Below are 96,056 nucleotides of genomic sequence, written 5' to 3'. Positions count from 1 at the left end.
GGCCCCCCCCCCCCCCGGGGGGGCGGGAGTGTCTCTATCCCCCCGATACCGACCCGCTCCGGCGCCTTGCGATGTACCGCACCAGACCCCGCGGCCTGTCCGGCCCTGGCCCGCCGGGCAGGACCTAGCCGGCGCCGCCGCAGCGCGGCGACCAGCAGGGCCGCCCAGCTGCCGGCGAGGGCGAGCAGACCGAACAGGCCCTGCTCGCTCAGGATCAGCAGGTACATGTTGTGCGGGGACAGCAGCGGCTGGCGGGCGAACGCGGCACCCGCGCCCGCGGTGTCGCTGCCGGAGGACAGCGCGAGCGAGGCGTTGGAGTCGCGGTAGGCGGGGAAGCCCTTGAGGCCGACGCCGGTCAGCGGCTCGGAGCGCCACATGCGGCCGGCCGCCGCCCACATCGTGTACCGGTCGGTGACCGACTGGTCGGGGGCGGCGGCCACCTGGGTGATGCTGGTGACGCGCTCCTTCACCATGTCGGAGCCGATGCCGAAACCGCCGACCAGGACCACCCCGAGGGCCGCTCCGGCGAGCGCGACCCGGGCGGCCAGACGCGGACCGGCGAGCAGCAGCTGGAGACCCACGGCGAGCACGGTCGCGATCCACGCGCCCCGGCTGAAGGACAGCACCAGCGGCAGGAACAGCACACCCGCGCAGACCAGCGCCGCCGTCCGGGCCCGGCTGCCCGCCCGGCCCCCGAGGGCCAGGCCCGCCGCGATCACGAGCCCGTACGCGACGACCGTCGCCATGCCCATGACGTCGGTCGCGCCGAAGGTGCCGACCGCCCGGACGTCCGCGCCCTGGTACGAGGCGCCGGTGCCGGTCAGGAACTGCAGCACGCCCACGCCGCCCTCCAGCAGGGCGAGCCCGACCAGGCCCCAGGCCACCACGGCGAAGTCCCGCCGGTCGCGGATCATCACGAGCACCGCGCCCGGCACCAGCACGAAGATCTGCAGATAGCGGGCCACGCCCGGCAGGCTGGCCCCGGGGTCGTTCGAGGTGATCGCGGCCAGACACACACCGAACACCGGCAGACCGAGCACCACCGCCGCCGCCCGGGTCAGCGGCCGGGCGCCGCCGCGCACCACCCGCAGCAGACAGATCAGCACCAGCAGGCCCGACGCCGCGTCGGCGACCGTGCCCGAGCCGCCCGTCCCGCCCTGCGCGCCGCCGCCGCCCGGCACCAGCAGCAGGGCGATCACCGCGAGCACCGGGGACAGCGCCCCCGCGCGGCGTGCCCACTCCCGTACCTCGGAGCGTGCTGCGGGCCCGGTGTCCGGCACCGGCACCGTCACGGCCGTGGTCATCGTCAGCTTCCCGTCGGTCGCACGAGGCCGGCCGCCGTACGCAGCAGGATGCAGACGTCCTGCCAGAGCGACCAGTGGTCGATGTAGTGGTTGTCGAAACGGCAGCGGTCCTCGATCGAGGTGTCACCGCGCAGCCCGTGCACCTGGGCAAGGCCGGTCAGCCCCACCGGCATCCGGTGCCGGGCCGCGTAACCCGCGTGGACCCGGCTGAACTGGGCCACGAAATACGGGCGTTCGGGCCTCGGCCCGACCAGGCTCATGTCCCCGCGCAGCACGTTCCACAGCTGCGGCAGCTCGTCGAGCGAGGTCTTCCGCAGGAAGTGCCCGGCCGGGCTCATCCGCCGGTCGTTCGCGATGCTCCACTGGGTCGCCGACTCCGTCTCGTCGGCCGGCTTGAGCGTACGGAACTTCAACAGCGTGAACAGACGCCCGTTCTGACCCACCCGCTCCTGCCGGAACAGCACCCCCGGCCCGTCCGCGATCCGCACCGCGAGCGCGCACACCGCGAGCACCGGCAGCGCCAGGGCGAGCGCCGGACCGGCGAGCGCCACGTCCAGGACACGCTTCGCGGTCAGCCCGGGCCGCTCGCCGAGCGGCACCAGACGCCGGCAGCCGTACCCCCACAGGTGGTCGCCCATCGGACCGCCCGCCCGTTCCCCGCCGACCCGCCAGGTGGCGCAGCCGTACTGCTGGAACAGCGTCACCAGACCCTCGTCCGCCGCGTCCGAGGCCAGCACCACGGCGTCGCGCACCGTGTTCTGGATGACCGCCCGGTGGATCTCCTCGGTGGTCGTCAGGACCGGCAGACCCGGCTCGCCGTCCGCGCGCGGCGCGACGATCCCGACCGGCCGCACGCCGTACTCCGGGTGCTGCGCGAGCGCCCCGGCGAACCGCCGGGCCGGGCCCGCCGCACCCACCACGAGCGCGGACCGCGGATGCGTCCGGGCCGCCCGGCGCCGCCGGGCGAGCACCAGACCGCGCACCGCGAACACCGCCGTCACCTGCGTGGCGTACGCGGCGCACAGCCGCAGCGGTCCGATCGCGAGCGCCGGGGCGTACGCGGCGACCGCCGCCGCCGTCACGCACCAGGCGATCCCGGCACGGGCGGCGAGCGCCGGCACCTCGTCGAGCACCCGGGCGGGCAGCGCGGCCGGCCGGTGCAGCCCGGCCCGGGCGTCCAGCGCGACGACCAGGACGACGACCGGCAGCGCCAGCTCCCAGCGGCGGTGCGCCGCGGACAGCACACCGACCGCGAGCAGCACGGCCAGCACGTCGGCCGCGACCAGCGGCACGGCCGCGTACCGCTCCCGTACGGGCCGGCGCAGCGGCAGCGCGAGCCGGTCGGACGCGGTCCGCGTCGATGCGAGACCGGGGAACTGGGCCGCCACGTGCCACGGGCCCGGCGAAGGGTTGACGCTGGTGCTTTCGGTTGTCACTGTGCGATCGGCTCTCTGTGCTCCGTGCACCGCACTCCGGCCACTTCGCGGTAGAGCTCCGCGACGGCCGCGCCGGTGCGCCGCACATCGAATCTGCTGAGTACGTGCTCGCGGGCCTCCCGGCCCAGCGAGTGCCGCAGCCCGGCACGGCCCAGAAGGCGGCCGAGCGCGGCGGCGAGCGCGGCGGGGTCCCCGGACGGGACCAGGCAGTGCTCCTCGTGGCCGGGCGGCAGGCTCTCGCGCGCCCCGTCCACGTCGCCGACCACCACCGGCCGGCCGCTCGCCATGGCCTCCAGCGGCGCGAGGGCCATGCCCTCCCACCGGGACGGCAGGACGACCAGGTCGGCGGCCCGGTACCAGGGCGCGGGGTCGGCGACCGCGCCCGTGAAGTGCACCGAGAAGTACCGGTCGGCGGCCGCCCGCAGCGCCGCCGCGTCCGGGCCGTCGCCGACCAGGACGAGACGGGCGTCCGGCACGGCGGCGAGCACCTCCGGCCAGGCGTCGAGCAGGACGTCCTGCCCCTTCTGCCGGCACAGCCGGCCCACGCACACCACGAGCGGCCCGGAGCCCGGGAGTTCGCACTCCGGGCCCGGGCTCGGCGCGGCGTCCGCGTCATCGGCGGGCGGCGCGAAGCGGGCGGCGTCCACCCCGTTGTGGATCACCGACCAGGCGGCCCGCACCCCGGCGTCCTCGCCGGTACGGCGTTCGGCCGCGCTGACGCACACGATCCGGGCGGTCCAGCGGGCCGCCGCGCGCTCCCAGACCCGGGCGAGCGCGGCGGTCGTCCCCCCGACGGCCTCGAAGGACCAGGCGTGCGGCTGGTACACGGTCGGCACCCGGCCGCGCAGCGCGAGCCGGGCGCAGAGCCCGGCCTTGGCGCTGTGCGCGTGCACGAGCGTCGGGCGTACGGCCCGCAGCAGCCGGCCGAGCTCCCGGGTCTCCCTCAGCAGCGCCGGGCCGGGCTCGCGGCCGGCCCGCCAGTCGTACGCCTCGGCGCCCTCCGCCCGTACCGCGGCGGCGAGTTCGGTGCCGGGCGGACAGGCCACCGCGACCCGCAGGCCCGCGGCCAGCTGGTCGCGGACCAGGTCGATGACGACCCGGGCGACCCCGCCGTCACCGGGCTGGACGGCGTGCAGCACGTCCGGCCCGGGGTCAGTCCGCGTCGGCCGCTTCGAGGCCACGTGGCTGTTCGAGGTCCGCCTGGAGGAAGAGCGCGCCGAGCCAGACGGCGTCCTTCCGGCTTCCGAGGCGGATGTGGAAACGATCGGCCCCATGGCGCAGCGCCCCCCGCAGATCGAAGACGTCCGAGTCGTACCCCAGGGTGTTCTGATGAGCGGGCAGTCGTTCCATCCGACTTGTTCCCGATTCCGTGATGCTGGAGTTCATCACGTCGTCCGCGGAATTCGCGGAATCGGAGATCACGCTGCGCGTGACGCTCTTCGCCCGGCCGGTCTCCACCGCCAGGTAATCCCCGGCAGTCCCCCGGTCGCCGTCGTAGCCGACGATTCCGAGGTGCCCGTCCGCGCCGACCGGAACGCGGTGCGCGCCCAGCGCGAGCGGGACCGTGAGCTCCTGGTTCTTCGGCCCGAGCGTCTCGAATCCGTCCCATACGGCCAGTCGGCGCAGTGGCTCGTCGGCCTTCTCGTACGCGGCGACCAGCGTCCAGCCGCCCCAGCCGCCCACGGCCGAACGGCCCATGGCGACGTTCACCTGGGCGACCGTCCACAGGCCCGAACGGGACGAGCGGACCAGCTCGGTGACATCGGCGGAGGCCTGGAAGGCGTCGGCGCCGTCGGCGGTGCGGTGGCCGATCGTGGTGTCGGCGAGCACCGCCTTGTACTGGCCGCCGGGCTCGGCGATCAGTACCCGGCCGTTGTCCTCGGGCGGCTTCTGCTCGCCCACCCGCAGGTTTCCGCCCCAGTACAGGCGGGCCCAGCTGACCCGGGCACCGGCGGGCACGCGCAGTTCGGCGCGGCTGGAGTTGTAGGTGTTGGGATCGGCGTCCACGTCGACGTACGCGATCGTGGCGCCGTCGTTGGCCGACTCGGTGCCGGCGGCGCCGGTGGCCGAGGAGTTGGCGGCGCGCACGACCCCACCGTGCTGCACCGCCTCGAACCTCGCCTTGAAGGGCAGTCGGGCGGACTCCTCGGACCGGGGCGCCGGCGGGGGCGCGGCGGCCGAGGCGGCCGGGAGCACGGCGGACAGCGCCGCGCACGAGAAGGCACACACCAGACCCCGACGTACGGCATGAACCGCTGAATTCCGCATACAGGTTCTCCGCTTTGATGAGAGAGAGAAGGGAAGACCCGTGGTGACCGGGGGAGGGAGGGGAGAAGTCGGTCGCGCGAAATGGATGAACGCGCGACGGGACCGGAAGCAACGTCCGGGAACGTTATAACCCCCGCGACGGGCGATAGTAAGCATTAGATGCTCACAAACGCTAACTTCCGTATCCAACCGGCACGTTCCTCGTTGAGCGTGTTGCGCCTTTCTGGGCCCAGTCACTCGAATGACGCTCCTATGGCCCAAAGATCGGTTGAACGTCACCCGTTCGGGAGAGCAACCGATGAAATCCAGCGGCGTTGTTGATGCAGCCGGGCAATACCGTCCGTGCCGTCCGAGTTGAAAATCGATCGAGGAGACGTTCTCCATGTCCCGTATCGCGAAGGCTGTTGCTCTGTCCGTCGGTGCCGTCGCCACCGTTGCCGGTGCCGCGGGTGTCGCCGCCGCCAGCGCCGGAGCCGAGGGCGCCGCCGTGGGCTCCCCGGGCGTGCTGTCCGGCAACCTCGTCCAGGTCCCGGTCCACGTCCCGGTCAACGTCTGCGGCAACACCGTGAGCGTCATCGGCGCCCTGAACCCGGCCTTCGGCAACACCTGCGTCAACGCCGGCTGACCTCGCGCGCCGGATCGCGGTCCTTCCGAGGCCGGCGCGGCGACCCGTCCGGGTCGCCGCGCCGGCCTTTCGCCGTCCGCCCACCGTGCTGCCCCCTGTGCCGACTCGTTCGGATCTCGTTCGAACCCCGTTCGGACGCACCCCCGTGCGCCGTCGGGTGCAACGGCGCACGCCCCGTGGAGGAGCAGGTCAGGCGGGTGGATTCACTCGAACGGATTCGTGGCGCTCAGTAGTCCGTCGGTTGCGGAGCGCTATAGCCGCAGGCACGGTGGCAGAGCTGTTGTCCGACGCATAAGGAAAAGGAACACATATGCGTCCCCATGCTTTGCCCCGCTTCACCGCCCTGGCGATATCCGCCGCACTCACCCTCGGCATGGCGGGACCCGCCTTCGCCGACGAACACCGCCCGTCCCGCCCGGCCGCCCATGCCGGCGCCCGAGCCCCCCTCCCCGACGCCGCCGCCCTCCTCGCCCAGGCCGACGCCCTCGGTGAACTCGGCTCCGTGAGCACCCCGGTGACCGAGCTGATCACCGCGGTCCTGAAGGCCGACGACGGGCAGCTGCCCGCCGCCGACGCCGAGGCGTTCAAGGAGAAGATCGCGACCGCCGTCGACGCGGCGAAGGAGACGGCCCCGGCCCCGCTCCCCGAGACCCCGGTCACGCCGCCCGCGGCCGAGACCCCGGTCACCCCGCCGGCCGCCGAGACCCCGGTCACGCCGCCCGCCGTCGAGACGCCCGCGGCGGCCTCGTCGGTGACCTCGGCCGTGACGGCTCCCGTGACCTCCGCGATCCCGGTCGGCGTCCGGGCCGCGGCGCCCGCCGACGTCGTCGGCGACGCGCTCGCCACGGTCCAGAAGGCGGTCGCGGACCTGCTCGCCGCCGTCACCTCCGGCAACGCCACCGGTGTCGTCCCCCAGGTCACCGCGACCCTGACCTCGCTGGTCAACCTGGTCGTGGCAACGGTCCTCGGCAGCGGTCTGCCGGCCCCGGACCTGGCCGGGCTGCCCACTCTGCCGAGCCTCCCGGTCTCGACCGACACCCTGCCGGTGAAGCCGCCGGTGTCCACGGGTGACCTGCCGGTCAAGCCGCCGGTCTCCACCGACACCCTGCCGGTCACGCCGCCGGTGTCGACGGACGCCCTGCCGGCCACGCCGGCGCTGCCGGTCCGCTAGCCGGATCCGCGCACTCCGGGCCGGGCCCGTCCCAGAACTCCTGGGCGGGTCCGGCCCTTTTCGCGCCGGCGTGCGCGGGTGGTGGCGCGGGCGGTACGTCAATCACACCAGTTCCATTCCTTCGGGTGCAGTGTCGGGAAATCCCCGCTCACGGAGTTTCCGGGCGGCGGACGTCTCGTTACAGAGAGCGGAACGACGTACGGGATTCACCTCAAGAGGCCTGTACGGCAAGCGACTTGCTCACCGATGGAAGGAAACCCTTCATGAAGCCCACCAAGGTTGCCGCGGCCGTCGCCGGTTCTCTGCTGGCCCTGGGTGTCGCCGCGCCCGCCATGGCCGCGGAGAGCCCGCTGCCCACCAGCCTGGACGGTGGCCTCGGCGCGCTCACCGGCAGCGGGCTGAACACGGACGTGCTCAGCAACACCACGGAGGGCTCGCCGGTCAAGGCGGTCACCGACACCGCGGAGAAGCTGAACGAGGTCGGCCAGGGCGGCGCCAAGCTGCTCGGCGGCGTTCCGCTGGGTGCCGGTGCGCTCGGTGGGCTCCCGCTCGGCGGCTGACGGCGACTCGGCCGCCGATGCGGTGAACGGCCCTGGCGATCCCGGCCAGGGCCGCATCTTTTTGCCTCCCTTCGAGGTCCGATTGAATGATTTTCTGATGGTATGTCGTGTTGCTCCCGTTTTCTCGGGTCCCGCTTCCTACGCTCGCGTTCGTCCCACGCAGTCGGAGGCGTGGCATGTGGAGGAAGAGCGGAATGCGACCCAACATCAGCAGGAAAATCCTCACGACCGCCGCGGCGGCCGGCATCCTGTCGCTCACCGGCGGCATCGGTCTCGCCGTGAACTCCGTGGCCGCGACGGGAGATCCGTCCGCCACCGACGCCGGTCACCACGCGCGAGTGCCCCTGCCGGCCAACATCTGCGGTGACCACGCGGGGTCGGGGGAGCTGTCCGCGGCGGTCGCCGACATCTGTCGCCAGGCGGTCGAGTCCGCCGTGAAGGGCGGCGGGCACGACGACCCCGACGGCTACGGCGACGACGAGGGCGGCCACCCCACGAAGCCGCCCACGGGCCACCCCACGACGCCGCCCACGGGCCACCCGGGGTGTGAGGAGGGCGGGTACGGCCACGGTTGCGAGACGACCCCGCCGCCCACGACGACTCCTCCCACCACAACCCCGCCCACCACCACCCCGCCCACCACGACGCCGCCGACCACGACTCCTCCCACGACGACCCCGCCGACCACGACCCCGCCGTGTGAGGAGGGTGAGCACGGTCCGGGCTGTGAGACCACGCCGCCCACCACCACCCCGCCGACCACCACCCCGCCCACGACCACGCCGCCGACGACGACTCCTCCCACGACGACCCCGCCCACCACCACTCCTCCGTGTGAGGAGGGTGAGCACGGTCCGGGCTGTGAGACGACGCCGCCGACCACCACCCCGCCCACCACGACGCCGCCGACGACGACTCCTCCCACGACGACCCCGCCGACCACGACCCCGCCGTGTGAGGAGGGTGAGCACGGTCCGGGCTGTGAGACCACGCCGCCGACGACGACTCCTCCCACGACGACCCCGCCCACCACCACTCCCCCCTGCGAGGAGGGCGACCACGGTTACGGCTGCGAGACCGACCACCCGCACCTGCCCGACACCGGCAACGACTCCACCGCCCTCATGGGTGCCGCGGCCGTCAGCGCCGCGCTCGTCATCGGCGGCACCGTGATGTACCTGCGCGGCGGGCGCCTGGTCCGCGGCGGCCGTAGGCACTGACGCGACGTCAACCGAGGCCCCCGCCCTCACCGGTGGGGGCCTCGTGTTGCTGCACTCAGGGGAATCCCGTCACGTATCGGCCGGGCAACTCGTTTGCAGGACATGAATCTGCGATCTCACGCCGGCCTGGGTCTCCTCGCCGCCGCCCTCGCCTCGGCGGCCCTCGCCCCCACCGCCTCCGCCGACGCCCCCGTGGTCGTCCCGCTGCAGGGCCTGGAGCCGGTGCTCCCGATGGACGCCCCCACCGTCGCCACCGGCGTCCCCACGCCGATCCCGGGCGCGCCCACCGGCTTCCACAAGGGCACCGGCGCGCTGCCGGACCTCTCGCTGCCCCGCCTCCCGCTCGCGAGCACCCTGTCGGAGACCGACATCGCGGCGCCGCTTCCCGAGGTGCTGCGCGGCAGCGAGCCCGGCACCGCCGAGCTCACCAGCCCGCGCTCCGAGATGAACGCCGTCACCCCCGGCGCCACCGTCGGCAACGCGCTGCACGCGCCGCAGGGCGACCCGCTCGGACTGCCCGGGCTCGGGGTCCCCGAGGTCGGCCTGCTCACCCCCGCGCTGAACGGCGCGCTCGACCCGCAGCTCGGCCTCGCCCCCTGACCGTTTGCGCAGTTCTTGTGCAGAGCGGTGGACCGGCGGGTGAAGACACGATTCTTCCCGCCACCCATGGGGTCCTTGCTCGTTGCAAGTGAAGGCTTGTCGCATGGCCGCGGCCCGCGGAACACCGGTCCGGCCCGTCGTATCCGACGGCGGGCGGACGGGCGCTTCGCGGGCCATCTCTTCCGATTCTGATTTTTCTTCGCTCCCATTCGGCGCAATGCCCGTGACTCGTGTGAGCTTTCGCCGTTGAAGGACGCGTGTGGCCGTGATTCTCGCGGTCGCTTTCCCCGTTCAAGGAGTTCTTGATGTCTCGCATCGCGAAGGCTGCCGCTGTTATCGCCGGCACCGGTGCCGTTGCCCTCAGCGGGGCCGGCCTGGCCGTCGCCGACGCCGGCGCCGAGGCCGTCGCCGCCCACTCGCCCGGCGTCGCTTCCGGCAACGTCGTGCAGGTCCCGGTCCACGTGCCGATCAACCTCTGCGGCAACACCGTCAACGTCATCGGCCTGATCAACCCGGCCTTCGGCAACCAGTGCGCGAACGTCGACGGCGGCCACGGCCACGACGACGGCGGCTACGGCGGCTGACCGCCCGCCTCCCCGGAGTGACCCGGCGTCCCCCGGCCCGTACCAGCGGGCCGGGGGACGCTTTCGTGTGCCGGGGCGGCGTCCGTCACGCGTAGCGGTAGACGGCGCTGTGGTCGAGCAGCTCGGACGGCGAGACGTTCCACGGGCCCATCCGCTCGCGCAGCGCCGCGACCTTGCGGTACTGCGGGTCGCCGAGGGGCGGCGGGTCCTTCGGCAGATAGCCCGCGCTCGGGTTGCGGGCCTGCCAGCGCGACCACAGCAGGTCCACGTAGGCGTGGTGCAGCCAGAAGACCGGGTCGTTGACCGAGCCGCCGCCGAGCATCAGCCCGCCGACCCAGCGGTGCACCCGGTTGTGCAGCTGGAAGCGGGCGTTGCCGGTGCCCTGCCCCCAGCCCTCGACGCGGTTGCGGAAGCCGGTGGGGCTGGTGGAGTTCCACGGAGCCGTGTCGTACGTCCGTTCGCGCAGCGCCGTGTCCACGTCGGCCGCGGTGGGCAGCGTGATCGGGTCGCCCGGGCGGCCGAAGTCGCGGCTCAGGTACTTCTGTTCGGTCATGCCGTAGCGGACCGTCCAGCGCCCGGTGGCGTACGCGAAGGGGCCGGTGGTCACCTGGTGGTCGCCGGCCCGCCCGTTGCCGCCGAGGAAGTCCTCGCCCCACAGCGAGGCCGCCGGGGTGTTGTCCCGGGTCCAGTCCCAGTACGGCACGGTCACCGACGGGTCGATCTTGCGCAGGGCCCGCTCGAACTCGAGCAGGAACTTGCGGTGCCAGGGCAGGAAGCTGGGGCACATGTGTGCGACACGCAGCTTCCCCTCCCCGTCGGAGACGTAGTAGTCGATATGGGTGCGGACGAACTCGTCGTACCCCCCGTTGCGCTTGAGCTCCAGCACGGCGGAGACGAAGCGCCGGCGCTCGGCGCCGGTCAGGTCGCGCTGGTTCTTACGCGTGTACGCCACGCGGGCTCCCTCCCGGATAGGCGGCCCCGGCGTCGTGGCCGCCGTGCGCGGCGGCGTAGCGGCTCAGCGGCTCGGGTCCGAGCCCGGCCACGGCCGCGCGGGTGGCCGCGAGCGGCGTGGGGCAGGACTCGTAGTGGTCGACCGGGGTGACCCAGCCGCCGTCGGCGCAGCGCATCAGGTGCAGCGGCCGGCCGTCGACGAGCACCACGGGCTCGCCGGTCGGTCCCGCGAAGCCCTGGATGCGCCGGCCCGCGTACATCTCGTCGAAGGCGTGCGGGTCGCCGGCGTCGTGCGGACCGGTCCGGTCCTGCCGGTCCGGTATGGCGGTGATACGGGTGAGCGCGCCGCCGGTGAAGGCGGTGACGGCCAGTGCGAAAAGCGAACGCACGGCCACCCGGCGCGGGACGATCATGGGTGATCTCCTGGGGTCGAAAAGGTGCCCTATGGGCACAACGATGAAAACCCCGGTTCGTTGCGGCGGAAATGCCAGCGGACGGATTCTCGGCCGAATGAGTGAATTCGGCTCCGGCTACCGGGTGTTCGTCCCCTAGCATCCGGATTCATGACCACTTCCAACGTCGCGTCCAAGGCGCACAGCGCGCATTCGATGGGGACGCTCACCGTCATCTCGTGGACCCTGGGGCCCACCGATGACATGCCCGCCACCCCCTTTCTGATGGTGTATTCGCTCGGGGACGGCCTGCACGGCCCGGAGGCCGTCGAGGCGGAGCTGCGGACGACCCTGGAGGACATGGGCGTGCAGATCGGCGGCGTCGTCGTCGACGCCGGCCAGGACCGCGGGGTCGGCGCGCATCTGCTCGTCGAGGCGGAGCGCGCGGTGCTCACCCTGCCGTTCATGAACGCGCAGTGCATGGTGCCGGCCGAGTGGCAGGCGGCGGCGTACGAGACCGGCCACGTCATCGTGAAGATCCCGGTCGTCCCGTGGGCGGACGCGCAGCCGGGCGTGCCGATCGCGGAGGACCGCCTCAAGGCCTTCCTCATGGACGACCACGTCGTGCGGAACTCGGGTCTCATCGCGGTGCCGGTGAGCCGGATCCAGGGCTGAGCGGACAGGGGGCGCGCTCATGGCGACGGTGAACGTACGCGGCGGGACCGGGGTCCCCGGTCAGCGGCAGCTGGAGGAGACCGAGCGGGCGGGCGGAGCGGGGACCGGCGCGAGCCGGGCCTTCGCCTGGCTGCTCGTGGTGACGGGCGCGGCGGGTGTGCTGGCCGGCTGGGTCATCACCATCGACAAGATCAGGCTGGCCGAGGACCCGGGCTTCCAGCCGGGGTGCAGCCTGAATCCGGTGGTCTCCTGCGGCAACATCATGAAGAGCGCGCAGGCGGCGGTGTTCGGTTTCCCGAACCCGATGCTCGGCCTCATCACGTACGCCGTCGTCGTCGCCGTGGGCGCCGGGATCCTGGCCGGCGCCCGCTACCGGGGCTGGTTCTGGCTCGGGCTGAACGCCGGGATGCTGTTCGGCGTGGCCTTCTGCACCTGGCTGATGCAGCAGTCGCTGTACGAGATCAACTCGCTGTGCCTGTGGTGCTGTCTGGCCTGGTGCGCGACGATCACCATGTTCTGGTACACGACCGCGCACAACCTGCGGCACGGGTTCCTGCCCGCGCCCGCCGCCGTGAAGGGCTTCCTGACGGAGTTCACCTTCGCGCTGCCGGTGCTGCACATCGGGATCATCGGGATGCTGATCCTGACCCGCTGGTGGGAGTTCTGGACCAGCTGACGTGCGTTCCCTGACGATCTGGCCGCGAGTGGCGCCGACGGTGCTGCTCGCGGTCGTTCTCGTGTTCCTGCTGCCGTACGGGCGGCTCGCGCCGGACGGGCGGCACTCGCGGGCGGAGCCCGTACCGCGGCGGGTGACGGTACCCTCCGGCTTCTTCACCGGCTCCGACGAGACCGGGGTGCGGCGGATCGCCGGGGTGGAGGAGTGGCTGGGCGGGGCGTCGCTGACCGTCGGGCACACCTATCTGCCGGGAGACCGCTGGTCGAACATCGAGGGGCATCCGGCGCTGTTCGAGCCGTGGGCGCGCTGGAAGGCGGAGCGGCCCGGGCGGATGTTCGTGCTCAACGTGCCGCTGCTCGACCGCAACGAGGAGGGCCTGACCGACGCGGAGGTGCGGGCGGGCCTGCGGCGCGGGGCGGCCGGCGCGTTCGACGGGCACTTCCGGACGCTGGGCGAGCGTCTGGTGACGCACGGGCTCGCGGACGCGGTCCTGGTGCTCGGCTGGGAGATGAACGGCACCACGTACGCGCACCGCTGCGGGCCGGACCCGGAGAGCTGGAAGGCGTACTGGCGGCGGGTGGTGGCGGAGCTGCGGGCGGTGCCGGGGCAGCGCTTCCGCTTCGACTTCACGCCGAGCCGGGGCCTGGACGCCGTTCCCTGGCCGCGCTGCTACCCGGGCGACGACGTGGTGGACGTGATCGGGCTCGACGCCTACGACCAGCCGGCCGGTCTGTCGTTCGAGGAGCAGGTGACGGAGCCGTACGGGCTCGACTTCCACGCCCGGTTCGCGGCCGAGCACGGCAAGCCGGTGTCGTTCCCGGAGTGGGGGCTGTTCCGCAACGGGGACAATCCGGCGTACGTACGGGGGATGCTGGACTGGTTCGCGCGGCACCGGCCGCTCTACCAGACCTTCACCGACTACTGCCCGCACGGGGTGTGGGAGTGCCCGGAGAACCCGGCCTCGGGCGAGGTGGTCAGGGGCGCGTTCGGAGCGTCAGCCCGGCCTTGAGGGTGTCGACGGTCCGGTCGAGGAGGTGCACCAGGTCGTCGCCCTGGCCGTGTTCGGCCCAGTGGACGGCGGCCTCGCGCAGGGCGCCGAGGACGGCGGCGGTGAAGACCCGTACCTCCAGGTCGTCGCGGGAGCGGCCGGTGCGTTCGGCGATCGCGCCGGAGAGCAGCCGGCCGGTCTGGGCGGTGGTCTCGGTGAGCCGGGCGCGCACGGCGGGGATCTCCACCATGAGGCGGGCGCGCAGCCGGGTCTCGGCGGGTTCGGCGGCGAGCGCGGTGGTGACGGCGTCGAGGACGACGGTGCGCAGCGAGTCGAGCGGGTCCTCGCCGGCCGGGCGGGCGCGCAGCCGGGCGAGGAGCAGTTCGTCCTGGTCGTCGGTGAGGACGATGTCCTCCCTGACCGGGAAGTAGCGCACCACGGTCGAGGGGGAGACCTCGGCGGCCGTGGCGATGGCCTCGGTGGTGGCGGCCTCCCAGCCCTGCTCGGCCGCGATCCGGTAGGTGGCCCGGCGGATCGCGGCGCGGGTCTTCAGCTTCTTGCGCTCACGCAGGGAGGGGCGCGGGGACGGTTCGCTCACGCCTGGTAGGCGACCAGCGAGATGCCGACGTAGTGGACGATGAAGGCGGCGAGGGTGAAGGAGTGGAAGACCTCGTGGAAGCCGAACCAGCGCGGTGAGGGGTTCGGGCGCTTGATGCCGTAGACGACACCGCCCGCGCTGTAGAGCAGACCGCCGACGATCACCAGGACGAGGACGGCGATGCCGCCGGCCCGCATGAAGTCGGGCAGGAAGAAGACGGCGGCCCAGCCCATCGCGATGTAGCACGGGGTGTAGAGCCAGCGGGGGGCGCCGACCCAGAAGACCCGGAAGGCGATGCCGGCGGCGGCCGCCGCCCAGACCGCCCAGATGAGGGGCCGTCCGGTGGAGTCGGGGAGGAGCAGCAGCGTCAGCGGGGTATAGGTGCCCGCGATGATCAGGAAGATATTGGCGTGGTCGAGGCGCCGGAGCACCGCCTCGCCGCGCGGCCCCCAGTTGCCCCGGTGGTACAGCGCGCTGATGCCGAAGAGCAGGCAGGCCGTGAGCACGTAGACGCCGCAGGCGATGCGGGCCCGCGGCGAGTCGGAGAGGGCGACCAGAACAAGCCCCGCGACGATCACCGCGGGGAACATTCCGGCGTGCAGCCAGCCTCGGAGTCTCGGTTTGAGCGGGAACGGCAGCGCCGGGCGCTGCTCCGTTGCGGTGAGGTCCGGCGAGGCTGCTGTCATGGCTCGCCATCGTACCTACGCCTCCGTAAGCCACGGATATGAGTGGTGATGCTCACGTGTGCGGCCCTCTGGACATATGGGCGCCGACATCGGATGATCAAATGAGTGCGGTCGGCACCGGATGAGCGCCTACGACGCAACACACGCATCCGGGTCGCAGCCCCCAAGGGGCATACATCTAAAAACCCCTCTTCAAGGAGCAATCGTGGCGCGCGACAACGCGGCTCCCTCCACTGTCCCGACCCAGCACCAGGAGCTCGTCTCCTGGGTCAACGAGATCGCCGAGATCACCCAGCCCGACCGCGTCGTGTGGTGCGACGGGTCCGAGGCCGAGTACGACCGCCTCGCCGAGGAGCTGGTCGCCAAGGGGACCTTCAAGAAGCTGGACCCGGTCAAGCGCCCGAACTCGTACTACGCCGCCTCCGACCCGACCGACGTCGCGCGCGTCGAGGACCGGACCTTCATCTGCTCCGAGAAGGAGGAGGACGCGGGCCCGACGAACAACTGGATGGCCCCGGCGGAGATGCGCGAGCTCTTCGCGGGCGACAAGGGGATCTTCCGCGGCTCCATGAAGGGCCGCACCATGTACGTGGTGCCCTTCTGCATGGGCCCGGTCGGCTCCCCGCTCTCCGCCATCGGCGTCGAGATCACCGACTCCGCGTACGTCGCCGTCTCCATGCGCACCATGACCCGCATGGGACAGGCCGTCCTCGACGAGCTCGGCACCGACGGCTTCTTCGTCAAGGCCGTGCACTCCGTCGGCGCCCCCCTCGCGGAGGGCGAGGCGGACGTGCCGTGGCCGTGCAGCACCACCAAGTACATCTCGCACTTCCCCGAGACCCGCGAGATCTGGTCCTACGGCTCCGGCTACGGCGGCAACGCCCTGCTCGGCAAGAAGTGCTACGCGCTGCGCATCGCGTCCGTCATGGCGCGTGACGAGGGCTGGCTCGCCGAGCACATGCTCATCCTCAAGCTGACCCCGCCGCAGGGCGAGTCCCGCTACGTCGCCGCCGCCTTCCCGTCGGCCTGCGGCAAGACGAACCTGTCGATGCTGGAGCCGACCGTCCCCGGCTGGACCGTCGAGACCATCGGCGACGACATCGCCTGGATGCGCTTCGGCGCGGACGGGCGCCTCTACGCGATCAACCCCGAGGCCGGCTTCTTCGGCGTCGCGCCCGGCACCGGCGAGCACACCAACGCCAACGCCATCAAGACGCTGTGGGGCAACTCCGTCTTCACCAACGTCGCGCTCACCGACGACGGCGACGTGTGGTGGGAGGGCCTCACCGAGGAGACCCCGGCGCACCTGACCGACTGGCGCGGCAACGACTGGACCCCGGAGTCCGAGACGCCCGCCGCCCACCCGAACTCGCGCTTCACGGTCCCGGCCTCGCAGTGCCCGATCATCGCGCCCGAGTGGGAGGACCCCAAGGGCGTCCCGATCTCCGCGATCCTCTTCGGCGGCCGCCGCGCCTCCGCCGTGCCGCTGGTCACCGAGTCCTTCGACTGGAACCACGGCGTCTTCCTCGGCGCCAACGTGGCCTCCGAGAAGACCGCCGCCGCCGAGGGCAAGGTCGGCGAGCTGCGCCGCGACCCCTTCGCCATGCTGCCGTTCTGCGGCTACAACATGGGCGACTACATGGCCCACTGGGTCAAGGTCGGCGCCTCCGCCGACGCCGCGAAGCTCCCGAAGATCTACTACGTGAACTGGTTCCGCAAGAACGACGCGGGCAAGTTCGTGTGGCCCGGCTTCGGCGAGAACAGCCGCGTCCTGAAGTGGATCGTCGAGCGCCTCGACGGCAAGGCCGAGGGCGTCGAGACCCCCATCGGCATCCTGCCGACGAAGGGCGCCCTGGACACCGACGGCCTGGAGATCGCCGAGGAGGACCTGGACTTCCTGCTCACCGTCGACAAGGACGTGTGGCGCGAGGAGGCCTCCCTGATCCCGGCGCACCTGGAGACCTTCGGCAGCCACACGCCGAAGGAGCTGTGGGACCAGTACAACGCCCTGGTGGAGCGCCTCGGCCAGCCGTAGGTTCCATCCCCGAACTCGTGGCGGGTTGCCCCGATTTCCGCCCTGACCAGCTGGGGTCACGACGGCCCGCCACGACGCATCCGGCCCCCGGAGCCCCCTCACGGCTCCGGGGGCCGGCGCATGCCCGCGCAGATTCCCTAGAGAATCGGCTGGGTGGCCTCGACGGTGGCGATCGCGCGGCGGCAGGCGTCGCGGAACTTCACGAACTCGGCGTTCCAGGTGGCCGCGCGGGCCGAACGCGAGGACGAGTCGTCGAAGAGGCTCGTGCGCAGCTCGGTCGTCAGCTCCAGCTGCGCGCCCATGCGCAGCATCGTCCGGTTGCACGGGTTGTCGACGTGGTCGCCGTTGAACTCGCCGAGCAGATCGGCGTATGCGGGGGAGAGGGAGTCGACGGCCGGGAAGCCGGCGGCCTTCAGCTCCTTCACGAGCTCCGTGCGGAGCGCGCCGTTGAGGCCGCCGACCACGGCTACACGGCGGTCGCCGGTGGGCGGGAAGGTGCCGGTCGGCAGGTTGAGCTGGTCGAACTTGCAGCCGTGCAGGGACAGTACGTTGAGGTGGCTCGCCGCCGTGGACAGGGCGACATGGTCGTCGCAGTTCTTCGACGTGACGTGCAGCGCCGAGTTGCCGATGGACAGCAGCCCCTCGAACATCCAGTAGTCGTGCACGGACGGCAGGACCGGGGTGCCGGCCGGGTCGCCCGGGCTGTAGCCGGCGATGCCCAGACACAGCTCGCTGGTGCCGATCTCGATGCCGCCGCCGTGCAGCGCGAGGACGGCGGTGCGCGGGAAGGCGTACGTGGCGCTCATGCTCGGGTCGAGCTGCTGGTGCCGGCGGTAGCGGCGGCTGAAGTCCGTGCCCTCATGGCGGGTCGGATCCTGGTAGAGCGCCGTGTTCGACGGGTACTCGCCGTCTGCCGTCGTCGCGGCGGACGCCGGGGCCGCGGCGGCGAGCTGACCGAGGACCGGGGCGCCCGCCGTGGCGGCCGCGGCGAAGGCCGTCAGGACGGTACGGCGGGACGTGGAACGCTGCATAGGTGTCATGCTCGGAACATAGTGGATCACCGGCAGCGGACGATCGGCCTCCGCAGCCGGTGACCAGCGTTTGTGTCCCTGGTCACGAATCCTGGTCACGGGCCCTGGGCACCGGCCCGGTCGGCCCCCGGTCACCGTCCGCGGTCCTCCAGGTAGCGGGTGTGCGTCTCCTGGCGCCGCGCCTCCGCCTCCCGCAGCGCGTCCGCGATGGCCGCCGCCTCCTCGTACAACGCCCCCAACTGACGCTCCAGATGGCGCTCCGGAGGCTCCGCGCCCGGCACCACCCGGTTCCACCAGCGGGTGCGGACGAAGGCGTCGACCGCCTCCGGGACGTCCTGCCGGACCGTGCGGGCGAGCACCCGGACGTGCTCCGGGTCGCTCACCCAGCCCGGTTCGAGCAGCGCACCGACCAGCGTGTCCAGCTCGGTCAGCCGGCCGTGCGCGGCCGGCGGGAGCTCCACCTCGGCGAGGTACGAGCGGAGCGTCGTCAGGTCGGTCCGCAGCGCGTCGAGCTGCTCGGCCGGCTCCGGGAAGGCCGGGGCGGGCGGGCGCTCCGGCGGCGCGATCAGCGCCCCCGCCCCGTACAGACCGGCCACGACCGCCGGCCACAGCGCGCCCGCGGCGCCGGTCAGGGTCAGCCCCAGTCCGGCCAGGCCGCAGGCGCAGCCCACCAGGTTCTTGCGGGACTCCAGATAGCGCAGCGCTCTGTCACTGGTAGCCACGGATCTCCTCGAAGGCCCCGTCGAGCGAGCCCTGGTTGGCGTCGAACAGCCGGCCGCCGGTGAGCTGGGCGATGTGGTCGAGCGCCGCCCGGTCGGAGTCGCCGAACAGGATCGGGAACACCGGGATGCGCTGCTGCTCCGGGCCGAGGCCCCGGTAGAAGCCGTCGAAGGCGCCGGCCGGGTCGCCGTCGGTGTTGGCGCCGTCCGTCATCAGGACGATCGAGGTGAAGGTGTCCTCCGACGCGGTGCCAAGCTTCCCGTACGCCGCCTCCAGACTGGAGTAGATGGCCGTGCCGCCGGACGCCGACAGCCGGTTCGCGTCGGCGCGGATCGCGTCCAGGGCGGCCTTCGGCGCCGCCGGGTCCACCGTGTGCGTGGTGACCTCGGACTCCTTCACCGAGGAGCCGAACGGCAGCAGCGTCACCTCCTCCCGGTCCCGGAAGTCGCCGGTCAGCTCCACAAGGGCCTTCTTCAGCCGGTCGAGCCGCTCGCCGTCCATCGAGCCCGAGGTGTCGAGCACGTACACCGTCCGCGAGGGGCGGCGCAGCGTGTTGTCGTACGCGTCGAGCAGCCCGTCCGCCACCGACCGGCTGCCGGGGAACGGCAGTTCGCGGCGCGGACCGGCCGCGAGCCGCCGCTCCGGTGCCACCCCGGGGACCACGGGACGGCGCAGGGTCCGCTCGGTGATCAGCTTCTGCGCGGCCGGGGTGCGCAGGTGCGAGGCGAGCCGGCGGGCCGCGTCCTTCGCCTCGGGCCGCGCGGCGGTCAGCGAGGTCAGCGGATAGTCGGCGGTCACCACCCCGTCGGCCGGGCGGATCACGGTCAGCTTCTGCGGCATCGAGAGCAGCACCGACTCGTAGTTGACCAGCGCGTCGATGTCGGTGCGCCGGCCGTACGCGGTGGCCAGCCAGCCCGAGGAGCCGGAGGTCAGCTTCTGCCCGGCGAAGAACTCCTTCAGCTTCGGGCTCGTCGCCCGCACATCGGCGTCGGTGAGCGCCGCCTGCGCGCCGGACAGGCCGGAGGCGACCGAGACGAGCGCGGAGAAACCGGAGTTGGAGCGCAGCGGGTCGGTCATGCCGTACGTCAGCTTCTTCTCGGCGACCGCCCGGTGGATCTGCGCCCAGGTGACCTTCTCCGGGTCCCAGCCGAGCCGGGTCACCACCTCGGGCCGCACCCCGAACGCCACCGGTGAGGCCATCACCGGCGTCTCGGCGGTGATCCGCCGCGCGACCTCGGGCCGCAGCCGGAGGTAGTCGTTGGAGGACAGCCAGATCGCGTCGTACTGCTTGTCCGCCTCGCCCGAGGCGATCCGCTCGACCGCGTCCAGGGTGCCGGCGTAGGTGGGGCGCACGGTGACACCGGTCGCCTTGCGGGCCTCCTCCAGGACCGGGGCCATGTCGGCGAGTTCGGAGGAGGCGAGGACACGCAGGGTGCCGGAGCGGTACGCGCCGGTGTCGGGCGAGGGTGCGCCGCCGCCCTTGCCGGTGTCGGCGTCGGAGGTGCAGCCGGTGACCGCGAGGGCCAGGGCGAGGGCGAGGGCCGCGAGCCGGCCCGTACGGACGCCTGCGGTACGGGGTCTCATCCGCGGCCTCCTTCGAGGATGCCGGGCGAGGAGGTGCCCTCTGCTCCCTGGGCGCGTTCCAGGTATCCGCTCGCGGTGCGCAGTTCACCGGAGAGCGCGTCCACGGTCTGCGCCATCGACTCGGTCGCGCGCACCTTGTACGTGTCGATCGCGTCGAGCGTCCGGTAGATCTGCTGGAACGCCGTGCGCACCGTCTCCAGGCCGACCGCGGGCTCCGCCGCGAGCCGCTGGATGTCGCCGGACTGGCCCGCGAGGGCCGCCGCGTTGCCCTGGATCAGGGTCTCCGTCGTGCCGCGCAGCGCGTTCACCTGCTCGACGACCTTCTTCTGGTGGTCGAGCGCGGCGGCCAGCATCACGGCGATCCGCAGCGCCGTCACCGTCGTCGTGGCGGCCCGGTCGACGCCCTTGATCAGCTCGTCGTTGTTGCGGCGCACCACGTCCATCGCCAGATAGCCCTGCGCGCACACCGCGAGCTGGGTCAGCAGGTCCTGGTGCTTCTGCCGCACCGGGAACAGCACGTCGGCGCGGAGCGCGTCGGCCTGGCCCGGGTCGGCGGTGGCGGCGATCCGCTGCTCCACGGCGGCGTCGAGGGCCTCGGTGAGCACCGCGTACTCCTGGAGCTTGCCCATGGTCTCCCACAGGCGGCCGCGCTCGGTCTGCAACGCCGCGTTGTCGCGGCGCAGTTCGTCCTGGCCGCCGCGCAGCGCGTCGAGGATGCGGGTGATGGTGTCCTGCGAGGAGGCGTACCGGGCGATGTGGTCGCGCAGCCGGTTCCCGCCGGGCAGCTTGGCGAGGAGGCCGCGCACGCCCTTGCCGGGGGTGTCGCGCGGGTCGAGGTCCTCGATGGTGCGGCGCAGTGCGACGAGGGAGTCGCCGACCCGGGTGGTGGGGTCGCCGCCGGCGCTGCCGAGGGAGCGGACGGTGCGGTCCAGCATCCGGTTGGACTGCTGGGCGGCCGTGCGGATCTCGCCCGAGCCGAGGGCGGCGATCTCGCCGATGCGTCCGGTGAACTCGGGGGAGCGGGCGTCGAGTCCGGCGAGCGAGCCGACGTACTCGGCGGCCCTGCGGCCCATTTCGGCACGGACGGAGTCGTCGAGCGGTACGAGCGTGGCGGCCTGCTCGGCGCGGATCGGCGCGACCGGCTCGGGCGGGGTGAGGACGAGTGGCGTCTCGTCGGGCGGCTGGAGCGACGGCGTGGTGGGTGTGGTCATGCGGTGCCCCCCTGGTCGCGGGCCCGCAGCGCCATCTCGTGCAGCACCTGCGAGGTGGGCACGGGCGCCTGGCGGACTCCGCCGAGCGTCTGGTTGAGGTAGCCGGTGTGGCCGGCGGTGGCGGCGGTGAACTCGGCGGCGGCGCCCTGCGGGCGGAAGCCGTGCCGGACCGCGAGCTTGCGCAACTCGGGGTCGGAGGAGAGGAGTTCGCCGAGGGCGCGGCCGGCATCGGTGAGCGGTACGAGGGTGTGGTCGCTGTTGACGGTGGTGTCCGGGTACAGCACCACCAGGTCTCCCAGGTCCTGCTTGGCGATCAGCTGGGACGCCACCTGCGACTCGTACACGAGCACCAGCGGGTTGCCGACGCCGCTGACGAAGTCCCGGAAGGGCGCGTCCGAGCTGGACTGCTGGGCGCCCTGCACCTGGGTGAGCTTGCGCAGCAGCGGCGCGGTGCGGTCCACGGCGGCCTTGTCCCCGGCGACCCGGCCGCCGTCGGCGACGTAGCTCGCGGCGGCGAGGTAGAGCGCGCCGGAGTTGGAGGCGACGGGGTCGGTCGAGGTGATGAAGAGGGTGCCGCTGAGCTCGGCGTGCCCGGCGGAGCCCTTGAGCTGCTGCCAGGTGCGGTCGGCGCGGGCGGCGGCCAGATACGGCTCCATCCGCAGGGCGCCGGTGCGGCCGCCGGGGCCGAGCGTGGCGAGCCCGTTGTCCGCGAGCACCTTGGCGGCGGCGCTGTGCGCGACGACCACGAGCGGAGAGTAGAAGGGCCGCAGCGGGGCCGCGGTCACCTTCGCCTTCGCCTTGATCCCGTCGGCGGGCGCCTTGGCGGACGGGAACGCGAAGTCGTACCCCTTGAGGGGCAGTTGCTCCATGTCCCAGGACCCGGAGGTCTCGGTCCCCACGGTGAGGCCCTTGGCTGCCAGGGCCTTCACGACCTCGGGATCGGCGAAGAACTCCGCCTTCTCCGACCCGATGACTCCTCGCACGGTCTTCGTTGCCGTGCCGCTGTCGTCCTTGTCGCCGCCCACCACGAGGGCGGCGGCCACGCCGCCGAGGAGCAGGACGGCGAGGACGATTCCCAGAATGCGTCTCACGGGTGCAGGTTGCTCGCGGAAGCCCACATTCCAGGGGGAGTCAGGTGTACGGGAGGTGAAGCGGTGATCCCGGTCGTGAACCGGAGCGAGGTGTACCGTGGCGGCCGTTCACGAGGGGGGTGGGGGTATGCCGCGCTGGGCGGTGGTTCTGCTGTGGGTGACGGGGGCCGTGATCGTGCTCGTGCCGGTGGGGCTGATGGCCGGCTTCATGTACGTCTACGGGAAGAACCACGAGGGCATGCGCTTCCCGTCCGATGACGCGACGGTGACGATGTGCCGGCTCGACCCGGTGTCGAAGCGGCCGGTGGCCGAGCTGTCGGTCACCAGTCAGGCCGCGCACCGGGGCACGTACCGGGTGACGGTGGAGTTCCGCGACGACCGGGGCAAGGCCGTCGAGCAGGGCGTGGGGACCGTCGAGGATCTGCCGCGCGGGGCCACCGGGCGTGCGGTGGTGGTGGGTGTGAAGGCGTACGGCGCGGGCGCGCCGAAGTGCGTCGTCTACGACGCGGAGTTCCGGTCCACCGAACCGGCGTCGTCCACCGAGCCGAGTGCGACGGCCGGGCCGTAGGTGGGTGGCGCCCGGGTCGCGCGGGGTCGTGGCCGCGCGGCCCGGGGCCGTCAGGGGGCGGCGACCAGGGGGTCGCCGGTGAGCGCCGCGGTGTGGGCGTCCATGCGTTCGGCGGCGAGGATCGCGGCGGAGGTGTCGGCGCGGGAGGCGGCGACGACGAGGGCGCGGCCGGCCAGGGCGTGGGCCTTGCGGTGCAGAGCCTCGGCGGGGGCGCCGCTGAGGCCCGCGTGCCGGGCCGGCGGGGCGCCGCGCAGCCTGGCCACCTGGCGGGCGATGAGCTCGCCCGCCTCCGTCTCGCCCAGCTCGTCGGTGACGGCGAGCAGGGCGGCGAGGTGTCCGGCGAGCTGGATGTCCAACTCCTCCTCGCGGGAGCGGTGCGGGAAGCCGTTCCGGGCGTCGTCGGCCATCCGGTGGACCGACTTGGTGCGGATCGGTTCGTACATGGGGATGGCCTCCTGAGATGAGCTCTGGAGACCATCCTAGCTTGGATTCAATCTAAAGTTGAGCCGAGTCCGGGTAAGGAATCGGCTCAGTACTGGCTGTAACCGTCCAGGAAGTTCCCGATCCTCGTCACCGCGTCCGCGAGGTCCGTCGCGTTCGGCAGGGTCACGATCCGGAAGTGGTCCGGCTCGTGCCAGTTGAAGCCCGTGCCGTGCACCACCATGATCTTCTCGGCCCGCAGCAGGTCCAGGACCATCTGCCGGTCGTCCTTGATCTTGTAGACGGCCGGGTCGAGCCGCGGGAACAGGTACAGCGCGCCCTTCGGCTTCACGCAGCTCACACCCGGGATCTGGGTGAGCAGCTCGTACGCCGTGTCCCGCTGCTCCAGGAGCCGCCCGCCCGGCAGCACCAGGTCCTCGATCGACTGCCGGCCCTGCAGCGCCGCGGCCACCGCGTGCTGCGCCGGCATGTTGGCGCACAGGCGCATGTTGGCCAGGATCGTCAGACCCTCGATGTACGAGGAGGCGTGCGCCTTCGGGCCGCAGACCGCGAGCCAGCCGGAGCGGAAGCCCGCCACCCGGTAGTTCTTGCTCATCCCGTTGAAGGTGAGGCAGAGGAGATCCGGGGCGAGCGCGGCGGTCGGGGTGTGCGTGGCGCCGTCGTAGAGGATCTTGTCGTAGATCTCGTCCGAGCAGACCACCAGATTGTGGCGGCGGGCGATCTCCGTCAGCGACCGCAGCATCTCGTCGTCGTAGACGGCGCCGGTCGGGTTGTTCGGGTTGATGATCACGATCGCCTTGGTGCGGTCGGTGATCTTCCGCTCGATGTCCGCCAGGTCCGGCATCCAGTCCGCCTGCTCGTCGCAGCGGTAGTGCACGGCCGTACCGCCCGACAGCGACACCGAGGCCGTCCACAGCGGATAGTCGGGGGCCGGGACCAGCACCTCGTCGCCGTCGTCGAGCAGCGCCTGCATCGCCATCTGGATGAGCTCGGAGACGCCGTTGCCGAGGTAGATGTCCTCGACGGAGAGCGGGATGCCCTTGGTCTCGTAGTAGCTCATGATCGCGCGCCGCGCGGACAGCAGGCCCTTCGCGTCGCCGTAGCCGTGCGCCTCGGAGAGGTTGCGCAGCATGTCCTCGAGGATGGCCGGCGGGCACTCGAAGCCGAAGGCGGCCGGGTTTCCGGTGTTGAGCTTGAGGATGCGGTGGCCCGCCGCCTCCAGCCGCATCGCCTCTTCGAGCACCGGGCCGCGGATTTCGTAACAGACGTTGGCGAGCTTCGTGGACTGGATCACCTGCATGACGAGAGCTTACGGCGGGCGGTCGGTTCGCGCTTCGTGTTTTGGGACACGTCGGGCACGGGCGCGCCCTTCCAGCGGTTTGTCCCCGATGCCCCTGATGTGGCGTGACTCGCATGTAGGGTGTCGTGCTCCCTACAATCCGGCGCCATGAGCCACCGGGATAACAGCGTCTTCGTCGACACCTCGGGCCGGCGGCGGCGCGCCGCCCGCTGGGCCGCCGTGGGCATCGGAGCCGGCTGCCTGGGCTTCCTCGGCATCGTCGTCGCGGGCGTCTTCGGCAGCGGGCCCGCCGGCGGACCGCTGAACTGGCAGGACGACGAGCCCCCCGCGCCGCCCGCGCTGATCCAGGCGGACCCGGGAGACGACGGCGCGGACGACGAGAAGTCGGACGGGCCCTCCGGCTCGCCCAGTGGCACCCCGAGCGGCAAGGCCACCGCCACCGCGAGCACCGCGCCGAGCGCCTCGGCCTCGAAGACCGCGTCCGCCCCCTCCGCCTCGTCCACCACCCGGGCACCCGCGCCCGATCCCACTGACGGCACCGTCACCGGCCCGGGGAACTCGGGCAACGCCCCCGGCTCGACGAAGAAGCCGAAGTGACGGGCGGGCGCCGGCGTCGCGGCGGAGACGGCGAACCGGAGTCGTACGGCTCCCAGGGGCCGTATCACCAGGATTCGCACCAGCCGTACCGGCCGTCCCAGCCGCATCCCTCGTACGACCCCTACGGGACCTACGAGCAGCCGGCCTACGGCACCCAGGGCGCCCACAGCGCATACGACCCGTACGGCGGGCAGCCGTACGGGCAGCACCAGCCGTACCAGCCGCAGCAGCCGTACCAGCCGCAGCAGCCGTACGGGGGGCAGGCGTACGACCCCTACGGGACTCCGCATCCCGCCCCGGCAGCGGAACCCACCCCCACCCGCGCCCCGACTCCGCCCGTCCCCCGCCCGCCCGTCGCCAGGGAAGGCGCCCACGCGCGCCGCCGCGACCCGCGGGCGCACTGGGCGATGCTCTGCCTCACCCTCCTGGTCGCCGCCACCGCCCTCGTCTTCGCCGGATACGGGCGCCACGAGATCGCCGCCACCGGCGGGACACCCGCCGCCGGCTGTGTCCCCGCGCCCGCCGACGTACGCAAGGGCGAGCCGGTGCTGCGGGTCGACGGGGCGGGCGCCGTGGAGAGCGCCGCGCCCTCCGACGGAAAGACCGCGCTCACCTACGACGGCGGCCCGAGCCCCGAGTGGACGCCGCAACTGCTCGACGTCCTGGCCGCCCGCCAGGTCAAGGCCACCTTCTTCCTCACCGGCTCCGCGGCCGCCGCCCACCCCGACCTGGTGCGCCGGATCGTCGCCGAGGGCCACGAGATCGGCTCGCACACCTACAGCGATGTGGAACTCGGCCAGGTGTCCGGGAGCCGGGCCGCCCTGGAGCTGTCCTTCACCCAGAACGCCCTCGCCGGATCCTCCGGCATCGGCACCCGGCTGCTGCGCCTGCCGCACACCGCCGGCCTCGGCACCCTGTGCGCCGACACCTGGGAGGCGGGGCACCGCGCCGCCGCCGAGGGCTATGTGATCGTGGCCGCCGACGGCACGTCCGTGCGCCAGTACACCGGCTCCGCACAGGCCGTGGACGAGACCGAGCGGCTCCTCGCGCAGCGCGGCGCCGCCGCCCGGTACACCTCCGTCGGCGCCGCCCTCGGCCTGGACGGCACCACCTACCCGGTGTCGGCGCTCGCCGAGTGGAAGGGCGCCGCGTTCATCGCCGCCCAGGGCGCCTCCCGCTGGTTCGCGGACGGCATGACCTGGCTGCTCGCGGCGGCCGGCGTCATCACCGCCGTACGGCTCGCGCTGCTGTTCGGCGTGGCCCGGCTCCATGTGCGCCGCACCCGGGCCCGGCGCCGCCGGGGCGCCCCGCGGATGCCCCCGGTCACCGATCCGGTGTCCGTGATCGTCCCCGCGTACAACGAGGAGGCCGGCATCGAGGCGACCATCCGGTCGCTGCTCGCCTCCACCCACGAGTACGTCCAGATCGTCGTGGTCGACGACGGCTCCACCGACCGCACTTTCGAGATCGCCGAGTCCGTCGAGGACCCGCGCGTGATGGTGGTCCGCCAGCCCAACGCGGGCAAGGCCGCCGCCCTGAACACCGGCATCGGCTGGGCGCGGTTCGACATCATCGTGATGATCGACGGCGACACCGTCTTCGAGCCGGACGCCGTGCAGAGGCTGATCCAGCCGCTCGCCGACCCGCGGGTCGGCGCGGTCAGCGGCAACACCAAGGTCGGCAACCGGCAGGGCGTCCTCGGCCGCTGGCAGCACCTCGAGTACGTGATCGGCTTCAACCTCGACCGCCGCATGTACGACGTCCTGGAGTGCATGCCGACCGTCCCCGGCGCCATCGGCGCCTTCCGCCGGGACGCGCTCGCCCGCGTCGGCGGGGTCAGCGAGGACACCCTCGCCGAGGACACCGACCTCACGATGGCGCTGTGCCGGGACGGCTGGCGGGTCGTGTACGAGGAGTCCGCCATCGCCTGGACCGAGGCGCCGTCCACGGTCCGCCAGCTCTGGAAGCAGCGCTACCGCTGGTGCTACGGCACCCTCCAGGCCATGTGGAAGCACCGCAGGGCGGTGGTCGAGCGCGGACAGTCCGGCAAGCTGGGCCGCCGCGGACTGCTCTACCTCCTCCTCTTCCAGACCGTGCTGCCGCTGCTCGCGCCGCTCGTCGACGTCTTCGCCGTCTACGGGCTGCTGTTCCAGGACGCCGGCCAGGCGCTCGGTGTCTGGCTCGGCTTCACCGCCGTGCAGGTCGCCACCGCCGTGTACGCGCTGCGGCTCGACCGGGAGCGGTTCGAGCCGATCTGGACCCTGCCGCTGCAGATCTTCGTCTACCGGCAGCTGATGTATCTGGTCGTGGTCCAGTCGGTCGTCACCGCCCTGCTCGGCAGCCGGCTGCGCTGGCACCGCATGCAGCGCACGGGCACGGCGACCGAGACCCGGGACCGGGACCGGACCGCGGCGGTCGGCTAGCGGGCGGGTAGGTTTGCCCCCCATGTGGGTTTTCAGCACCGCCGGCTGCCGGTGGCTCGGCGCGGCCGGAACGCTCGCCGTCACCGCCGGCGGCTGGGCCGCCGGGACGCTTCCGGTACGCGGCGGCGCGGGCCTCTGGCAGCGCCACGGCGGCGCGGTGACGGTGGCCGGGGCGCTCCTCGCGTACCTCGGGCTCACCCTGCTGATCCTCGCCTGGTGGCAGTACGGGCGGCGGCTGCGCGCCGGAGCCGCTGACCGGGCCGGCGTCACCCTCGCCTGCTGGGCGGCGCCGCTGCTCCTCGCCCCGCCGCTCTACAGCGCCGACGTCTACAGCTACATCGCCCAGGGCGCGATGGTCCTCGAAGGGCACGACGTCTACGGGGCCGGGCCGTCCGTGCTGCGACCCGGCGAGCTCGGGTACGAGGCCGCGGCGAGCGTCGGCGGCCACTGGACGGACACCCCCGCCCCGTACGGCCCCTTCTTCCTCGTCCTCGCCCAGGCGGTCGTGAAGCTCACCGGCGGCGCGGTCGTGCCCGCCGTCCTCGGCATGCGGATGGTCGCGATCCTCGCGCTGCTGCTGGTCGTGTGGGCCGCACGGGGGCTCGCGCCCGAGCGGCACCGCGCGGGCGCCGTGTGGCTGGCCGCGCTCAACCCGCTGCTCCTCATCCATGTCGTGGGCGGCCTCCACAACGACGGCCTGATGGCCGGACTGCTGCTCGCGGGCATGCTGTGCGCCGTGCGCGGGCGGTGGGCGCTCGCGGGGGTGCTCTCCGGGGCGCTCATCGGACTCGCGATGACGATCAAGTCGCCGGCCGCGCTTGGCCTCCTCTTCGCCGGCATCGTCCTCGCCCGGCGCCGGGGCGCGGTGGCCGGGCTGCTGCCGGGCGCGGTGGCCGTGGCCGTCGCCGCCGGCGCGAGCGTCCTGGCCGGCACCGGCTTCGGCTGGCTCCGCACCCAGAGCGTGGCCGCCACCATCCACACCGCGCTCTCCGTGACCAGCGACGTGGGCCTGGGCCTCGGGCTCCTCGTCTCCGGCGAGCCGGAGCCCGTGAAGGGCCTGATCCAGAAGCTCGGCCTGCTGGCGGCGGCCGCCGTCGTCACGGCCGTCGCCTGGCGCGCCTGGAAGGGCCGCGTCGACCCGGTTCTCGGCCTCGGCCTCTCCCTCCTCGCCCTGGTCGCCCTCTCCCCGATGGTCCAGCCCTGGTACGCCCTGTGGGGCACGTGCGCCGTCGCGGCCGTCGCCTGGGGCGGGCGCCTCGGGCAGCTCCTCGCGGTGGTGTCCGCCGGCCTTGCGTACGAGACGGCGCCGTCCGGCCACACCCCCTGGTACGGCTTCGTCGCGGCGGGCGCCGTGGTGGCCGCCGGGCTGTGGTGGGCGCGGCGCGAGCCGTGGGACCAGGGGCATGCGAAGGCCCGGGCGGACGGTTCCGCGTCGCTGCCCGCGCAGGCGGCGGGGGAGCGGGGGCGGTCCGCGACCCCGAGTCATCCTTCCTGATTTTGAACCAGGTACTTCAAAAACGGGAAGTGGCGGGCTAGGGTCGGGAGCCATGACGACGACCTACGTACTCGTCCACGGGGCCTGGCACGGGCCCTGGGCCTGGGACCGGATCGTGCCCCTGCTGCACGCCGCCGGAGCCCGCACCGTCACCCCGGACCTCGGCGCACCCGGCGACCACGGACTGCACGACGACGCACGCACGGTCGCCGCCGCCCTCGACGCCGTCCCCGAAGGCGACCACGTCGTCCTGGTCGGACACAGCTACGCCGGCCTCGTCGTCCGGGAGGCCGCCGACGTCCGGCCGGACACCGTCGACCACCTGGTCCTCGTGGACGGCTGGGCGGGACCCGACGGCGCCGGCCTGCTCGACCTGGCCCCCGACTCCTTCGGCGCCGCCATGCGCAAGGCCGCCGCGGCCTCCCCGGACGGGCGCACGATCCCCGCCCCGCCCCCGGCCGCCTTCGGCGTCACCGGCGCCGCCGACACGGCCTGGCTGGCGCCCCGCCTCGTCCCGCAGCCGCTGCGCACCTTCACTGAGGCCACCCGGCTGAGCGGCGCCGTCGACGCGATCCCCGGCACCGCCGTCCACTGCCGGCCCGTGACCTACCCGTTCGACCGCTTCGGCGCCGCCCTCGGCTACCGGCTCCGGGCGCTCGACGCCCCGCACGACGTGATGCTCACCGACCCGGAGGCGCTCGCCCGCGTACTCCTGGAGGCCCCCGGCCCGGCCTAGAGTGAGGGCGTGGAGCAGCGAACGTACAACCAGTACTGCGCGACCGCGCGCACCCTCGACCTCGTCGGCGAGCGCTGGACGCTGCTGCTGATCCGCGAGCTGCTCACCGGACCCAAGCGCTTCGGCGACCTCCAGGCCGCGCTGCGCGGCCTCGGCACCGGGCTGCTCTCGGCCCGCCTGAAGCACCTGGAGCGCGAGGGCCTCGCCCACAAGATCACCCTCCCGGCGCCCGCCCGCACCCCGGCGTACGCCCTCACCGAGGCCGGCGAGGAGCTCGGCCCGGCGGTCCTCGCGCTCGCCCGCTGGGGCATGACCTGGGCGATGGGGGAACGGCGTGATGCCGAGGCCTTCCACCCCGGGTGGGCCGTGCTCGGCCTGCGGGCCTGCTTCGACGCCGAGGCGGCGGCCGGGCTCCATGCGGTGTACGAGTTCCGCGTCGGCGACGAGGTCTTCCACGCCCGGGTCGCCGACGGGGCCGTCGAGACCCTCCACGGACCGGCCCAGACCCCGGACGCGACCGTGACCATCGGCGAGCAGGACTTCCTCGACCTCGTGGGAGGCGTGGAGCGGAAGGGCCTGGCCGAGGCCGTCGCGTCCGGCGCCGCCACGGCGACCGGCGACGCCGAGGCCCTGCGCCGGCTGAAGGACCTCTTCCGGCTGCCGGCCCGGCGGTCCCGAACCGCTTAGGGCACCTGGCTCCCGCTCCTCCTCACCGACCGGCCCGCGAGCTCGTCCGTCCGCCTGCCGTCCTCGATCGCGAACCGGCCGTTCACCAGCACGTGCGGGATGCCCACCGGGAGGGTGCGGGGAGCGGCGTACGTCGACCCGGCCGCGACCGTCGCCGGGTCGAAGAGGACGAGGTCGGCGACGAAGCCCTCGTGGACCCTGCCCCGGTCGGGGAGGCGGAGGCGGGCGGCGGGGCGGGAGGTGAGGTGGGCGACGCACTCCTCCAGGGACAGGACGCCCTCCTCGCGGACACAGCGCCCGAGGTATTCGGGGAAGGTGCCGTAGGCGCGCGGGTGCGGCTTGGCGCCCTGGAGGATGCCGTCGGAGCCGCCGGTGTGGACACGGTGGCGCATGATCGCCCGGACGTTCTCCTCGTGGCCCACGTGCTGGAGGATCGTCGGACCGAGCCGGTCCTCCAGGAGCAGCCGGCGGGCCGCCGGCCAGTCGGGGACCGTGCGCCCGACCCACTCCGCCAGGGCCGGGTCCGTCACGCCGGAGATCTCCACGGTCTCCCACTCCACCGGCACCCCGTGGCAGCCGTCCGAGCCCAGCTCCTCCAGGTGGTGCCGGATCCGCTCGGCCGTCGCGTCGTCCGCGAGCCGCGCGAGCAGCGCCTCGGGCCCGCCCTCGTGCGCCCAGCTCGGCAGCACGGCGGCCAGCGTCGTACAGCCCGGGGTGTACGGGTACGTGTCGAGCGAGATGTCCGCGCCGCCGTCGAGGGCCTCGTCCAGAAGCGCGAGCAGCTCCGGCGCGCGCCCCTTGTTCACACCGAAGTTCATCGTGGCGTGCGCGAGGTGCAGGGCGCAGCCCGCGGCACGGGTGAGCGCGACCATCTCCTCGTACGCCGCCAGGGCGCCCGCCCCGTACGAGCGGTGGTGCGGGCAGTAGTAGCCGTCGTACGAGGCCACCACCCGGCACAGCTCGGTCAGTTCGGCGTCCGGCGCGTACATCCCGGGGGTGTAGGTCAGGCCCGACGACATGCCGACGGCGCCCTGCTCCATGCCCTCGGCCACCAGCCGCCGCATGCGGTCCAGCTCGTGCTCCGTCGCCGGCCGGTCCTCCCAGCCCATCGCGTACGTGCGGACCGTGCCCTGGGGGACGAGGTACGCGGCGTTCACGGCGATGCCCTGCCCGCCGTGCGCGGCGTCCAGGCGGTCCAGGTACTCGCCGACCGTGCGCCAGTCGAGGTCGACGTCGGAGCCGTCGCCGTTCCAGCCGGCGATCGTGCGGCGGACCTCGTCAAGGGTGCGGTCGTCGACCGGCGCGTACGACAGGCCGTCCTGCCCCAGGACCTCCAGGGTCACCCCCTGCGCCGCCTTCGCGCTGTGGTCCGGGTCCCGGAGCAGCGCGAGGTCGCTGTGGGCGTGCATGTCGATGAAACCGGGGGCGAGCGCGAGGCCCTCGACGTCGATGACCCGGCGGGCCGTCGGGCGCCGGCAGCCCGCCTGCGCGGCCTCCTTGACGATCGCGGCGATCCTGCCGCCCTGGATCGCGACGTCGGCGCGGTAGGAGGACCCGCCGGTGCCGTCGACGACCTCCGCGTCACGGAAGACGAGGTCCATCACGGTCAGGGCTCCTCTAGAAGAAGGTGCGGATGTAGTCGACGACCGTCCCGTCCGCCTCGACCAGCGGGATCAGCTGCCACTTGTCGAAGATCGTGCAGGGATGCGACAGGCCCATCCCCACCCAGTCGCCGACCTCCACGTCCGCGCCCGGCGCGGTGCCGAGCCAGGCGTGCTGGTCGGACAGGCCCGTCACGGTGATGCCCGCCGCGGCGCGGACCTCACCCGTACGCGCGTCGCGGACCACCTGCGCCTCGGGCAGGTGCAGGTCGTGGGAGGCGTCCCGCTTGCCCGCGTTGGTGAAGGCCTGTTCGGCGGTGGGCCGGGAGACGACCTGCGACCAGAGCCGGAACGCCGGCTGGAGCGCGCCCTCTTCGGGGACCCGGTTGAAGGGGGTGCGGTCGCGGTACTGGCCGTCGTCGTGCGAGACGTACGCGCCGGAGCGCAGCAGCTTCAGGACGGGCAGGGAGAGTTCCGGGATCTCCGCGAAGACCTCGGCGACCGAGTCGAACCACTCGCTGCCGCCCGCGCTCACCACGATCTCGCCGATGGCGGGGTCGAAGCGGCCGGCCTTGTCGAACTCGGCCGCGAGCCCGACGAGCCGGTGCAGCCACGTGCGTACGGAGTCGGCGTCGGCCCCGGGCATCGTGCCCTCGTACCCGGCGACGCCGACGAGACGGAGCGTGGGGACGGCCGCGACCGCGTCGGCGACGGCCGCGCACTCCGCCTCCGTCCGTACGCCCGTCCGCCCGGTAGCACCGGCGGCCAGTTCGACGACGACGTCGACGGGGCGGGTCCCGCCCGCCGCGCGCAGGGTCTCGTCCATCAGCTCGACGCCGCGCACGGAGTCGACGTAACAGATGAAGCGGAAGCCGGGGTCGGCGTCGAGCTCGGCGGCGAGCCAGCGCAGCGCGACGGCGTCGACCAGCTCGTTGCCGAGGAAGATCCGGGAGATGCCGTGGGCACGGTAGACGCGGGCCTGGTGGGGGACGGCGGCGGTGATGCCCCAGGCGCCGTGGGCGATCTGACGGTCGAACAGCTGCGGGGCCATGGACGTCTTGCCGTGCGGCGCGAAGGCCAGGCCGTGGCGCTCGGCGTAGGTCTCCAGCAGGCGCAGGTTGTGCTCGACGGACTCGGCGGAGAGGGCGAGGACGGGGGTGGTGAAGCCGCCCGTGAAGAGGTTGCGGCGCTGGGCGGCCAACTCGCCGACGGTCAGGCCCGCCGCGTCCGGCGGCAGCGCCTTGAAGCGGTGGTCGACGACCTCGTGGGCCAGGTCGGGCATGGATCCTCCTCGCGAGCGTTGCACTCTGTGCAACGCTCGTTGCGTATATCGCTGGTCGCTGTCTAACATCCGGGCCGAGGCCGGGTCAACGGACCGGACGCGTTGCTGATCGACGATAAGGAGTGCTCGGGTGACCGACGTCGTCTGCCTCGGCGAGTCCATGGTCACCTTCCTGCCCACCCGGCCCGGACGCCTCGCCGACGTGCCCTCCTTCGACCGCGCCGTCGGCGGCGCCGAGTCCAACGTCGCCTGCGCGCTCGCCGCCGTCGGACACCGGGTGCGGTGGGTGGGGCGGGTCGGCCGCGACGGCTTCGGCGACCATCTCGTCGAGGCGATCCGCTCGTACGGCGTCGACGTCTCCACCGTCGTCCGCGACCCCGACCGGCCCACCGGCGTCTACTTCCGCACCGCCACCGACCGGGCCACCGACGCGCACGAGGTCGTCTACTACCGGGCCGGGTCGGCCGCCTCCGCGATGGCGCCCTCGACCGTGCCGTACGACGTCGTCGCGGGCGGCCGGATCCTTCACCTGACGGGTATCACGGCGGCGCTGTCGGACTCGTGCCTCGCGCTCTTGCGTGAGCTGGCAGCGCCTCGGAGCGGGCGGCCGTTGGTCTCCTTCGACGTGAACTTCCGGCCGGGGCTGTGGGCCGACCCGGTGAGCGGGGGGCGGGTGTTGCTTGAGCTGGCGCGGGGAGCCGATGTGGTCTTCGTCGGCGCCGACGAGGCGGAGGAGGCGTGGGGCGTCGGGGAGCCGGACGCGATTCGGCGCGCGCTGCCGGAGCCGGCGGTGCTGGTGGTGAAGGGGGGCGGGGAGGGGGCGACGGTGTACGAGCGCTGCGCGGCTTCTTCCCCTGACGGGCTGGAGATCCAGCCCCACCGGCGATTGACGCGCGGGGGTGCGGGGGCGGAGCCCCCGCGCAGCGGCGGCCGCCCCGACACCGTCACCCACGTCCCCGCTCCCCGCGTCGACGTCGTCGCGCCCGTCGGCGCCGGCGACGCCTTCGCCGCCGGGTTCCTCTCCGGGACCCTGCGCGGGCTCGACGCGAAGGCGCGTCTCCGCCACGGCCACCTCATGGCCGCCGCCGCGCTCACCGTCCCCGGCGACCTCGCCGCACCCGCACGGCGCGCCCACGCCGACCGGCTGGCCGCCGCCCCCGACGAGGCCTGGGAGACACTTCACCTCGGCCCCGGCTGGACGGGGGAGGACCAGGAGGTACGCACGCCATGAGCCAGACCGTCGACCGGGCACTCGGCATCCTGCCGCTGCTCGCCCAGGGGCCCGCCGACCTCGGGCAGGTCGCCGAACGGCTCGGCGTCCACAAGTCCACCGCCCTGCGCCTGCTGCGCACCCTGCACGAGCACGGCCTCGTCCACCGCCAGCAGGACCAGCGCTACCGCCTCGGCGCCCGGCTCTTCGCGCTCGCCCAGGAAGCCGTCGAGAACCTCGACGTCCGCGAGATCGCCCACCCTCACCTCGCCGCCCTCAACGAACGCATCGGACACACCGTCCACCTCGCCGTCCACGAGGAGGGCGAGGTCCTCTACATCGACAAGGTCGAGAGCCGCTACCCCGTCCGCATGTACTCGCGGATCGGCAAGCCGGTCGCCATCACCGTCGCCGCCGTCGCCAAACTGCTCCTCGCCGACCTCCCCGAGCCCGAGCGGCGCGCCCTGGCCGCCAAGCTCGACTACCCCCAGTACACGCCCCGTTCGACCCCCGACGCGGCCGCCTTCCTCAAGGAGCTGGCGACCGTGCGCGAACAGGGCTGGGCCACCGACCTCGGCGGCCACGAGGAGTCCATCAACTGCGTCGCCGCGCCCATCCGCGGCGCCGACGGCCGGGTCGTCGCCGCCATGTCGGTGTCCGCGCCCAACGTGGTCGTCACCGCCGAGGAACTCCTCACGCTCCTGCCCCTGGTGCGGCGCACGGCCGACGACATCAGCGCCGACTACTCCGGTACGACCCGACCCAAGGACACCGAGGACACCGAGGACACCGCATGACCGAGAAGATCGCCCTCACCCCCGCGACCCACACCGCCCCGCCCGCCAAGTTCTCCCACGGCGTCAGGAAGGGCAACATCCTCCAGGTCGCCGGCCAGGTCGGATTCCTGCCCGCCGTCGAGGGCCGGGCCCCCACCCCGGCCGGTCCCACCCTGCGCGAGCAGACCCTCCAGACCTTCGCCAACGTCAAGGCGATCCTGGAGGAGGGCGGCGCGACCTGGGACGACGTGATGATGATGCGCGTCTACCTCACCGACGTGGACCACTTCGCCGAGATGAACGAGATCTACAACCGGTACTTCGAGGAGCAGGGCCTCAAGGCCCCCGCCTCCGCCCGTACGACGGTCTACGTCGGCCTGCCGGCGGGGCTTCTGATCGAGATCGACGCCCTCGCCGTGCTGGGCTGATCCGGGGTTGATCCAGGGGCTGATCCGGGGTGGCTCGAACGCCCACAGGAACATCGGCCATACTTCCGCCGTGGAGCAGCGCACAGGACCCAGCAGCTTTCAGGCGGTGCAAGGCGCCGCGGCGGACCCGGCGTTCGTCCCGGGCATCACGGGGCTCGCCCCGGTGAAGCCGGTCGCGGACCCGGTCGAGGAGCCGAAGGACGAGGTGCCCGAACCGCAGGACGCGGTTCCGGCCCCGGCCCCCGAAGCGCCCGAGGCCGCGGACACGGACACGGACACGGACACCGAAGTCGTCGTGGACGGGCCGGTCTTCGAGGCCGCCGACCGGCGGGCCAGGATCGTGGCCGACGCCACCGGCGTGCGGCTGAGCCTCGACGAGGAGAACTGCGAGTTCCGCTGGGACGAGATCGGCGCGGTGGAGACCGAGGTGTCCCGCTTCGGGCGCCGCTTCACCGTCATCGTGCACACCCCGGACCGCCGCTGGTACCCCATCGAGATCGACGCGCCGGCCAAGGCCAAGGTCGCCGAGTGGGAGTCGGAGCTCGACGCGGTCCTGGACGCCTTCTTCGACGAGGGCGACGGGAAGACCTCGTAACCCGCCCCGTCGGGGATGGCATGGCCGGATCAACGTGCGGGGTTCGGCCATACTGTCCTGCGTGGGGACCCTCATCGGCAGATACGTGATCGAGCACAAGCTGGGCGAAGGCGGCATGGGCACCGTCTACCTGGCCCGGTCGCGCGGCGGGCGCGCCGTCGCCGTCAAGGTGGCCCGGCCCGAGCTCGCCGCCGACCCGGCCTTCCGCGCGCGCTTCCGCGCGGAGGTCGCCGCGGCCCGGCGGGTCGGCGGGTTCCACACCGCGCAGGTCGTCGACGCCGACCCCGAGGCGGCCGAGCCCTGGCTCGCCACCGCGTACATCCCCGGCCCCACGCTCGCCACCCTCGTCGAGGCCGAAGGGCCCCTGGACGAGGAGCGGTTGCGGGCGCTCGCGGCGGCCCTCGCCGAGGCCCTGGAGGCCATCCACGCCTGCGACCTGGTCCACCGCGACCTCAAGCCGGGCAACATCGTGATGGCCCCGGACGGGCCCCGCGTCCTGGACTTCGGGATCGCCCGGGCCCTGGAGTCGAACCGGCTGACCGCCACCGGCGTCGCCTTCGGCACCCCGGGCTACCTGGCCCCCGAGCAGGCCCTCGGCGAGGAGGTGACGGGCGCCGCCGACGTCTTCGCGCTCGGCGCCGTCCTGGTGGCGGCGGCCGGCGGCAGCCCCTTCGGGGGCGGTACGCCGATGGGCCTCATGTACCGCTCGGTGCACGAGGCGCCGGACCTCACGGCCGTGCCGGAGGGGCTGCGCGACCTGGTCGGCCGCTGCCTCGCCAAGGAGCCCGGCAACCGTCCGACGCCCGAGCGGATCCTCGACGAACTCGGGCCGGGCGCGGGCGCTCAGGCGAGCCCGGCCCCGGAACACCGGCCGACAGCCCTCGACGTGCCCGACCCCCGCTCGGCACCCCTCCCGGTGCCGCCCGTCGCCACGCCGCCGACCCCCACCCCGACCCCCACTCCCGGTTTCGGCGCCCCGACACCCGTACCGCCGACCGCACCGCCGCCCGCGGGCCTCCCGTACACCCCCACCGCCCCGTACGCCCCGGCCTCCCCGTACCCCGCCGCCGGCGGTCCCGTACCGATGCCCCCGCCCCCGTCGTACGCACCGGGTGCCGGTCGCGGTGCCGCTGCCGAGTTCGTCGCCGCCGACGCCAAGGGCGGCCTGGTCATCGACGCGCACGGCGTGACGTTCCAGCTCCGGGAGGCCGAGGCGGACTTCCGCTGGGCGGAGATCGCCGCGGTCCAGCACTTCCCCACCCGGCGCGGCCGGGTCCTGCGCCTCGTGCTGTTCCTGCACGACGGGACGAGCTTCGTCTGCGACGTCGACGGACGCCGGCACACCCGCGTCGACGAGTGGGCGGCGCGGATCGACCAGGTGCTCGCCGTCCACCTGCCGGGCCGTCCCCCTGCCCCGTACCCCGGCCCCCAGGGGTACGCGCCCGGCCCCGGGTACGGCTACCCGCGCGCCTGACAGCACCGGAGACGGCGCAGCGCCGCCGGGGGAGCGGCGGCGCTGCGGAGCGGAATCCCCCAAGGGGGGAGCTGTTACGGCAGGTTGTGGACGTGCGGGCCGACCGCGTTCGACCAGGCGTTGCCGGCCGTGGCGTCCCAGTTGGTCGACCAGGTCATCGCGCCGCGGATGTTCGGGTAGGTCTGCGCGGGCTTGAAGGTGCCGCAGCCCGTGCCCTTGGCGAGGCAGTCGAGCGCGTTCTTCACGATCTGCGGGTCGACGTAGCCGCTGCCCGCGCCCCGGGTGGAGGCGGGCACGCCCAGGCCGATCTGGGAGGCGTCCAGGCCGCCCTGGAGCTGGATGCAGGCGAGCGCGGTGAGGAAGTCCACCGAGCCCTGGCTGTAGACCCTGCCGTCGCAGCCGAGCATCGAACCGCTGTTGTAGTACTGCATGTTGACCACGGTGAGGATGTCCTTCACGGCGAGCGCGGTCTTGAAGTACTCGGTGCCGGTGGACTGCATGTCGATGGTCTGCGGCGCCATCGTCAGGACCAGCGACGATCCCGCCTTCGCCGACAGCTGGCGCAGCGCCTTGGTCAGGTAGGTGGAGTTGATGCCGTGCTCGAGGTCGATGTCGACGCCGTTGAAGCCGTACTCCTGCATCAGCGCGTAGGCGCTGTTCGCGAAGGCGGTCGCGGACGCGTCACTGTTGATGGTGACGTTGCCCTTCTCGCCGCCGACGGAGAGGATGACCGACTTGCCGGCGGCCTTCTTGGCCGCGACGTCGGCCTTGAAGTCGGCGGTGGAGGCGTAGCCGACGGCCGGGTCGAGGTTGAAGGTGATCTGGCCGGCCGTGGTCGTCGCGTCGGCGAAGGAGACGGCGATGATGTCGTACTGCGACTGCACGTCGCGCAGCTTCTGCACGGTCGCGCCGTTGTCGAAGTTCTGCCAGTAGCCGGTCAGCGCGTGCTTGGGCACGGCCGGACCGGGGCCCGGGTCGGTGACCCTGGCGGTCCGCGCGGTGACGGCGGCCGACTTGGCGGACTCGCCCGCGGCGTTGGTCGCCGAGACCTGGAACTGGTACGAGGTGTCGGCGGTCAGTCCGGTGACGGTGGCCGCGCTGTTGCTCACGGTCGTCGCGAGGGCGCCGTCCTTGTAGACCTTGTAGCCGGTCGCGCCGGAGACCGCGCCCCAGCTGAGGGAGACGGAGCTGGTCGTCACGCTGCCGGCCGCGAGTCCGGCCGGGGTGGCCGGGACGGTCGGCTCGGGGTCGGTGCCGCCGCCCCCGTCGGGGCCGAAGACGCTCACGTCGTCGACGGAGTAGGCGGCCGTGCCGTACCACCCGTGCGTGTAGATCTGCACGGAGGTGGTGTTGGCGCCGGTGGTGAAGGTGGTCGTGAGCTGCTTCCAGGTGCCGCTGTCCGGTGTCCAGGTCGACACGTCGGTGGTGCCGGTGCCGGTGGCGCCGAGGTAGGCGTAACCGCCCTGCACCCAGGCGCTCAGGGTGTACGTGGAGCTCGGCTTCACGGTCACGGTCTGCGTGCACCTGGCGTTGTCCATGCCCGCCGGGGTGGCGCGCAGGGCGCCCGCTCCGGTGCGGACCGGCGAGGAGACGACGGCGCCGCTGCCGGCCGAACAGGACCAGTTCGTCAGGCCGTTCTCGAAACCGGCGTTCTTGGCGACGTTGACGTCCGCGGCCTGCGCGATGCCTGCGCCGCCGGCGAGGACGAGCCCGGCGCTGACGGCGAGCGTCAGGGCGGCTCTGGTGGTGCGGTCCACGTGTTGCCTCCGGGGGGGGTGGGGGAGTGGGGGAGGGAGGGCCGGGGGGAGGGGGAGTCTCCGTTGGGGGAACAAGTTGGTCCAGACCAATTGGGTTGTCAAGACCTCTGGCGCGAACCGCAGTTCAGAGCCGGAGTTCAGAGCCGGAGTTCAGAGCCGACTCCTTCGGTCGAGAAAGTGACGGAGCTTGCAGGATTGTGTGTTCACCACTCCGGTGGCCTGGATAAAGTGCAGAGGCGGTAACGCTGCGAGTGCAGCTAGTGATCATTGAGGGATCGGGGGAGCCCGACGTGCCGACAGCGATTGCGGTCACCGGCGCCGACCTGGTGTTGCCGCCGACCGACCCGCAGACACCGCCAGCCGCCGTGCTGCCCGGCCCCGAGACCCGGCCGCTCGACGCCGCCGTGGCCGATCTGCGGGTGCTGACCGAACGCCACGGCCACGCGATCGTGGTCTGCCCCGGCTCCGTACCGCCCGCGACCGCCCAACGGCTGTATGCCGTACGGTCCCTGCTCGAATCCGACCGGATCGCGATCGTCCGCACCGAGCTCCCGCCGCTCGGCACCGCCGTCCTCGTCCGGCAGCTGCGCCAGCTCTCCGTCTGCGACTTCAGCCCCGGAGTCCTCGCCTCCGCCGCCCGGCTGCTCGCCCATTACGTGTACGCCGGCGCCGTCCTCGGCTCCGTCGCCAAGCTCGACCACGTGCCCGTCGGCCTCGGCTCCCACGTCAAGGGATGGCTGCCCGGCGCCCACTTCGCCGTCCTCGCCGGACCCACGCCCCAGCTCGTACGGCTCGGTTCGGGCGGGTCGGGTGGTTCGGGCGGGTCGGGCGGGTCGGGAGGCTCCGGGAGGTCGGCGCCCGGGACCCTGGCCGGGCCCGAGTTCACCACCGACCTGGTTCTCGCCCGAGGCCAGCTCACCACCGACTGGCCGACCGCGGCCCTCGCCCCCCAGTGGCGGGTCCGCGCGGTCCAGGAGGCCGCCCTGCCCGAGTCCTCGCCCCGCTGGTGGGGCACGGGCAAGCTCGTCGAGTTCGCCGCGTACCTGCCCGACCTGCCCGTCCTGCACCAACTCGTCGCCTCCGTACGGCGGGAGACCTGCCACTGGTGCCGCATGGAGCTCATCGGCGACCGCTGCGGCTTCTGCGCCGCGCCCCTGCCCACGGCCGACCCCACGCCCACGCCCGCGCCCGCGTCCCGCTAGCCGCCCCGTTCAGCCACCCCCGTTCCCGTCCACGATCGATCGAGGTAGTACGGCCATGAACTCCCGCCAGCGCCGCGGCGTGATCCTGCTGCTGCTGTCCGTCCTGTGCGCCCTCGGCGTGTTCGCAGGCGTCCTCACGGTGATCAGCGACGTGAACTCCAAGGTCGGGCCCGAGGTCACCGCGTACCGCGTCAAGGACGACGTCAAGCCGTACGCCGCCCTCGGCCCCGGGAACTTCGAGAAGATCACCATGCCGGAGCGCTGGCTGCCCGCCACCGCCGTCACCGACCTCCGCAGGACCGAGGGCAAGATCGCCGTCACGACCCTCAAGGCCGGTTCCCTGCTGCAGAGCGACATGATCGTCGACCGGCCCGCGCTCGAACCCGGCCAACAGGAACTCGCCATCATGGTCGACGCCGCCACCGGCGTCGCCGGCAAGATCACCCCCGGCGCCTCCGTCAACATCTACGCCACCTTCGCCGGCGAGCGCGGCGGCCCGCCCGACCAGTCCAAGCTGATCGTCGCCGGCGCCAAGGTGCTCGCCATCGGCAAGCTCACCCCCATCGAGAGCCGCGACGACAAGGCCGGCCGGGCCGACGAGGCCGTGCCGATCACCTTCGCCCTCTCCACCGCCGACACCCAGCGCGTCGCCTACGCCGAGTCCTTCGCCGAACACGTCCGCCTCGCCCTCGTCGCCCCCGGCGGCGGCAGCAACGCGCCCGCCCCGGGCGACCGCACGTACACGCTCGACAAGGACAAGTGAGGCCCGCATGACCACGAGGATCCTGCCGGCGGTCGGCGACCCGGACGCGGCCCGCGCCGTCACCACCCTCATCGGCCGGCTGCCCGACGCCGAACCCGCCGGGCCCGTCGCCGACTCCACCCAGCTCCTCGACACCCTCGCCCGGCTCGCCGCCCAGTCCCTCGACGAGCTCCCCGAGGTCGTCCTCGTCCACGAGCGCATCGGCCCCGTCCCCGCCCTCGAACTCATCCGCGAGGTCGCCCTCCGCTTCCCCGCCGTCGGCGTCGTCCTCATCACCGCCGACGCCAGCCCCGTGCTGTTCTCCGCCGCCATGGACTCCGGCGCCCGCGGCCTCGTCACCCTCCCCCTCGGCTACGAGGAACTGGCCAGCCGCGTCCAGGCCGCCGCCCAGTGGTCCACCGGCGTCCGCCGCCACCTCGGCGCCGCCGGCCCCGACACCCCCACCGGGCCCGGCGGCAGGGTCGTCACCGTCAGCGGCGCCAAGGGCGGCGTCGGCACCACCGTCACCGCCGTCCACCTCGCCCTCGCCGCCCGCGCCTCCGGCCACACCGTCGCCCTCGTCGACCTGGACCTCCAGGGCGGCGACATCGCCTCGTACCTCGACGTCCAGTTCCGGCGCTCGGTCGCCGACCTCGCCGCCATCAACGACATCTCGCCCCGGGTGCTCCAGGACGCGGTGTACGTCCACGAGACGGGTCTGTCGCTGCTCCTCGCCCCGGGGGAGGGGGAGCGCGGCGAGGACGTCACCGACCGCGCCGCCCGCCAGATCGTCAGCGCCCTGCGCTCCCGCCACGAGGTCGTCGTCATCGACTGCGGCACCCATCTGGACTCGGCGGGCGCGGCGGCGGTGGAGACGGCCGACGTGGCGCTGCTCGTCACGACCCCGGACGTCGTCGCCGTACGGGCCGCCAAGCGGGTCGTACGGATGTGGGACCGGCTCCAGATCCGCAAGCCGGAGGAGAGCACCGTCCTGGTGAACCGGCACCAGCGGTCCACCGAGATCCAGCCCCCGCTCGTGCAGAAGATCACGGGCACGCGGATGGCGGGCGTCGCCGTGCCCGCCGCGTACAAGGAGCTCGCCGCGGTGGTCGACGCGGGCCGCCTGCACGACCTGGAGGCCCGGTCGACCGTCAAGCAGGCGCTGTGGGCGTTGGCGGGGGAGCTGGGGTTGGTCAAGGCGGCGGGTACGGGTGCGGGGACGGGTACGGGCGGTGCTCTGGTGCCGGCGGCCGGGGCGCGGGACCGGGGCGCGCTCGGCCTGCGGCGGCGCGGCGGCGGAGGGCGATAGCCGTGCGGGTGCCGGGGAGGGACGAGCGGGAGCGGGCCGGGCGGGGGCGGGAGGAGCGGCGGCCGGAGGAGCGGCGGCCGGACGACAGCGGTCAGGTGGCGGTCGAGTTCGTCGGCATGCTGCCGCTGATCCTGCTCACGCTGGTGCTGCTGTGGCAGTGCGTCCTCATCGGCTACACGTACACGCTGGCGGGGAACGCGGCGGACGAGGCGGCGCGGGCGGCGGCGGTCGACGGCGACTGCGAGGGGGCGGCGCTGCGGCACGTGGAGGGCGCGTGGGCGGCGGGCGCCGGCGTCCGGTGCGGGGGGCCCTCGGGCGGGATGGTCACGGTGACGGTCACGCTGCACACCCCGGTGCTGTTCCCCGGGGCGATCTCCTTCCCGTGGGACGTGGACGGGGAGGCGGCGGCGGTGTGGGAGGGGGACGACCGATGAAACGCCTCCGAAGGCACCGCGACCGCGGTTCGGTGGCCGTCGAGTACCTGGGCTTCCTGCCGATCCTGCTGATCGTCGGCCTGGCGGCCATCCAGCTCGGCCTCGTCGCGTACGCGGCCCAGCAGGCGGGCACGGGGGCGCGGGCGGCGGCGCGGGCGGCGAGCGTGGACGACCCGGACTCCGTACCGGAGCCGGGGGCGGCGGGGAAGGCGGCGATGAGCGGTTGGATCGCGGGCCGTAGCCGTGTCTCCGAGGACGGCGGAGTCGCGACCGTACGCGTCGAGGTCCCCGGCCTGATCCCCTTCCTGGGCCCGTTCGAGGTGACCAGGACCGCCACCATGCCCGTCCCCGACTCCAACTCCGCATCCGAATTCGAGGAGGAGCGCCGATGAGCCTGCGGTCCCGTATCCACACCCCCGAGGAGAACCGGGCCGGCGGCGGCGCCGGGCGGGAGGACAGCCATCTCGTCGCCGCGTTCCGGGCCAAACTCCTGGAGGAGATCGACCTCACCGAGATGTCCGCGCTCGCCGCCGCCGAGCGCCGGGCCCGCCTCGAACGCGTCCTCGGCCACATCATCAGCCGCGAGGGCCCGGTCCTCTCCACGGCCGAGCGCGCCCAGCTGATCCGCCGCGTCGTCGACGAGGCACTCGGCCTCGGCGTACTCGAACCGCTTCTCGAAGACGCCTCGATCACTGAGATCATGGTCAACGGCCCCGACCAGATCTACATCGAGCGGGCGGGGCGGGTGGAGCTGCTTCCGCTGCGCTTCGCCTCGCACGAGCAGCTGATGCAGACCATCGAGCGGATCGTGTCGACCGTCAACCGGCGGGTCGACGAGTCGAATCCGATGGTGGACGCGCGGCTGCCCTCCGGCGAGCGCGTCAACGTGATCATCCCGCCGCTGTCGCTCACCGGGGCCACGCTCACCATCCGGCGTTTCCCCCGCGCGTACACCCTGCACGAGATGATCGGCCTCGGCTCGCTCGACGAGCAGATGCTTCTCCTGCTGTCAGGACTCGTCCAGGCCAAGTTCAACATCATCGTGTCCGGCGCCACCGGCACCGGAAAGACGACCCTCCTCAACGCCCTGTCCGGGCTCATCCCCGACGGCGAGCGGGTCATCACCATCGAGGACTCGGCGGAACTGCAACTCCAGCAGTCCCACGTCATCCGCCTGGAGGCCCGGCCGCCCAACATCGAGGGCCGCGGCCAGGTCACCATCCGCGACCTCGTCCGCAACTCCCTGCGCATGCGCCCCGACCGTATCGTCGTCGGCGAGGTCCGCGGCGGCGAGACCCTCGACATGCTCCAGGCCATGTCGACCGGCCACGACGGCTCCCTCGCCACCGTGCACGCCAACTCGGCGGAGGACGCCCTGATGCGCCTCCAGACCCTGGCCTCGATGTCCGAGGTCAAGGTCCCCTTCGAGGCGCTGCGCGACCAGATCAACAGCGCCGTCGACATCCTCGTCCAGCTCACCCGCCACCCCGACGGCACCCGCCGCGTCACCGAGATCGCGGTCCTCGCCTCCCACGGCCGTGAGGGCTACCTCCTCGCCACCGTGTGCCGTTTCGACGCCCAGCCGGTCGGCGCCGACGGGCGGGTGCACGGCCGGTTCTCGTACCACCCGCTGCCGCGCCGGGTCGCCGACCGGCTCTACATGGCGGGCCAGCCCATCCCGCAGGCCTTCGGCGTGGCCGCGACGGACGCGCAACTCGCCACGCGAGAAGCCACGTAGCCACGTAGCCACGTAGGGAAGGAAGAAGAAGACCATGAACCCGACCCTGCCGACCGTCGGCGGAGAAGAAGGACGATGAACGCGACCCTGCCGACCGTCGGCGGAGAAGAAGGACGATGAACGCGACCCTGCCGACCGTCGGCGGAGAAGAAGGACGATGAACGCGACCCTGCTGACCGTCGGCGCGGCTCTCGTGTGCGGGGTCCTGGCCGTGGCCGGAATCCAGCTGTACGCGAGCGGCGCCGCCCAGCGCGCCGAGCTCATCGCCCGTCTCTCGCAGACCGCGGGCGAGACGGGCGACCCCGGCGGTCGGCGCAGGCGCCCGTTCCGCGGAGTCGACCGGCGCGTACGCCGTACCGCCCTGGGCCGCAAGCTGGAGCTCCGTATCTCGGCCACCGGACTCGACATCACGCCCGGCGAATTCGTCGTCGCCATGGCCGTGACGGTCGCCGCCCTGTGGGCCACGGGGCAGGCCCTGCTGTCGCCGTTCTTCGGGCCGATCTGCGGCTTCCTCGGCGTGTGGGTCGCCATGGGCTTCCTCAACTGGCAGCGGCAGAAGCGCATCGAGAGGTTCATCAACCAGCTCCCCGAGCTCTCCCGCATTCTCGCCAACGCCACCCAGGCCGGCCTCGCCCTGCGCATGGCGCTCTCGCTCGCCGCCGACGAGATGGACGCGCCGGCGGGTGACGAACTCGAGAAGGTCGCCCAGCAGCTCGCCGTCGGCACCTCCATCGACGACGCCCTCGGCGAACTCGCCGAACGCCTCCCGTCCCGCGAACTCGTCGTCCTCGTCACCACCCTGGTCCTCGCCAACCGGGCCGGCGGCACCGTCGTCTCCTCCCTGCGCAACCTCACCGAGACGCTGGAGGAACGGAAGGAGACCCGGCGCGAGGTGCGGACGCAGCTGTCGCAGGTGAGCATGACGGCGTATGCGGTCCCCGTCATCGGCGTCGGCTCGCTCCTGCTCATCGACAACATGCAGCCCGGCGCCCTCGACCGGATGACCGGATCCGGCCTCGGGCAGGTGGCGGTGGTGCTCGCCTTCGGCCTGTACGTGGTCGGCTTCGTCGTGATCCGCCGCTTCGCGAAGATCGACGTGTAAGGGACCGGAACCGTGGACCTCCTCCTCGCCCTGCTCGCCGGCCTCGCCGTCGCGGGCATCTGCTACGGCATCCGCCTCTACCGCGCCGACGCCAAGCTCCCCACCGACCTCCAACTCGCCCTGGAGGTCGGCGCCACCCGCACCGGCGCCGTCGACTCCGTCGTCGACCGCCTCGGCATGCGCTGGTCCCCGGCCGTGCTGCGGCTCATGGGCCCCAAGCGGGTCAACTCCGTCCGCCGCCGGATCGACCTCGCCGGAAACCCGGGCGGCCTGACCATCGACCGTTACGGGGCCCGGCGCGCCGTCTACGGCTTCCTGGGCGTCCTCGGCGGCCTGCTCATGCTCGGTCGGGGCTCGTACCTGGTCGCGTTGCTCCTCTTCGCCTTCGGCGCCTTCTGGACGGAGGTCGGCATCTGGTCCGCCGTCCGCATCCGCAAGGACCAGATCGAGCGGACGCTGCCGGACTTCCTGGACGTGCTCGCCGTGGTCGTCTCGGCGGGCCTCGGCTTCCGCCAGGCCCTGGAACGGGTCGCCGACAAGTACGAGGGCCCCTGGGCCGACGAACTCCGCATCACCCTGCGCCAGATGGACATGGGCGTCAGCCGCCGCGACGCCTTCGACGAACTGCGGCGACGCAACGACTCCGAGCAGGTCGCCCAGTTCGTGACGGCGTTGCAGCAGGGCGAGGAGCTGGGCGCGCCGATCGTCGACACCCTCATCCAGATCGCCAACGACATGCGCCGGACCGACGCCCAGAACGCGCGCCGCAAGGCGGCGAAGGCAGTGCCCAAGGCCACGATGGTGATCACGACCCTGATGGTCCCGGCCACGATGATCCTCCTTGGCGCGGGTCTCTTCCTGGGCACGGGCACCGACTTCGGCTCGATCACGGGCGAGTGAGATGCGGACGATGCGGACGCTGAAGGTTCTCGTGGTGGGCGCCAACCCGGTCGTACGGGCGGGCCTCGCGGTGCTGTTGGGCGCGTGCCCGGACATGGAGGTGGTGCGGGAGGGAGCGAGGGCGGACCTCGTGGTGGTCGACGAGGACCGGGAGGCGGTGGCACGGCTGTCGGCGCGGGCGCCGGTGCTCTTGCTGACCCACACGCCGTCGGAGGCCGGAGCGGCAGCGGCCCAGCTGGTCCACGGCAGGTTCGACGAGGCGGAGCTCGTGCGGATGGTGCGTGCGACTGCACATGCTGGCGCGAGGTCAAGTCTGGGGAATATACTGCACTTCAGAAATCCAGCTTCGCGAGTGCAACGTTTCGGTCTGAGTGCGAGGGAGGTGGAGGTCATGGACCTGATCGCATCCGGCCTGACCAACCAGCAGATCGCCGCCACCTGCTCCATCTCCGAGAAGACCGTCAAGAACCACATCAACCGCATCTTCGCCAAACTCCACAGCACCACCCGCGGCGAAGCCATCGCGTCCTGGCTCGGCACGAGGACCGCCTCGTGAAGCCGGCGCCGACTACACACGGTGATTGGGCCTACGGACCCTGTGATCCCCCCACCCGAACGGCGTACCCTGCCCGAGTCGCCGGACTCGGAGGGGAACACGATGAACGAGGCGCTGCTGAGGGCCCTGACCAAGGTCAAGGTGCACGGGGCGAGTTGGGGAGAACGCCGAGCTGCGGCGCGGCGGGACCGCGACCGGGGGCAGACGGCGGTGGAGTACCTGGGGATCATCGTTGTGGTGGTGGCGATCGTGGTCGCGATCTCGGGAACGGACATCGGGCAGAGCATCAGGAACGCGATCTCCCGGAAGATCGCCAGCCTGACCGGAGGCGGGGGGAGCTGAGACATCCCCGGGCGGGCGATCAAGGGCAAGCCTTCCCTGTCTACGTCACGGTGATCGCCGGCCTGCTGTTTCTCGCGTTCGTCTACTTCGCCGTGGCACAAGCGGCAGTCCTACGCAGCGGCGGGCAGACCGCAGCTGACGCCGCCGCACTTGCAGCGGCTCAGGACGCCCGCAGACAACTGCGCGACGGCTGGCGTGAGGTGATTCTCGACCCTGACGCCTGGGGCGGCTTCCTCCAGGGCAGGGGATACGACACGGGCGCGGCCTGTGAGAAGGCAGCGCAGTACGCCAACCAAAACGATGCCGAGATGTCCCCCGCGGATTGCTCCGACCAGCCATCGGGCGACGGAATCCAGTTCCGCGTACAGATCAGCACCACTGGCACTGTGGGCAAGTCGCTCGTACCGGGTACGGAGGGCAGGCACGCGGAGGCCAGGGCGACGGCCGTCCTGGAACCGCGCTGCTCCTTCGACGCTCCCGAGCCGCCCCCGCCGCCCACTCCCAGTACACCGACGCCGACGGGCTCGGCCACACCCGATCCAAGCCCTACACCGAGCCCAGAACCCGAACCGATCACCGGCCTCGTCTGCGACGGAGTCGAGTGGACGATCGACCCGGAAGACCCGCAGCTGCCCGGCGCCGCTGATCTCTTTTCCGTCCGACTGGTCGACTGACGAGCGAAGGACCCTGTTTCCCATGAGTGAGCGGTACGCGAAGAAGACCGGCAGAGGAGTGGTCGCCGCGGTCGCGGCGGCTGGGCTGCTGCTCGGACTCGCCGGCTGTGGTAGCGGAGAGGAGAAGCCGCCCCAGGACAAGGGAGCGCCTACTGCCTCCGCTCCGAAGAAGAACGGCGGGAACCCCCAGCCGCAGTCTGAAGAACCGTCCGAGCCCATCGCAGTGCTAAAGGGACAGGAAGGGCTCGAACTGGCCGTTGCCTCGGCCAAGCGCGATCAGGGTGGCTTCATCACCGTCAGCGGGAAACTGACGAACGCAGGGGGTGACGTGGCCGTCATCCCCGCCCAGGTCGGCGGGAACGAGACCGAGATCATCAAGCACGGCATCTCGCTCGGCGGCGCCACCCTCATCGACTCCGTCGGCAAGAAGCGCTACTACGTCCTCCGCGACACGGACGGCCGTCCTCTCACCACCACCGGCTTCGACAGCCTGGCGCCAGGTGCGTCGTCCCCCGTCTTCATGCAGTTCCCCGCCCCACCCGCCACAACCACCGAAGTCTCCCTCCAGCTCCCCACCTTCACCCCCGCCACCATCAAACTCTCCTGAGGCGCAGTCATGACGACGACGACCACCCCGCGCCGCCTCGCCACCCTCACGGCCACCCTCGTCCTCCTGGCCGGCACGGCCAGTGCCGCCCGCGCCGACGACCCGCCCAACTCCACCACCAACGGCGGCCCGCCCCCGGTCATCGACGCGAGCTCACCCGCGCTCATGCTCCCCGACGGCGCCACCCTCGCCCCCGCCAAGGTCCTCGACATCAAGCAGATCGTCGAGGAAGAGGGCGGCGAGCAGCGCCGCGAGGACACCAACGTCGACGTCACCTTCGCCCTTCAGGCCGAGGTGCTCTTCCCCAAGGACAGCGCCAAGCTCAGCCCCTCCGCCACCGCCCGAATCGCCGCCATCGCCGCCGAGATCAACAAGCAGGCCTCCCGGCGCGTCCGCGTCTTCGGATTCACCGACGACCTCGGGTCGTACGAGCACGGGCTGAAGCTCTCCAAGCAGCGCGCCGACGCCGTACAGCTCGAACTCGCGAAGAACCTCGATCCCGGCACCACCTTCGACATCCGCGGCTACAGCGAGGACTACCCCATCGCCGACAACGCCACCGAGGAGGGCAGGAAGAAGAACCGCCGCGTCGAGGTCTCCTTCCCGCGCACCTCCGGCGGGTAGCAGGCGGGCCGGCGGCCTCGTCAGAAGCGCGGCCCGACAGTGGGATGCGAGACCAAGGCGCGGGCAGCGATCTGCACTTGCGCCTTCCATGCCGCCTCATCGAGTCCCAGCGTGTACTCGATGCAGCACGTGCACGGCGGGAGCAGCGCCATGAATGCCTGCTCCTCAGCGGTCTCGACCTCCGTCTCCGACCACCCGTCCGATGCCGACTCGGCGAGAACCACCTCCCCCGCGGCGAACCGCGTGGCCAGCCTGCGCAGCGCGTACCGTCGCGCCAGGTGGTGATCGGGCAGCGCGATCCCCAACTCTTCGAGGGCCTGCTCGAACGCGTCACGGATGTCCCGGCAGTCCGCACGGCCCGGCAGACCGGCGAGCTCGCGCAGGGTCGGCGTGTCCATTCCCGTCGCGAGTGCTCGGGCAGCGGTCATCGGCAGGTCCTCCAGGCGCACCTGATCCACCTGGTACAGCCACGCTGCCTCCACCAGAGGCGGATACGCGCTGCCGACGGGGCTGTCGGATTCGTATGTGTCGTCTATCGCTGCCATGGTTCATACGATCCCAGCACGGCTCGCGAGAGTGCCCGGAAATTTGGGCCGTCCCGGCAAGCCGTGCCGCATGCTGACCCGACTCATGCCATCTGGGCCACGTAACCGCACTCGGCGCCGGAGATTAGGGGACGGGACGTACGGGGCGCCGCCGCCCTTGTCGCCCGGGCCGGTCGTCACGAGGAACCCGCCGCCGAGAAGGTCTGCCCGACCAGGCGTCGGCGGGCGCTGTGGCTGCTCTCCGCTGCCGTGGAGGACTGGGGCGGCGAGTGGGGCATCGCCGAGGCGCGGCCACCGCACCAGGGGACGAAGTCCTGGGTGGTACTGCCCTGGTGAGGTGCTGGTTTTGGCGGTCCTTGGGGCGGGAGCCTTGCGGGCTTCTGGTGTGGCCGCCCTCTCTCCGAGTGTGACCCCCTCCACCACCGCCTCAAGGGCGCCTTCGGCGTCGCTGCGCGATGGCCTGCGGCCACCCTTGACCCGGCGCCTCCGGGGGCCTTTGAACACTCGGAGGGCGGCCGGGGGCGGGGCCGCGCGGGGAGGCCCGGGTATCGGCCGGCCGCCGTGGGCGGGCGGCGGGCCGGTGGTGGGTGAGCCCGGGTATCGCTCCCGAGCGAAAGAAGTCCTCGGGCCGGTGGGTGGGGGCTCGGTTCGCGGCCGAGGCTGCCTGGCCATCTCACCCGCCACCTTGGGCGGCAACCCAGGAGTTCCCGGCCGCCCCATTTCGTCTGCGGATTGCGGACTTTGCATCAGAGGCGGCCCTGGACGATCTACTCCAAGGACCGTATTCGGCCCAACCTGGCAGGTCGGAGGGTTGGACGGTCTCGCGGGAGCGCATTTCACCGTGGCGGAGTCCACGAGCCATACGTCGTCTCTCCACGCCGAGGTGGTGGCGGCCAGGATCCGATTGACGCTTCGCATCAGACCGGCGGCCTTGCGCAGCCGCTTGTTGTGGCCGGGCTGCTGGGGCAGATAGGGGAAGAGGCCACCAGGAGGAACCAGTGTCATACCCGCAACTGCTCACCCCCGAGGAGAAGCTCGCCGACGCGAAGAGGCTGTTGAGCCTCCCGCGTATCGTCGTGATCTGCGGCTCCACCCGCTTCATGACCGAGATGGCCGAGGCCGATCTGTGGGAGACCAAAGCCGGAAGGATTGTCGTCAAACCGGGCTGTGACATGAAGTCGCCACACGAGCTTTGGTCCGATCCTGCCGAGGCCGAGGCGCTGAAGGCTCGACTCGACGATCTGCACCGGGCGAAGATCCGGCTCGCTGATGAGGTGCTCGTAGTCGGTGACTACATCGGAGACAGCACCCGAGCCGAAATCGCCTACGCCCGGTCGCTGGGCAAGCCCGTACGGTTCACGCACCCCGAAGTCGACCCTGACGCCTGACGGCTCGCTGCCACCTGACCGTCTCGCTGTGGCCTCGGCCGCCGCCCACCCCACACCCCCTGCAGGCATCCCTTGTGTTCTAGGTTGGCTGACGTGAGCGGGCGGGGGCCGGGTGACCTCGCTGGCTGGATCGTGGAGCAATCGATGGCGGAGGGGCAGCGACGAGGACGGTGTTCGAACTGCGGTGAGTCTCCACGCTGCCCTGCCGTTACCACGGTCGAGATGGGCTTCTGCCCCTGTTCGACGGCCAGGTGCGCGTGAGCGTCCCAACCCGTGATCACGAGGCTCGGTGAACACGCCACCCGGCGGCTCCTTCTGCAGATCACCCTGCTTGCGAGCCCCGGCCGCTGCTGCGGGCCGGCATCGGAGAGAAGCGGATCGTCGGCTGGCTCGCCGGCCGGGGGATCAGGGCAGTTGTTCGGCCAGGGCGAGGATGATGCCGCTCGGGCCTCGGAGGTAGCAGAGCAGGTAGCTGTCCTCGAAGCGGGTCACCTCGCCGACGAGTTCGGCGCCGTGGGGGCGGAGGCGGGCGAGGGTGGACTCGATGTCGTCGACGGCGAACATGACGCGGTGCAGGCCCAGGGTGTTCGGCGGGGTGGGTTGCGGTTCGGGGGTGATCGACGTGGGGGAGTGGTACGTCGCCAGTTCGAGACGGCCCGGCGCGTCCGGGATTCGCATCATCGCGATCTCGCTCCGCATGCCGTCGAGTCCGACGACCTTCCCCGCCCAGCTTCCTTCGATCGGCGTCCGGCCCTCCAGCTCCATGCCGAGCTCGGTGAAGAAGGCGACGGCTGCGTCGAGGTCGTCCACGACGATGCCGACGTTGTCCATGCGCTGAATCGTCATGCTCGTGAGGGTAGGGGCCCCTACGATCGGGCCCGTGAGCGACATCCCGACGCCTTGGACCCTGCACCACTTCTCGCAGGCCAACCCCGCCGGCCCCGGCTGCGACAGCGTTCCAGCCCTCTTGCGGCGGCTGGCGGATTCCATCGAGGCGCTCGGCCCCGCCGAGATCCAGGACGTGGTGATCGCGTCCGAGATGACCGAGCACGGTCCCTGGCGGTCGGGGACCGTCTACTTCCATCTGCCTGACGACGAGCGCTGAGTCCGCCAGCCGCGACGCAAAGTCCGTTACCCGTAGACGGAACGGGGCGGTTGTGAACTCCTGTGACTCCAGAGGCGTTCCATTGCGAACTGGGCCTCGCGCCAACGGAGTTTGCACGCCCGCCGGCCGCTGGGCTGGGCCCGGCCGCCCCATTTCACTTCCGCGCACCCGCGACCGGCGGATACGGATCCGCCGGCCCCCGCCGCGAACCGAGCCCCCACCCACCGGCCCGCCATCCGCCCACGGCGGCCGGCCGATACCCGGGCCTCCCCGCGTGGCCCGGCCACACCAGAAGCCGACACGCAACGGGCGCCTGTTGCACCCCTACCGCTCCAGCGCCCTCCTGACCGTCGCGATCATGCGGTCCGGGTGGGTGAAGACCTCGTGGGCCGTGAAGCGGAGGACGCGGCGGACGGCCGGGCAGCTCTGGAGCTCGTTGAAGCGGTGGACGTCGCGCTCGTGGGCGGCGCGGGTGCCGTGGAAGGCGAAGCCCTCGATCTCGACGACCAGTCCGGCGGCGCGGAAGAGGAAGTCGGGGCGCAGGGGGCGGCCCGTGTCCGTGTGGAGGGTCGGCTGGGTCTCGGGGTGGAGGCCCGCGTCGCGCATCCGCAGTCGGGCGACCGTCTCGGCGGGGGAGCCGGATCCCGCGACGGCGAGCGGGAGCCAGCGGCGGGCCGAGGGGCCTCCGGGGCGGCGGGGCGCGGCGAGTTCGGCGGCCAGGTCCGCCGCGCCGACGAGCGGCGGGCGGCGCAGGCCGGCGACGAGGCGGTGGGACAGCGCCGAGTCCGCGACGACCACGGCCGCCTCGCGGGAGGCGGCGGTCCGTATGAGGTCGCCGACCGTGCGCGCCGCCGTCGTCACCCGCAGGCCGCGCCGGATCGCGCAGTCCGCGGCGCCGAGCCGGGCCGTGGTGTGCACCCGTATGAGGTGATGGGCCGTTGTTCCCCGGGGTGAGGTGAACTCGAGGAGTTCCGCGTCGACCTGTGGGTTCGTGAGGACTTCGATGCGGTGCAGCGCCGCGGCGGTGCGATGGCTGCACACCAGCTCGGGGCGCAGCAGCTGGGCCGCCCGGGCCCGCACCCGCCAGTCCACCTCCTTTCCGGGGACGGCCCACGCGCCCCTGCAGATCCACTGCCAGCCGTCCACGCGCAGCCGCCGGTCGAGCCGGCCGCGCGGCCAGCCCGCCGTGAGCGCCCACACCGTGAGCAGCACCCCGCCCCTGGCGAGTCTCATCAACTCGTACATACGAGCAACGATCCACGGAAGAGCGACACTTCGCACCCCCTGTGGAAAACTCCGCGAAAGGCATCGTCAGGAAACCGCAAAAGTGCTGTTAAGCGACGGGATCGGACACTCCGCAACGGGCATGCTGATCCGTGAGCGAGCTCGCACGGGCTCCCTCCCCAGCGCTTCCGAAACGGGCAGCCGATGACAACCCCCGCCCTCACCCCCGCCCTCACCCCCGCTCCCGCCCCGGGGGTCCAGCTGGTCAGCGACCTCGTCGCCCGCGTCCCCGGGTTCCGCGAGGCGTACGACACACACGTCTTCAGCCAGGGCTGCGTCCAGCCGCACGTCTTCTTCTGGGACGTCGTCCAGGGCACCGTCCGCTCCTTCCTCGGCCAGGACCTCGGCCAGGAGGGCTGCGCCGTCGACTGGCGGCGCACCCTCGACTTCCTGGAGGAGCAGAGCCGCCTGGGCGCGGTCGGCGTCGACGAGGTCATCGTCACGTCCTTCCTCGGCGACCTGCCGCATCCGTGCGAACCGGGGTACGGGATCGTGGCGGAGCTGGGGCCGGTCATGGCGGCCAGATTCCTGAGGCTGCGACCGGGCGGTTGATAATCGAGCGCATGTCCCGCGCCGCCCCACCGTCCTCCGCAGCCACACCGTCCCCGCTCGCCCCACGGTGCTCCGTCGCTCGCACCCCGCTCCGGTTCGCCCTCGGCGGGTACGTCGCCACCCGTCTCCTCGGGCTCGCCGCGCTCGCGATCGTCGCCGCGGCCACGGGCAAGGACGGGATGCACCGGCTGATGGGCCGGTGGGACGCGGTCTGGTACACGCGGATCGCCGAGCACGGCTACGGCCACCAGGTCACCCTCCCCAACGGCGACGTCCATGCCGACCTCGCCTTCTTCCCCCTCTTCCCCGCCCTGGAGCGGGCCCTGTCCGCGGTCCTCCCCGTCGACGCAGCCACCGCCGGACTCCTCGTCTCCTGGGCGGCCTCGCTCGCCGCCGCCTGGGGCGTCTACGCGGTCGGCGCGCACGTCGCGGGCCCGCGCACCGGAGTCGTACTGGCGGTCCTGTGGGGGGCGTACCCGACGGCGTTCGTGCAGTCGATGGCGTACACGGAGACGCTGTTCACCGCGCTCGCCGCCTGGTCGGTCCTCGCCGTGCTCCGCGACCGCTGGGTCCTCGCCGGGGCCCTGTGCGTGTTCGCGGGGCTGACCCGGCCGTCGGCGGCCGCGCTGATCGCCGCGATCGGGATCACCGCCGTCGCCACCGTCGTACGGGAACGGCGGCTGCGCGTGAGGGTTGCGGCGGGGACGCTCCTCGCGCCGCTCGGCTGGCTTGCGTACGTCGTGTACGTAGGGGTCCGGCAGGGGAGTGCCACGGCCTACTTCGACGTGCAGGCGGCCTGGGGCAACTCGATCGACGGCGGGGTCGCGCTCGCCCGCTTCATCGCCGGGCTGCCGTGGCCGGCGGCCCTCGGGCTGTGCCTCGCACTCGGCCTGCTCGGCTGGCTGGTGGTGCTGTGCGTGCGGCAGCGGCAGCCGCTCCCGCTGCTCGTCTACACGGTCGCCGTCGTCGTCGTCTCGCTGGTCGGTGCCGCGTACTTCGGGTCCCGGCCGCGCCTGATGATGCCCGCGTTCGGGCTCCTGCTGCCCCCCGCGGCGGCCTTGGCCCGGCTCCGGGCCCGTACGGCCGTGCCCGTCCTCACCGCCCTCGCGCTCGCCTCCGCGGTGTACGGGGCGTTCACCCTGCTCGGCTCGGGTCCACCCTGATCACCGCGCCCCGCCGCAGACCCCAGCCCGCCATCGTCCCGCCCTCCGCCTCCAGGACGTGCCGGCCGCGCAGCCGGACCATGCCGAGCCGGCCGGGCCGCATGGTGACGACGTCGAGGACGGTGAACGAGCGGTCGAGGTAGGCGATGTCGAGGGTGAAGCGCATCCCGAAGGTGTGGATGCTGTTCGTCGGGGTGATGAGCAGCGCGCCGTCGATCCCGTCGCGGCCGAGCAGGCCCCGCCGCCGGGATTCATAGGTAGCGGCGATCTCCAGTGGCACCCGCCCGCCCTCCGGCGTCTCCAGCCACCCGACCCCGTCCTGCCAGGTCCTTCCCCAAGTCCTCCCCATGTGCCCGACCCTAGCCCTAGGGTCGGCCCGTGGACGCCCTGTCGATCGCCTTCGTCACGGCCGCCGCCCTGTGGGGCGCGGCAGCCGGGCTGCTCGTGCCCCGCGCCGCGTACCGGCTGTCCGTCGCCCCCGACGAGCCGTGGCGGACGGCCTGTCCGGCCGGTCATCCGTACGCGGGGCCGGCGCGCGGCTGGCTGGGCGGGCCCGGACGGATGGACTGTGCGACGACGCCCGCGCCGCTCGTCGCGCCGCTGCTCACCGCCCTGGCGTGCGCCGGGCTCGCCGCGGCCGTCGGCGGCCCGCGGCCGGAACTCCTCGTGTGGCTCCTCGTCACGCCGTTCGGCACCCTGCTCGCCGTCGTCGACTCCCGCGTCCACCGTCTCCCCGACCCGCTGACGCTGCCGCTCGCCGCCGCACTGCCGCTGCTCCTGGCGATGGCCGCGCTCCTGCCGTACGCGGCGGGGTCGTGGACGCACGCCCTGCTCGGCGCGCTCGCGCTGGGCGGCGGCTACCTCGGACTCTTCCTCCTCCACCCGAACGGCATGGGCTTCGGCGACGTGAAACTGGCCGTCCCGCTGGGCGCGGCGCTCGGCTGGTACGGGTGGGGCGTGCTGTTCGCCGGAGCGTTCGCGGGGTTCGCGCTCGGGGCGCTGTACGGGCTCGGGCTCGTCGTCGCCCGCCGGGCGGACCGGCGCTCGGCGATCCCCTTCGGGCCGTTCATGATCGTGGGCGCGTTCCTCGGACTGCTGCTCGGCGCGTTCACCGCCCTGCCCTGAACGGCCCGCCCTAGCATCACCCCATATGCGGATGATGCGGACAATCGATACGGAATCGACCCCATATGCGTCCCCGGCAGAGGCAGATACCGGCCCGCGACAGGAGCGCGCCCCGGGCCCCCGGCTCCCCCGGGCATGGTCCTGGGCCTGGGCCGCCGGCCTCTGCCTCCTCTACGCCACCGTCGCCGTGCGCCGCCACCAGCTCATGCGCACCACCGGCTACGACCTCGGCATCTTCGAGCAGGCCGTCCGCGCCTACGCCGAGTTCCGCGCCCCCGTCGTCCCGCTGCGCGGCGAGGGCTTCAACCTCCTCGGCGACCACTTCCACCCCCTCCTCGCCGCCCTCGCCCCGCTCTACCGGCTCTTCCCGTCCCCCCTCACCCTGCTCGTCGTCCAGTCCGCTCTGCTCGCCCTCGCCGTCGTGCCCCTGTTCCGCTGGGCCACGCGTGCGGTCGGGCCGCGCGGCGCGCACGCCGTCGCCGCCGGGTACGGGCTGAGCTGGGGCGTCGCGTCCGCCGCCGCGTTCGACTTCCACGAGGTCGCGCTCGCCGTACCGCTCCTCTCCTTCTCCCTCGAAGCGCTCGGCCGGCAGCGCTGGCGCACCGCCGTCGCCTGGGCCGCGCCGCTGCTCCTGATCAAGGAGGACCTGGGATTCACCCTGGCCGCCGTCGGCGCGTACATCGCCGTCAAAGGCCCGCGCCGGCTCGGGATCGCCACCGTGGCGGCCGGTCTCCTCGCCTCACTGACCGAGATCAAGGTGCTGCTGCCCGCGTTCCACCCTGGCGGTGACTATGCGCACGGCGGCAACCTCGCCGACGGACACGGCTCACTGCTCTCCACCCTCGCCCATGCCCCGCTCGACGCGCTGCGCCCCGACATCAAGGCGATGACCCTGATCCTGGTCTTCGCCCCGTCCGCGCTTCTTGCCCTGCGTTCACCGCTCGCGCTGATTGCCGTACCGACCCTCGCCTGGCGGATGGCGTCCGAGAACGCCTTCCACTGGGGCACTGCCTTCCACTACAGCGCGGTCCTCATGCCGGTCGTCTTCGCCGGGCTTCTCGACGTCCTCGGCCGCGAGACGAGCCGGCGCACCGTCCGCGCGTCGCTCGTCACCGTCCTCGCCGTGACCGCGGTGATGCTCCCGTCCTTCCCGCTGGCCCAGCTCGCCCAGCGGGCCACCTGGCGAACCGCGTCACACGTCGAGGCCGCCCGCTCCCTGCTCGCGCGGATTCCGGACGGCGCCACCGTCGCGGCGTCCAATCGGCTCGCCCCGCAGCTCACCTCACGCTGCACCGTGGTCCTCTTCCCGACCTTTCCCGTCGGCGGGCGGCTCTACGAGTACCGGCACGGCGCCCTGCCCGCGCCCACCGCCGAATGGATCGTCCACGACCCCGAGGCCCCCGAGGCCTGGCCGTACCGCCGTGGCCACTGGCCCTACCCCCTGGAACAGCAGCGCGAGGAGCTCGCCGCCGCCGAGCGCACCCACGGCTACACGGTCGTCGCCCGCCGTGACGGGATCACCCTGCTCCACCGCCGAGGAACCCCCTGACCTGCGTCTGACCTGCGCCTGAACTGCGTCGCCGCGTCAACCGGGCGATGTCCGGACCGGGTCCCCCGTGGGAGGTACGGATTACGCCGCCACGCCCGGGCATAAACCCGCCACGCACCCCTGGAGCCCTTGTGCCGCTTGGCCTCCGGCGAATTCCCCGTGCTTCGGTCGGCGCAGTCGGCACACAGCACGACTAATGAAGGGTTATGGTGGAAACCCCCCCTCGGGCCGGTCCGTATCCCCCCCACGGACCGGCCCGTTTTTCTTTTCTCTCGGGCAGGCTCAGCCCCGCCCGGCCCAGATGTTCGTGCCGGCGGTGTCGATGGCGAAGGAGTCGATCTCCTTCAGCTCCTCCGCCGACAGCGGCTCGCCCGCCAGCGCCGCCACGTTCTCCTCCAGCTGCCCGACGCTGGACGCGCCGATCAGCGCCGAGGTCATCCGCGGGTCCCGCAGTACCCAGTTCAGCGCCAGCTGCGCCAGCGACTGCCCGCGCCGCTCCGCGATGTCCGCGAGACCGCGCAGCCGCCGCAGCACCTCGTCCGACAGCAGGTTCGGGTCCAGCGACTTGCCCTGGGTGGCCCGCGAGCCCTCCGGGACACCCTTGAGGTACTTGTTGGTCAGCAGACCCTGCGCCAGCGGCACGAAGGAGATGCAGCCCATGCCGGCCGCCTCCAGCGTGTCGAGGAGGCCGTCCTCCTCCGTCCACCGGTTGATCATCGAGTACGAGGGCTGGTGGATCAGGGCCGGGACGCCCATCTCCTTCAGGAGCCGCGCCGCCTCGGCGGTCTGCTCGCTGGTGTACGAGGAGACGCCCACGTACAGCGCCTTGCCCTGCTGCACCGCGGACGCGAGGGCGCCCATGGTCTCCTCGAGCGGGGTGTCCGGATCGAAGCGGTGCGAGTAGAAGATGTCGACGTAGTCGAGGCCCATCCGCTTCAGGGACGCGTCCAGCGACGACATCAGGTACTTGCGGGAGCCCCACTCGCCGTACGGCCCGGGGTGCATCTCGTAGCCGGCCTTCGTCGAGACGATCAGCTCGTCCCGGTACCGGGCGAAGTCCTGCGCGAAGATCTTGCCGAAGTTCAGCTCGGCCGAGCCGGGCGGCGGCCCGTAGTTGTTGGCCAGATCGAAGTGGGTGACACCCAGGTCGAAGGCGCGGCGCAGGATCGCGCGCTGCGAGCCGAGGGTGCGGTCGTCGCCGAAGTTGTGCCACAGGCCCAGCGAGATGGCGGGCAGCTTGAGCCCGCTGCGGCCCGTACGCCGGTACTCCATCGTGTCGTAGCGGTCCGCTGCGGCGCGGTACAGGGGGGAATCAGTCACGTATCTCTGCTTATCACGGACTTGTGACAGTCCCGGGCTGGGAGCCGGTTACCCGTCCGCAGTAATGTGGCGGTCCTCGGGGGCCGACACTGCATGGAGGGGTAAAGAACAGTGAACCTGCGCGACCTGGTGTACGGGCTCTACGCACGCCGGGTGGAAGGCCGCCTCGACCACGCCCAGGTGCCCAAGCACATCGGTGTCATCCTCGACGGCAACCGGCGCTGGGCCAAGGCCTCCGGAGGTACCCCCGAGCAGGGGCACAAGGCCGGCGCGGACAAGATCCAGGAGCTCCTCGGCTGGTGCGCCGAGACCGACGTCGAGGTCGTCACGCTCTGGATGCTCTCCACCGACAACCTGAACCGCCCCGAGGAGCAGCTCCTCCCGCTGCTCGGCATCATCGAGGACGCCGTACGGGCGCTCGCCGCCGACGGCCGCTGGCGTGTCCACCACGTGGGCACCATGGACCTGCTGCCGGCGCGCACCCAGTCCGTACTGAAGGAGGCCGAGCAGGCCACCCTCGACAACGCGGGCATACTCGTGAACGTCGCCGTGGGCTACGGCGGTCGGCAGGAGATCGCCGACGCGGTCCGCTCCCTCCTCCTGGACCACGCCGAGCGCGGCACCAGCTTCGAGGAGCTCGCCGAGGTCGTCGACATCGACCTGATCTCCGAGCACCTCTACACCCGCGGCCAGCCCGACCCGGACCTCGTCATCCGCACCAGCGGCGAACAGCGCCTGTCCGGCTTCATGCTGTGGCAGAGCGCGCACTCCGAGTACTACTTCTGCGAGGTGCACTGGCCGGCCTTCCGCAAGGTCGACTTCCTGCGCGCGCTGCGCGACTACGCGGCCCGCCACCGCCGCTTCGGCAACTGACACCCGCGGCCCTCCCGTACGGACACCCCCGTACGAACACCCCCCTGCGGACCTCGCGGACCCCCGGCCCCGCGCGTCACCCCCTGTTCATGAACACGCCGTCATATGCCATGGCATGACGGCACGTGTTCGAGGGCATATCCCCAGTGAAGTGAGCGGCACGGAGACCGCCACCCGGGAGGCCCTTTGCACCAGGACGACCGTGCGGGACGCGCACGGACGAAGCGGAGGGCCGGTGCTCGGCCCGCGCATCGCGGCCTGAGCCCGGTCCCATTCCGCCGCGACACCGGCTTCCCCACCCGCGGAGCCGTCGCACCAGGGCCTCGCAGGGGCCCTCGAAGGGGGTCTGTCCTTCCGTGGTGACCAGCACTAAGCGCCGCTTGTCCGACAGGCGCACCTATGTCCTCGACACCAGCGTCCTGCTGGCCGACCCCAACGCGATGTCCCGGTTCGAGGAGCACGAGGTCGTGCTCCCGATCGTCGTCGTGACCGAGCTGGAGGCCAAGCGCCACCACCCCGAGCTCGGCTACTTCGCGCGGCAGGCGCTGCGCCTGCTCGACGACTTCCGGGTGCGTTACGGCCGGCTGGACGCCCCGCTCCCCATCGGGGAGCTGGGCGGCACGCTGCGGGTCGAGCTCAACCACTCGGACCCCGGTGTCCTGCCCGCCGGTTACCGGCTGGGCGACAACGACTCGCGGATCCTCGCGGTCGCGCGCAACCTCCAGGCCGAGGGGTACGACGTCACGGTCGTCTCCAAGGACCTGCCGCTGCGGATCAAGGCGTCCTCGGTCGGTCTCCTCGCCGAGGAGTACCGGGCGGAGCTCGCCATCACGGACTCCGGCTGGACCGGAATGTCCGAAGTCGCCCTGTCCGCCGACCAGGTCGACCTGCTGTACGAGCAGGAGACGCTGTACGTGCCGGAGGCGGCCGAGCTGCCGGTGCACACCGGGCTCGTGCTGCAGTCCGAGCGCGGCCGGGCGCTGGGCCGGATCGGCTCCGACGGGTCGGTGCGCCTGGTGCGCGGCGACCGGGAGGTCTTCGGCATCCGCGGCCGCAGCGCCGAGCAGCGGATCGCGCTCGACCTGCTGCTCGACCCGGAGGTCGGCATCGTGTCGATGGGCGGCCGGGCCGGCACCGGCAAGTCGGCGCTCGCGCTCTGCGCGGGCCTGGAGGCGGTCCTGGAGCGCCGTCAGCACCAGAAGGTGATGGTCTTCCGTCCGCTGTACGCGGTGGGCGGGCAGGAGCTCGGCTATCTGCCGGGCACCGAGGCCGAGAAGATGAGCCCGTGGGCGCAGGCGGTGTTCGACACCCTCTCGTCCGTGGCGGGCCGTGAGGTCATCGAGGAGGTGCTGAGCCGCGGCATGCTGGAGGTGCTGCCGCTCACCCACATCCGGGGCCGCTCGCTGCACGACGCGTTCGTCATCGTCGACGAGGCCCAGTCCCTTGAGCGGAACGTGCTGTTGACCGTTCTGTCCCGGATCGGGGCGAATTCCCGGGTGGTGCTGACCCATGACGTCGCCCAGCGCGACAACCTGAGGGTCGGCCGGTACGACGGAGTCGTCGCCGTGGTCGAGAAGCTGAAGGGTCATCCGCTCTTCGCCCACGTCACGCTGACCCGCTCCGAGCGCTCGCAGATCGCCGCGCTCGTGACCGAAATGCTGGAGGACGGACAGATCTGACCCGCTTCGTCCCGTGCCTGCACGGGAGTTGGCGCCGCCCGGCTGGGGGCACCTCCCACGGCCTAAGGCCTGTGGGGGAGCGAGAGCCTAGCCGGGCGGCGCCGTGCTGTCTGCCGTATCCGCCAAATCCCGTGCGTCCACCCAGGTGTGAGCTTTCACACGCAACGCGGAATTGCCTTGCGGCGTTGCCGTCCGGCAGAGTCTTGCTTCCGTCAGGCCCCGCATACGGCACACGTGCACCCCCAGCGGTGCTGCACCACACAACTCAACACTCGTTCGCCGTATGCCGCCCACAGCACCACGGGCCCGTGTCTTCTGTGACCCAGCAGTACGGAGACCAGCGTCAGGGGCAAGATTTCGCCCATTCGGTCACCCTGTGGGCGATTGTGGAAGGAAACCGTGTGAGCCGGATCTCGGTCCGGGGATTCGCAGTGGCCTCGGCCACCGCGGTCACCACCGTCGGCGCCGTCGTGGGTGTTGCCTCGGGCAACGCCGCCCAGGCCTCGGACGACAACTTCGAGGCCACCGCGGCCGACACCGCGCTGCTCGTGGACATCCCCGCGGGCGAGCAGGCCCAGGTACAGGTCACCTCGCTCTCCGAGCAGGCCGACGTCCAGGCCGCCGCCGCCGACTCCCTCGCGCGCAAGTCCGCCGAGGAAGCCGCCCGCATCCAGGCCGCCAAGGACGCCGAGGCCAAGAAGAAGGCCGCCGACAAGGCCGAGCAGGAGCGCAAGGAGAAGGAAGAGGCCGAGCGCGCCAGCCGGTCCGCCGTCCGCGACGCCACCAGCTTCGCCGCGCAGAGCTCGTACAGCATCTCCGAGGTCAAGGCGATCGCCCGCCAGATGATCCCGGCGGACCAGTTCCAGTGCTTCAGCAACATCGTGGATCACGAGTCCGGCTGGAACTACCGCGCCACCAACCCCTCCTCGGGTGCGTACGGACTCGTCCAGGCTCTGCCCGGCTCGAAGATGTCGTCGGCCGGCGCCGACTGGCAGACCAACCCGGCCACCCAGATCAAGTGGGGCCTCAGCTACATGGACGGCCGGTACGGCAGCCCCTGCGGCGCCTGGTCGTTCTGGCAGGCCAACCGCTGGTACTAGGGCAGCCGCCGGATCCGCTCCGGCCCCCGCTCAACCCCGTGCAGCCCCTCGCCGTCCTTTCGGTGAGGGGCCGCACGCGTCTGTGGGTGTAGGTTCGGGGGCCCGAAGGGGGAGAGGGAAGAGCATGTCGAGACTGCCAGGATGGCTGAACCGCGCCGGTGCGGGCCTCAGCCGCATGGGCGAACGCCTGGACGAACGCCGGGCGCAGGCCGATCGGGACCCCCTGGGAGCACCGGCCCCCGCCACCGAGCCGATCGCCGAGCCGGCGCCCGAGCCGACCCCGAGCCCCGCGTCGGCCCCGGCCGTGGCCCCGGTCCCCGAACCGGCCTCCGCCACCGCCTCCGCCACCGCCTCTGCCTCCGCCTCCGCCGCATCGGGATCCGGCTCTGGCCCCGGCTCCGGCTCGGTACCCGCCCCGCCGTCGTACGCGCCCGCCGTGGCCGCCCGCCCCGACCCCGTCGCCGCCATCCCCTGGGGCATGCGCGTCGCCGCCGAGGCGAGCTGGCGACTCCTCGTCTTCGCCGGCACCGTCTGGGTCCTGATGAAGGTGATCAGCTCCGTCCAGCTGGTCGTCCTCGCCTTCGTCGCCGCCCTCCTCATCACCGCCCTCCTCCAGCCCACCGTCGCGCTGCTGCGCCGCAAGGGCCTGCCCCGCGGCCTCGCCACCGCCGTCACCGCCGTCTCCGGCTTCGTGATCATGGGCCTGGTCGGCTGGTTCGTGGTCTGGCAGGTGATGGACAACATCGACAGCCTGTCCGACCGCGTCAAGGACGGCATCGAGGAACTCAAGCGCTGGCTCCTCGACAGCCCCTTCCACGTCACCGAGCAGCAGATCAACAACATCGCCAAGAACCTCAGCGACAGCATCGGTGCCAACGCCGAACAGATCACCTCCGCCGGACTCCAGGGCGTGACCGTGGTCGTCGAGGCGATGACCGGCATCCTGCTCGCCATGTTCTCCACCCTCTTCCTCCTCTACGACGGGAAGAAGGTCTGGGATTGGACCCTCAAGCTGGTCCCGGCCCAGGCCCGGCCCGGAGTCGCCGGCGCCGGACCACGCGCCTGGCGCACCCTCACCTCCTACGTCCGCGGCACCGTCCTCGTCGCCCTCATCGACGCCGTGTTCATCGGCCTCGGACTGTGGTTCCTCGAAGTGCCGATGGCCGTGCCGCTCGCCGTCTTCATCTTCCTGTTCGCCTTCATCCCGCTCGTCGGCGCCGTGATCTCCGGCGCCCTCGCCTGCGTCGTCGCCCTCGTCACCAACGGCGTGTTCACCGCCCTGATGGTGCTCGTCGTCGTCCTCGCCGTGCAGCAGATCGAGGGCCACGTGCTCCAGCCCTTCATCCTCGGCCGGGCCGTGCGCGTCCACCCGCTCGCCGTGGTCCTCGCGGTCGCCGCCGGCGGACTCACCGCCGGCATCGGCGGCGCCGTCGTCGCCGTCCCGCTGGTCGCCGTCGCCAACACCGTCGTCGGCTACCTCCGCGCGTATACGAGCGAGCAGACCCTGCGCGCCGCCCCCGAACCGCACGGCGCCACCGCCTACGAAGTCGCCCCGGTCGCCGCCCCCGGCGCCGCGGGACCGAGGAACCTCACGTGATCTCCGAACCCGAACTCGTCGGCGGCCCGGCCTTCCCCGAGCCGGGCGCCGTCATCCTCCCGCCCCCGCCCCCGGCGGCCCAGGAGCCGCCTGGTGCGCGCCGCCCCCGCCCCTGGCTGTGGGCGTTCGGCGGCGCGGTGCTCGCCTCGGCGGTGTGGGCCGGCGGACTCGTGGCGTACGACCGCTACGCGGGGACGGAGGGGCCGGACCTGCGCGGTTACCGCGCGGCCGACCCGTGCCGGGCGGGCGCCTTCCACGGCCTCTCGTCCGCCCTCGGGCGCCGGGAGGAGCCCAGCACCCCCGCGGAGCTGGACCGGCCGGCCCTCTACCGGGTCGGCTGCTCCGTGACGCTGGACACCGAGAAACCGGTGTACTACTCGATCGACGTCACCTACACCCTGCACCGGGTCGTCGACCCCGCCCGGAGTTCGAGGCCCGGATGCACGATCCGTACGAGGACAACGGCGACCGGATCGACGGGATCGGCGACATCGCCCTGATCAACGACAGTGACGACACCATGGTCCTGGAGGTCCTCGACGGGCAGGCGGAGCTCCGGATCGCGGTCAACACCGGGGTCGAGTGGAACGGCGAGGGCGAGCAGCCTCCCGCGCCGCCGAGACTCGACCCGGCCGCGCTGCGGACCTATCTCGTCGAGGACGCGCACGAGCTGATGACGGCGCTCAAGAAGAAGTGAGCGGCGGTACGCGAAAGGGCCCCGGGGTTCGCATGAACCCCGGGGCCCTTCCTCGTGTACGTCGTACCGTGACCGTACGGCCCGGTCGGCCCTACTCGGCCAGGACCGCCTCGGCGTCCAGCGTCACACCGACCGCCTGGATGACCGCGGCGATCTTCACGGCCTCCTGGATCGTCTCGCGGTCGACGCCGGCCTTGCGCAGGACCTGCTCGTGCGAGTCCAGGCACTGGCCGCAGCCGTTGATCGCGGACACGGCCAGCGACCACAGCTCGAAGTCGACCTTCTCGACGCCGGGGTTGCCGATGACGTTCATCCGCAGACCGGCGCGCATCGTCCCGTACTCCGGGTCCGACAGCAGGTGCCGGGTCCGGTAGAAGACGTTGTTCATCGCCATGATCGCGGCGGCCGACTTGGCGGCCTGGTACGCCTCGGGCTTCAGGTTCTCCCTGGCCTCCGGCTCCAGCTCGGCGAGCACCTTCGGCGACCGCGAGGCGATCGCACAGGCGAGCACCGTGCCCCACAGCTGCTGCTGCGGCAGGTCGCTGTTGCCGATCACCGAACCGAGGTTCAGCTTCAGGTCCTTGGCGAAGTCCGGTATGGCGGCCTTCAGCTCATCGAGCGCCATGCTCACTCACCGGCCAGCAGCGCGACCGGGTCGAGGGTGTCCTCGCCCTTGCTCCAGTTGCACGGGCACAGCTCGTCGGTCTGCAGGGCGTCCAGGACCCGCAGGACCTCCTTCGGGTTCCGGCCCACGGAACCGGCGGTCACCATGACGAACTGGATCTCGTTGTTCGGGTCGATCACGAACACGGCCCGCTGCGCGAAGCCGTCCGCACCCTCGACGCCGCAGTCGCGCATGAGCTCGTGCTTCGAGTCGGCGAGCATCGGGAAGGGCAGGTCACGCAGGTCGGCGTGGTCCTTGCGCCAGGCGTGGTGCACGAACTCGGAGTCGCCGGAGACACCGAGGATCTGCGCGTCACGGTCGGCGAACTCGTCGTTCAGCTTGCCGAACGCGGCGATCTCGGTCGGGCAGACGAAGGTGAAGTCCTTCGGCCAGAAGAACACCACACGCCACTTGCCCTCGTACGCCTTGTGATCGATCTGCGCGAACTCCTTGCCGCTCTCCAGCGACACGCAGGCGGTCAGGTCGTAGGCGGGGAACTTGTCACCGACAGTGAGCACGCGCTCTCCTTGCAGTGCGGAAGGATCCCTTTTGGGGGCTTCCATGAGGGTTGGACGTCTCACATCCTGGCACGGGGTGCATTGATCAGTGAAATAGCTAGAGTGGGTCGGGTTGATCGAAGGTGGTTATCAGTGACTCCAGGCCGGCGGGCGAAGCAGCCCAGCCTTTCCCAGCTCAGGGCGTTCGCGGCGGTCGCCGAGCAGCTGCACTTCCGGGACGCCGCGGCGGCGATCGGGATGAGCCAGCCGGCCCTTTCGGGCGCGGTTTCGGCTCTCGAAGAGGCACTCGGTGTCCAGCTCCTCGAGCGTACGACGCGGAAGGTGCTGCTCTCGCCGGCGGGGGAGCGGCTCGCGATGCGGGCGCAGGCCGTGCTCGACGCGGTGGGGGAGCTGATGGAGGAGGCGGAGGCCGCGCAGGCGCCGTTCACCGGGGTGCTGCGGCTCGGGGTGATTCCGACGGTGGCGCCGTATCTGCTGCCGACGGTGCTGCGGCTCGTGCACAGCCGGTATCCGGAGCTGGACCTGCAGGTGCACGAGGAGCAGACCTCCTCGCTGCTCGACGGGCTCGCGGCCGGGCGGCTCGATCTGCTGCTGCTCGCGGTGCCGCTGGGGGTGCCGGGCGTGACGGAGCTGCCGTTGTTCGACGAGGACTTCGTGCTCGTGATGCCCCAGGGACATCCGCTGGCGGGACGGGCGGACATTCCGCGGGAGGCGCTGAGGGAGCTGAAGCTGCTGCTCCTGGACGAGGGGCACTGTCTGCGGGACCAGGCGCTCGACATCTGCCGGGAGGCGGGCCGGACCGAGGGGGCGCCGGTGACGACGACCGCGGCCGGGTTGTCGACGCTGGTGCAGCTGGTGGCCGGCGGGCTCGGCGTGACGCTGTTGCCGCGGACCGCGGTGAAGGTGGAGACGGCGCGGAACGCGGCGCTGTTCACCGGGGTGTTCGCCGATCCGGCGCCGTCGCGGCGGATCGCGCTCGCGATGCGGACGGGCACGGCCCGCCAGTCCGAGTTCACGGAGCTGGCGGGCTCGCTGCGGGAGGCGATGCGCCGCCTCCCGGTCAGGATGGCCGTCCCCGGTGACCGGCCCGTGGGCTGAACCGTGTGGACCTTGAGGGCGACGCGTACTGGCCGGGCAGGAGCACGGACGCCTCCCCCTAGGCGTAGTGGTCGCGCATCCACGACTGGGTCTTGCCGGGCCCGGTGAAGAAGACCTCGGGTGCTGCGGTCGCGAGTGGACCATCGCAGCTCACCCTGGGTAACGGGATGCGGGCAGTGAGTTGACCTCCTGTTCGCGGCCCCGAAGGGTCGAAGCGTCGGGCCTGGACCGAGCCGACAAGGCCGGTCCTTCAAGGCCGAGAAGTTGACTTGTACGGTGATCATCAGGTCCGACGGTGCTGACACGCGCACCACCGCGGCGTGTCGTCCCGTACGTGGCTCATTCCGTACGCAGCCCGTCCGCCCGCATCAGCCGCCACAGCAGAGGCAGGCTGAGCAGGGTCACCAGGAGGATCAGCGCGCCGCCGACGCCGGCGACCGGCAGGAACACCCACCAGTCCTCGACCCGCTTGCCGATCATCCGCAGCAGCACCACACCGAGCGCGAGCCCGCCGGCCACCGACAGGGCGAGGCCGAGCGCGATCGGCACGGCCGTCTGCCACAGCACGGACCAGCCCAGGGTGGAGCGACGGGTGCCGAACGCGACCAGCGAGGAGAGCAGCCGTCTGCGCTCGCGGAGCTGCTCCAGGGTGGTGACGAGCAGGGACACCGAGACGAGCAGCATGGTGAGGGTGGCGCCGACCAGGATGCCGGTGCGGACGCTGGAGTACTGGGCGTCGCGCTCCATGTTCCGCAGGGTCTGCACCCGGGTGAGCGGGCTGAGGGCGGCGACCGTGTTCCGTACGTGCTCCTCGGCGTCCGGCACCGCCGGGTCGATCCGGATCATGGCACCGGCCACGGGCATGTCGAGCCGGGCGGCGTCGAGGGCCTTCGGGGTGGCGAGCACACCGAACTGGTACTGGCCCCCGGGGTCGCGCCGGGACTCGACGGTGCGCGCGCTGTCCGGGATCCGCCAGGTCGGCACGGGCTCCTTGCCGTGGGCCTGCGGCTCGCGCAGGGCGACCGTCGCGCCGGCCTTCGCGGTCCGGGTGACCCAGGAGTCCTCGGGGCCCTCCTGGCCGTGGGTGAGCGCGATGAACACGTCGCCGTCGGCGCAGGACGGCAGCACGGCCAGTTCCCGCAGGGAGGCGCAGTCGCCGACGAAGGCGGAGGTGATGGCGCCGAACTCCTCGCCCTTCTCGGGCGGTCCGGACCGCCACACATGCGACTCGATGACGCCCATGACGCCGGTGACGCCGGTGGTCTTCGACAGGGCCGTGATCGTCCGGCGGGCGTCGTCGGCGGACCGGGCGTCGACCCGCGTCTGCAGCTGGGCGCGGGCGGTGTCCATGTTCGTGGGCCGCATGAAGTCGCTCTGCATGGCCTGGAACAGCATCTGCAGGGCGATCGCGCCGGCCGCGGCGACGACGATGCCGCTCGCGGTACGGGCAGCGGTGCCGCTGCTCAGCTGGAGCCGGCGAGTGGCGAGCTGCCAGGCCACCGGGCCGCCGCGGAGCCGCTTGACCAGGGCCTCCACCAGCCAGGGCAGCAGGGTGGTCAGGCCGATCAGGGCGAGGGTGGCGCCGATCGCGATGCCCGGGGTCTCGATGCCGGTCCCGGTGATCTCCACGTCGTCCACGCTCGGTACGAGGACGGCCACGCCGGCCAGGAGGAGGATCAGCCGCCAGGCGACCCGGCGCGGCCGGGGGGTGGCCGTGCGGACCACGCCGAGGGGCTCGATGGCGACGCCGCGCAGCGCGAACAGGCTGACGACCACGGCCGCGAGGGGCACGACGGCGACGATCACCGCGGCGAGCCACGGCACCGGGGAGACGTCGGCCGGGAAGGCGTTGACGTCCCAGATCCGCACGGTGCCGGCGAGCTGCCGGGCCACGGCGAAGAAGCCGGCGCCGGCGGCGAGGCCGAGCAGCGCCCCGGCGAGCGATTCGCCGGCCGCGATCCGCCGGGTCATGGCGGTGTCGGCGCCGACCAGGCGCAGCGCGGCGAGCCGCCGGTCGCGCTGTTCGCCGCCGAAGCGGACGGCGGTCGCGATGAACACGAGGACCGGCAGGAGCAGGACGACACAGGCGATGACGACGAGCAGCAGCAGGAACGCGTTCATCGGTTCCTCGGGCACCGACCAGCCGTACGTGCGGCCGCGGCCGTCGTAGGTGTCGGTGGTGAGGGTGTCCGTCCCGGCCAGATAACGCAGTTCGGCCGGGCCGATGAGTCCCGCCTCGCCGACGGTGCCGACCGCCCTGTAGGGCAGCCGCTGCTTGAGGAGGGCGCCCTCGGGGGAGTCGAGGAGCTCGCGCAGTGCGGGGGAGACCAGCATCTCGCCGGGCGCGGGTATCCGCGCGGCGCCGGGCGGGACGGCCGCCTTCGGTCCCTCGGGCCGCAGCAGCAGACCGGTGACGGCGTCGCCGCGGTAGACGGTCTCGGTGCGGACGTAGAGAAAGGTGTCCGGGCCGGGCTCGGCGACCTCGTAACTGGCGTCGGGCTGCCGCGCCGACTCCCGTACCTCGCGCTGGAACAGCATGTTCGGCATCGACGCGGCGACCAGGAGCAGGGCGACGCCGAGGCCGATGCCGGTCGCGGTGAGGAGCGTGCGCAGCCGGCCGGCGCGCCCGCCGGTGACGGCGAAGCGGGCGCCGAGCGCGAGGTCGCGCAGCCAGCCGCTCATGCCGCCCACTCCGTGTCGCGGACCGAGCCGTCGCGGACCACGATCTCGCGGTCGGAGTAGGCGGCGACCCGGGCCTCGTGGGTGACCAGGACGACGGCGGCGCCGGTGTCCCGGGAGGCGTCGGTGAGCAGCGACATGACCCGCTCGCCGTTGAGCGAGTCGAGGGCGCCGGTCGGCTCGTCGGCGAAGATCACCCGCGGGGCGGTGACGAGCGCGCGGGCCACCGCGACCCGCTGGCCCTGCCCGCCGGATATCTCCCCGGGGCGCTTTCCGGCCACGTCCTCGACCTCCAGGCGGGTCAGCCAGTCGCGGGCCCGCTGTTCGGCGGCCCGGCGCCGCTCGCCGTTCAGGCGCAACGGCAGGGCGACGTTCTCGACGCAGGTCAGTTCGGGCACCAGCTGTCCGAACTGGAAGACGAAGCCGAAGTCGGAGCGGCGCAGGGCGCTGCGCCGGGCGTCGCTCATCGCGGTGAGCTCGCGCCCGTCGTAGTGGATGGTGCCGGCCAGGCAGTGCAGCAGGGTCGACTTGCCGGAGCCGGAGGGGCCCATCACGGCGACGACCTCCCCGGCGCGCAGCGAGAAGTCGGCGCCGGTGAGCGCCGCCGTCGGCCCGTAGCTCTTGTCGAGGCCGTTCGCCCGCAGCAGGGCGCCCTTCGCGTCGCTCATCGGCGGATCTCCTCGGCGAGCCGGTCCAGCCGGGCGGCGGTCAGTTCCAGCCAGCGCAGATCGGCCTCCAGGTGGAACAGGGCGTGGTCGCAGATCAGCTGGTCGGCGAGGTCGCCGTCCTTCTTGCGCCGGGTCAGCTCGCGCATCAGCCGCAGGTGCTCGGCGCGCTGGGTGTCCAGGATCCCGGCGGCACCGCGCCCGGTGAGCAGGGCGAGGACGACCTTGGTGTAGAGCGTGGACTGGAGGTACGGCTCGGGCTTCTCGGGGGCGGCGAGCCAGCGTTCGACATCGGTGATGCCGGCCTCGGTGATCGCGTACCGCTTGCGCTCGGGGCCGCCGCCGGCCTCGATGCCGTCGACCTCGACGAGGCCGTTCTTCAGGAGGCGGGACATCGTCGAGTAGACCTGCCCGTAGTGCAGCGGCCGGTCGTGGCCGAAGCGCTCGTCGAAGGCCCGCTTGAGGTCGTAACCGTGGCGCGGGCCGGACTCCAGGAGTCCGAGGAGGGTGTGACCGATGGACATGCGTCTCACTCTACACGGGGTGTATACGCACGATGTATAGCCACCTGGCGGGGCGTCAACAGCAGTCCCATATCCAGGCTTTACCCTTCGAACGCACAGACTGTGACCGGTGGCACACAACCATCCCGGCCTGTCACGCGTCGGTTCCGTCGGGGGTGGGTGCTGATTCTCACGCCCGGAAAAGTCGGATCGATCGCCCTATGTCGTATTGGGCGGTGTTAGCTTTCCAAGCTGATTCGACGACGGACACGGACGACGAGCGGCACGAGCGGAGCGAACGAGGACATGGGCCGAACAGGCAAGGGCCGGGCGGGGGAGCGCGGGCGCATACGCCGCCTCTTCACCTGGAAGAAGATCCTGGGCACGTTCTTCGTGGGCTGCCTGCTCGCCATGGGCGCCTTCTACGCGGTCTACCTGATGGTCCCGGTCCCGACGGCCAACGCGGACGCGACCCTCCAGAGCAACGTCTACAAGTACGCCAACGGCAAGGTGCTCGCCCGCACCGGCAAGATCAACCGCGAGATCGTGGGCCTGGAGAAGGTCCCGCTGGACGTCCAGCGCTCCTTCGTCGCCGCCGAGAACAAGACCTTCTACAAGGACAACGGCGTCGACATCAAGGGCACCGTCCGCGCCGCGTGGAACACCCTCACCGGCAAGGGCAAGCAGGGTGGCTCGACGATCACCCAGCAGTACGTCAAGAACTACTACCTGAGCCAGGACCAGACGGCGACCCGCAAGCTCAAGGAAATGGTCATCGCCCTCAAGGTCGACCAGAACATGAGCAAGAGCGAGATCCTGGCCGGCTACATCAACACCAGCTACTACGGCCGCAACGCCTACGGCATCCAGGCCGCCGCACAGGCCTACTACGGCGTCGACGCCACCAGGCTCAACGTCGCCCAGGGCGCCTACCTCGCCTCCGTGCTCCAGGCCCCCAGCCAGTACGACTGGACCTCCGCGGGACCCGAGGGCCGCAAGCTCGTCGAGGCCCGCTGGAACTACGTCCTCGACAACATGGTCGAGGAGGGCTGGCTGAACGCCGGCGAGCGGGCCGGGATGAAGTTCCCCGCCCCGCAGAAGCCCAAGGCCCCCAAGGGCATGAGCGGGCAGAGCGGCTACATCGTCGAGGCGGCGAACCAGGAGCTGCTGCGCCAGGGCGTCAAGGAGGAGGATCTGAAGGCCGGCGGCTGGACGATCACCCTCAACATCGACGAGAAGAAGCAGAAGGCCCTCGTCCAGGCGGTCGACAGGCAGCTGGAGAAGAAGCTCGACCGCAAGGGCGACGAGAAGGACGCCACCGTCCAGGCCGGCGCCACCTCCGTCGACCCGAAGACCGGCGCTGTCGTCGCGATGTACGGCGGCATCGGCGCCACCGAGCACTGGACGAACAACGCCACCCGGCGCGACTACCAGCCCGCCTCCACGTACAAGCCGATCGTGCTCGCCTCCGCGCTCGACAACCGCTCGCTGACCCAGGACGGGCGGAAGATCGGCCTCGGCACGATCTACGACGGCACCAGCAAGCGCAAGGTCGTCGGCAGCAGCATCCCCTTCTCCCCGGAGAACGAGGACAACCGGAGCTACGGCCCGGTCACCGTCCAGAGGGCCACCAACAGCTCGATCAACTCGGTCTACGCCCAGATGATCGTGGACGTCGGCTTCGCCAAGGCCAAGCAGACCGGCATCGCGCTCGGCCTGAAGGACGGCGCGGACTTCGGCGAGGGGCCCTCGATGTCGCTCGGCGTCATGACCGCCTCCACCATGGACATGGCCGGCGCCTACGCCACCCTCGACAACCACGGCGTCAAGGTCACCCCGAGCCTGGTGAAGTCCGCCGAGCACAAGGACCGCAAGGCCGACCCGGTGAAGTCCATCGGCGAGCGCGTCATCAGCCGCGAGGCCGCCGACACCACCACCAAGGCCATGCAGGGCGTCGTCCAGTCCGGCTCCGGCGTCCGCGCCGCAGGCGACTACGAGGCGGCCGGCAAGACCGGCACCTCCGAGAACAACCGCTCGGCCTGGTTCGTCGGCTACACCCCCGAACTCGTCACCGCCGTCGGCCTGTTCGGTGAGGACGTCAAGGGCAACCAGGTCACCCTGACCGACACCATCAACCCGGGCCGCGCCAACGGCGGCAAGACCCCGGCCCAGATCTGGGGCGCCTACACCACCACCGCCCTCGGCGGCGGCTCCAGCGCCTCCTTCGACCTGGAGACCGACGGCACCTCGGGCGGCGACACCGGCCTGCCGACGCCGACCGGGAGCGCGAGCGACTCCCCGTCGCCGACCCCGTCGGCCTCCGAGGAGATGACCACCCCGCCGCAGCCGCCGACGCCGACCGGCACCACGCCGACGCAGCCGCCCACGGCGACCGCGACGACTCCGCCGCTGCCGCCGATCCCGACCGGCACCAAGACGACCGAGCCGACGATCCAGCCCCCGCCGGACGGCACGGGCATCGTCGACAGCCGGCCCGGAGGCCAGTGACACGAAGGAGGCCGGACCCCTGGGAGAGGGGTCCGGCCTCCTGTATGTGCTCGTACGGTACGGCTCCGGGCCCAGGGCCTGTCCGGCGGATCAGGGTCGGGGCCGCGATCCGCCGGACAGGCTCTAGCGCGTGGCCAGCTCGAACCACACCACCTTGCCGCCCGAAAGGCGTGTCGCGCCCCAGCGCCGGGCGAGCCGGTTCACCAGGAACAGCCCGCGCCCGCTCTCGTCGGTCTCCCGGGCCCGGCGCTGCCGGGGCAGCTGGGGCGAGTCGTCGCCGACCTCGCAGCGCAGCACGTCGGTGCGCAGCAGCCGCAGCGTCACCGGCCGCTCCGCGTACCGCACGGCGTTGGTGACCACCTCGCTGATGAGCAGCTCCACGGAGTCCGTGAGGTCCTCCAGGTCCCAGCGGGCGAGTGCCCGGCGGGCCAGTCGGCGGGCCCGGCCCGGGGCCGCGTCCTCCGGTTCGAGGAACCAGTACGCCACGTCGCTCGGCGCGATCCCGTCGAAGCGGGCCGCGAGCAGCGCGATGTCGTCGTCCCGGTCGCCGGGGCCGAGCATGTCGAGCACGTCGTCGCACAGCGCCTCCAGCGGAGGCGAGTGGTCCGGGCCGGTGAGCTGGGCGGTCGCCGCGAGGCGTTCGCGCAGCTGCTCGATCCCGGTCCACACGTCACGCAGCCGGGACTCCACCAGACCGTCGGTGTAGAGCAGCAGCGTCGCCCCGGCGGGCGCGTCGAGTTCGACGGCCTCGAAGTCCACCCCGCCCACGCCGATCGGCGCGCCGGGCGGCACCCGCAGCACCTCGGCGCGGCCGCCCAGGTGCAGGAGTATCGGCGGCGGATGGCCCGCGTTGGCGATGGTGATCCGGTGCGAGACCGGGTCGTAGACCGCGTACATGCAGGTGGCCATGCGGTTCTCGCCGAGCCGCTGGGCCTGCTCGTCGAGGTGGTGCAGGACCTCCTGCGGCGGCAGGTCGAGCCCGGCCAGGGTCTGCGCGGTGGTGCGCAGCTGGCCCATGATCGCCGCCGAGGTCATGGAGTGGCCCATGACGTCGCCGACGACGAGCGCGACCCGGCTGCCGGGCAGCGGGATCGCGTCGTACCAGTCGCCGCCGACCCGGGCCGTCTCGGCCGCCGGCAGGTAGCGCGAGGCCAGCCGCACACCGGTGGGCTGCGGCAGCGAGTCGGGCAGCATGGTGCGCTGCAGCTCGTCGGCGATGTAGGCCTCGCGCCCGTAGAGCACGGCCTTGTCGATGCCGAGCGCGGTGTGGGTGGCCAGCTGGGCCGCCACGAGCAGGTCGTTCGGCTCGAAGCCGGCCCGCTCGGGGCGCCGCAGGAACACGGCCGCGCCGATCACCCGGCGCCGCCCCCGCAGCGGCGCGAGTATGGCCCGGAGCCCCGGCGGCAGCGGGTGCTCCGGCCCGAGCAGCTCCGGCAGCGCCGCGCGGGCGGCGGGGGAGTCGCCGGGCACCGGCCGCACCCCGCGCAGCACCTCGGCGAGCGCGCTGCCCGAGCGGACCTCGCAGAGCTCCGCGGCGGGCGTCGGGTCGGGGTCGGGGACGAGGACCAGCTCCTCGCCCTCCAGGTCCGTTAACCGCAGCCGGTCGGTGCGGCGCAGCCGCAGCACGAACGGCTCGGCCGGGCGCTCGTCGCCCACCGGCAGCGGGTCGCGCAGATAGACCAGGATCGCGTCGGAGAAGGTCGGGACGGTCGCCCGGCACAGCCCGAGGACGATCTCGTCGAGGTCGAGGCCGCGCGCGATCCGCCGCGTCGCGGCGCCCACGAACCGCAGCCGGTCGCCCTCGCGGCGCGCGGCGGCGCCGTCGGCCCCGGCCGGGCCGCCGCCCGGCGCGGGTGCGGGCACGGCGACAGCGGCCGCGGCCGCGCTCGTCGCCGCCGTGTCCTGGCGGGGGCGAGTGCGTTCCTGCGGCCGGTCGGCCATCGCCTTGCGGCCTTCGTGGGAGGTGGGATGCTCCGTCACGCCTGGGATTCCGTCCGTCCGGGCCGGTGGTGCGTTGCACGCGCTCTTCTCGCCGATGCCGCGCCTTCGGCGGGGCTAAACCAACGGCACGCGCTCGATCTGGAGGATCTGGAGAAGGGCGGCGGGGCGTCCGCGCACGGGTCCGGCACTGCTCTCCCCCCTCATGAGGCAATCTGGATGACGTGTGGTCAGGTCCTGTGTCGTGCCGGGTCGGTGACGTTCGATCCGATCGATCGGGTGTGGTCGAGTACGTGGTCGAGTACGCGGTCGAGTACGTGCGGAGGACGATCCTACGTTTGCCCCCGGGGGGCGCAGCAAGGGTCTCATGGTGCCGTGTGCGCCGGAGTCCGATCCCAGTCGGCCGGCAGTTCGGGTACGGGCCAGGCGGGGTCGGGCCGCCAGTCCTCCCAGCCGGCCGAGAACGGCGGTCCCCAGGCGTGGATCAGTTCGACGGCGGACCTGCCGGCCTCCGTGACCCGGGCGGCCTGCGCGGCGTCCATCAGGCCGGCCCGCTGGGCCTGGGCGAACTCGTCCTCGTCCCGCCACAGCCAGCTGTGGTCGGGGTAGACGGAGATGTCGAGGAAGTGGTCCTCGGAGTCGACGCCGTCGGACCAGCGGGTCCGGGGCTCCTCGAGGTTGACGTACCAGCTGCGGAAGCGCCAGCCGCGGTCCCAGAACAGCCACACCGACCACGGGTCGGCGGGCCTGGCCAGTTTCAGCACCCCGGTGCCGTGCCAGTGCGCCCGCGCGGTGGTGCGCGGCGCGGTGTAGCGGGTGGCCAGCGGCTCCTCGTGGACCGGGGTGCTGCCGTCGGCGAGCACCGGCTTCACGCACTCGGTGCCGGGTGCCATCCAGACCGCGAGCAGCTCCGGGGTGTCCTGGACGACGGTCACCGGGCGGCAGATGTGCACGTCGCCGGTGCCGTTGTCGCGGTAGCGCCAGAGGATCTGATCCCCCGGCGCCCAGTGCTGGGAGCGGCCGGATCCTGTCATGCGCAGATCTTAGGGGTGAGCTCCGGACGCCGCTGCGGCGAAGGTCACGGATGAGTCATGCGCAGGACGTCGAGCGCCTCGTCGAGCTGCTCGGCGGTCAGGTCGCCCCGCTCCACGTACCCCGACTCCAGGACCACCTCCCTGATCGTCTTGCGCTCGGCCAGCGACTTCTTGGCCACCTTGGCGGCCTCCTCGTAGCCGATGTACTTGTTCAGCGGGGTGACGACGGACGGGGAGGACTCGGCGTACTCGCGGGCCCGCTCGGTGTTGGCGGTGATGCCGTCGACCGTGCGGTCGGCGAGCAGCCGGGCGGCGTTGGCCAGAAGGCGTACGGATTCCAGCAGGTTCTTGGCCATGACCGGCAGCATCACGTTGAGCTCGAAGTTCCCGGCCGCGCCGGCCACCGCGACCGTCGTGTCGTTGCCGGTCACCTGCGCGGCGACCATGAGGACCGCCTCCGGGACCACCGGGTTGACCTTGCCCGGCATGATCGAGGAGCCCGGCTGGAGGTCGGGCAGGTTGATCTCGGCGAGGCCGGTGCGCGGGCCGCTGGACATCCAGCGCAGATCGTTGGCGATCTTGGTGAGGGAGACCGCGATGGTCCTGAGCTGCCCGGACGTCTCGACCAGGCCGTCCCGGGCGCCCTGCGCCTCGAAGTGGTCGCGGGCCTCGGTGAGCGGCAGTCCGGTGACGCGGGCCACCTCGGCGATCACGGCGGCGGAGAAGCCGGGCGGGGTGTTGATGCCGGTACCCACCGCGGTGCCGCCGAGGGGGAGTTCGGCGAGCCGCGGCAGCGCGGCGCGCAGCCGCTCGATCCCGTACCTGACCTGCGCCGCGTAGCCGCCGAACTCCTGGCCGAGGGTGACCGGGGTGGCGTCCATCAGGTGCGTGCGGCCGGACTTCACGACGCTCGCGAATTCGGCTGATTTCCGCTCCAGGGAGACGGCCAGACGGTCGAGTGCCGGGATCAGGTCCTGGGTCACGGCGGCGGTCGCCGCGATGTGGATGGAGGACGGGAAGACGTCGTTGGAGGACTGGGACGCGTTCACGTGGTCGTTGGGGTGCACCTCCCGGCCGAGCCGCTCGGTGGCCAGGGTGGCGAGCACCTCGTTGGTGTTCATGTTCGAGGACGTGCCGGAACCGGTCTGGAAGACGTCCACCGGGAAGTGCTCGTCCCAACGCCCCTCGGCGACCTCGTCCGCCGCTTCCCGGACGGCCCGCGCCACCTCGGGGTCGAGCACCCCGAGCTCCGCGTTGACCGTGGCGGCCGCGGCCTTGATCCGGGCGAGCGCCGCGATGTGGGCGCGCTCCAGGCGCTGGCCGCTGACCGGGAAGTTCTCCACCGCCCGCTGGGTCTGGGCGCGCCACTTGGCGTGGGCGGGGACGCGCACCTCGCCCATGGAGTCGTGCTCCACGCGGTAGCCGCCGGTGCCGGTCTCTTCGTCGCTCATGGTTCGTCAACCTCCTGCACGGTGCTCATCGAGGGGGGCGACCCCCCGAACCCCCCGAAAAACATGAGCACTTGTCTTGTTCGATGTATTCCCAAGTCGCTTACCGGCCAGTAAAAACCGTGGGTAACCCCACTTCCAGGAGGCGCAATGACGCGCACCAGGTACAGACTCCGCTGGCCGGTCGCGGCCCTCGCCGCTGCCGCGGCCGCCCTCGGCAGCATGACGGCCGCCACCCCCGCCGGCGCGGCCGACACGAGCGCAGCCGCCGGAATCACCGCCACCGGAATCACCTCCACACCGCTCTCCCCGGAGCTGGAGGCGATCCGCGCCGCCGAGGCCACCCAGATCTACGGCAGCCCGGAGGAACGGCCGCTCACCGAGCGCAGGACCGGACTCATCTCGCTCGGCGACAGCGAGATCTCCGGCGAGGGGGTCGGCAACTACGACCCGGCGACCAACACCTCGTCCAACCAGTGCCACCGCTCGCCCGACACCGCGATCCACCGGACCGGGATCGCCGCCGACCTCACCTTCAACGTGGCCTGCTCGGGCGCGTACACCGGGAACATCCGGATCGGCGGCTCGAAGCAGTACGCCGACGAGCTCGTCCAGAGCGACAGTCTGGCCATCAAGGCCCGCAACACCCGGATCAAGATGATCGTCCTGGTCGCCGGCGCCAACGACGACCTCCAGTTCGGCCCCGTCATGACCGACTGCGTCACCCGCTGGGTGCTCAGCCAGGGCGCCTGCGAGCCGAAGTACGCCCCCGGCTGGCAGGCCCGGGTCGACGGGCTGCGCCCCAAGGTCGAGGCCACGATCGGGGACCTGCGCACCGTGATGCGCGGAGCGGGGTACGCGGACGACGCGTACAAGCTGGTGGTCATGGGCTACCCGAGCCCGATCGGCCCCGACATCTACGACAACCCCGACTTCCCCGGCAAGCTCCCCGGCGGCTGCGCCGGATACGACTCCGACGCCAAGTGGGGCCGCAACTCCGCGGTGCCGGCCTTCGAGCAGGGCATGCGCGCGGCGGCCCGCAACACCGGGGCGGTCTACCTGGACAACTCGCGGCTCTTCCACGGCCACGAGGTCTGCATGGAGGACGCCTGGGCCCGCGGGCTCTACCTGGACCTCGCCGACCACTTCCCGTGGGACGAGAACACCGCCCGCCAGTCCTTCCACCCCAACTACCGCGGCCACGGCGCCTTCGCGTCCTGCCTCACCCAGCTCTACGACTCGGGCCTGCGCGAGGCGAGCTGCTCCGACGTCGACTCCTCCGGCACGCCCACGCTCTTCCCGGTTGCCTGGGACGACGCGTACCGGCCGCTGAAGAACGCCGCCACCGGCAACTGCCTGGACGTCAACGCCTCGGAGTCCGCCAACGGCACCGCCGTCCTCGGCTGGGACTGCCACGGCGGCCGCAACCAGGGCTGGTGGTACGACTCCGCCCGCCGCACCCTGCACACCGAGCTCACCCAGGACCGCTGCCTGGACGTCCCCGGCGCGGCCTACGAGTCCGGCAAGGCTCTCATCGTCTGGAACTGCAGCGGCGCCGCCAACCAGAGGTTCGTCCGCGACGGCGCCACGATCCGGCCCGCCGCGGCCACCGGCCTGTGCCTGACCCAGGGCGCGGCCAAGGAGGCGATCCGGCTGCGGACCTGCGACGGCTCGGCGAACCAGCGCTTCTCCTCGTAACGGGCGATCAGCCCCCACGGAACGCCGTGGCCCCTCGTCCGGTGCGGGACGGGGGGCCACGGCCCGTTCACGAGGCCGTGAGAGTGGACCTCGCCAGCTCGTACGCGGGGCGCATCGCCTGGTGCTCCTCGGTGTCGAGGCCGCCGAGGTGGACGATGACGACCTTGCCGTCCGCGGTCTCGACGGCGAAGGCGCGCTCGGTCTTCGTCTCGTCCATCAGCTCGCTGTGCACCTCGTACACCACCTGGACGGCGGGCAGCGAGCCCGCCTTCGTGTCCGCGTAGACGGCCTTGCGCGAACCCTTCTCCGCCGTCACGAAGGCCTCCAGGGTGGGGCGCGCCAGGCCCTTGGGGGCGGTCCACACCCGCAGGTAGCCGATGTGCCCGGCGGGCTTGGCGTCCACCTCGCAGCGCACCGTGGCCGGACCCTGCCGGGTGAGCGCGGCGAACTCCGGGTCCTCCGGGTTCTCGATCGCCTTCGGCTGCCAGTCCTCGGCGAGCGAGAAGGAGAACGGCAGGGCACAGGCCGTGCCGGGCCCGCCGAGCGAGCCGGCCGGGGCGGCGGTGGCCTCCTTCGCGGGCGCCGTGGACTTCGCGGGCTCCGCGGCCTTCGCCGGCGCCGAGGGTTTCGCCGGCGCGGCGGCGGGCCCCTGCCCCGTACCGCAGCCGCTGAGCAGCAGGCCCGCGGCCAGCAGGGCGACGGGAACCGCCGTACGCGTCGCTCGTGTCACTGATCTTTCTGGCATGCGCTCATCATCGCCGACCGGGTGCGGGCCCTCGACGGCGGTCGGACAATGGTGGGCGGGCCTCGGGGAGATCCCTCACCGCAGGAGGCAGGACATGCGCAGCTTCAGAAGGATCGGCGCGTTCGGCGCCGGTGCGGTCGCGGCCGTAGCCCTCGTCACCGCAGCCCCGCTGCCGGCCTCGGCCTCGGCGCCGGCCGACAACGGCGACGCCCTCGAGTTCACGCTGTACGCCAAGGAGGTCCCCGCGCCCGGAGCCGACGAGAGCGGCCCGCCGCCCGCGGTCGGCGACACCTTCACCTTCGCCGACGACCTGTACAAGACCAAGGGCGGCGACAAGGTCGGCCGGGACGGCGTCATCTGCGCGGTGGTGCGCACCTCCGGGGAGCAGTCCGACGCGAACTGCGTCGGCACGTTCGTGCTGAACGGCGGCCCGGGCGGCCAGCTCACCGCCCAGGCGCTCACGACGTTCGACGTCTCGGACCAGGCGCCGTCCGCCTTCGACCTCGCCGTCACCGGGGGCACCGGCGACTTCAAGAACGCGCACGGCTTCATCCGGGTGACCCCTGACGGGGATTACGAGCGGATGGAGTTCCACCTCACCCGTTAGGACCGGCCGGTCCTCGGGCTACGACAGCTTGCCGCCGTAGTCCGGCAGCTTGAAGGTGCGCTCGGCGTGGCCGCCGACCAGGTCGGTGGTGTTGTTGCCGATGTTCGCGATGATCGTGTAGCCCTTGCTCTCGATCTCCGCGCGCTTGGCCGTCTTGTACGCGCTGACCTCGGAGAACAGGTCGGGCAGCGAGCGCACGTACAGACCGTCGACCGGGTAGCCGGCCTGCTTGAGGTTCCAGTCGGTCAGGGAGTGGATGATCCCCGGCCGGGCGGTCACGAAGAAGACGGAGACGCCACGGTCCTTCGCGTCCGCCACCAGCTCGCGGACCTCGGGGATGGCCGGGGTCGGCAGCTCCCAGAAGGGGTGGAAGTCCGTCTCCAGGGAGCTGTTGTCGATGTCGAGGACGATGGCCTGCTGCTCGCCGTCGGAGTCCTCGGTGCGCTCCTCGATGTACGGCTTCGCCTGCGCGACCACGGCCGCCACGTCCTTGCGCCAGGTCGTGTAGTCGACGTCCTGGATCGCGGCGGTGGAGGTGTGGTGGGTGTCCGGGTCGGCGGCGGACGCGCTGGGCGCGGCGCCGAGGACCAGGACGGCGCTCAGGGTGAGGGTGGTGGCGGCAGTTGCCTTGGCCTTGGCGGAGGGCATGGGGGGCTCCCGAGTGGTCGACCGGCTCAGTGGTTGACATGCTCGCGACCCATACTGACCAGTAGGTGGCCGAATGACTACCAGTCGGTAGCGACTTTCGTAGCGGGACATGAAGCGGGATGCGACGGCGCCCCCGGTCCGCGGAGGACCGGGGGCGCCGCGAGGTGCTACCCGGGGTTACGACAGCTGGGAGCCCTGGCGCACCGGGATGTGCGTGAACGTCGGCTCCGGGGCCGGGTTCTGGAAGAAGTCGTTGCCCTTGTCGTCCACCACGATGAACGCCGGGAAGTCCTCGACCTCGATCTTCCAGACCGCCTCCATGCCGAGCTCCGCGTACTCGACGACCTCGACCTTCTTGATGCAGTCCTGCGCGAGACGCGCCGCCGGGCCGCCGATCGAGCCCAGGTAGAAGCCGCCGTGCGTGCCGCACGCGTCCGTGACCTGGTTGCTGCGGTTGCCCTTGGCCAGCATGACCTTGGAGCCGCCCGCCGCCTGGAACTGCTCCACGTAGGAGTCCATGCGGCCGGCCGTCGTCGGGCCGAAGGAACCGGAGGCGTAACCCTCGGGCGTCTTCGCCGGGCCCGCGTAGTACACCGGGTGGTCCTTCAGGTACTGCGGCATCTCCTCGCCCGCGTCCAGGCGCTCCTTGATCTTGGCGTGCGCGATGTCGCGCGCCACGACCAGCGGGCCGGTCAGCGAGAGACGGGTCTTCACCGGGTACTTGGTGAGCTCGGCCAGGATCTCGTCCATCGGCTGGTTCAGGTCGATCCGCACGACCTCGCCCGCGTCCAGGTGGGAGTCCTCGGTCTCCGGCAGGAAGCGCGCCGGGTCCGTCTCCAGCTGCTCCAGGAAGACGCCCTCGGCGGTGATCTTCGCGACGGCCTGGCGGTCCGCCGAGCAGGACACCGCGATCGCCACGGGCAGCGAGGCGCCGTGCCGGGGGAGACGGACGACGCGGACGTCGTGGCAGAAGTACTTGCCGCCGAACTGCGCGCCGATGCCGATCCTCTGCGTCAGCTCGAAGACCTTCTCCTCCAGCTCCTTGTCACGGAAGCCGTGGCCGGTGGCGGCGTCGCCCTCGGTGGGCAGCTCGTCCAGGTAGTGCGCGGAGGCGTACTTCGCGGTCTTCAGCGCGAACTCGGCGCTGGTGCCGCCGACCACGATCGCCAGGTGGTACGGCGGGCAGGCCGCCGTACCGAGCGAGCGGATCTTCTCCTCCAAGAACTTCATCATGGAGGCCTCGTTCAGGACCGCCTTGGTCTCCTGGTAGAGGTACGACTTGTTGGCGGAGCCGCCGCCCTTCGCCATGAAGAGGAACTTGTACGCGCCGCCGTCGGTCGTGTACAGCTCGATCTGCGCGGGCAGGTTCGAGCCGGTGTTCTTCTCCTCCCACATGGTGACGGGAGCCATCTGCGAGTAGCGCAGGTTCAGCTTGGTGTAGGCGTCGTAGATGCCCTTGGACAGGGCCTCCTCGTCGCGCCCCCGGGTCAGCACGTTCTGGCCGCGCTTGCCCATGACGATCGCGGTGCCGGTGTCCTGACACATGGGCAGGACGCCCGCGGCGGCGATGTTCGCGTTCTTGAGGAGGTCGAGCGCCACGAACTTGTCGTTGCTCGACGCCTCCGGGTCGTCGATGATCCGCCGCAGCTGTGCCAGGTGGGCCGGGCGCAGATAGTGCTGGATGTCGTGGATCGCCTCGGCGGCCAGCTTGCGCAGCGCCTCCGGCTCGACCTTGAGGAACGTACGGCCGTCGGCCTCGAAGGTGGAGACACCTTCGGAGGTCACCAGGCGGTAGGGCGTGGTGTCCTCTCCCAGCGGGAGCAGATCGGAGTACGCAAACTCTGGCATGGGGGCAGCCATTCCTCACTCGGCGACAGCAGCGCGCCGCCTCCGTTGGCGGGCGCGCCCTCCAGCGTAAGACGCGGGCGCGGCCCCGATCCTGTGAGGTAAGGCTCACTAGGCGGCGGGACCCCGCCGGAATGGCGTGTTCGTCGCCTGCGCGCGGGGGCGCGTGCGGAGGGACGGTCTCTCGCCGCCGGCCCGACCCGCCACCCCCGGTGGCCGGTTCACGAGAGTTGTCCACAGGACACGGGGGATCCCCCTAGTCGCGATCTATCGCGTTTCGCTAGGCTGAGGTCGTGGACCTCGAAAAGCAGCCCCAGCAGCCGGTCGCCCCTGCCGAGCCCGCGCCGGCCCCCGCCCCGGCGGCCACCCCGGCGGCCACCCCGGCGGCCCGGCCCGACTACGCCGATCCACAGGGGTCCCTGCGCGCCTCCGACGCCGACCGGGACCGGATCGCGGACATCCTCCGGGACGCCCTGGCGGAGGGCCGGCTCGACGCCGAGGAGCACTCGGAGCGGATCGACGCCGTCTACCGGGCCAAGACGGTCGGCGAGCTGGAGCCGATCGTGCGGGACCTGCCCGCGGCCCGCACCGGCCGGGCCCCGGAGTCCGCCGCGCTGTACGGCCCCGAGGAGCCCGGCGGCCCCACGGACAACCTGATCGCGGTCTTCTCCTCCTCCACCCGCAAGGGCCGCTGGCGGGTCGGCCGCCGCACCAACGCCTTCTCGCTGTTCGGCAGCATCGAGATCGACCTGACCGAGGCGATCTTCGCCCAGCGCCTCACCACCATCAACGCCACGTCGATCTTCGGCAACGTCGAGGTCCGCGTCCCGGAGAACGTGACGCTGCGCGGCAGCGGCACCGGCATCTTCGGCAACTTCGAGGTGGTGACCCTGGAGGGCGCCGACCCGCAGGCCCCGGTCGTGGTGGTCAACGGCTACTCGGTCTTCGGCAACGTCGAGGCCCGTCCCAAGCGCGGCAAGTGGGTCACCGACCTGCAGAACCTCGTTCAGGACAAGCTGCGCAAGCACCTCGGCCACTGACGCCCGCGTTCCGCTCCGCGCGGTGGTCCCGGCGGTGACCGGATTTCGCCCTCCGGTGTCCGCGCTGCGGAACGCCGCGGCACGCAGTGCATAGGCGCGCGCACAGCGGGTAGGGCTCGTGCATCGTCGCTCGCTTGCCCGCGGAAGCCGTCGTCAGGAGTAGACCGTGCTGCACACGCCGCATCAGCCCCTCCGGGTCGCCGCCGCCGTGCCGCCCCAGCGGATCCCCGCTCGGGAGGACGAGGCCGGTCCCTGGCACACGGAGGCGGTGTGCCGGAGGGACGAGGCCGGACTCTTCTTCGCCCCCTCCAAGGAGCCGACCGCCGCCCGGCTCTCCCGGGAGGAGGCCGCCAAGCGGGTCTGTGCCCGCTGCCCCGTGATGGTCGAGTGCCGCGAGCACGCGCTGCTCCAGCCCGAGCCGTACGGAGTGTGGGGCGGGCTCACCGCCGCCGAGCGCCGTGTCGCGCTCGCCCGGCGCCGCCGCCGCGAGGTCGAGCTGCGCAAGGCCGCCGCCGCCGAGCGGGCCGAGCGGATCGCCCAGGCCGGCTGACGGGACCGCCGGCGGGACCGATATCGGGACCGGCCGACGGGACGGCTTTCCGCGTCCGTACGGGAAGGGGCGCCCCCACCGCACATGGGGGCGCCCCTCTTCGTACCGCCGCACCGGCAGACCGGCGCGGGGCTACTTGGCCCGGTCGAAGTCGATCTTGCTGTAGGCGCGCAGCTTCGCGAGCCGGTGCGTCGAGTCGATCTGGCGGATCGTGCCGGACTTCGAGCGCATCACCAGCGACTGGGTGGTCGCGGTCTCCGAGCGGTAGCGCACGCCGCGCAGCAGCTCGCCGTCGGTGATGCCGGTGGCGACGAAGAAGACGTTGTCGCCGGAGACCAGGTCGTTGGTGGAGAGCACCCGGTCCAGGTCGTGCCCGGCGTCCAGGGCCTTCTGCCGCTCGGCGTCGTCCTTGGGCCACAGCTTGCCCTGGATCACACCGCCCAGGCACTTTATGGCGCAGGCCGAGATGATGCCCTCGGGCGTGCCGCCGATGCCCATCAGCAGGTCGACGCCGGTGCCCTCGCGGGCGGCCATGATCGAGCCGGCCACGTCGCCGTCCGAGATGAACTTGATCCGGGCGCCGGTCTCGCGGATCTCCTTGACGATGCCCTCGTGGCGCGGGCGGTCCAGGATGACGACGGTGACGTCCTCGGCGTTCATCCCCTTGGCCTTGGCGACCCGGCGGATGTTCACCGAGACGGGCGCGTTGATGTCGACGAAGTCGGCGGCCTCGGGGCCGGTGACCAGCTTGTCCATGTAGAAGACCGCGGACGGGTCGAACATCGAGCCGCGGTCGGCGGCGGCCAGGACGGCGATGGCGTTCGGCATGCCCTTGGCGTTCAGGGTGGTGCCGTCGATCGGGTCGACCGCGATGTCGACCTCGGCGCCGGTGCCGTCGCCCACGCGCTCTCCGTTGAAGAGCATCGGGGCCTCGTCCTTCTCGCCCTCGCCGATGACGACCACGCCGTTCATCGAGACGGTGGAGATCAGGGTCCGCATGGCGTTCACGGCCGCGCCGTCGGCGCCGATCTTGTCGCCCCGGCCGACCCAGCGGCCCGCGGCCATCGCGGCCGCCTCGGTCACGCGGACCAGTTCCAGGGCGAGGTTGCGGTCGGGAGCCTCGGGCGAAACCTCGAGCTCGGGCGGCAACAAGTGGTGCTCGGTCATCGGAGCGCACCTTTCTGTACGGCGACGGCCGGAAATAGGGAGGGTGCTTAGGACTCTATCGTCAGGTCGACAAATTGAGCAGAGGGGCCCACGTATGAGCACGAACCCTTGATGCGACCATATGGGGCGTGGCAGGTATGCGAGGCAGGCAGACGGTACGCGGGATGTTCCAGTCCCTCGCGGTGATCATGGTCGCCGCGGGCGTGATGTATCTCTTCATCCCGCACGACGAGCAGGCGACCCCGGTCCAGGCGAAGGACTACCGGGTCGAGCTGCTGACGGCCCAGCGGGCGGCGCCGTACCCGGTGCTGGCCCCCCAGGGCCTCGGCGACGACTGGAAGGCGACGGTCGTCTCGTACAAGCGCGAGGAGCACGACGCCTGGCGGCTCGGCTTCCTCGACCCGGACACCCAGTACGTGGCGGTCCAGCAGTCCACCGAGGCGCCGGCGAAGTACGTGCCCAAGGTGACCCTGGAGGCCAGGAACACCGGGAAGACCCGGACGGTGGCCGGCCGCGAGTGGCAGCTCTGGGAGGGTCCGAAGTACGACGCCCTGGTGCGCTCCGAGGGTGGCGCGACGACGGTCGTGACGGGCACGGCCTCGTTCGACCGGCTGGCGCAGATGGCGGGCGCGCTGCAGTCGCAGAAGGTCTGAGCGCGACACGGGGCGAGACGGCGTGACAGGAAGGGCCCCGGTGCGATGCACCGGGGCCCTTCCGCCTGTCTGTGTGTCCGTGCGTCCGAGGGCTCGGATCAGACGGTGGTGATGACCTCGTCGAAGGCGAGACGCGGGGAGCGCGGGAACCAGGCGTCCTCGCCCGGCTTGCCGATGTTGATGACCATCAGCGGGGTGTGGTCGTCGTCCAGGAACTCCTTCTGGACGCCGGCGAAGTCGAGACCGGTCATCGGGCCCGCGGCCAGGCCGGCGGCGCGGATGCCCACGATGAAGTACGCGGCCTGGAGGGCGGCGTTCAGCTGCGCGGAGCCCTCACGGACCGGGCGCTCGGCGAAGAACATGTCCTTGGCCTGCGGGAAGTGCGGGAACAGGGCCGGGAGCTCCTCGTGGAACTCGTTGTCGGCGGAGAGGATCGCGACCAGCGGGGCGGTGGCGGTCTTGGCCTGGTTGCCCTCGGCCATGTGCTTCACCAGGCGCTCGCGGGCCTCGGGGGAGCGGACCAGGGTGATGCGCAGCGGGCTCTGGTTGAAAGCGGTGGGGCCGAACTTGACCAGGTCGTAGATCGCCTGGACCTGCTCGTCGGTCACCGGCTCGTCGGTGAACGTGTTGGCAGTGCGGGCCTCGCGGAAGAGGAGGTCCTGGGCGGCGGGGTCAAGAGCGAGAGACATGCTGCATACCTTCCGGACTGCAAGGGGTTCGCCCGTCGGGGTTCGAGCGATGTCTCGACAGTACGCCCGGAGTAGGTGAAGTTTCAACTACCTCAACCGGATAGTGATCCGCTTCACGGATCCGAGTGTACGCGACCTCGGGGGACACCGACCGGGCCGTCACTCCCCGCCGGACGCCGCCTCCCTGCCGCCGCCCTCGCCCTCGGCGCGCTCCGCCGCCAGCGAGGCGTCGAGCCGGGCCCGGGCCCCTTCGAGCCAGTGCCGGCACACCTTCGCCAGCTCCTCGCCGCGCTCCCAGAGCGCCAGCGACTCCTCCAGGGTCGTGCCGCCCGCCTCCAGGCGCCGGACGACCTCGATCAGTTCGTCACGCGCCTGCTCGTAGCCGAGTGCGGTCGCAGTCTCTTCCGCGCCGTTGCGCGCTGCCATGGGTGCCACCTTCGTCTGTCAGGTCGTCTTGTTCATCGGATGATTTCGGCCGGATACGGGGCCGATAGGGGCCGGAAGTGAGCGCTCGTACGGCGACTGCTCGTACGGCGGGCGCCCGTGCAGCCAGTGCCCGTGCAGCGAGTGCTCGTGTGGGCCGTCAGCCGTCCACGCGCCGGACGGTGAACTCGCCGGCCGCCACCCGGGCCCGCAGCTCCTCGTCCGCCGCCACCTCCGCCGGATCCCGCACCACCGAGCCGTCGGCCCGCTGGAGCACCGCGTAACCGCGCTCCATCGTGGCCGCCGGGGACAGTGCGCGGACCCGGGCCCGGGTGTGCGAAAGCTCCGAATCGGCCCGGTCGAGCAGATGCCCGAAGGTGCGGCGGCTGCGGGCCAGCAGCGCGTCGAGTTCGTCCTCGCGGACCTCGACCATCCGCTGCGGATGCTCCATGACCGGCCGGGCCAGCGCGTGCGCGAGCCCGCGCTCCTCGCGCTCCAGGAGCCCCCGCACCGCGCGCAGCGCCCGGTCCCGCATCCCGCGCACCCGGTCCAGCTCCTCGCCCACGTCCGGCACCACCTTCTTGGCGGCGTCGGTGGGCGTGGAGGCCCGCAGGTCCGCGACCAGGTCGAGCAGCGGCGAGTCCGGCTCGTGGCCGATCGCCGACACCACCGGCGTACGGCACTCGGCCACCGCCCGGATCAACTGCTCGTCCGAGAACGGCAGCAGGTCCTCGACGCTGCCGCCGCCCCGGGCCACGACGATCACGTCCACGCCCGCGTGCGCGTCCAGCTCCCGCACCGCCTGGATCACCTGCGGCACGGCCTTCACGCCCTGCACCGCCACGTTCCGCACCTCGAACCGGACGGCCGGCCAGCGGCGCCGCGCGTTCTCAAGGACGTCCCGCTCGGCCGCCGACGCCCGGCCGCAGACCAGGCCGATCAGCTGCGGCAGAAACGGCACCGGCTTCTTCCGGTCGGGCGCGAACAGCCCCTCCGCGGCCAGCGTCCGCTTCAGCATCTCCAGCCGCGCGAGCAGCTCACCGATCCCGACCGGCCGTATCTCCGCGGCCCGCAACGACAGCTGCCCCCGCGGCGCGTACCACTCCGGCTTCGCGTGCACGACCACCCGGGCGCCCTCGGAGACGACATCGGCGACGGCGTCGAAGACCTGCCGATAGCAGGTGACGTTGATCGAGATGTCGTACGAGGGATCCCGCAGCGTCAGAAACACCACCCCGGCCCCCGGACGCCGCGACAACTGCGTGATCTGCCCCTCGACCCAGATCGCCCCCAACCGGTCGATCCACCCCCCGATCAGCCGGGACACCTCACCGACGGGGAGCGGCGCTTCCGCTGACGTGTTCAGACCCATGCACCGAGCGTAACGGGAGGGTCGGACACCGGAAGCCCGCCGTGCGGGGGCACTCTGACGGGCGCGGCGCGGCGCGGCGTGGTGTGGAGCCGGGCCTTGCCCCCGCCCCGCCCCCCACCTCACCCCACCCCATCCCACCTCACGGCATCGGCTGCCGCGCCCCCTGCACCGCGAGCACCACCAGGCCGATGCCGAACCAGATCACGCCCACCACCTGCGCCGAGGGCGAGGTCTCCACGATCACCGCGATCAGGATGGCCGCGCCCAGGACCGGCGCCACCACGTGCGGCAGCCAGCGGGGCGGGCCCGCCATGCGGCGTACCGCGAACCAGCTCACCACGCTCGCGTGGAGCAGCACGAAGGCGGTCAGGGCGCCGATGTCGACCACCGAGACCAGGTGGTCGAGGCCGTCGTCCTGACGGGCCGCCCACACCGCCGCGATCATCGTGACCGTCGCCGAGACGAGCAGCGCCACCCGCGGAACGCCCGAGTCGGTGCGGGCCAGGACATGCGGCAGGCGCCGGTCGCGGCCCATCGCGAACAGGAGCCGCCCGCCCGCCGCCTGCCCGGCGAGCGCCGCGAAGGCCGCGCCGATCGCCTTCGACACCGCCACCAGGTCGTGCAGCCAGCCGCCCACGGACGCGTCCACCGCGTCGTAGAAGGCCGAACCCTGCCGCGCCGGCTCGACGGCCAGCTCCGCCGAGGAGACCGGTTCGAGCAGCGCCACCAGCCAGGTCTGCGCCACGAACAGCACGCCCGCGAGCACCAGACAGAACAGCACCGCCCGGGCCACCTTCGACGACCCGCCGGTCACCTCCTCGGCGAAGGCGGCGATCGCGTCGAAGCCGAGATACGAGAGCACCGCCACCGACACCGCGCCCACGACCGCCGCCACCGAGAAGCCGCCGTCGCCGGTGAGCGGCGACCACCAGTCCCGCTCGGCCCCGTCCCGTACGAGCACGACGATCGCCGAGACCACGAAGACCAGCAGCACCACGATCTCCATCGCGAGCACCGCGAAGCCGACCCGGGCGGCCGCCCGCACCCCCCACAGGTTCAGCAGGGTCGTCACCACCACCGCCGTACCCGTCCACACCCAGCGGTCCACCTCGGGGACCAGCGCCTCCATCGCGATGCCCGCGAAGAGATACGCCACCGCCGGGATGAGCAGGTAGTCGAGCAGCGCCATCCAGCCGGCCACGAAACCGGGGCCCTCGCCCAGCGCCGTACGGGCGTACGTGAAGACCGAGCCGGCCCGCGGCGCGACCCGCACCATCTGCGCGTAACTGAGGGCGGTGAACCCCATGGCGACCGTGGCCACCACGTACACGAGTGCGACCGCGCCGTGCGACTTGGCGTCGAGCGTGCCGAAGATGCCGACCGGCGCCATCGGGGCGATGAAGAGAAGTCCGTAGACCACGAGGTCGCGAAAACCCAGACTCCGTCGAAGTCCCTCGTGGTCGGGCGCCCCGCCGCGGTCCGCTGGTTCCTCGCCGCCCGGCACCCGGGATTCCTCAGCCATGGCGTCAGTCTCGGCCACGCCACGAGCCGAACCGCTGATCGAAACGCCGACCGGACCCCTACCGGACCCTGACCGGAAGTCCGACCGGAACCCTGACCGGAACCCCGACCGGACGCCGATCAGACAGCCACCCGCGCGGCCTTACGATGGGGAACATGACTGCGACGCCCGCCGCCAACCGCCCGAAGCGTGTCCTGCTCGCCGCTCCCCGCGGCTACTGCGCGGGCGTGGACCGTGCCGTGATCGCCGTGGAGAAGGCCCTCGAACAGTACGGCGCCCCGATCTACGTCCGGCACGAGATCGTCCACAACAAGTACGTCGTGCAGACCCTGGAGCGGAAGGGCGCGATCTTCGTCGACCAGGCGACCGAGGTGCCGCCGGGCAACATCGTGATGTTCTCCGCCCACGGCGTCGCCCCGACCGTGCACGAGGAGGCCCGCGAGGGCCGTCTGAAGACCATCGACGCCACCTGCCCGCTGGTCACCAAGGTCCACAAGGAGGCCGTGCGGTTCGCCAAGGAGGACTTCGACATCCTCCTCATCGGCCACGAGGGCCACGAGGAGGTCATCGGCACCTCCGGCGAGGCCCCCGACCACATCCAGCTCGTCGACGGCCCCGAGGACGTCGCCAAGGTCGAGGTCCGCGACCCGTCCCGCGTCGTCTGGCTCTCCCAGACCACGCTGTCGGTCGACGAGACCATGGAGACGGTCGACGCGCTCAAGGAGAAGTTCCCGGAGCTGATCTCCCCGCCGTCCGACGACATCTGCTACGCCACGCAGAACCGTCAGACCGCCATCAAGGAGCTCGCCGGCCAGGCCGAGCTGGTCATCGTCGTCGGCTCCAAGAACTCCTCCAACTCGCAGCGCATGGTCGACGTCGCCAAGCAGGCCGGCGCCCCCGCCGCGTACCTGGTCGACTTCGCCGACGAGATCGACGAGGCCTGGCTGGACGGCGTCACCAGCGTCGGCCTCTCCTCGGGCGCCTCGGTGCCGGACGTCCTCGTGCAGGAGGTCCTGGAGTGGCTGTCCGTGCGCGGATACATGGACGTCGAGCTCGTCAAGACGGCCGACGAGTCGCTGACCTTCTCCCTCCCGAAGGAACTGCGCGACCACGACCTGCGGGCCAAGGCGGAAGCCCTCGTCAAGGAGTAGTGCTCGTCGAGGAGTGGCCTGTGTGATCAGCCCGTAACGTTGGGTCCATGAACGTCTTCGGAGTGGACATCGGCGGATCGGGCATCAAGGGCGCGCCCGTGGACCTGGACCGCGGCGACCTCGCGCAGGAGCGCCACAAGGTACTGACCCCGCAGCCCGCGACGCCCGACGACGTCGCGGGCCGCGTCGTCGAGGTGGTCGAGCACTTCGGCTGGTCCGGCCCGATCGGTGTCACCTTCCCGGGCGTCGTCACCGGCTCCACGATCCGTACCGCCGCCAACGTCGACAAGCGCTGGATCGGCGTCGACGCCGGCAGACTGCTCGGCGACCGCCTCGGCGGGCTGCCGGTGACCGTCCTCAACGACGCCGACGCGGCCGGCATCGCCGAGATGACCTTCGGCGCCGGGCGCGGCCGGAGGGGCACCGTCATCCTGCTGACCCTCGGCACCGGCATCGGCTCCGCCCTCTTCGTCGACGGCACCCTGGTCCCCAACACCGAACTGGGCCACCTGGAGCTCAAGGGCCACGACGCCGAGAAGCGCGCCTCGTCGAAGGCCCGTGAGGACGAGGACCTGAGCTGGGAGCACTGGGCGACCCGGCGACTGCAGAAGTACCTGGCGCACGTGGAGATGCTGTTCTCTCCGGAGCTCTTCATCATCGGCGGCGGCGTGAGCCGCAAGGCGGACAAGTTCCTGCCGCTGATCGAGGGCATCCGCGCCGAGATCGTCCCGGCGGAGCTGCAGAACAACGCGGGGATCGTCGGCGCGGCGATGGCGGCGAAGGTCTGAAGGTCCAGGCGCCGGGCGCTCTTCCCGGCTCTGCTAGCCGCGCTCGGGAGCGGGCCGGCGCACGGGGCGTACGGGCTTGCCGCCGCCGGTCGCCGCGGCGGCCCGCTGACGGCGCCCCATGTCCCGCACCTTGCGTACGCTCGCGATGACACCGGCGACCAGAGTGCCGCCGTACAGCCACCCGGCGTGCACGGCGAGCGCCGTGACCAGGGCCATCGCCTGTCCGCCGACCCCGCCCGTACCGCCGGAGATGGGCACCACGCCCACGGCGAACGCGATCGGCACGCTGATCGGCGCGGTGACCAGGTCGGCGGTCCGGACCCACAGCGCCGTCAGCGCACTGACCGGCAGGAACAGCAGCCCGAAGGCGACCGGGGAGCCGTCGAGGATCAGCCAGTCCAGGAAGCCGATCACCAGCATCACGGCGGACGCGAAGAGCCCGGCGCCGAGCCCGGTGAGACGGGGATTGGGCAGTCTGCGCAGCGCCGTCACGACGGGCGGTTCCGGCCGCTCCACCCGCGGCCGCCCGGGCCGGGGCCGGGCGGCCACGCGGTACACCGCGGCACCCTCGACCAGCGCCCCGGGCGGCGTCACGGGGCCCTGCGGCCGACCCGCGGCGGGTCGGCGGGGCTGCGGCTTGCGTGTCTTGTGCTGCTCCACCTGACCAACGTAGGTCGGAACGGGCCGGGAACCCGGTACGGGACACGCCCTTTGGGTGACCTTGGCGCGAAGAGGGCCGTCCTGGCCGGGTCGGCCCGCCTCGATCACGGCCCGGGTGACGACTCGGTGCGAGCGGCGGGACCCGGGGGCGCGCCCCGTAAACTGGGGGATCGCCCCACCTCCACTCCTCCTAGGGAAGTCGCCACCGTGTCGCTCACGATCGGAATCGTCGGCCTGCCGAATGTCGGCAAGTCGACCCTTTTCAACGCCCTGACCAAGAACGACGTGCTGGCGGCCAACTACCCGTTCGCCACGATCGAGCCCAACGTCGGCGTCGTCGGCGTCCCGGACCCGCGCCTGCAGCAGCTCGCCGACATCTTCGGCTCGCAGCGCCTGCTCCCGGCGACGGTCGACTTCGTCGACATCGCCGGCATCGTGCGCGGCGCGAGCGAGGGCGAGGGCCTGGGCAACAAGTTCCTCGCGAACATCCGTGAGTCGGACGCGATCTGCCAGGTCATCCGCGCCTTCAAGGACGAGAACGTCGTGCACGTCGACGGCAAGGTCTCGCCGAAGGACGACATCGAGACGATCAACACCGAGCTGATCCTCGCCGACCTCCAGACCATCGAGAAGGTCCTCCCGCGCCTGGCCAAGGAGTCGCGGATCAAGAAGGACGTGGGCCCGAAGGTCGCGGCCGTCGAGGCGGCGAAGGAGATCCTGGAGCGCGGCGACACCCTCTTCTCGCAGGGCATCGTCCAGGGCTCGGAGAAGGCGGAGCTCCTCCACGACCTCCACCTGCTGACCACCAAGCCCTTCCTCTACGTCTTCAACGTCGACGAGGACGAGCTGACGGACGACGCCTTCAAGGACGAGCAGCGCGCCCTGGTGGCCCCTGCCGAGGCGATCTTCCTCAACGCCAAGCTGGAGGCGGACCTCGCCGAGCTCGACGAGGTGGACGCCCTGGAGCTCCTGGAGTCCGTCGGCGCCGAGGAGCCCGGCCTGGCCACCCTCGCCCGCGTCGGCTTCGCCACCCTCGGCCTCCAGACCTACCTGACGGCCGGCCCCAAGGAGGCCCGCGCCTGGACCATCCCCCAGGGCGCGACGGCCCCCGAGGCCGCCGGTGTGATCCACACCGACTTCCAGAAGGGCTTCATCAAGGCCGAGGTCATCTCCTTCGCCGACCTCCTGGAGGCCGGCTCGGTCGCCGAGGCCCGCGCGAAGGGCAAGGCCCGCATGGAGGGCAAGGAGTACGTGATGCAGGACGGCGACGTGGTGGAGTTCCGCTTCAACGTGTGACCGTGCAGGTCAGAAGGGCCGGTTCCCCTGGGGCCGGCCCCTTCGTCATCGGGAAGTTGACACCGCGTCCCCCGATCCGTAGTGTTCTCCGAGTTGTCCGACGTGAGTACCGACCCCGGTCGGCCCCGGACAGCCATTCCGCAAGAAGCACAACACCTGACGGT

Annotated in this window: 96 protein-coding genes and 1 pseudogene; 56 read left to right on the top strand and 41 right to left on the bottom strand. The window is 72.2% G+C overall.

Annotated features, from left to right (window positions below; all coding sequences use genetic code 11):
- The 4 genes from AB0M18_RS29485 to AB0M18_RS29470 form a co-directional block, all read right to left on the bottom strand.
- A partial coding sequence (locus tag AB0M18_RS29485) for an O-antigen ligase family protein (RefSeq protein WP_365763287.1) occupies positions 1-1,304 on the bottom strand: 1,304 nt, incomplete at its 3' end.
- Between the two features lie 2 nt (positions 1,305-1,306).
- The gene (locus AB0M18_RS29480) at positions 1,307-2,740 is read right to left on the bottom strand and encodes an exopolysaccharide biosynthesis polyprenyl glycosylphosphotransferase (protein WP_365763285.1); all 1,434 of its coding nucleotides are present in this window, start codon (positions 2,738-2,740) and stop codon (positions 1,307-1,309) included.
- The gene (locus tag AB0M18_RS29475) at positions 2,737-3,879 is read right to left on the bottom strand and encodes a glycosyltransferase (RefSeq protein WP_365763283.1); all 1,143 of its coding nucleotides are present in this window, start codon (positions 3,877-3,879) and stop codon (positions 2,737-2,739) included. Before AB0M18_RS29475 ends, AB0M18_RS29480 begins: the two co-directional genes overlap by 4 nt.
- 13 nt (positions 3,880-3,892) lie before the next feature.
- Positions 3,893-5,008, bottom strand: a complete 1,116-nt coding sequence (locus AB0M18_RS29470) for a DUF3344 domain-containing protein (protein WP_365763281.1) — start codon at positions 5,006-5,008, stop codon at positions 3,893-3,895.
- 382 nt (positions 5,009-5,390) lie between these two features.
- Here AB0M18_RS29470 and AB0M18_RS29465 point away from each other — a divergent pair, with 382 nt between their 5' ends.
- The 6 genes from AB0M18_RS29465 (at position 5,391) to AB0M18_RS29440 (ending at position 9,768) form a co-directional block, all read left to right on the top strand.
- A complete protein-coding gene (locus AB0M18_RS29465) occupies positions 5,391-5,633 on the top strand; it encodes a chaplin (RefSeq protein ID WP_365763279.1) in 243 nt (80 codons plus the stop codon).
- A gap of 310 nt (positions 5,634-5,943) precedes the next feature.
- Positions 5,944-6,804 carry a hypothetical protein gene (locus AB0M18_RS29460; protein WP_365763277.1) on the top strand — a complete coding sequence of 287 codons (861 nt, stop codon included), beginning with the start codon at positions 5,944-5,946 and terminating at the stop codon, positions 6,802-6,804.
- 263 nt (positions 6,805-7,067) lie between these two features.
- Entirely contained in the window at positions 7,068-7,364 is a 297-nt protein-coding gene (locus tag AB0M18_RS29455) for a hypothetical protein (protein WP_365763275.1), read from the top strand.
- 194 nt (positions 7,365-7,558) lie between these two features.
- Positions 7,559-8,584: a hypothetical protein gene (locus AB0M18_RS29450; protein ID WP_365763273.1), complete on the top strand. Its 1,026-nt coding sequence runs from the start codon at positions 7,559-7,561 to the stop codon at positions 8,582-8,584.
- Between the two features lie 102 nt (positions 8,585-8,686).
- Positions 8,687-9,184: a hypothetical protein gene (locus AB0M18_RS29445; RefSeq protein WP_365763271.1), complete on the top strand. Its 498-nt coding sequence runs from the start codon at positions 8,687-8,689 to the stop codon at positions 9,182-9,184.
- A 305-nt stretch (positions 9,185-9,489) separates the two neighbouring features.
- Positions 9,490-9,768, top strand: coding sequence for a chaplin (locus tag AB0M18_RS29440; protein ID WP_365763269.1), 279 nt, complete (start codon positions 9,490-9,492; stop codon positions 9,766-9,768).
- 85 nt (positions 9,769-9,853) lie between these two features.
- Here AB0M18_RS29440 and AB0M18_RS29435 read toward each other — a convergent pair whose 3' ends face one another.
- Both AB0M18_RS29435 and AB0M18_RS29430 read right to left on the bottom strand, forming a co-directional pair.
- A complete protein-coding gene (locus tag AB0M18_RS29435; RefSeq protein WP_365763267.1) occupies positions 9,854-10,720 on the bottom strand; it encodes a tyrosinase family protein in 867 nt (288 codons plus the stop codon).
- Entirely contained in the window at positions 10,704-11,132 is a 429-nt protein-coding gene (locus tag AB0M18_RS29430) for a tyrosinase family oxidase copper chaperone (RefSeq protein ID WP_365763265.1), read from the bottom strand. The genes AB0M18_RS29435 and AB0M18_RS29430 overlap by 17 nt, the downstream gene beginning before the upstream one ends.
- Positions 11,133-11,282: 150 nt before the next feature.
- On the opposite strand from AB0M18_RS29430, the gene AB0M18_RS29425 reads away from it, so the two are divergent.
- The 3 genes from AB0M18_RS29425 to AB0M18_RS29415 are packed head-to-tail and all read left to right on the top strand — an operon-like array spanning position 11,283 to position 13,471.
- Positions 11,283-11,786 (top strand): DUF5949 family protein, encoded by a 504-nt coding sequence (locus tag AB0M18_RS29425; RefSeq protein ID WP_365763263.1) that lies wholly within the window; start codon positions 11,283-11,285, stop codon positions 11,784-11,786.
- Between the two features lie 19 nt (positions 11,787-11,805).
- The gene (locus tag AB0M18_RS29420) at positions 11,806-12,462 is read left to right on the top strand and encodes a vitamin K epoxide reductase family protein (RefSeq protein WP_365763261.1); all 657 of its coding nucleotides are present in this window, start codon (positions 11,806-11,808) and stop codon (positions 12,460-12,462) included.
- Positions 12,463-12,472: 10 nt separating this feature from the next.
- Positions 12,473-13,471, top strand: a complete 999-nt coding sequence (locus tag AB0M18_RS29415; protein WP_365763299.1) for a glycosyl hydrolase — start codon at positions 12,473-12,475, stop codon at positions 13,469-13,471.
- On the opposite strand, the gene AB0M18_RS29410 is transcribed toward AB0M18_RS29415, so the two are convergent.
- Both AB0M18_RS29410 and AB0M18_RS29405 read right to left on the bottom strand, forming a co-directional pair.
- Positions 13,437-14,048 carry a TetR family transcriptional regulator gene (locus tag AB0M18_RS29410; RefSeq protein WP_365763259.1) on the bottom strand — a complete coding sequence of 204 codons (612 nt, stop codon included), beginning with the start codon at positions 14,046-14,048 and terminating at the stop codon, positions 13,437-13,439. The two genes, AB0M18_RS29415 and AB0M18_RS29410, sit on opposite strands and share 35 nt — an antisense overlap.
- Positions 14,045-14,734 carry a hemolysin III family protein gene (locus tag AB0M18_RS29405; protein ID WP_365763257.1) on the bottom strand — a complete coding sequence of 230 codons (690 nt, stop codon included), beginning with the start codon at positions 14,732-14,734 and terminating at the stop codon, positions 14,045-14,047. The genes AB0M18_RS29410 and AB0M18_RS29405 overlap by 4 nt, the downstream gene beginning before the upstream one ends.
- A gap of 205 nt (positions 14,735-14,939) precedes the next feature.
- Here AB0M18_RS29405 and AB0M18_RS29400 point away from each other — a divergent pair, with 205 nt between their 5' ends.
- Positions 14,940-16,769, top strand: coding sequence for a phosphoenolpyruvate carboxykinase (GTP) (locus tag AB0M18_RS29400; RefSeq protein WP_365763255.1), 1,830 nt, complete (start codon positions 14,940-14,942; stop codon positions 16,767-16,769).
- A gap of 137 nt (positions 16,770-16,906) precedes the next feature.
- On the opposite strand, the gene AB0M18_RS29395 is transcribed toward AB0M18_RS29400, so the two are convergent.
- From AB0M18_RS29395 to AB0M18_RS29375, 5 genes are all read right to left on the bottom strand, one after another.
- Positions 16,907-17,800, bottom strand: coding sequence for a poly-gamma-glutamate hydrolase family protein (locus AB0M18_RS29395; RefSeq protein WP_365763253.1), 894 nt, complete (start codon positions 17,798-17,800; stop codon positions 16,907-16,909).
- Positions 17,801-17,931: 131 nt separating this feature from the next.
- Positions 17,932-18,522, bottom strand: coding sequence for a hypothetical protein (locus tag AB0M18_RS29390; RefSeq protein WP_365763251.1), 591 nt, complete (start codon positions 18,520-18,522; stop codon positions 17,932-17,934).
- Positions 18,509-20,104, bottom strand: a complete 1,596-nt coding sequence (locus AB0M18_RS29385; RefSeq protein WP_365763249.1) for a VWA domain-containing protein — start codon at positions 20,102-20,104, stop codon at positions 18,509-18,511. The genes AB0M18_RS29390 and AB0M18_RS29385 overlap by 14 nt, the downstream gene beginning before the upstream one ends.
- Positions 20,101-21,315, bottom strand: coding sequence for a toxic anion resistance protein (locus AB0M18_RS29380; protein WP_365763247.1), 1,215 nt, complete (start codon positions 21,313-21,315; stop codon positions 20,101-20,103). Before AB0M18_RS29380 ends, AB0M18_RS29385 begins: the two co-directional genes overlap by 4 nt.
- Positions 21,312-22,433 carry a hypothetical protein gene (locus AB0M18_RS29375; RefSeq protein WP_365763245.1) on the bottom strand — a complete coding sequence of 374 codons (1,122 nt, stop codon included), beginning with the start codon at positions 22,431-22,433 and terminating at the stop codon, positions 21,312-21,314. The genes AB0M18_RS29380 and AB0M18_RS29375 overlap by 4 nt, the downstream gene beginning before the upstream one ends.
- Before the next feature lie 100 nt (positions 22,434-22,533).
- Here AB0M18_RS29375 and AB0M18_RS29370 point away from each other — a divergent pair, with 100 nt between their 5' ends.
- A complete protein-coding gene (locus AB0M18_RS29370; protein WP_365763243.1) occupies positions 22,534-22,974 on the top strand; it encodes a hypothetical protein in 441 nt (146 codons plus the stop codon).
- A 50-nt stretch (positions 22,975-23,024) separates the two neighbouring features.
- Here AB0M18_RS29370 and AB0M18_RS29365 read toward each other — a convergent pair whose 3' ends face one another.
- Positions 23,025-23,417: a hypothetical protein gene (locus AB0M18_RS29365; RefSeq protein ID WP_365763241.1), complete on the bottom strand. Its 393-nt coding sequence runs from the start codon at positions 23,415-23,417 to the stop codon at positions 23,025-23,027.
- Between the two features lie 86 nt (positions 23,418-23,503).
- Entirely contained in the window at positions 23,504-24,715 is a 1,212-nt protein-coding gene (locus AB0M18_RS29360) for a pyridoxal phosphate-dependent aminotransferase (RefSeq protein WP_365763239.1), read from the bottom strand.
- A gap of 147 nt (positions 24,716-24,862) precedes the next feature.
- On the opposite strand from AB0M18_RS29360, the gene AB0M18_RS29355 reads away from it, so the two are divergent.
- The 5 genes from AB0M18_RS29355 to AB0M18_RS29335 all read left to right on the top strand — a co-directional run bounded on the left by AB0M18_RS29355 (position 24,863) and on the right by AB0M18_RS29335 (position 30,653).
- A complete protein-coding gene (locus AB0M18_RS29355; RefSeq protein WP_365763237.1) occupies positions 24,863-25,312 on the top strand; it encodes a hypothetical protein in 450 nt (149 codons plus the stop codon).
- Between the two features lie 407 nt (positions 25,313-25,719).
- Positions 25,720-27,735, top strand: coding sequence for a glycosyltransferase (locus tag AB0M18_RS29350; protein ID WP_365763297.1), 2,016 nt, complete (start codon positions 25,720-25,722; stop codon positions 27,733-27,735).
- 22 nt (positions 27,736-27,757) lie between these two features.
- Complete coding sequence (gene mptB / locus AB0M18_RS29345) at positions 27,758-29,230, top strand: polyprenol phosphomannose-dependent alpha 1,6 mannosyltransferase MptB (protein ID WP_365763235.1); 1,473 nt, start codon at positions 27,758-27,760, stop codon at positions 29,228-29,230.
- A 52-nt stretch (positions 29,231-29,282) separates the two neighbouring features.
- Positions 29,283-29,966 carry an alpha/beta hydrolase family protein gene (locus AB0M18_RS29340; RefSeq protein ID WP_365763233.1) on the top strand — a complete coding sequence of 228 codons (684 nt, stop codon included), beginning with the start codon at positions 29,283-29,285 and terminating at the stop codon, positions 29,964-29,966.
- Positions 29,967-29,975: 9 nt separating this feature from the next.
- Positions 29,976-30,653 (top strand): winged helix-turn-helix transcriptional regulator, encoded by a 678-nt coding sequence (locus AB0M18_RS29335; RefSeq protein ID WP_365763231.1) that lies wholly within the window; start codon positions 29,976-29,978, stop codon positions 30,651-30,653.
- Here the strand turns inward: AB0M18_RS29335 and AB0M18_RS29330 are convergent.
- Positions 30,650-32,257, bottom strand: a complete 1,608-nt coding sequence (locus tag AB0M18_RS29330; protein ID WP_365763229.1) for a D-aminoacylase — start codon at positions 32,255-32,257, stop codon at positions 30,650-30,652. The two genes, AB0M18_RS29335 and AB0M18_RS29330, sit on opposite strands and share 4 nt — an antisense overlap.
- A gap of 13 nt (positions 32,258-32,270) precedes the next feature.
- On the bottom strand, positions 32,271-33,536 hold the full coding sequence (locus AB0M18_RS29325; RefSeq protein WP_365763227.1) for an alanine racemase: 1,266 nt from the start codon (positions 33,534-33,536) through the stop codon (positions 32,271-32,273).
- A gap of 130 nt (positions 33,537-33,666) precedes the next feature.
- Here AB0M18_RS29325 and AB0M18_RS29320 point away from each other — a divergent pair, with 130 nt between their 5' ends.
- The 5 genes from AB0M18_RS29320 to AB0M18_RS29300 all read left to right on the top strand — a co-directional run bounded on the left by AB0M18_RS29320 (position 33,667) and on the right by AB0M18_RS29300 (position 38,019).
- A complete protein-coding gene (locus AB0M18_RS29320) occupies positions 33,667-34,767 on the top strand; it encodes a sugar kinase (protein WP_365763225.1) in 1,101 nt (366 codons plus the stop codon).
- Complete coding sequence (locus AB0M18_RS29315) at positions 34,764-35,543, top strand: IclR family transcriptional regulator (RefSeq protein ID WP_365763223.1); 780 nt, start codon at positions 34,764-34,766, stop codon at positions 35,541-35,543. Before AB0M18_RS29320 ends, AB0M18_RS29315 begins: the two co-directional genes overlap by 4 nt.
- Complete coding sequence (locus AB0M18_RS29310; protein ID WP_365763221.1) at positions 35,540-35,950, top strand: RidA family protein; 411 nt, start codon at positions 35,540-35,542, stop codon at positions 35,948-35,950. The genes AB0M18_RS29315 and AB0M18_RS29310 overlap by 4 nt, the downstream gene beginning before the upstream one ends.
- Positions 35,951-36,020: 70 nt before the next feature.
- A complete protein-coding gene (locus AB0M18_RS29305) occupies positions 36,021-36,545 on the top strand; it encodes a hypothetical protein (protein WP_365763219.1) in 525 nt (174 codons plus the stop codon).
- A 61-nt stretch (positions 36,546-36,606) separates the two neighbouring features.
- Positions 36,607-38,019, top strand: coding sequence for a serine/threonine-protein kinase (locus AB0M18_RS29300; protein ID WP_365763217.1), 1,413 nt, complete (start codon positions 36,607-36,609; stop codon positions 38,017-38,019).
- A 74-nt stretch (positions 38,020-38,093) separates the two neighbouring features.
- Here AB0M18_RS29300 and AB0M18_RS29295 read toward each other — a convergent pair whose 3' ends face one another.
- On the bottom strand, positions 38,094-39,752 hold the full coding sequence (locus AB0M18_RS29295; RefSeq protein ID WP_365763295.1) for a glycoside hydrolase family 18 protein: 1,659 nt from the start codon (positions 39,750-39,752) through the stop codon (positions 38,094-38,096).
- Between the two features lie 314 nt (positions 39,753-40,066).
- Between AB0M18_RS29295 and AB0M18_RS29290 the strand changes: the two genes are divergently transcribed.
- The 13 genes from AB0M18_RS29290 to AB0M18_RS29230 all read left to right on the top strand — a co-directional run bounded on the left by AB0M18_RS29290 (position 40,067) and on the right by AB0M18_RS29230 (position 50,006).
- A complete protein-coding gene (locus tag AB0M18_RS29290; protein WP_365763215.1) occupies positions 40,067-40,978 on the top strand; it encodes a hypothetical protein in 912 nt (303 codons plus the stop codon).
- 55 nt (positions 40,979-41,033) lie between these two features.
- A complete protein-coding gene (cpaB, locus tag AB0M18_RS29285; RefSeq protein ID WP_365763213.1) occupies positions 41,034-41,741 on the top strand; it encodes a Flp pilus assembly protein CpaB in 708 nt (235 codons plus the stop codon).
- 7 nt (positions 41,742-41,748) lie between these two features.
- Complete coding sequence (locus tag AB0M18_RS29280) at positions 41,749-43,029, top strand: P-loop NTPase (RefSeq protein WP_365763211.1); 1,281 nt, start codon at positions 41,749-41,751, stop codon at positions 43,027-43,029.
- Positions 43,030-43,031: 2 nt separating this feature from the next.
- A complete protein-coding gene (locus AB0M18_RS29275) occupies positions 43,032-43,463 on the top strand; it encodes a TadE/TadG family type IV pilus assembly protein (protein WP_365763209.1) in 432 nt (143 codons plus the stop codon).
- Positions 43,460-43,855: a TadE family protein gene (locus AB0M18_RS29270; protein WP_365763207.1), complete on the top strand. Its 396-nt coding sequence runs from the start codon at positions 43,460-43,462 to the stop codon at positions 43,853-43,855. Before AB0M18_RS29275 ends, AB0M18_RS29270 begins: the two co-directional genes overlap by 4 nt.
- Entirely contained in the window at positions 43,852-45,201 is a 1,350-nt protein-coding gene (locus AB0M18_RS29265) for a CpaF family protein (RefSeq protein ID WP_365763206.1), read from the top strand. The genes AB0M18_RS29270 and AB0M18_RS29265 overlap by 4 nt, the downstream gene beginning before the upstream one ends.
- 157 nt (positions 45,202-45,358) lie before the next feature.
- Entirely contained in the window at positions 45,359-46,303 is a 945-nt protein-coding gene (locus AB0M18_RS29260; RefSeq protein ID WP_365763204.1) for a type II secretion system F family protein, read from the top strand.
- A gap of 12 nt (positions 46,304-46,315) precedes the next feature.
- Positions 46,316-47,203, top strand: coding sequence for a DUF5936 domain-containing protein (locus tag AB0M18_RS29255; protein ID WP_365763202.1), 888 nt, complete (start codon positions 46,316-46,318; stop codon positions 47,201-47,203).
- A 10-nt stretch (positions 47,204-47,213) separates the two neighbouring features.
- A complete protein-coding gene (locus AB0M18_RS29250) occupies positions 47,214-47,759 on the top strand; it encodes a response regulator transcription factor (RefSeq protein WP_365763200.1) in 546 nt (181 codons plus the stop codon).
- Between the two features lie 102 nt (positions 47,760-47,861).
- Positions 47,862-48,101, top strand: coding sequence for a Flp family type IVb pilin (locus tag AB0M18_RS29245; protein WP_365763198.1), 240 nt, complete (start codon positions 47,862-47,864; stop codon positions 48,099-48,101).
- A gap of 50 nt (positions 48,102-48,151) precedes the next feature.
- Positions 48,152-48,775: a hypothetical protein gene (locus tag AB0M18_RS29240; RefSeq protein WP_365763196.1), complete on the top strand. Its 624-nt coding sequence runs from the start codon at positions 48,152-48,154 to the stop codon at positions 48,773-48,775.
- 22 nt (positions 48,776-48,797) lie between these two features.
- Entirely contained in the window at positions 48,798-49,382 is a 585-nt protein-coding gene (locus tag AB0M18_RS29235; protein ID WP_365763194.1) for a hypothetical protein, read from the top strand.
- 9 nt (positions 49,383-49,391) lie between these two features.
- Complete coding sequence (locus tag AB0M18_RS29230; protein WP_365763192.1) at positions 49,392-50,006, top strand: OmpA family protein; 615 nt, start codon at positions 49,392-49,394, stop codon at positions 50,004-50,006.
- A gap of 20 nt (positions 50,007-50,026) precedes the next feature.
- On the opposite strand, the gene AB0M18_RS29225 is transcribed toward AB0M18_RS29230, so the two are convergent.
- Positions 50,027-50,551, bottom strand: a complete 525-nt coding sequence (locus tag AB0M18_RS29225) for a hypothetical protein (RefSeq protein WP_365763190.1) — start codon at positions 50,549-50,551, stop codon at positions 50,027-50,029.
- Positions 50,552-51,329: 778 nt separating this feature from the next.
- Positions 51,330-51,532, bottom strand: a pseudogene (locus tag AB0M18_RS29220) (IS982 family transposase); the annotation flags it as partial.
- A gap of 17 nt (positions 51,533-51,549) precedes the next feature.
- Here AB0M18_RS29220 and AB0M18_RS29215 point away from each other — a divergent pair.
- A complete protein-coding gene (locus AB0M18_RS29215) occupies positions 51,550-51,939 on the top strand; it encodes a hypothetical protein (RefSeq protein ID WP_365763188.1) in 390 nt (129 codons plus the stop codon).
- A 405-nt stretch (positions 51,940-52,344) separates the two neighbouring features.
- Here AB0M18_RS29215 and AB0M18_RS29210 read toward each other — a convergent pair whose 3' ends face one another.
- Positions 52,345-52,785, bottom strand: a complete 441-nt coding sequence (locus AB0M18_RS29210; RefSeq protein ID WP_365763186.1) for a VOC family protein — start codon at positions 52,783-52,785, stop codon at positions 52,345-52,347.
- A gap of 34 nt (positions 52,786-52,819) precedes the next feature.
- Here AB0M18_RS29210 and AB0M18_RS29205 point away from each other — a divergent pair, with 34 nt between their 5' ends.
- The gene (locus AB0M18_RS29205) at positions 52,820-53,044 is read left to right on the top strand and encodes a hypothetical protein (RefSeq protein WP_365763184.1); all 225 of its coding nucleotides are present in this window, start codon (positions 52,820-52,822) and stop codon (positions 53,042-53,044) included.
- A 324-nt stretch (positions 53,045-53,368) separates the two neighbouring features.
- Here the strand turns inward: AB0M18_RS29205 and AB0M18_RS29200 are convergent, their stop codons facing one another.
- Positions 53,369-54,277, bottom strand: a complete 909-nt coding sequence (locus tag AB0M18_RS29200) for a hypothetical protein (protein WP_365763182.1) — start codon at positions 54,275-54,277, stop codon at positions 53,369-53,371.
- A 195-nt stretch (positions 54,278-54,472) separates the two neighbouring features.
- Here AB0M18_RS29200 and AB0M18_RS29195 point away from each other — a divergent pair, with 195 nt between their 5' ends.
- Together AB0M18_RS29195 and AB0M18_RS29190 are read left to right on the top strand one after the other, a co-directional pair.
- Positions 54,473-54,880, top strand: coding sequence for a hypothetical protein (locus AB0M18_RS29195; protein WP_365763180.1), 408 nt, complete (start codon positions 54,473-54,475; stop codon positions 54,878-54,880).
- A gap of 11 nt (positions 54,881-54,891) precedes the next feature.
- Positions 54,892-56,043: a hypothetical protein gene (locus AB0M18_RS29190; protein WP_365763178.1), complete on the top strand. Its 1,152-nt coding sequence runs from the start codon at positions 54,892-54,894 to the stop codon at positions 56,041-56,043.
- Here AB0M18_RS29190 and AB0M18_RS29185 read toward each other — a convergent pair.
- Entirely contained in the window at positions 56,015-56,392 is a 378-nt protein-coding gene (locus AB0M18_RS29185; protein ID WP_365763176.1) for a DUF192 domain-containing protein, read from the bottom strand. The two genes, AB0M18_RS29190 and AB0M18_RS29185, sit on opposite strands and share 29 nt — an antisense overlap.
- Positions 56,393-56,430: 38 nt before the next feature.
- Here AB0M18_RS29185 and AB0M18_RS29180 point away from each other — a divergent pair, with 38 nt between their 5' ends.
- Both AB0M18_RS29180 and AB0M18_RS29175 read left to right on the top strand, forming a co-directional pair.
- The gene (locus AB0M18_RS29180) at positions 56,431-57,168 is read left to right on the top strand and encodes an A24 family peptidase (RefSeq protein WP_365763293.1); all 738 of its coding nucleotides are present in this window, start codon (positions 56,431-56,433) and stop codon (positions 57,166-57,168) included.
- 187 nt (positions 57,169-57,355) lie between these two features.
- Positions 57,356-58,717 (top strand): DUF2079 domain-containing protein, encoded by a 1,362-nt coding sequence (locus AB0M18_RS29175; RefSeq protein ID WP_365763173.1) that lies wholly within the window; start codon positions 57,356-57,358, stop codon positions 58,715-58,717.
- A gap of 282 nt (positions 58,718-58,999) precedes the next feature.
- Here AB0M18_RS29175 and mgrA read toward each other — a convergent pair whose 3' ends face one another.
- The gene (mgrA, locus tag AB0M18_RS29170) at positions 59,000-60,037 is read right to left on the bottom strand and encodes an L-glyceraldehyde 3-phosphate reductase (protein ID WP_365763171.1); all 1,038 of its coding nucleotides are present in this window, start codon (positions 60,035-60,037) and stop codon (positions 59,000-59,002) included.
- Positions 60,038-60,148: 111 nt separating this feature from the next.
- Here mgrA and AB0M18_RS29165 point away from each other — a divergent pair, with 111 nt between their 5' ends.
- From AB0M18_RS29165 to AB0M18_RS29140, 6 genes are all read left to right on the top strand, one after another.
- Positions 60,149-60,910, top strand: a complete 762-nt coding sequence (locus AB0M18_RS29165; RefSeq protein ID WP_365763169.1) for an isoprenyl transferase — start codon at positions 60,149-60,151, stop codon at positions 60,908-60,910.
- Positions 60,911-61,266: 356 nt separating this feature from the next.
- The gene (locus tag AB0M18_RS29160) at positions 61,267-62,589 is read left to right on the top strand and encodes a PhoH family protein (RefSeq protein ID WP_365763167.1); all 1,323 of its coding nucleotides are present in this window, start codon (positions 61,267-61,269) and stop codon (positions 62,587-62,589) included.
- A gap of 401 nt (positions 62,590-62,990) precedes the next feature.
- A complete protein-coding gene (locus AB0M18_RS29155; RefSeq protein ID WP_365763165.1) occupies positions 62,991-63,689 on the top strand; it encodes a transglycosylase SLT domain-containing protein in 699 nt (232 codons plus the stop codon).
- A 124-nt stretch (positions 63,690-63,813) separates the two neighbouring features.
- Complete coding sequence (locus AB0M18_RS29150) at positions 63,814-65,286, top strand: AI-2E family transporter (protein WP_365763163.1); 1,473 nt, start codon at positions 63,814-63,816, stop codon at positions 65,284-65,286.
- Positions 65,283-65,786 (top strand): hypothetical protein, encoded by a 504-nt coding sequence (locus AB0M18_RS29145; RefSeq protein WP_365763161.1) that lies wholly within the window; start codon positions 65,283-65,285, stop codon positions 65,784-65,786. The genes AB0M18_RS29150 and AB0M18_RS29145 overlap by 4 nt, the downstream gene beginning before the upstream one ends.
- A complete protein-coding gene (locus AB0M18_RS29140) occupies positions 65,726-65,983 on the top strand; it encodes a hypothetical protein (RefSeq protein WP_365763159.1) in 258 nt (85 codons plus the stop codon). The genes AB0M18_RS29145 and AB0M18_RS29140 overlap by 61 nt, the downstream gene beginning before the upstream one ends.
- Before the next feature lie 91 nt (positions 65,984-66,074).
- On the opposite strand, the gene AB0M18_RS29135 is transcribed toward AB0M18_RS29140, so the two are convergent.
- The gene (locus AB0M18_RS29135; RefSeq protein ID WP_365763157.1) at positions 66,075-66,608 is read right to left on the bottom strand and encodes an alkyl hydroperoxide reductase; all 534 of its coding nucleotides are present in this window, start codon (positions 66,606-66,608) and stop codon (positions 66,075-66,077) included.
- 2 nt (positions 66,609-66,610) lie between these two features.
- Positions 66,611-67,165: a peroxiredoxin gene (locus AB0M18_RS29130; RefSeq protein WP_365763155.1), complete on the bottom strand. Its 555-nt coding sequence runs from the start codon at positions 67,163-67,165 to the stop codon at positions 66,611-66,613.
- Positions 67,166-67,297: 132 nt separating this feature from the next.
- On the opposite strand from AB0M18_RS29130, the gene AB0M18_RS29125 reads away from it, so the two are divergent.
- Entirely contained in the window at positions 67,298-68,263 is a 966-nt protein-coding gene (locus AB0M18_RS29125) for a hydrogen peroxide-inducible genes activator (protein ID WP_365763153.1), read from the top strand.
- 339 nt (positions 68,264-68,602) lie between these two features.
- Here the strand turns inward: AB0M18_RS29125 and AB0M18_RS29120 are convergent, their stop codons facing one another.
- From AB0M18_RS29120 to AB0M18_RS29110, 3 genes are read right to left on the bottom strand one after another with little or no spacing between them, the layout of a single operon-like run.
- Positions 68,603-70,945, bottom strand: a complete 2,343-nt coding sequence (locus AB0M18_RS29120; protein ID WP_365763151.1) for an FtsX-like permease family protein — start codon at positions 70,943-70,945, stop codon at positions 68,603-68,605.
- Positions 70,942-71,610 carry an ABC transporter ATP-binding protein gene (locus AB0M18_RS29115; RefSeq protein ID WP_365763149.1) on the bottom strand — a complete coding sequence of 223 codons (669 nt, stop codon included), beginning with the start codon at positions 71,608-71,610 and terminating at the stop codon, positions 70,942-70,944. Before AB0M18_RS29115 ends, AB0M18_RS29120 begins: the two co-directional genes overlap by 4 nt.
- The gene (locus tag AB0M18_RS29110; protein ID WP_365763147.1) at positions 71,607-72,131 is read right to left on the bottom strand and encodes a PadR family transcriptional regulator; all 525 of its coding nucleotides are present in this window, start codon (positions 72,129-72,131) and stop codon (positions 71,607-71,609) included. The genes AB0M18_RS29115 and AB0M18_RS29110 overlap by 4 nt, the downstream gene beginning before the upstream one ends.
- Positions 72,132-72,416: 285 nt before the next feature.
- Here AB0M18_RS29110 and AB0M18_RS29105 point away from each other — a divergent pair, with 285 nt between their 5' ends.
- Positions 72,417-74,618 (top strand): transglycosylase domain-containing protein, encoded by a 2,202-nt coding sequence (locus AB0M18_RS29105; protein WP_365763145.1) that lies wholly within the window; start codon positions 72,417-72,419, stop codon positions 74,616-74,618.
- Between the two features lie 123 nt (positions 74,619-74,741).
- On the opposite strand, the gene AB0M18_RS29100 is transcribed toward AB0M18_RS29105, so the two are convergent.
- The 3 genes from AB0M18_RS29100 to AB0M18_RS29090 form a co-directional block, all read right to left on the bottom strand.
- Positions 74,742-76,598, bottom strand: a complete 1,857-nt coding sequence (locus AB0M18_RS29100; protein WP_365763143.1) for an ATP-binding SpoIIE family protein phosphatase — start codon at positions 76,596-76,598, stop codon at positions 74,742-74,744.
- A gap of 323 nt (positions 76,599-76,921) precedes the next feature.
- Positions 76,922-77,590 (bottom strand): DUF402 domain-containing protein, encoded by a 669-nt coding sequence (locus tag AB0M18_RS29095; protein ID WP_365763141.1) that lies wholly within the window; start codon positions 77,588-77,590, stop codon positions 76,922-76,924.
- A 44-nt stretch (positions 77,591-77,634) separates the two neighbouring features.
- Positions 77,635-79,041, bottom strand: a complete 1,407-nt coding sequence (locus AB0M18_RS29090) for a class II fumarate hydratase (protein ID WP_365763139.1) — start codon at positions 79,039-79,041, stop codon at positions 77,635-77,637.
- Between the two features lie 147 nt (positions 79,042-79,188).
- Here AB0M18_RS29090 and AB0M18_RS29085 point away from each other — a divergent pair, with 147 nt between their 5' ends.
- Positions 79,189-80,736: a ricin-type beta-trefoil lectin domain protein gene (locus AB0M18_RS29085; RefSeq protein WP_365763137.1), complete on the top strand. Its 1,548-nt coding sequence runs from the start codon at positions 79,189-79,191 to the stop codon at positions 80,734-80,736.
- A 67-nt stretch (positions 80,737-80,803) separates the two neighbouring features.
- Here AB0M18_RS29085 and AB0M18_RS29080 read toward each other — a convergent pair whose 3' ends face one another.
- The gene (locus tag AB0M18_RS29080) at positions 80,804-81,481 is read right to left on the bottom strand and encodes a lipoprotein (protein WP_365763135.1); all 678 of its coding nucleotides are present in this window, start codon (positions 81,479-81,481) and stop codon (positions 80,804-80,806) included.
- A 94-nt stretch (positions 81,482-81,575) separates the two neighbouring features.
- On the opposite strand from AB0M18_RS29080, the gene AB0M18_RS29075 reads away from it, so the two are divergent.
- Positions 81,576-82,088 (top strand): hypothetical protein, encoded by a 513-nt coding sequence (locus tag AB0M18_RS29075; RefSeq protein ID WP_365763133.1) that lies wholly within the window; start codon positions 81,576-81,578, stop codon positions 82,086-82,088.
- Positions 82,089-82,106: 18 nt separating this feature from the next.
- Here AB0M18_RS29075 and AB0M18_RS29070 read toward each other — a convergent pair whose 3' ends face one another.
- A complete protein-coding gene (locus tag AB0M18_RS29070; RefSeq protein ID WP_365763131.1) occupies positions 82,107-82,736 on the bottom strand; it encodes an HAD family acid phosphatase in 630 nt (209 codons plus the stop codon).
- A 177-nt stretch (positions 82,737-82,913) separates the two neighbouring features.
- Entirely contained in the window at positions 82,914-84,584 is a 1,671-nt protein-coding gene (locus tag AB0M18_RS29065) for a fumarate hydratase (protein WP_365763129.1), read from the bottom strand.
- Between the two features lie 290 nt (positions 84,585-84,874).
- Here AB0M18_RS29065 and AB0M18_RS29060 point away from each other — a divergent pair, with 290 nt between their 5' ends.
- Both AB0M18_RS29060 and AB0M18_RS29055 read left to right on the top strand, forming a co-directional pair.
- Entirely contained in the window at positions 84,875-85,621 is a 747-nt protein-coding gene (locus tag AB0M18_RS29060; RefSeq protein ID WP_365763127.1) for a DUF1707 domain-containing protein, read from the top strand.
- Between the two features lie 166 nt (positions 85,622-85,787).
- Positions 85,788-86,171, top strand: coding sequence for a WhiB family transcriptional regulator (locus tag AB0M18_RS29055; RefSeq protein ID WP_365763125.1), 384 nt, complete (start codon positions 85,788-85,790; stop codon positions 86,169-86,171).
- 132 nt (positions 86,172-86,303) lie between these two features.
- Here AB0M18_RS29055 and glpX read toward each other — a convergent pair whose 3' ends face one another.
- Complete coding sequence (gene glpX / locus AB0M18_RS29050) at positions 86,304-87,338, bottom strand: class II fructose-bisphosphatase (protein ID WP_265868768.1); 1,035 nt, start codon at positions 87,336-87,338, stop codon at positions 86,304-86,306.
- 137 nt (positions 87,339-87,475) lie between these two features.
- Here glpX and AB0M18_RS29045 point away from each other — a divergent pair, with 137 nt between their 5' ends.
- On the top strand, positions 87,476-87,991 hold the full coding sequence (locus AB0M18_RS29045; protein ID WP_365763291.1) for a DUF4245 domain-containing protein: 516 nt from the start codon (positions 87,476-87,478) through the stop codon (positions 87,989-87,991).
- A 98-nt stretch (positions 87,992-88,089) separates the two neighbouring features.
- On the opposite strand, the gene AB0M18_RS29040 is transcribed toward AB0M18_RS29045, so the two are convergent.
- The 4 genes from AB0M18_RS29040 to AB0M18_RS29025 form a co-directional block, all read right to left on the bottom strand.
- Positions 88,090-88,680, bottom strand: coding sequence for a malonic semialdehyde reductase (locus AB0M18_RS29040; protein WP_365763123.1), 591 nt, complete (start codon positions 88,678-88,680; stop codon positions 88,090-88,092).
- Positions 88,681-88,839: 159 nt separating this feature from the next.
- Positions 88,840-89,106, bottom strand: a complete 267-nt coding sequence (locus AB0M18_RS29035) for an exodeoxyribonuclease VII small subunit (RefSeq protein ID WP_365763121.1) — start codon at positions 89,104-89,106, stop codon at positions 88,840-88,842.
- A gap of 157 nt (positions 89,107-89,263) precedes the next feature.
- Positions 89,264-90,475 carry an exodeoxyribonuclease VII large subunit gene (gene xseA, locus AB0M18_RS29030; protein WP_365763119.1) on the bottom strand — a complete coding sequence of 404 codons (1,212 nt, stop codon included), beginning with the start codon at positions 90,473-90,475 and terminating at the stop codon, positions 89,264-89,266.
- Positions 90,476-90,614: 139 nt separating this feature from the next.
- Positions 90,615-91,997 (bottom strand): APC family permease, encoded by a 1,383-nt coding sequence (locus AB0M18_RS29025; RefSeq protein WP_365763117.1) that lies wholly within the window; start codon positions 91,995-91,997, stop codon positions 90,615-90,617.
- A 146-nt stretch (positions 91,998-92,143) separates the two neighbouring features.
- Here AB0M18_RS29025 and AB0M18_RS29020 point away from each other — a divergent pair, with 146 nt between their 5' ends.
- Together AB0M18_RS29020 and ppgK are read left to right on the top strand one after the other, a co-directional pair.
- Positions 92,144-93,148, top strand: coding sequence for a 4-hydroxy-3-methylbut-2-enyl diphosphate reductase (locus AB0M18_RS29020; protein ID WP_365763115.1), 1,005 nt, complete (start codon positions 92,144-92,146; stop codon positions 93,146-93,148).
- 47 nt (positions 93,149-93,195) lie between these two features.
- Positions 93,196-93,936 carry a polyphosphate--glucose phosphotransferase gene (gene ppgK, locus AB0M18_RS29015; RefSeq protein ID WP_365763113.1) on the top strand — a complete coding sequence of 247 codons (741 nt, stop codon included), beginning with the start codon at positions 93,196-93,198 and terminating at the stop codon, positions 93,934-93,936.
- Positions 93,937-93,969: 33 nt separating this feature from the next.
- Here ppgK and AB0M18_RS29010 read toward each other — a convergent pair whose 3' ends face one another.
- Entirely contained in the window at positions 93,970-94,452 is a 483-nt protein-coding gene (locus AB0M18_RS29010) for a DUF6542 domain-containing protein (RefSeq protein WP_365763289.1), read from the bottom strand.
- Positions 94,453-94,803: 351 nt separating this feature from the next.
- Between AB0M18_RS29010 and ychF the strand changes: the two genes are divergently transcribed.
- Entirely contained in the window at positions 94,804-95,892 is a 1,089-nt protein-coding gene (gene ychF, locus AB0M18_RS29005) for a redox-regulated ATPase YchF (RefSeq protein ID WP_365763111.1), read from the top strand.
- The last annotated feature ends 164 nt before the right edge of the window (positions 95,893-96,056 follow it).

Origin of the sequence: Streptomyces sp. NPDC051909 (assembly GCF_040681095.1) — a bacterium.
Taxonomy (GTDB): domain Bacteria; phylum Actinomycetota; class Actinomycetes; order Streptomycetales; family Streptomycetaceae; genus Streptomyces.
This window is presented reverse-complemented; position numbering and strand designations above follow the sequence as displayed.

Coding starts and splice junctions, on each gene's coding strand:
- AB0M18_RS29105 (WP_365763145.1), top strand. CDS start 72,417: ATGGGCCGAACAGGCAAGGGCCGGGCGGGGGAGCGCGGGCGCATACGC.
- AB0M18_RS29245 (WP_365763198.1), top strand. CDS start 47,862: ATGAACGAGGCGCTGCTGAGGGCCCTGACCAAGGTCAAGGTGCACGGG.
- AB0M18_RS29310 (WP_365763221.1), top strand. CDS start 35,540: ATGACCGAGAAGATCGCCCTCACCCCCGCGACCCACACCGCCCCGCCC.
- AB0M18_RS29360 (WP_365763239.1), bottom strand. CDS start 24,715: ATGCAGGTGATCCAGTCCACGAAGCTCGCCAACGTCTGTTACGAAATC.
- AB0M18_RS29200 (WP_365763182.1), bottom strand. CDS start 54,277: ATGAGACTCGCCAGGGGCGGGGTGCTGCTCACGGTGTGGGCGCTCACG.
- AB0M18_RS29395 (WP_365763253.1), bottom strand. CDS start 17,800: ATGCAGCGTTCCACGTCCCGCCGTACCGTCCTGACGGCCTTCGCCGCG.
- AB0M18_RS29340 (WP_365763233.1), top strand. CDS start 29,283: ATGACGACGACCTACGTACTCGTCCACGGGGCCTGGCACGGGCCCTGG.
- AB0M18_RS29450 (WP_365763273.1), top strand. CDS start 7,559: ATGCGACCCAACATCAGCAGGAAAATCCTCACGACCGCCGCGGCGGCC.
- AB0M18_RS29045 (WP_365763291.1), top strand. CDS start 87,476: ATGCGAGGCAGGCAGACGGTACGCGGGATGTTCCAGTCCCTCGCGGTG.
- AB0M18_RS29350 (WP_365763297.1), top strand. CDS start 25,720: ATGCTCTGCCTCACCCTCCTGGTCGCCGCCACCGCCCTCGTCTTCGCC.
- AB0M18_RS29095 (WP_365763141.1), bottom strand. CDS start 77,590: ATGACAGGATCCGGCCGCTCCCAGCACTGGGCGCCGGGGGATCAGATC.
- AB0M18_RS29140 (WP_365763159.1), top strand. CDS start 65,726: ATGCACGATCCGTACGAGGACAACGGCGACCGGATCGACGGGATCGGC.
- AB0M18_RS29190 (WP_365763178.1), top strand. CDS start 54,892: ATGTCCCGCGCCGCCCCACCGTCCTCCGCAGCCACACCGTCCCCGCTC.
- AB0M18_RS29325 (WP_365763227.1), bottom strand. CDS start 33,536: ATGCCCGACCTGGCCCACGAGGTCGTCGACCACCGCTTCAAGGCGCTG.
- cpaB (WP_365763213.1), top strand. CDS start 41,034: ATGAACTCCCGCCAGCGCCGCGGCGTGATCCTGCTGCTGCTGTCCGTC.
- AB0M18_RS29470 (WP_365763281.1), bottom strand. CDS start 5,008: ATGCGGAATTCAGCGGTTCATGCCGTACGTCGGGGTCTGGTGTGTGCC.
- AB0M18_RS29230 (WP_365763192.1), top strand. CDS start 49,392: ATGACGACGACGACCACCCCGCGCCGCCTCGCCACCCTCACGGCCACC.
- AB0M18_RS29355 (WP_365763237.1), top strand. CDS start 24,863: ATGAGCCACCGGGATAACAGCGTCTTCGTCGACACCTCGGGCCGGCGG.
- AB0M18_RS29380 (WP_365763247.1), bottom strand. CDS start 21,315: ATGACCACACCCACCACGCCGTCGCTCCAGCCGCCCGACGAGACGCCA.
- AB0M18_RS29135 (WP_365763157.1), bottom strand. CDS start 66,608: ATGGCGCTCGATGAGCTGAAGGCCGCCATACCGGACTTCGCCAAGGAC.
- AB0M18_RS29420 (WP_365763261.1), top strand. CDS start 11,806: ATGGCGACGGTGAACGTACGCGGCGGGACCGGGGTCCCCGGTCAGCGG.
- AB0M18_RS29365 (WP_365763241.1), bottom strand. CDS start 23,417: ATGTACGAACCGATCCGCACCAAGTCGGTCCACCGGATGGCCGACGAC.
- AB0M18_RS29210 (WP_365763186.1), bottom strand. CDS start 52,785: ATGACGATTCAGCGCATGGACAACGTCGGCATCGTCGTGGACGACCTC.
- mptB (WP_365763235.1), top strand. CDS start 27,758: ATGTGGGTTTTCAGCACCGCCGGCTGCCGGTGGCTCGGCGCGGCCGGA.
- AB0M18_RS29315 (WP_365763223.1), top strand. CDS start 34,764: ATGAGCCAGACCGTCGACCGGGCACTCGGCATCCTGCCGCTGCTCGCC.
- AB0M18_RS29115 (WP_365763149.1), bottom strand. CDS start 71,610: ATGAGCGACGCGAAGGGCGCCCTGCTGCGGGCGAACGGCCTCGACAAG.
- AB0M18_RS29465 (WP_365763279.1), top strand. CDS start 5,391: ATGTCCCGTATCGCGAAGGCTGTTGCTCTGTCCGTCGGTGCCGTCGCC.
- AB0M18_RS29110 (WP_365763147.1), bottom strand. CDS start 72,131: ATGTCCATCGGTCACACCCTCCTCGGACTCCTGGAGTCCGGCCCGCGC.
- AB0M18_RS29425 (WP_365763263.1), top strand. CDS start 11,283: ATGACCACTTCCAACGTCGCGTCCAAGGCGCACAGCGCGCATTCGATG.
- AB0M18_RS29260 (WP_365763204.1), top strand. CDS start 45,359: ATGAACGCGACCCTGCTGACCGTCGGCGCGGCTCTCGTGTGCGGGGTC.
- AB0M18_RS29075 (WP_365763133.1), top strand. CDS start 81,576: ATGCGCAGCTTCAGAAGGATCGGCGCGTTCGGCGCCGGTGCGGTCGCG.
- AB0M18_RS29430 (WP_365763265.1), bottom strand. CDS start 11,132: ATGATCGTCCCGCGCCGGGTGGCCGTGCGTTCGCTTTTCGCACTGGCC.
- AB0M18_RS29385 (WP_365763249.1), bottom strand. CDS start 20,104: ATGAGACCCCGTACCGCAGGCGTCCGTACGGGCCGGCTCGCGGCCCTC.
- AB0M18_RS29080 (WP_365763135.1), bottom strand. CDS start 81,481: ATGCCAGAAAGATCAGTGACACGAGCGACGCGTACGGCGGTTCCCGTC.
- AB0M18_RS29085 (WP_365763137.1), top strand. CDS start 79,189: ATGACGCGCACCAGGTACAGACTCCGCTGGCCGGTCGCGGCCCTCGCC.
- AB0M18_RS29070 (WP_365763131.1), bottom strand. CDS start 82,736: ATGCCCTCCGCCAAGGCCAAGGCAACTGCCGCCACCACCCTCACCCTG.
- AB0M18_RS29120 (WP_365763151.1), bottom strand. CDS start 70,945: ATGAGCGGCTGGCTGCGCGACCTCGCGCTCGGCGCCCGCTTCGCCGTC.
- AB0M18_RS29250 (WP_365763200.1), top strand. CDS start 47,214: ATGCGGACGCTGAAGGTTCTCGTGGTGGGCGCCAACCCGGTCGTACGG.
- AB0M18_RS29455 (WP_365763275.1), top strand. CDS start 7,068: ATGAAGCCCACCAAGGTTGCCGCGGCCGTCGCCGGTTCTCTGCTGGCC.
- AB0M18_RS29225 (WP_365763190.1), bottom strand. CDS start 50,551: ATGGCAGCGATAGACGACACATACGAATCCGACAGCCCCGTCGGCAGC.
- AB0M18_RS29150 (WP_365763163.1), top strand. CDS start 63,814: ATGTCGAGACTGCCAGGATGGCTGAACCGCGCCGGTGCGGGCCTCAGC.
- AB0M18_RS29460 (WP_365763277.1), top strand. CDS start 5,944: ATGCGTCCCCATGCTTTGCCCCGCTTCACCGCCCTGGCGATATCCGCC.
- AB0M18_RS29265 (WP_365763206.1), top strand. CDS start 43,852: ATGAGCCTGCGGTCCCGTATCCACACCCCCGAGGAGAACCGGGCCGGC.
- AB0M18_RS29035 (WP_365763121.1), bottom strand. CDS start 89,106: ATGGCAGCGCGCAACGGCGCGGAAGAGACTGCGACCGCACTCGGCTAC.
- AB0M18_RS29235 (WP_365763194.1), top strand. CDS start 48,798: ATGAGTGAGCGGTACGCGAAGAAGACCGGCAGAGGAGTGGTCGCCGCG.
- AB0M18_RS29405 (WP_365763257.1), bottom strand. CDS start 14,734: ATGACAGCAGCCTCGCCGGACCTCACCGCAACGGAGCAGCGCCCGGCG.
- AB0M18_RS29370 (WP_365763243.1), top strand. CDS start 22,534: ATGCCGCGCTGGGCGGTGGTTCTGCTGTGGGTGACGGGGGCCGTGATC.
- ppgK (WP_365763113.1), top strand. CDS start 93,196: ATGAACGTCTTCGGAGTGGACATCGGCGGATCGGGCATCAAGGGCGCG.
- AB0M18_RS29090 (WP_365763139.1), bottom strand. CDS start 79,041: ATGAGCGACGAAGAGACCGGCACCGGCGGCTACCGCGTGGAGCACGAC.
- AB0M18_RS29445 (WP_365763271.1), top strand. CDS start 8,687: ATGAATCTGCGATCTCACGCCGGCCTGGGTCTCCTCGCCGCCGCCCTC.
- AB0M18_RS29270 (WP_365763207.1), top strand. CDS start 43,460: ATGAAACGCCTCCGAAGGCACCGCGACCGCGGTTCGGTGGCCGTCGAG.
- AB0M18_RS29280 (WP_365763211.1), top strand. CDS start 41,749: ATGACCACGAGGATCCTGCCGGCGGTCGGCGACCCGGACGCGGCCCGC.
- AB0M18_RS29195 (WP_365763180.1), top strand. CDS start 54,473: ATGACAACCCCCGCCCTCACCCCCGCCCTCACCCCCGCTCCCGCCCCG.
- AB0M18_RS29025 (WP_365763117.1), bottom strand. CDS start 91,997: ATGGCTGAGGAATCCCGGGTGCCGGGCGGCGAGGAACCAGCGGACCGC.
- AB0M18_RS29185 (WP_365763176.1), bottom strand. CDS start 56,392: ATGGGGAGGACTTGGGGAAGGACCTGGCAGGACGGGGTCGGGTGGCTG.
- AB0M18_RS29065 (WP_365763129.1), bottom strand. CDS start 84,584: ATGCCAGAGTTTGCGTACTCCGATCTGCTCCCGCTGGGAGAGGACACC.
- xseA (WP_365763119.1), bottom strand. CDS start 90,475: ATGGGTCTGAACACGTCAGCGGAAGCGCCGCTCCCCGTCGGTGAGGTG.
- AB0M18_RS29040 (WP_365763123.1), bottom strand. CDS start 88,680: ATGTCTCTCGCTCTTGACCCCGCCGCCCAGGACCTCCTCTTCCGCGAG.
- AB0M18_RS29020 (WP_365763115.1), top strand. CDS start 92,144: ATGGGGAACATGACTGCGACGCCCGCCGCCAACCGCCCGAAGCGTGTC.
- glpX (WP_265868768.1), bottom strand. CDS start 87,338: ATGACCGAGCACCACTTGTTGCCGCCCGAGCTCGAGGTTTCGCCCGAG.
- AB0M18_RS29440 (WP_365763269.1), top strand. CDS start 9,490: ATGTCTCGCATCGCGAAGGCTGCCGCTGTTATCGCCGGCACCGGTGCC.